Source organism: Legionella sp. (assembly GCF_047605385.1).
Classification (GTDB): domain Bacteria; phylum Pseudomonadota; class Gammaproteobacteria; order Legionellales; family Legionellaceae; genus Legionella.
Genome location: NZ_JASGFU010000002.1, coordinates 1 through 99,596, shown reverse-complemented (window position 1 = coordinate 99,596; position 99,596 = coordinate 1). Strand labels below are relative to the sequence as shown.

Below are 99,596 nucleotides of genomic sequence, written 5' to 3'. Positions count from 1 at the left end.
CGCGGTGGAGAGGGGAAGCCCGGTGAGCTCAATTAAATACCTGGGGAGTTACAAAAAATATCATTAATCTTTATATGTGTTAAACATGCTCAAAATAATTTTACCCGGATAAACTAATTCACTGCCTAATTAATCGCTTATTTAACCTTTTAGGCTTCACTTTTTCAGTTGAGCGATAAGGATTAATATCTAAGCCGCCCCGTCTGGTATAACGGCCATAAACCGTCAGTTTTTCTGGTTTACAATGCTGTAGAATATCTACAAAAATACGTTCAATACATTGCTCGTGGAATTCATTATGGTTACGAAACGATATCAGATACTTCAATAACCCTTCTCGATTAATTTGTTTTCCCGTATAGGCAATTTGTACGCTACCCCAATCTGGCTGATTTGTAACTAAGCAGTTCGACTTTAATAAATCTGAATACAGGATTTCTTCTACTTGCTTATCTTCTATAAAGAGATATTCAGGTTCAACAAGATAAACAGAGCAAGTCACATCGAGGTCATCAAGGCATTCACCTTGAGGCACTGCTTCAATTATAGAGGGTTCTTTTTCTTTCAAAGATAGAATTTTCACCTTAACCTCTCCATCTAAGCGCTTCTCTAAATCACGCTCGATAGCCAATTTAACTTCTTCATTATTTTTAAATCTGGTGTTATTGAATGAATTAAAATAGAGTTTCAATGATTTGGATTCGATTAAATATGGCGTCGAACAATCATAAATAATCTCAGCCAGTGCCACAATTGGTTTCCCTTTTTCATTGAGCCATGACACTTCATAATGGTTCCAGCAATCAAAGCCATAGAAGGGAAGCATGGCAGAGTCAATACCAATTTCTTTACGCTTCGCATCACGGGGAATGGCAAATAGTCGGTCTGGATTATAATGGGCATCGTACTCAGATGAACGACCTAATTCAGATTGCTCAGGTTTTGTGTAATATTTTTTTTCTAACGCTTCAGTCATGCGAGGAGTCTCCAAAATATTGATCTGATGTCTCTAATTTTATGATATTTCATTTAGTCTCCAGAGTAGAGTTTATTCTATCACGTAACGTAATGGTCAAGAGAAAATATTTATTTTTACAGACAATCAAATAGAAATGCGGCAAGAAGACCTGCATTAATTGCAGAAGATTGTTCAGGATTGTTATTTAAATGGACAACGGGCCAATAATCCTATCGATATCAGGTTTCCCATCTCAACTAAAAATAAAATTTCAAAAAGTAATCTCTTTGTTTTTTTATGATAATATGCATTCATTGAAAATCAATCAGAGTTTAAAATAGGCATAAAAGAAATTACATCGACACAAAATGAACTGGAACAAGTAAACCAGCAAATTCAGCAACAACATACCTACTTGCAAACACTTAGTGGCACTGCAGAATCAAAGCAATGAAGATGCAATACATCAACTCAGAGACTACGCTAAAAAAATAGAAAACGCGACTTATAGACTCTCACTTCTATCGTCTCAATTAGATGCTTATGACTATAAAACGAAACGAAGAATTGGATTGCTTTTTGATCAATCTAATGAAAAATTACGCGATAAATTAGTGAATTCAGTAAATATTCTAAATCCAGAGATCCCATCGCCTTGATATGGCAACGGCTTGGATTTAATTTTCTAATCAACTTATTGAGTCAAAATAAAACACCCAACCCGAGGGTCACCGTCTTTTGATACGTGACCTCTCCAATATTTTTCTGTATATTTTTGAATGCTCCATAATCTTGTTCATTCTCGTATTCAATAAATACATTCAAACCTGGTTTGAGGCGATAATAAGGTCGTACCGTATAACGCATTTGATTTAAACCACGACCAAGCTCAGCCTTAACAACAGTTTTTGAGGCCAAAATGGAACGAATACCGGTCTTGATAAAAAAATTGTTCGTTATTTGTGTAGCGCGTGGGAGCTCCAGATCTAGCCAGAATATATTATCTGATTTTCACAATTTATACGTTAACCTTGCATGAATTAAGTTTTATTAATTAATATGGACTTAAAAAATAATTAGAGAACACAGGATGCTATGTCATACCAAGTCAATCGTCTAAGCTCATTGCAAGAGCTGCTATTTTTATTATTCATGACCTGGATGAATATAACAATGGCTACTGAGCCACCATCCATAGGAAATTTTTCTCTCCCTTCCTCACAACAACCCGGCCCATTTTTTTCTTTTGGTCAAAATATTATTGATAAAAACCAATTGGTCGTTTCTTATAATCCTAGTTACTTATACAGTCAAACACAGCGCATTACCGAAGGAGTTCCCTCCTTTCTTTATGGAATAACAGACTCCGCCTCTCTATTGCTAACAGTCCCTATTGCATTAAGTTATAAAAATGGCACAGAAACTATGTCTGGGATGGGCGATTTGGTTATCGATTTAGAATATGCTTTTTATAGTCACGAAAATGCCAAATCGTCAGATCAAGCCACTATTATTTTCTCTCCTACCTTTCCTACTAGTAATTTAAATGGAATTTCCAAGAAACTTAACCCAAGCAATCGTATATCAGGATTTTCAAGAAAAAACTCTTCTTCTAGTTTTAATGCGATGACTTACTTCATTGGTTCAACTTACTCACGCACCTTAGTTAACTGGTACGGTTTTATTGCTCCAGGGCTCTTATTCATAGACAAATATGATTCCATTCAACAAGGAACACAATATTATTACAATTTAGGAGTAGGCCATAATATCAAAACAGTGAAAAACAAATATATATTTTTAGGGCTAGTGGAATTAAATGGTCAATATAGTGATAAAACCAAATTAGCCTCACATATTGTTCCTAACACAGGGGGAAATATTGTTTATGTAACCCCCTCGCTTTGGCTTTCTATACCTAAAATGATTTTCCAGGTTGGGATCTCCCTACCGGTTACTCAATTTTGGTATGGCAATCAAAGTAACATTTCTTACTATGTGGGTAGTATTGTTACTTGGACTATTCATTAGTCTGATGAATCTCGGTAGAGAGTCTACCACTCTCTTTTCCACCACTTTATCGATGAACATTGGGAAAATTTTATTGCGCAGCATCATCAAAAAAGGATTTTTGCTTGCAGTGCTCACGCAAAGACCTGTTACACTCAGGAACACTATACTACAGAAGATATGTTTTTATTTGGGCCAGAGTCAAATGGATTGCCTAAAGAAATAGTACAGACTTATAACTCAATCTACATTCCCATGCGCGAGAATAATCGCAGCTTAAATCTTGCAAATGCAGTAGTTGTTATTTTATATGAAGCATGGCGGCAATTAGATTTTAGCTGATTATGTAAAGGTAGCCTTGATCTTCAAAGCTACCTTTCAACTTTAAGCTCGCTTAATCTTAATGTCTCTAGAACCACTGGAAGAGCCTGTTTTTTTAGGCAGCACTACCCAAAGCATTCCCTTTTTAAAAGAGGCTTTTACATGCTCTGTGTCAATTGTTAAAGGTTTAGTTGAAATTGATTTTTCACCAGTAAATGTAAGTGTATTCTCTGCAAAAGATACTTTAAAAAATAATTTTACCGCCAATTTTTTCTCCTTATACTTCTCAAATAACTTGCTTTTGAATAAAACTGCTCTATTTATCATTAGCGAATAAAAATATGCGATAATTTACACATAGAATAATTAAATTTTACCATTTATGAATAACGCAAAAGAAATCTGTTGCCCCATTTGCAACAAACAAAATACCTGGAATCCAGAAAACTCATTCAGACCGTTTTGCTCTCGCCGTTGCAAACTCATTGATTTAGGTGAATGGGCTAATGAAAGTCGAAAAATTCATGGGAACCCTGTTTCTACAGAAATTATAAATTTATTGCATGATAATACCGAGAATTGAGATTAAGATCTGTATATTTTGCTAACCCAAACTAATAGGTATATTTTCAAGTACCCAAGTACAGTATTGCCGTTTTAATTAAAATCGGTACAATAGCGTCTAAGCTACCTTGATGGTACTTTAGTCCCATTAGTATAAGGAATAGTACTTATGATACCTCCTGAAGAATCGTTTACTGCTTCAGAATCATCTGAAAAAATTTGGGCTGAAATCAGTGAGAAACACTCTGAAATTGCCAAAGTAAAACAAGAATTGAATGACGCGGTGGAAGCTTATGCCACATGCAAAAGTTATCTTTCTCAATTATCTGCTAAATGGGTCAAATATCCTTTATGGCACCGTATAGTAATTGGCACAGTGAGTACCATTACTCTAATTATGTTTAGCTTAACTCTACATCTCTATCTATTGCTAACAGCCTCTCTGGTTACATTGGCTCTGATGTCTGTATTTTGCTATTTACTCTCCGACCATGCGGGCCAAACACAGCTGAGTACAGCCCCATTTAAAGAAATTATTAGTAAACTCACCAATCTTCTTGCATCACTTATTAAACTTTTCGATACGCTACACCTACAATTCGAAGAAGAAATAAAGGTTATTACTCAAGAAAATAAAAAATTTGGGCTGGAGATCAAACAGTTAAAAGGAGAAGTTATTGATCTAAATAAAACTATTGATGCTTTAAAAAAAATACCATTAGAATTAGAAAAAACTATTGAGCAAACACAACAAAGTACACAGAAAATTGAGCACGTTGCAAACGAGTATAAATTTCAGCTTGATGAATTGCAAAAAACTCATCAGCAAACTAAATCGAAATTGGATGAAACCCAAAATAGTTTGCTCTTAAGTGAGCAACGATTAAAAGAAATTACAGAACAATTTAAGCTAACCTCTCAACAATATGAACGAAATCTTAACTTTCTGAAAAATAGTTTGGCAACATTTCAAAATATGATTTTCATGGGAAAAACTCAACAAGAACAATTTAAAAATAAATTGCAAAGCATGCTCAATAAAGATGACTTAACCATGCAGCAAATTAATGAGGAATTAAGTTCAACTGCATCAAAATTAACCAATACTGCATATAAGTTTGATCAAACTATAGATGGCATCAAAGATCTCACTCGCCAACAGGAAGAAATGATGGCACAGATTGATCAATTGGTAGAAACCGCTTCCTATACTCGAGAAAGCGACTCATCTCGTTTTGCAGTATCGGCACAAGCACTGAAACAAACCAGTATCTTTACGAAAATACAGATGGGCTCTTCTACTACAGAAGAAACACCACCATTGAGTTTAGAACCTGCATTTCACTAGAAAGATAGGGAAATACGCCATAAGCAGTTAAGCTATCTTAAATTGCTACTTCATGGATTTAAAAATACTGCAGAATCAATAATCTTGTGCTAGAGTAATTACTGATGCTGCTTGGAAGAAGGGAGTAAGCTCTTTACGTTTTATATTTCAGCGTTAAATCATGTTTAACAATTAGTTTAAGGAAAAATGTTATTTAATATGAGAACTATAAAAAACACATTTTTCAAATTGAATATTGCTGCGATCTTATTAGCCTCAGGAACAACTATTTTTGCTACTTCTCCAAGCCAAGGACAATTAGTACTCATTAATGGCCTGGATAACCTCTCATCAACAAATAGTGATACCGCTTCACGCTCCAACATCATGGTCAAGGTATTTGATACTCATACTCCTACTTCACCATGCTACACGGTTGCAATACTAGGTTACAATAACGTGGCTATCATAAAATGGCAGGCCAATGGAATACACAACGCGGCATCTTGTGCAGGTACTGGTATTGGCACTGCTGCCCTATCTAAAATAGAAATTACTCCACTTAGCAAACTTGTTGGTAATAAAGTTACTGTGGTCTATGACGCCACTGTTGATACAAATGTCCCCAAGGCAAAAGCCAGCCCCATTACCTTCATGCCTCCAACAACTATTTATAGAAATATGACATTGATTATCAATGGCAGCGGGATTCCCAATACTGCTGGCCAAACAGCAGATTCAACACATTGGGGGTTTACTGTATCACCAACATCCCCTATTTTTGCTACGAGTAATGGGGCTTTAATAACAACCGGCATTCCGGGAGCTGTTGGAGCCTCTGGTTTAAAAGCTGAAAACCTAATGCGGCGTTATGGCATTATTCCTTATTATGCAGCTGTTCATAAAAAACTATAATGAAGATGATAAAAAACATATTATTAAAATCAATAGCTTTTATAACTTTGCTAGCTTCAGGAACAATTTTTGCTATCTCCCCAAACACTGGACAGTTAATCATAGTTAACAACCTTGCCAATGTAACATCTACCACGGGATTAACAGAATCTAACATTAGGGTAGAAGTGTATGATACCGCAGACAATACTCACCCCTGTACCACCGTTGCAAATCTTCCTTATAATGGAGTCACCATCGTTAAATGGTCTGCCGTTGGGGTGCACAGGCCAACTTTTTGTACTGGTACAGGTTTAGGCACTGCAGCAATTTATCAAGTAAAAATTACCCCTCTTCCCAAAATTATTGGTCATTCGTCTCAAGTAGTGTATGACGCAACCACCAATACACCACAAGCCATGGCAAGCCCGATTATTTTCACGCCACCAACCACTGTTTATGAAAATATAGCATTGGTCATTAACGGAAATGGTACGCCAAATACAACCACTGGCCAAATTGCTGACCAAACACATTGGGGGTTTACAGTAAATCCAACAATCCCTATTTTTGATACAGGTAATGGTGCTGTATTAATCACAGGAATTCCAGGTGCTGTTGGAGCTTATGGTTTAAATGCAGAAAAACTCTTACAAAATTATGGCATTATTTTCTAGCTGATTTATTTTATAATTCATCTAATCGTAATGATTGTTTGATGCTCCAAAAATCATGCCATGGATCTTCTTTTAATTGGTGTAAACGGTTAGGAAGCGTTTTAATCGTATACGTATTGTCTTCATGATGTTTGCTTAATTCTTCCCAAGCCAGTGGTGTAGACACCGGTGCATGAATTCTTGCTCGCGTAGAATAAACTCCAATGGCTGTCGCCGTGCGTTGGTTTCTTAAATAATCCACAAATATTTTTCCCGTGCGTTTCGATTTTGTCATGGTACTAAGGTATTTATCAGGCTTTAGCTTTTCTAAAAACTGAACAAAGACATGAGTAAATTTTTTAATATCTTCCCAATCGTATTCGGGTTTGATGGGAACCACAATATGCAATCCTTTACCACCAGTGCTTTTTATAAACGATTTTAAATGATATTGAGCTAAATAATCGCGTACTTCAAGCGCGCTCGCAACTACTTTACTCCAGGACACATTAGGCGCAGGATCTAAATCAAAGATAAGAATATCTGGCTGTTCCAGATGCTCAATAGTACTACCCCATGGATGAATTTCTAAAACCCCCATTTGCACAAGACTTAATAGTCCTTCTTTATTACTCAAATAAATATATTGTTCTACTTCCTTCTCGCCTTTCACCTCAATAGAATGGAGTGCTTTTGGAGTGGCTTTGTTATAATGTCTTTGATAGAAACATTCGCCGTAATGAGAAGGGCAACGCACTAAAGTTAAGGGTCTTAAGGAAATGAAAGGAAGCATATAATCGCTGACGGCATCATAATAAATAAGTAAATCTTCTTTGGTAATATTATCCTCAGGATATAACACTTTATCAGGATGACTAAGTATAAATGGTACCTTTGGTTTTTTAAACATTCGCTTTTTCAGTTTATTTCCTCCAAAGAAACACCCTCTTCTCGTATCACCTCAGAAGCTTTTCTTTTATTTTTAATTGAATTTTGTAATAACTGAAAATCAGATATTCCTTGCTTATCTAACATCACCACTTCACCATCTACTACTATATTTTCTATGGGTAACTCCTGTACGGCTGCTGCAATAGAAGGTAAATCATTCGTCCAATCTTTATTATTGCGCGATTTTAAAGTCACTTTATTGCCTTTTTTAAATGCTAAAATTCGATAGCCGTCAAATTTAATTTCATGAAGCCAGAGATTACTCTCTGGAGGCTTATCTACTAAAATCGCTAATTGGATAGGAATAAAATCAGGGTAAGGACTTTTGTTTAATCCTTTAGAAAGTAATAGAATAGGTTTTTTAAAAGCGTTTTTTTTTATGCGTTTTTTTGACTTTACTTTTTTTGCACCACTGCTACTCCAAATCTGCTCATAGTTTTTGGCAAGTTCATCCATAGTTTGGTGAGAGAGTACACTTTGATCTAAATCTTCAATAACATCATAATCGTCTTGATCTCTTGCATACTCATCTTGATATTTGATTAAAAACCAATGCTTCTCATCTTTAAAACGAATAAGATCCCAGCGTCCTTTTAATTTTTCAGCATGCAATTTAAAGCGTAAATGACCTTTTTCATAAGCTTGATAGGGATTTTTATCCAAAGGCTCCCAAGTTCCTTTATCCCAAAGCATCACCGTACCACCACCGTATTGACCTTTTGGAATAACACCTTCAAAACTCCCATATTCAATAGGATGATCTTCTACATGCATAGCTAGCCGTTTCACATGCGGGTCAAGACTTGGTCCTTTAGGAACAGCCCAGCTTTTTAATACACCATAGAGTTCCATGCGAAAATCATAATGAAGGTGACTTGCGGCATGTTTTTGGATGATAAATAAACAAGGAGTATCTTGGGTTACTTTACCTTTGGGCTCAGGCTTTTTGGAAAAATCTCTTTTTTTATGATATTTATTTAAACTCATCATGCACTCCTTTGCCGTCTTTATTTCAAAGTCCCATTTCATTTAAGCCTACTGTGAGTTTGATAAACGTGATAATCATCCATTGATTGCTCTATAAATGACGAAAGCCACCTAGGTGGCTTTCCAGTAAACCGAAATTAACCAGTCTACATTTTAATTATAGTTCATGTTAATAGATTGTCAAAAAATGCACACTCTATCTTCCAATTAGCCTTAACCATCTAAGTTATAAACAACCCATTAGGAACGTTTATTTTTGGAAGGTTCTTTAGAGGTGACGGAAAGTTTTGTCTCCTTTTTTTTCATACTCTGTTTGAGCAATGAGACAAAATCAACCACCGATTCATTGCTTTTAATTGTGGTATGCCCGATTTTTTTCCTTGATTTTTTAAGTTTAGCGATTTGTCGGTCAAGCCATTTAAATCCACGAACTCCTCAATATCTATTGTTTTGAACACGTCTGGGCTGGCTTTTTCAAACGCTTTTTCATCTACAATAATAGAACAACCTTTCTCATATTCCCAACCTTTTACAACCTCATTCCAAGTCACTTCTTTGCCAGTATCTTCACTGACTCGTTGATAACGTACTCGTGATTTATGCCATTTAATTGTTCAACTGTAATTCACTAAAAAATTTGAAGTTATCTTAGCATAGAAGCAACTTTTTCTGGTTCCGGTAATTAAACTTTCAGATGATGAGTTACAACAAATCAAAAAACTTGCAGCAAAAATTAGTGCAAGGTAATCGTTACACAGATTCATTGAAAAATAACCGATTTATAACAGTTTTTCACTTATCTGATAAAAAAATATCTCTTATAAAAACCCGTGCCTGCAAGGTTTTTGCCACTTAATGCAATAATTTGACTATTTTTTTCTGCAAATGACTAAATTATATACTATAAATATACAGTGTAATCATTTGGTTCTATTCACGGAGGAAAATAATGAAAAAACTAATAATTACATCTTCAGCTTTAGCCATATCTTTAAGTTTAGTTGGTTGCAATACCATGAGTAATACTGCCAACTACACCACTTCAACCGTAGGTCACGGCGTAAAATATGGCGCTAGAACCGTGGGTACTGGTGTCGGTGTTGTCGGTAACACCGGAACTGCTGTAGGAAGAGGGGTTGGTTCTGTATTCGGTAGTACTGTAGGTTGGATAGGTGGAAAACCTGCAAATTACCGATATACAAATACTTATCGCAAAAACGACATCATTTATCATAATGGCCATCAATATGTGGTAAAAAATGGTAGATATGTGCGTATTCACTAATAATCTGCAATCGCCCTCCTTAAGCTCGTTTAAGAAGGGCTTTTTTCTATTAGCTAATCAAAAAAAACACTGTAAAAATCAAACTCAAAAGAATAACCCAAGGATTAATTTTTTGCCGCGTTAACAACTTCAACACACTATAAAGAATAATCCCCCCACCAATCCCATTAGCAATTGAACACGTGTAAGGAATCATCATAATAATGACCATACAAGGTGCTGTCTCACTAATGTCTGCTAATTTCATATCCGTCAAATGCTTCATCATACAGCAAGCTACATAAAGCAAAGCTGGCCCCACAGCAAATGCAGGAATCATCTTCGCTAAGGGGAAAAAAAACAGCATTAACACAAAACCCACAGCAATCACCAAAGAAGTTAATCCCGTGCGCCCACCAGCCTCTATGCCTGTAGCCGATTCAATATATGGCGAAGTACTGGCCGAGCCTAAAATCCCAGCCAAAGTAGAGGCTGCTGCATCTGCAGTTAAACTGTAGCTTAATCGTTGCGAATAATTTTCTTTATGTTTAAAAACCGTAGGATTAAGCAAACCAATTAAAGTTCCTGTAGCATCAAAAATAGCAATTAAGAAAAAAGTAAATGTTGCTTTTAATGCGGTAGCGCTGGTTAACCCTGAAAAATCAAGCTTTAAAAAAGTAGGCTCCATTGATGGTGGCACTCCCATCACGCCTTGCCACTGGGTCATACCTAAAATAAGGCTCATTATACTAATGCTTAAAATCCCAAGAATAATTGCCCCGGGAATGCTGTAATAATCCAGCAATAAAATCAGCAAAAAGCCTAAGAAAAATAACGCAACCTCCGGTCTTTTAATATCACCGAGTTTCATTAAATTATGTGCATCATCAATTACGACCTGATTAGTTTGTAAAGCAATCAACGCGATTAATAAGCTAATACCAATGAGAATTGCAATTTGCAAATTATAAGGAATAGCCTCAATTAATAAACGTCGTAATTGGGTAAGGCTCACCAAAAAAAACAGCAGTCCTGAAACAAAAACCATTGCTAAAGCATGCTGCCAATCAATCCCCATGCCTTGAACCACACTGTATGAAAAATAAATATTCAAGGCCATTCCTGGGGCCACTCCAATGGGTGTATTGGCCATAATTCCCGTTAATGCACAAGCAAAAGCGGTAACTAAGCAAGTGGCTGTAAATACCGAGCCTTGATCCATCCCCGCATCATGCAAAATAGTGGGATTAACAAAGGCAATGTACACCATGGTTAAGAAGGTCGTCACCCCCGCTAAAATCTCTGTTCTTAGCGTAGTTCCTTTAAGAAAATATGACTTTAAATAATTCATGGGATAATTACTTGGGCAGAAAAATTTATCCTACACAAAGAGTTAGAATGTTGCAACAGATATACGGTACTCAGGATTATGAGACTTCAATGTCATTGATGTGCTCCATAGCAATAACAATCCACTAAATGATCATTAACCAAACCCACACTTTGCATGAACGCATAGCAAATCGTACTACCAACAAATTTAAACCCACGCTTTTTTAAATCTTTAGACATAACATCTGAAATTGGTGTTCTCGCCGGCACTTGTCTCATTTCGGTCCAATGATTTTTTATTGGTTTACCATCCACAAACTGCCAAATATAATCAGAAAAATCTTCACCTGCAGCGTTCATCTTTAAAAGCGCTTGTGCATTAGTAATCGCCGATTGAATTTTTAAGCGATTGCGAATAATGCCCGTGTCCGTCATTAAGGAAGCACTCTTTTTTTGATCATATAATGCCATTTTTTGGGCATCAAATTGGTCAAAAGCACGGCGAAAATTTTCCCGTTTTTTTAAAATGGTAAACCAGCTCAACCCCGCTTGCATACCCTCTAAAATTAACAATTCAAATAATGAGTGCTCATCATAAAGGGGCACCCCCCATTCATGATCATGATAATCCATATACAAAGGATCACTGCCAACCCAAGGACAACGTGTTTTCATTTTTACCTTATGGAGTTATTATCGTTTACAAAAAGTTGCAAAACTGAGCCATTATGGCCCAGTTTTTAATTTATCAACTCCAGGATTTAATGCGTTGCTCAACTTCTAAAGACAATGCATGATGTGCCATATCAGTAGGATGTACTGAGTCAGCAAATATATAACCATCTGAAGTATTAGGGCAAAGTATTGCTTCAACCGTACCGCAAACAGGTGTGGTATAGTTAACAAAGTAAAACGCTTGGCCATCAATTACAGTAGGCACGCCCCTTTTGGCATTAGTAATCAAATTATCCAAAGCAGCATAAGTATCAAAATAAAGCACTTTCATGCGATGCTTAGCAATCACTACACCTAATTTTTGATTTAACATCGAACTAAAAATAAAACTCAAATTCTTCACTTGCGCAGGGATAGTTGCATCACCCAACTCCACAGACAATCTATTAACTAAAGGTGTGGAACCAATATTGGGTAAAGACATAACCACAATACGCTTCGCCCCGCGTGCCCCTAAAATATCAACCAAATTCACAATATTACTGGTTGTTGCATCAGCCACTCGCAATAATTGCACTTGATTGGGTAATGGTACTTGCGATAAGGCAGCAAGAATATCATTCGCACCAGACCAAATGAAATAAACGGCTTTAGGATCTAAACGTGCAGGAGCAGTAGCTAAATAATTAGCAATTTGCTGCTGTATTGATGGCGCCCATGTTAGATCCATTCCAGGATTAGAGGTAGTCTTTGCTCCACCACAAGCATAATCAATACCTGTTAAATCAGGAGTAACAAAAGGCACAGGGTCTGGAAATGTAAATGTAGTATTGTTGGTAATCTTATCACTGGTTGTAGGAAATGGGCCCGTAGGAAGCGAAAAGCCCTTAATATCATGAGCAATATATTGCGCCCAAGTATACCCACCAAAAGTAGTGAACGTGGGAGCCTTAGCCGGAAATCCAGCAAGCGCAGTAAAATTATTATTAAAACCACTGTCCGTTAAACTATCACCAAAAAAATACACTTGGCTGATATCACTAAAAGGAATTGCCTGTGCAACATTGGGAACAACAACACCTATAGAACACACGCATGTTAAAACGCTCAAATGCATTTTAACATGTGCCACTATTTTCTCTATTTTTTTTAACATGAACTTATCTCCTTACAAGATCTTAACATCTATAACGTAATGCTAGAGATACAACATCATTGGAACCCTTATACTTCGCATCAACCACATTGACCTCTGTTGAATTACTAAATAGTCCCCTATTCAATTGAATAACGGAAACTCGTTTATCATTCATGAACACATGTGAGTAAGCACCATCAATAGATAAATTATTTTTCATGGCATAACTCAGACCAAAGTTTAACCAGAAACGATCTTGGTCAGGAATACGTGGATCGCGCCGCGTATCACGAGTAGGTGTTTGGTCAAAAGCAAAACCAGTACGCGCTGTCCATGAAGAGTTGTAACGATAATCAGCACCAATTGCAGCAAACCAAGTATTACGCCACCGCATTGGGATCTTGTTTTCCATTTCAAATGCATTAGGTGTTTCAATCGTTAATACATTTAAACGGTTCCAGAAATTTACTTGGAATCCTCCTTTAAGAGTCCACCACTCATTCACATCACGAGCCACTCCCAAACTGAAAACACCCGGTGTCTTAATGTGAGTAAGAACTTCAGTTTCTATATTTGCCATCATGGTGTTAATCGGTGCAGGAACCGCTGGACCAGGCATTGTATATTGGGTTCCTTCACCTTGAAGACGTGTAGCAATTTGCGAACGATAACTTATTCCTAAGCGCGTCAGTTGATCAGGTTGGTAAAGACCACCCAGGGTATAACCATAACCCCAACCATCACTTTCCAAATAACTGGGTTTGGTAGCAGCAACAAATGAATCCAGAGCGGAAATACCTGTGTAGATTCCATTGTAATTAGAAAATATTGTCTTTAAATATTGTGCTTGAAAACCAACTCCTATAGACCATTGCTCATTAAATTCATAAGCCAGCGATGGGTTTACGTTCACTGAATTTACTTCACTTTTTACAGAAACAAAACGTAATACCGAATCACGTGAATAATCATTGGATAAATAATAAGGCTCAACAATAGCAACACCCGCTGAAAACTTATCACCAAAGTGCCACCCCACATAACCATAAGGAATAAAAGCTGACTTACTTATGTTATTTTTATAAGTGCGACCATTTACTGGAGCAATAATACTGCTTAGAGGATCACCAGGAGCATTAAATATGTGAATTGCAGCCCCATCTCTCATATCAACACTGGGCAGAAATTCATTCGCACCAAGATAAAATTGAGTATTTTTTAATGTGGACATTGTTGCAGGGTTATTGAATAACGCAGAAACATCATTATTAGCTGCTGCGGCACCAGCCATTGCCGAACCCTGTAAACTCGTACTGGTCTCATTGACTTGAAAACCAGCAGCAAAAATAGGCATCCCCACTAAGGATTGAGAAGCAATCGCAATCGCTACTATTTCCTTATTAAAAAAACGCGTACTGATCACCTTAAACATCCTCCTTATTTATTTTCAACCATTCCGATGGCTTCGGACGTTGAATAGGGTTTCATTTTTCCTGACTTAGGTCAATGGTCGATAAAAAATAAATAACCAATCGTTTATAAAACATTAAAAAATCCGACTAAAATAAATAATATCTCACGCCATAAGGACTAAATTTCCATGAGTGATTTCTTTCAAACTCCGCCCAGCATAGGAAATCAATACGAAGAAGATCAAGTACTAAAAAATTACCTGAAATGGAAGCTTCCATTAAGCATGTATCAAGAAATTCAACCGGAATTGCTTCGTTTAGGAGCACGTGTAGTTACCGACATATTCCGTTTAAGCCAGGAAGCAGAGGCCTATCCTCCAAAGCATATTCCCTATGATCCTTGGGGAAAGCGTATTGATCATATAGAAGTTTCTTCTGCCTGGAAGGAGTTAGATAAAATTTCTGCACAGGAACAATTAATCACCATTGGTTACGAACGGCGCCACGGCGCCTTATCTCGTATTCATCAATTTACCAAATTGTACTTATTCCATCCTTCATCTGCTCTCTACAGTTGCCCCCTGGCAATGACCGATGGTGCAGCTCGTGCCCTGGAACTTTATGCAGATAACTCATTGAAAGATCATGCTTTTCCTCATTTAATCTCTGCCGATCCAGCACAATTCTGGACTTCAGGACAATGGATGACTGAACGCACTGGTGGTTCCGATGTGAGTGGCACCACCACCATTGCCAGACCTGATGGTAAATATTATCGCTTAAGTGGAGTAAAATGGTTTACCTCTGCCACTACTTCACAAATGGCCATGACTCTGGCACGAATTGAAGGCGCATCTACAAGCAGCAAAGGTTTAAGTTTATTTTATTTAGAGCTTCGCAATGATCAAGGTCAACTCAATGGTATTCGTATTAATCGTCTCAAAGACAAACTGGGAACTCGCGCCCTACCCACAGCTGAATTAACTTTAGAAAATACCTTGGCAATTCTTGTAGGTGACCCTGGAGATGGAATTAGAAAAATCTCTTCCTTATTTAATATAACTCGTATCCATAACGCTTGTTGCGCCGTAGGATACATGCGCCGTGCCTTGGCTCTTGCTCGTGACTATGCCAATAAACGTAGTGCCTTTGGTCACCTCTTATCACAACATGGCTTACATCTGGAAACTCTTGCCAATATGCAGATGGAATTTACTGGCTGCTTCCATTTAGTCTTTCATGCCATCGAATTACTTGGCAAAGATGAAGTAGGTGAAGCAAGCACTGCCGAACGTGCTGTATTAAGGCTATTAACGCCATTAGCAAAACTATACACCGCCAAAAAAGCCATTGCCCTGGTCAGTGAAGCCCTGGAAGCTTTTGGTGGTGCGGGATATGTAGAAGATACAGGACTCCCACAATTATTACGGAATGCACAAGTTTTATCTATTTGGGAAGGCACAACGAATATTTTAAGTCTTGATGTGTTACGTGCCATTCATCGCGAAAATGCTGCCGAAGCATTTTTACAAGACATGCAACAACGTCTTGATATCATCAAACAAGAACAATTAACAAAATTAAAAGTGAAAAGCCAAGAGGCTTTAAAAGCACTGCAAAACTATATGCAATCCATGATACAAATGAGTGACGAAGAACAGCAAATTGGAGCGCGTAAATTTGCCTTTTCGCTGGCTGAAACTTATATTGCAATATTATTATTAGAATACGCGCAATGGGCATTAACCAGCAATAACGATCCACGAGCAATAATCATTGCACGCCGTTGGGGTGAACACAATTTAACTTCTTTGCTTTATCCATCTGAGAGTTATAAGCAAGAATCAAGAATGCTAGCAATGGAGCTAGACTCTTAATGATTTCTATCTATGCTATGCTTTCGTATTTCTTGCATATAAGGGCATTTTTTAGATATCTTTTCTACTAAATGACCAATTATAACTCATAATGAGTCATAAATTACACATATTGATAATATTGTGTTAATATCAGTCAGTTAGAATAAGCTTCTTTTAAACATAAACACTCATGTGTAGAGATATATTATGCCAAGCAAAACAGAAAAAATTGAAAACCCGGTGACTACAGCTAATTCACCAACAAGTCAAAATGACCTTACTACCTTAGAATATCTTAATACTACATGGAAAATTGCTAACTTTGCGTTAATTTCCGCCGTTACTAGTAGTTTAGTACTGAGCATACAAACGCCAGTTAAAACGGCGCTAATCAACCTCATGAAATACAATACAGTATTTCCACCAATCTCCCCATACAACAGTGGTCTTTTAGGTATCATCACAGCTTATTATGCAGGTACTAAAGCCTCTATTTCTACGGCAGCGATACGTAGTGCCTATGTGACCAATACTCGTGGCAATAAACAGAATGAAAACATGGCTTATGAAGGCATGCCTAAAGAGAAATCCGTTATTGAAGAAGGAAGTCCCTCCAGACAAAAAGTAAAAACAACCTATGTTGCCGCTTCCGCGCTAGGTGAGGTATTACTTACCCAAGTTCCAGAATCATTATCGCAATTAAAGAAAATTCCTGAACTTCTTCCTGATAAATTTAAATGGTATAAACCTGCTAACTTTGGCGTGCTTTTCAGTAATGGTATTGGTACACGTTACTGTACAGGGCTGATTAATTTTGCGGCTATGTTGCAACTGGAAGATAAAATTGCCGATTCGTTGCCTATTAAAGAAAAAACGACAAAACATGCAGTAGCAGGAATGCTCAGTGGGGTAAGTGCTGCCGTTTTATCCTATCCTTTTACAGCATTTAAAGACTATGCATCAGTACAAATGACAATAAATAAGGAAGGAAATTTAGTAAATAAAGGTTCTTTTAATATTTTAAAAGAGCTATTTAATGAGCTAAAAATCAATCCCAGACAGGCAAGCAAACAATTTATAAATATGGCAAAAACACAAATTGTTATAAAATCTGGGTTTTCTGGAGTTATTTTTACTATCGTTGCGACAACAGAACAAGTCTTAAGCCATGAGCCCTTGGCAAAAATTGTTTCCAAACCAACTGCGCTGCGCTTTTTCTCTGCCTCAGTGAATGCATCACCTGCAGAAAAACCTTTATTTTCTGAGCAGATTCATTCACCTTTTTAAGCGTTATGCACATAAAAAAGTTTAATTAGTCATCAATTAAGATACAATATAGATTATTTTGAACAATATAAGGTTAATATCATAGTGCGTTTCTTTCTTAGACTAGCGACCGGAACGGCCATCAACACAACCTTAACGCTTGCTGTTGCTGGATTTGCCCACACAGTAACCTCATTTTCTGAAAACCGCTACAATTCATGGAAAACTTCGGTTCGCAACAAAACCAATGAGCCAATAAACCACGTCCCACACAATAATGAGGGCATAAAAATATAATTAACTATTAACTTCCTCTAAGAAATTTTTCACTGACAGTAGATCAAGATATGTCTTTTTCTTATCACGTGGATTACGTAGAAGATAAGCAGGGTGATAACTGACGATAATGGGGATGTTTTTGTAATAATGAATTGTATTGCGTAATTGTCGCAATGCTAGAGGCTTATTTAATAAAAACTGACCCGCAAAACGTCCTAAAGCAAGAATCAGACAAGGATTAATGAGGGCAATTTGTTGTTCTAAATAGCCGCTGCATTGAACAATTTCTTCTGCTTGTGGATCACGATTATTAGGCGGTCGACATTTTAAAACATTGGCAATATAAAAATCCTCTTCATGCATGTCCACACTATGCATCATTTGATTTAACAAACCACCGGCTTTACCCACAAAGGGTTTCCCTTGCTGATCCTCATAAAATCCCGGGGCTTCACCAATGATCATTAGTCTGGCTTTAGTACTACCACGAGCAAAAACCGTTTGCTTGCGCGTTTTATGCAATGAGCAGCGAGTACAGGCAGCAACTTCATTGGCTAAGGAAGATAATGGCATCTGTTCTAAATTGCAGGTATCACTCATAAAAAATTCATTTTGTGAAAAAAAGATATACACTATAAGAAAACACATATTAGAGCAAGACCCAGCTGGACGTCTTGCTACAAAAGTGCCGTAATAAAAGTCGGCTATCCGTTTTCTATCTAATCTATTAGCTGTTATCCAAAACCCCGACTCATCGTGACGGACAAACTAAGAAGTTATAAACTCATTCAACTCATGAGTAAGGGCACAGAACATCGTCAGCATATGAGATGAGTGGAGAATACATATCAGCCCACTCCGCGAAAATAAAAATGCCTCGTTACCGGGTATTATTCTTCCCCCAATTATAAACTAGAGATTTCTATTTTAGACAGAATCTATAATACCTCTTGTTTATTTCCAAAAAGGCTGTAATCGTTTTGCGGCAGCACGTTGTTCTAATTGTTCAGAAGTCAGGTGATCAAACTGTTTGATGGGATAATTTAAATGAGGGTTATAGATACTTGGCATTAAATGAAGTACTTGTTCCGTATCCTTGAGCAAAGTATTTAATTGATAGTCAATCAAAGGCGTTTTATTTACTTGGAGGTACAACTGCTTTCCCTGCTCAAGGCCATTGATGATGATTTGATGAAAATGCGAAATTGCTCCTCTTAATGCAGCAATGTAATCGAAAATAGGCTCACCAGCTTGTAGCTTTATGAGCTGTTCAATTTCCGAATCAAGCTGGTGTAGTACTTCTAAAAACTGATTTTGTTTGACAAGTAGGCTGGATAATTTTTTTGTTATGTGATGTTCGTGAGAACTTCTGTCCTTTAATGCAAAAGAAGTATGAGTATTTTTATAATGAGCAACAATTTTAGAAAGAGAGCCAGTTAATATGGCTAAAACGTTTAAGATTTGTTTTAAATCTTCATTTCCTATAGCATAAGCTAATCGATCAATATTTATTTTGGCAGACTGTGAAGGTTGAATTCCAAGAAAATATAACAAATTATGATCCAGTTTTAATAAAAAGCTCAAAGCATCTTCACAGCTTAAACGATATTGCAACGTTAATTGAATTTTGAAAATTTTATCTTCATCAGAAGAGCATTCATTGTTAGTGTGAGTTGTTACTTGAAGAAGTTCACATAGAAGAGATTGGGTCTCATTAAGAGATAACTTTGCCTCATTAATTAAAAGATCAATATTGTTAGATATGCTATTCATAAAATTCTAAATTTTATAGTGTTGTTGTGATCCAAATAGATTGGCTTGCTTTTGCTTATTAATTATATTTTCCAATGTTATTAACGCAACATTCTGTATGCCATCTTGGCTTTTTTTTACTCTTTGTACCCTTATTAATCATAACAATTAAGTTGTCATTTCCTACGTGATATTTTTCCAAAATATGGCGCAGTTTATAGATTTAGTCCACTGAAATTTTATTCTTATTAAGTTCAGATAATAATTCGATTTGAATTTTTTGTATTTTAACCATTTTGTCCCATTGCTGTGATAGTAAATGATCCATTTTCTCATGTAAATGACGTATCTCAAGTTCTGCTTTTAAGTTAATTTGATAATCGTGTTGCGTACGAATTCGATCTTTGGCTTCTTTGCGATTTTGACTCATCATAATAACAGGTGCTTGAATTGCAGTAAGACACGATAATAATAAATTAAGAAAAATATAAGGATATGGGTCAATGGGTTTTAACCAAAATAAAAAAGTATTGACTCCAATCCAAATAAAAAGAAACAGTGTAAATACACTTAAAAACCACCAGCTTCCTCCAAATAAAGCTATTTGATCTGTACAGCGATCTAGAAAAGAAGCATTATTTTCAATATTGTCATCGACATAGCTAGACAAAAGCTCTTGCTTATACAATTTGTCTATAACGGTCCGATCTAATGTGGTTAATTCACTTTTCTCAGCAAGAAGCATTGACTCAATATAACGAGAACGGATCAATGCTAAATCATTTTGACAAATGAAATGATCTACATCCCAATCAGGACAAAGATCTTTAATTTCTTTCGTTATTTGTGAACTAATCATCTCACTTGGAATAATGTGACATTTTTTATAGTTTTTATTACAAATACTACAATGATATGTTGCATAATTTTCTTCCATAATAATATTTCTGCTCCAATTCTTCTTTTTTAATCAAAGATATTTTTTAATTAGATGTAATTATTATATCCAATTTATGATTTAAAAGAAATCTTTATGTATAAATATACATCATTTATTTCAAAAAAATCAATTTACAAGATCTCAATGCACTTCGCTCAGTGCCAACTTCGTTGAGTGTGAAGGTACTCTCAGCATTTTAAGAGAAACCAACCCACTATGTGATATGTACGCTGAAAAAGATGTAAGTATCTAATAGATAAGAGGTTGTCTTAATAGGATTTATTCGGAAACATTTAAGAGCGCTGACTTTTAAAAATCTCTTAAAACAGCGCAATTGAATAGTTAGGTCAGGCAAATATTTTTTCAATGCCGAAGAGTACTGATTGATTCGTTGAACTCGCATTATTAACTATATCAAGATACTCAAATCGTAGTAACCAGCCTTTTAATGTTTCTAATTTAAGCCCCGGACCAAACAAAATATAATTTCTAGATAAACCAGGCAAAGAAACAAAATAATCAGGACTTCCTAATATGTTAGGATAAAACATCGCTGCCATGCCATCACGTTGAAATTCATGCCCATACTCCAAACGAAACGTCGGAAGCCAAATACCGTACTCTTTTTTTACAGGCAACTCTCCTCGCAATCCTAAATTTCCTCGGGTTGTTTGTACTGATTGATGGTGATAATTTAACACACTATATACTGCTCCCTTTTCAGAATATGCGTACAGTTTTGCATTTGCCAAATCCAAACGGACATAAGGAGAAAGTAATAATTTATTAATTGATTGCTCAAAAGCTAACGATAAAAATCCGAATTGTTGATTGCCATTACGATTTCCTTTTATGATATTTCCATTATTACTAACATAACGATGAGATTCAAATGATAGCCATTGATTGCTTAAAAGTACATCAATAAACATCTTATCGGAAGGGCGATAACTCGCATATAAGGCAATATTGTAACTGTTTAGAAGACTACGGCTCCCTTGTTGACCAATATCGGACAAATCATGGCCATAACCTAAACCAACTCCCATAAAAAAAGACTTGTTGAGTTGTATGTCGCTACCCATAACTAATACCCGCGGTGGTGAAGCTGATTTGATTATCATTTTTATCTAATTTGGTTTTACCAAAATTAACCACCCCATCTGTCCATATCTTACTGTTCCCAGGAAGAGCGATACCATTTCCTAAATTAGAGGAAGGCCCGGAAAAAAATAGATCATTCGTGGGTATGGAGTAGTTATAAGGTTGATTATTAATAGAAGCAGATGGACGATTATCATTTGAGCTTATTGGATTAAATGATATGTTATTTTTGATACTGCTTTTAAATTTTTTGTCGTGTAAAGTTTCTAATCGACGTTGAAAATTGGTTATCTGTCCTAACATAACGCTTCGTGAAGCTTTAGTCTGAGCATTTAATATACCTGATACCTCAGAATTCGTGGATGGATTCAAAAGAGGAATTACCGTTAAAGTTATAACACTCTCTACTGAAGTAGAATATTGATTACTTAAAGTGTATTTAATTATTACTGTTCCTGCAGCAGTAGCTGAAGATGTAAAACTTAATATATAAGTAGAACCTACATTGCTAATAATGGCTATGCCTGCATTTGATGGAGAAATTGATACTATATTTGCTCCAGTAAAAGGCCCTCCAGTGGCAGTAGCAGTTAAATTGATTTCAATTTTTTCACCCGCAGAAGCTGTTGCATTTAAGGTAGGAGCAACAGGAGCTGGTGAGGCGATTACATTAAATGATTGTACTACATCTGGCGCAGCTGAATAGTCTGTATCGCCTGCTTGAGACGCGGTAATGGTACAGTTTCCCGATGAGATAAAGGTTAATGTTCCGCCTGGAGTAATAGTACATACTGAGATTGTGGATGAGGTGAACGTTACAGGTAGCCCTGAGCTAGCCGTAGCAGTTAAAGTCGGAGAGGTACCATAAGTTTGAGGCCCTGGATTAGTAAAAGTAATCACTTGTGAGGCTTTAATAACAGAGAAGCTTTGTATCACCTGTGGTGCCGCGGTATAAGCGGCGTTACCCGCCTGGTTCGCATTGATAGTACAAGTTCCCGATGAGATAAAGGTTAATGTTCCGCTTGTAGTAATAGTACATACTGAGGTTGTGGATGAGGTGAACGTTACAGGTAGCCCTGAGCTAGCCGTAGCAGTTAAAGTCGGAGAGGTACCATAAGTTTGGGACCCTGGATTAGTAAAAGTAATCACTTGTGAGGCCTGAGGTATCACACTGTTTGATGCGGCAGAGGCTGGACCGGTGCCAGAGCTATTGGTCGCAGTAACGGTGAATGTATAGGATGTACCATTAGTAAGTCCAGTTACTGTGACTGGACTAGAGGCAGCAGTACCAGTTAACCCTCCCGGAGAGGAGGTTACCGTATACTGAGTAATTGGAAAACCACCATCGCTAGACGGTGCAGTAAAAGTAACTGTAGCTTGCGCATTACCTGCCGTGGCTATACCTATAGTTGGTGCACCAGGCACTGCTGCCAATACCGTTTGGCTAGAAAGCATAAATAGGGCACTAATAAAAAAACAAACAAGCAAATTAACCTTTATAAAAGTTGTCTTCTGACTATTTTTTTCCATAAAAAAATTACATCCATTTTAATTATCATCAAGGCGACCTCGGCGCTAAGTCCAACGAAGTTGCAGACTTGTGGTGTGTTATGTGATATTAAGATCTTATATTTTAATGTATTCTCCGAATAAATTTTACCTTAAAGAAGCTCTTTTTAAAAGATGAAAACTGGCCGCTGCCGGCAAGTTTCTTCAAGAGCACGGTGAAATCAGAGAAAAGCGTAGACGCATCCATAAAATTTTAAGCTATTGTCATTACATGCGAGCCTGTTGCAACTTCGCTTGACGATTATTGGCATATTTTGTTAGCATCACAAATTGTCGATTTAATAAAGATCGATCTATGGAATTAAAAACAACAATGCCCCCCTACTCTGCAGATACTGCTCTTACAGATGGCCGGTTAAGACAAGCACAATTAAAAATGCTTAACATGCTCAAAGCAGTTGATGCCCTTTGTCAAAAGCATGGTTTAGATTATTGGCTGGATGCAGGGACTCTTTTAGGCGCAATTCGTCATCAAGGATTCATTCCCTGGGATGATGACATGGATATTGGCATGCCTAGAGCCAGTTATGAAGAGTTTTTGCGTATTGCTCCTCAAGAATTACCAGAGCACATTTGGCTGCAAACAATTCATAGTGACCCAGGTTATTTTAATATGGCCACACCATTAAAAATCCGTGATCGCCACAGTTATTATGTTGAAAAACACGAACAAGGCAATGAGCCCTACGTGCAAGGGATATTCATTGATGTTTTTGTTTATGACAGCATGCCAGAAGATGCTAAATTGCGTAAGCGCTATAAATTTATGGCAAAAAAAATTTCTCGCTTATTGAGTACTAAATATGGTGTAGTGAATATTGGTCATCATGCATCCGTATATAAAGTTCTAGGAAAATTTTTACCTACTGCAATACTGGAATCTTCATTACAAAATATTATCCATAAAGCCAACACCAGCAATAGCCCTTATCTTGGCCGCGGCTACAACTGTGTGGGAGAAAATTTTATTCACAAAAAGGATATTTATCCTCTAAAAAAGGTTCTCTTCGAAACTTCTTTGTTTAATGTTCCCTGCAATGCAAAAGAAATTTTGACGCAGCAATTTGGTGATTATTTAACTTTACCTCCAGAAAATCAGCGAGTTATGCGGCACTGTAAAGAATTAATTCCGTATTTAGATCCTTGTTCCGGACAAAAATCCTGTCATTCCCGCGTAGAAGGTAAACCATCTCATAAACAAAGTGAGAACGCAATTTGATGAATAGATTCTCACAAGAAATTATTACAAAAAGCAAGCTATTACAGCCGCATGTGACCATGCAGGCTGAGGGATTTTTACCAGAGCAATTGTAACATCTTTGCCTATAAAGCTAATTTTATGGTCTGAATTTTACCCGTAATTCGCATTTAAATTTTCTATAACCTCAAGAGATTTCTCACAGAATATTTCTTTTTCGAACTTACAATCACTATGTTCAATTTAAACACACTAATCTATACTCAAAATGTAAGCCCTACATGCTCAGATCCATGAAGAGTAATGGAGGATTGTATAAAAGGAGTTTGTCATGAAATTTAATTATTTAGTTACTTCCCTGATTTTATTACCGCTTTACGCCTTTAGCTCCTCTTCAGAAAAAGTAAAAACCATGTCCTTGGTCCCCAATAGCCAGCTAGAAAATACGCAAACCTTCATCTATACAAATGAACCCCGAAATTTAAAGCAACTTAAATCATTTAACCGCAGTATTGATTACCCAACCCAGATCATTCGCATGGAAGCCAACATTGAAGCGCTTCAAATAAATTGTGCGGTAGTGAATGAACAAATCAATAAAGTTCTGGTAGCCAATATTGCTACCAATCAATTTGCTCATGCTATTTACATCAGCTGCCATTATAACCCAGAAACCTTTCTTGCCACTCAATTTGTTATCAACAGCTATTTTGATCCACTAAACGATAATGCTGTAGCCTTTCTCAATTCATTTTTACAAGAATATAATGGTACAAATTTCCTCGGAACCCAATTCAACATAGAATCCGCTAAAGGTTTAGTTATTTCCTTAAGTACTGCAGCAGGAATGAAAAATAAACCAGGAAAACCTCCTTTTATAGAATATCGACGCGACCGTAGCAATTTCTACTTCAAAAATAATTATGAGATGGAAAATACTTTATTTACTGATATCTATAAAAATTTCTATTCTAACGATCCTGAGCTAGTCTTACCTTTCTTGAATAAGTGGGTATTTGCTTATGCAGGTGCGTTGTATAAAGGAATACTCAGAGATTCTAATTACACCGAATTACAGCCTGAACGCATTTTCTTAATGAGCAGTGGTGAGGAAGTGTTTGTATCTGGTTTAAAGCAATACTTCATGCATCATTGTAATAAATACGAAAATCATCGCTGCTTGAAACCTGCCTAGTAGCTCCGTAGAAAAGTAAAAGTGGAGCTTTTTAGCTCCACCATTAAAGAAGACTATCCTAATTCAGGCATCATCACCAATCGACGTTTAGGCTTAGTTTCCCCGGTTTCTTCCGCAATAGCCTTATCATTAACAATCTTGGTCACACACGCATCAGACCAAACATTCAAAGCCGTTTCTAACATATCGATTAAACCATAGAAAGGTAAAATAACTCCCATCAATACAATAGGAACATTCATACTGGATAAGAGACTAATACTAAGAAAAAAACAGCCCATGGGAACACCCGCATTACCAATTGCAGCTACAGTTGCCACCATAACCCATAATCCCATTGTGGCATAAGAAATCGGCATCCCATGGTTTTGCATAAGGTAAATCACAGTAGCAAAAATAAATGCAGCACAACCATTCATATTAATACTGGTGCATAAAGGCAATACAAAACGGCTAACCTCAGGCTTTACCTGTAGATTATTCTCAATCGTGTTCATGGTCACAGGCAAAGTTCCCACTGAAGACTTGGAAAAAAATGCTACGGATAATGCAGGTAACATAAAACGCATGGCAGCAAAAGGCTTTATACCATTTTTCTTAAGCCATAAAGGTAAAACAATAAACCCTTGCAATAAATTTGCCAATACAATAATTAGCAAATATTGTCCTATACCTTTGATGTCCATTCCTGAACGCAATTGCACTACTGTTGAGGTAATAAAGCCAAACAACCCTAAAGGAATAATAGTAATAATCCAGCGCGTCATGATCAAAAACATGCCGTGAATCCCGCGGAAAAAACGAGTAACCGTGTCACGAGAGTCCACATCAGGAATTTGTCGCATTGCAATCCCAACAATAATACTTAAAAATAAAACACCCATAACTTGTTGCTCAAGGAAAGGTGATAATAAATTAGTAGGAATAATATTAGTCAAATAGCCAAAATAACCCAAGTTATTAGTCGATTGCTGAAGAGGAACATCGCTTATCTGTACCGAACTAGGCTGAATAAGAATATAAAGTATGCAACTGATCATCGCAGCAATAATAGTCGTAGAAAAAGTGTATTTGATTGTACGCTGCCAAATCTTTTTCATTAACCCATCAGAACTGTAGTTTGCTAAAGTCACAATAATGGATAAAGAAATAATGGGCAAACTAATACACTTAAAGATTTTAATAAATAAATCAGAAAGTAATAAACCAAGATCCTTTAAAAACATCAGATTAGACATACCACTGACTATACCTAAAAGAATCATCACGGCATAAATTATTGGGGTACTGAATATAAAATTCTTCTTTTGATTAAGCGCTGCACACATAGTTAAATCCTTAAAATAAATAGGTAAAAATCAATAAAAACAAGGACTAACAACAGCAACAAGAATATGGACGTGCATAGGGGATAATAGAGGGAAAAATGATTTGGACTAAAGAAACGAACATATAAACCCCATAAATGATCAAAATATGAGCAATGAGAATACATTTTAACATATTCAAACCATCCGTCAATAGCTTATTTCATTAAAAATTGCCCGACCAAAGTAAAAATAAAAATCTCTACCGACAGATGAGTATTTAATCACGAATAACTCCAACTAATTTCACTCACAAACAGTTAAGTTGTTGTTTTAATCGGACTATTCTGTGATATGCTTCTTCAATGCGCTGTAAATCAATTTTATGAGTCAAAACCAAACTTTCAATATGCTCAATAACTTCCGTAGCGCTAATTTTTCCTAATTGATTAGCAAAAATAATCATATCTGCACCTGCGTTAATTGTCAGGCATAAAGCATCGTCTAAAGAATAATGATCAGTAATTGCCTGCATTTGCAAATCATCACTCACGATCACACCCTCATAACCTATTTTTTCACGAAGCAAACCGGTTAACATTCGATGCGATAAGGTAGCTGGCAATCCATCTGGATCTAAATGTTTATTGATGACATGAGCGGTCATAATCATCACGGGGTTGTGAGTATCTTTAACTAATTGATAATAGGGAATTAATTCTTCTTCTTTAAAGGTTTGAGTTACATCAACAAAACCCTTATGAGTATCACCCAAAGCACTACCATGCCCAGGAAAATGTTTATAACAACTGGCAATGCCATAGTGACTAAATACATTAACAAAAGTACGTGCTAGACAAGTCACAGTTTCAGGTTTATCGGAAAAACTACGGTGCAACGCACCAATAATGCCATGTTGATCATGCAAATGTAAATCAACTACTGGAGCAAAATTAAGATTAAACCCAAATTCTTTTAACGTCTTAGCCATATCACTTAACTCTGCATCTAAAGCCTCGGGCGATAAATTCACCATCTCATGAGCACGCATGGTTGCCATGCACCCTTCAATCATCGAGAGTCGATCAATGGCGCCTCCTTCATAATCAATAGCTACAAATAAAGGTAATTGATTATTATCTTCATCGGCTTGCTGTGCAGAATAGTAATTTAGCTGATGTATTAATTGCTTTATTTGTTGCGGAGTTTTCAGGTTTTTTCCATGAGCGCCGGTTAAAACATCTTGATCAAATAATAAAACCCCGCCCACTCCATCCTGAGACAACCATTCAGCGACCAGACTTTTATCATTAACTTCACTGCCTGCAAAACCCATAATAAGCATTTGACCGATTTTAGCTCTTAAAGTTATCACTTTTTTATCCTTTTGCAGAGAGATTCAGGCCATACTCTTGCATCACATAGCCTCACCCCTAGAGTTGCTTTGGTGGAATTTCAGGAATACTCGAGAAATCACACTTACAAGTATTTGTCGCCTCAGGAGGCAGTGGTACTTCAGAAAAATCAGAGGGGTAACACACAGAAACATTCCATGCAGAATCACCGGGTTTCACACCATTTGGTAAAGACCAATAATTCTTAGAGACATAAATTTTACCCTTTTCACTTTCCCAGATTAAAGGCGAAAATTGCGCGTGATACAACAATTTTTGCCCGTTCGTTTCACAGGGAAAAGTAACACGTGACCACGCTTGCCCGGCAGGAATAGTCACAGTAGTCAAAACTTTTGCGCTAACCGCATCCATCACATCAACAGAAACATTATATTTAAGCCAACAATTATCTTTAGCCAACGTATAATAACATGTAATTGCCCAAATTGGACTGCTAACAATACCACTGAGAGATAAAAGCACCACTTTTAACCACATAATTAATCCCTTTCATGTACACTTCCTATAAGTATACACAATACAAAACTGATTATCTCCAATTGAAATCGATACCTTCACGCAATGCTCGACTTTTCTAGGAGCAAATTCATGAACGTAAACGTATTTTTCATGCGTAGACCCTGTAAGGGTTGATTTTATGCCGCGACATGTATAAGCTTGCCCGAATGATGGAGAGATGGCCGAGCGGTCGAAGGCGCACGCCTGGAAAGTGTGTATACGGAAACGTATCGAGGGTTCGAATCCCTCTCTCTCCGCCAAGATTAATATTCCCAATATATATGAACAGTTCATTAGGGATAAAGCGATGAAGAGATACTTAGCGTTACTACACATTGCCATAGGAATTATATTGTCATCAATTCCCTATGCTGGACGCTATTCTCCGCAGCTCACATCTCAAGATCAACCCTGGTCTATTACTGCAAGCACAGGTACCGGTGATTATCAAGTTAAATCCGATAACAAACATTTAGCCTTAGGCCGTTTAGCACTGGGTAACGAAATGCTTCTTGCAGGCAATGTTGCCCTTGGTTTAGAGTTAGGCTTACAAACTGGCACAAAAATTTGCCTTAATATCCTTAAAGAAAAGCAAAGTTTGATTCGTTGGACACCTATAGAAACGACGCTTTCACCGACACTTGATTTCTTAGTGACCACTAAATCCGATCCTTTGGGCAATAGTGATTTTTTTGCTCAAATCAAAGGTGGAGTTGCCTACAGACATTGGAAAATTGATCGCATTCCAGTTAATGAAATTTCACAAATTGCTGGAGAAGTGCAAGCAGGTTTTGGCTATCCTATTACTGCTTTAGCCAGTTTAAACTTATTGTACCAAGGAATTTATGGCAATACGCCCACAATACAAATTAATTCATACTCGAAAAAAGAAACCCTAACCAACATTCCTACCCTACATGCTATTTTGGTAGGATTATCCATTAATCTTTGAGAACGCATCTCGCTTTTTCATCTCTATTTTTTGTAAGGAAGCTATAATTTAAATAATAGAGGGCTAGTTTTATTCAAGTGGAGCATGTCATGAAAGAAAATCATTTTGCCTACAAAATAACTCGTGGCTCGTGTGGCTTTCTTTATCCTCATTTCGAATTACAAAAAGAAAAAATGGTGGATTTGCTTAAAGAAATAGAACATCAACATTACGATGGTTTATTCTGGATTTTTAAACAGTTTGACAATAATCCTCAAGAACAACTGTGCATTGTTGATTGTCCTAAAGACCGAATCTATTATCATTATTCGGGTAATGTAGAAGGTCTTAAAGAAACAATTCATCGTTTGGATCATTAAATATCCAACGTATCTTTCCAGCATATGGCAATCGCACTCAATTTTGAAGGGTATTAAAAAATTAATACAAAAAAGAAAATATTTGAATATAATTGAACTAAATTAATACTTACATCTGGACAAGTGATTCATTTTTAGTCACCATGCAGCTCAAATTATTTTACCTGGTAACTACTGATGAGTTTAAAAAAGAAAATAATAATCCTCGGTGCGCTTTTTCTGAGCCTCTGGCAAACAAGCTATGCACAGCCACCACTTAGTGAGACCGCCATCCAAAATGCTGTTTTAGTCCACATCAACGAATACAGACACAAACATGGGCTTTCTACATTACATATGAATAATGACATGGTCAGAGAAGCAAAACAGCATTCACTCGATATGGCTCACCATAGAATGCCTTTCGGCCATCAGGGTTTTCTCAAACGAGTTGAGCGTTTACATCGCCGCATTAAAAATTCTGGCGCTGGCGCTGAAAACATTGCCTATAACTATAAAGATGCGCATACCGTTGTGCAACAATGGTTACTCAGCCCTGGACATAAAAGAAATATTGATGGAAATTATAATTTAACAGGTATTGGTGTTGCTCGAGATAACCAAGGTCATCTTTATTATACACAAATTTTTTTACGCGCAGATGACAAGCAACATCAGGTGAGTGTAAGAAGACCATTTTTCGGTGTCTCCTTTAGAAGAGCCTCTTAAGCAATGATTCTATCCTTACACAATTTTTGCAATAAATAGCAAAAAGGCGGTGGAATTAGACAAAAGAGTAGCCTATTATAGAATCATAGACGGTATACATTGTTCAGCCAACATCATGATTTTGGGAGCCAGATTGAGAGTATGGTGTGCATGCTTAGTTTGAACTAAGAAGCCTGAAATGCTCCGGAGGAGTCCACTTTAATGAATAATAAGGACTGTACTCAATCTTACTGTCTATTCCAATTTCAAAATAAGGGCGTAATTTATACGCCCTTTCTATTTTAGAAACTCGCGATTCTGGAAAAATGGTATAAACTACAATAAGATGAAATACTTCTTTAGGTAAAAAGGATTTACCATGATGCTCAGCACCTTACTAGAAAGCGACCACGAAACCCGAGTGGCCATCACCCCTATGTCAGCCAAAAGTTATATTAAATCTGGATTTGAAGTAGGCATTGAAAAAAACGCCGGGCTTACAGCAGGATTTATTGACGAAGATTATAAAAAAGTTGGCGCGCAAATTTTCAATGACAAAAAAAAGCTTTTAGAAAACACCAAAGTTTTGCTCTGCATCAATGAGCCAGATCCGAAACAATTAGGAGGCTTGGCTGAAGACGCATTGATCATTGGTCATATTGACAATAACCCCGAGAGTAAACTGATTAGCTGGTGTCAAAAAAATAAAATTAGCTTATTCTCAATGAATCTTATTCCCCGCATTAGCCGTGCTCAAAGCATGGATAGTTTATCTTCACAAGCAAATTTAGCGGGTTATCGAGCCGTTTTAGAAGCCGTTAATCAATTCCATCGTGCAATTCCAATGATGATGACTGCTGCAGGAATGATTCAACCAGCAAAAATACTGATTCTTGGTGCAGGAGTTGCAGGATTACAAGCTATTGCTACCGCAAAACGTTTGGGAGCTGTAGTTTATGCTTTTGACGTGCGCCGTGCTGCGAAAGAACAAGTAGAAAGTTTAGGTGCTGAATTTGTAGAAGTCAGTCAAGGGCAAAACAATGAAACTAAAGGTGGATACGCTTCTGAAACCAGTGAAGAGTATCAACAACTACAGGGAAAATTAATTGATGCATACGCTAAATTAGCTGACATCGTGATTTCAACCGCACTTATCCCTGGACGAAAAGCACCAATATTATTGTATAAAAAAACTGTCGAAGCGATGAAGCCAGGTTCAGTAATAGTTGACCTGGCAACATCTCGTGGCGGCAACTGTGAACTAAGCACTGCAAATAAAACAATCAAACATGGGAACGTTACCATTATTGGTTTAAGCAATATGGCAGGATTGATTCCTACAACGGCAAGCGAACTCTATGCCAATAATTTAGTACATCTGATTAATTTATTGGCCAGCCCTGCTTCAGAAATACACTTAAATCCTGAAGATGAAATCATTCAACAGGCAGTTCTTTGTCATCATGACAAATACTTACCGTTCCAGGCAACCAAGGAGAATCAACATGCATGAAAATTATGTCACTATACTCACCATTTTCGTCCTGGCATGTTTTGTAGGATATTACGTAGTATGGAAAGTAACCCCGGCGCTGCATACTCCTTTGATGTCAGTAACGAATGCGATTTCCAGTATTATTATTTTGGGTGCCTTAATTGCCGCGGCAAATGAAATGATTGGCCAAATTACCTGGCTTGGCGGGATAGCAATCTTTATTACCTCAATTAATATATTCGGTGGCTTTGTGGTCACTCAACGCATGCTAAGAATGTATAAAAAATAATAACAAAGACCCTCTTTCTCGAATTTTTGTGTTTATTCGTGAAGGAAGTAAAAGAATAAAAATAAAGGATAGATTCTTATGACAAACTTGGTGCCCTTGTTTTATTTATTGTCCGCTGTATGTTTTATATTGGCATTAAAAGGTTTAGCTAGCCCTGCCAGTTCTCGAAGAGGAAATATGCTGGGCATCCTCGGTATGATTTTAGCCATAGGCTCGACTTTAATAATGCCTACTACTCATCATCAACCCTTACTGATTGCCTTAATTATTGGTGGAGGTATTATTGGAATCTTCATTGCGTTAAAGATTAATATGACTGCCATACCGCAATTAGTAGCTGCATTCCACTCCTTGGTTGGTATGGCCGCAGTTTTAGTTGCATTTTGCGCTTTTTTATCACCTGAATCATTCCATATTGGCAGCGCCGGAGCTATTGCCAAGGCCAGTTTAGTTGAAATGAGTTTGGGATTAATTATTGGTGCCATTACCTTTTCTGGCTCGGTCATCGCCTTTTTGAAGCTGCAAGGAATTATGTCTGGCATACCTGTTAAATTTTCGGGGCAAAACATAGCAAATCTATTGATTGCTCTAGCCCTATTAGTAGTACTGATTGTGTTTTTCACACAACAAACACTTAATCTATTCATTACCATGGCGGCCTTGTCCTTTTTAATCGGTGTATTGCTTATTATCCCTATTGGTGGTGCCGACATGCCTGTGGTGATTTCAATGCTAAACTCTTATTCAGGCTGGGCAGCGGCAGGCATTGGTTTTACCTTAAATAATGATTTATTGGTAATTACCGGAGCTTTAGTCGGGGCGAGCGGGGCAATCCTTAGCTACATTATGTGTGTTGGGATGAATCGCTCCATTTTTAACGTTATTTTTGGTGGGCTCCAGATTTCGGAGAGTTCATCACATGTTACTGGCAGTGAATCACGCACCGTACGTCAAGGTAATGGCGAAGATGCAGCATTTTTGTTAAGTAACGCCAAAGATGTCATTATTATTCCTGGTTATGGTATGGCGGTAGCACGTGCACAACATGCGGTGAAAGAGCTGGTTGATGCATTGGAAAAACGTGGTGTTAAGGTGCGTTTTGCAATTCATCCAGTAGCAGGTCGTATGCCTGGTCATATGAACGTATTACTTGCTGAAGCAAATATTCCTTATGACCATGTGTTTGAACAAAGTGAGATAAACCGAGACTTTGCAACCTGTGACGTGGCCTTTGTTATTGGGGCAAATGATATTACTAACCCCGCTGCGAAAACAGATACTAGCTCACCAATTTATGGTATGCCGGTATTAGAAGTTGAAAAAGCAAATACTGTATTGTTTGTTAAACGCAGTATGTCCCCTGGTTATGCAGGAGTGGAAAATGAATTGTTCTATCATGATAATACTTACATGTTATTTGGTGATGCTAAAGTCATGACGGAATCTATTGTAAAAGCGCTTGAAGAATTATAAATCGCATATTTTATGCGGGTAAACACTCAAAGCATTACTGTTCAAATTTAAAACACAAGTTTGCCAAGACTAAAAAAAGAAGGTATCTTAGCTGGCAACTTTACTTTGGAGTTATCTATGCTAAAAAAAACAAGCCTTGGTTTACTGTGCATGATTGCCTCAGTAAGCTCTAGTTTATACGCGATAGAGCCTAATAGTCTGCGGCAGAAAGGCCTCACCATGGAATATCCATTACCACCAAATCAGCCACAAGAGTTTATTAATCGTATGTTTTGGACTGTAGAAGCTCATTGTACGATGAGTACTGAAGATTTAAGTAATACTCTTCATATTAGAGCCTTAGCTAAAAAAGGAAAGATTAATGATATTCCTTTAATGGCTGGTGAATCTCTAGAAGTTACCATTTATCCTGAAGAAAATTTAAAAATTTCTGCTGAGTCTGGTGCAAAAGTTGAAATTACCAACCATGGCGAACATACGGTTAGAGCAATTTGCACTACCTAAAGAAAAAGTTCACAAAATGCCCCATTTCCCCTCATCTTTGAGGATAGGAGAAATGGAACATCTGCTGCAATTAATGTTCGCGAGTCGCATGAAATTTAATTTTCGGATAACGTTCTTCAGCCATGGTTAAATTAACTCGTGTAGGCGCTAAATACATCAAAGCATCACTTCCATCTAAAGCAAGATAATCATAAGCCTTAGTGCGAAACTCTGACATGGCTTTATCATCACCAGAATAAACCCAACGCGCGCAAGCAACACTGACTGTTTCGTAAATGCAATCTACTTTATATTCATGTTTCAATCGATGGGCAACCACGTCAAACTGCAACACTCCAACTGCTCCTAAAATCAGCTGGTTGCTGTTTAAAGGTCTAAAGACCTGCGTAGCACCTTCTTCTGATAATTCAATTAATCCTTTTAATAAAGCTTTGCTTTTTAAAGGATCTTTGAGACGTACCAAACGAAACAATTCGGGAGCAAAATTAGGAATTCCGGTAAATTTCAATTGTTCACCTTGCGTAAACGTATCACCAATGCGAATAGTACCATGGTTATGCAAGCCGATAATGTCACCTGATAAAGCAATTTCAGTATGAGAGCGATCACCCGCCATAAAGGTTAAGGCATTTGCTATTTGTACTTCTTTGCTCATACGCAAATGTGATAATTTCATCCCTTTTTTATAAGTCCCGGAACAGATACGTAAAAAAGCAATACGATCACGATGCTTGGGATCCATATTCGCTTGAATTTTAAATACAAAACCGCTAAAAGATTCTTCGTCCGGTGAGACTAAACGCTCCTGTGCAACCCGTGGTTGTGGACCTGGAGCATAATTCACGTAGTCGTCCAACAATTCTTTAATACCAAAATTATTGATCGCTGAACCAAAATAAACTGGTGTCATTTTACCCGTCAAATACTGCGCTAAATTAAATTCGTGCGAAGCACCTCTCACCAATTCAATTTCATCACGCAACTCCTGAGCACTGTCACCAAGTAATTCATCCAATTGTGGATTATCCAAACCTTTAATTTGCAAAGCATCCTGCTTTTGCGCATTCTTCCCAGGTTCGTAAAGATACACAATATCCTGGTAGCGATGATAAATTCCCTTAAAACGCTTGCCCATACCCACAGGCCAAGTTACCGGTGCACATTTAATACCTAACACGGATTCAACTTCATCAAGCAAATCAATTGGTTCTCGCCCTTCGCGGTCTAATTTGTTAATGAAGGTCATGATTGGCGTATCACGCAAACGACAGACTTCCATCAATTTAACCGTGCGATCCTCTACTCCTTTAGCCACATCAATAACCATTAACGCTGAATCCACCGCAGTCAAGGTACGATAAGTATCTTCTGAGAAATCTTCATGGCCAGGTGTATCTAATAGGTTCATCACATGCTCGTTATGAACAAATTGCATCACCGACGTAGTAATGGAAATTCCTCGCTCCTTTTCCATTTCCATCCAATCTGAAGTTGCATGACGGTCTGCCTTGCGCCCTTTTACTGTTCCAGCTAATTGAATTGCTCCCCCGAATAAAAGCAATTTTTCAGTAACTGTGGTTTTACCCGCATCAGGGTGGGAAATGATCGCAAAGGTGCGTCGTTTATTGAAATCCTGATAAAAATCAGACATAGCGCTCTCTAAATAAATATTCTGTTTAACCTGGAGTGAATTTTAAGACATTCGCTAATAAATAGGAAGAAAACCCCTTCTCTTAATGAATTAAGAGAAGGGATAAAGACTAAAAATAGCAACCAACACCATCATAACCAATAACGTGACATGACTTATAGGCACTTTGATCTAATCTGTAGTTTACCACACCATAAGATACCAAAATAGCACCATCTTTAGTTTGCAATGTATGTGGAGCTTGATATTTCAGCTTCGCTTGACAATCGGCATGCTCAAGCATCCACACCACGCCATGTATATCAACACGTTTTTTACCTGGCCTTAAACCTTGTATACCACAAATTTTGGTCCCCAAATATTCCACTTTAGGTGCTGAAAATAAAACATCATAATAAGCCAGTGCCGCTTTAACCGCATTTTCAGCGTCCAGAATCCCATGCCCACAAGGTTTCTTACCAACACAAGACTTATTAGGATCATTGCTCTCCCCAAACTCATGAGTGGTTGTATAAAGTATCTGTTCTATCTGTTCTGGAGTTAAATTTTTATCGCTTGCAGAAAAAATTAATCCGGCAACACCAGCAACATGAGGGGTCGCCATACTAGTGCCTTGATAATAATCAAAACCAGACCCATTATAACCACCACCAGGATTTACGGTTGATAAAATTCCGCCCCACAAACCATAACGTTTATCACCACCTGGAGCAGCCAAAGTAATGCTTGGACCATAGTTCGAAAAATAAGAACGTAAACCTTCAGGGCCAGTTGCCCCTACTTTAATGGTGCCATTACATACTGCTGGAGCATTATAATGCTCCCAAAGATTATCATTTCCAGCGGCAACTGCCAGTACAGCTCCTTTTTTACGTGCAAAAAAAATAGCCTCTTGCAGCGCTTGATCGCAATAATCAATTTCGTCTTTAGGACCTCTATCAACGCCAAAACTCATGTTTAATACTTTAGCAGGATAAATATTATTAGGTATTCCAGAAACATCACCACCAACAGCCCAATAAATTGCATTGATCACTGAGCTTTCATAAAACATGCCTGATGAATTAGTAATTTTTATGGGTAAAATTTTTAAATCCTCTCCTACTCCCTTCATTACATTGCCATAGCCAGCAATAATTCCAGCCACATGAGTGCCATGAAATGACCTGGTTTCATCAGCCAAGTTATTGTTATTTGCAGAAAAATTCCATCCCCAAATAGCTCCCTCACTCCCTTTTACCAAATTGTTCACAATGCTATCATTTAAGGAAATACCAGTATCTAAAACAGCAACAACTACTGGTTTTTTGGCCCAACCTGTGGTGTATGCCCAAGCACCATCTCGTGAACCCGCCTTGGATTCAAGCATAATCCCTGAAGGACGAGTAAATTCATCCCACTGACTTTCATGAGTCAATAAATCCACCACCACATAAGACAACACAGGATCAGAAACCGGAGTAAAATGGCCCACACGATCCCTCACTGCATAAAGTACTTCGGGGTTTTGCCGTAGATGCTCTAAAACAAGTGTTGTAGGATCTTCTGTTTGTTTTTGTGCTAAAGAAGTTTGGGGAGCAATTAAAATTAATGAATAAGCGCCATTGGCCATGGGATTTAGCTCTTTAACAGGTAATTGTGCTAATTGAGCAATCTGTAGCTTTAATGCCACTGTATTTTTTACTTGATGCTTGTATTTAATAATGACTCGTACCGTATTTTGATTAGGTAAAGCTAAAGCGTTATGAGCTAGAGATAAAAGCCCTAAGCCAAAAACCACTGATTTAAAATGCATGCCCTACCTCCTATAAAATCCCTAAAAACCTAAACAGACAAAATTCAGTATGCAATAGGACAAATCGTAAAACAAGAATAGCAAATATATTTCAATATGTAATATTAATGTACTTTATGGGTTTAATTTATTAAAATATTATCTACTTAACCATCTTTCACAATAAAATACAATCAAATCCAGGTACCTACTTTTGAATTTCTTAAGCGAAAACCCCTACATAACAATAAATTTTGACTTTTTAGTTAAAAATTGTTAGTTTAGGGCAATTACTCATCATTTCCTGAAGAATTTTATGACCAAAGTACAAATTCCTGAGCCTGCTCCCATCGTATCAAATGATCTTATTATCCAAAAAATAAATAGTTACTTAAAAGGAGATAAAGACAAAAATTCTTTTCCCGAAACAAGCAAACATATAGCTGATGTTTTAAAAGTGAAACCTAATTATTTGGCTTCTTTAGAATCTCGATTAAAAAAACTTGTTGACTGTGGTGAAGATTTTCAGAAATTTAAGGAACTTTTATTGCATTCCCTAAAATTAGAAGAAGTAGATTTTTTATATGAAAATGAAACGTATCTGAAATTATTAAAAGCAAAAGGACTAGATATCAAATTAGCACTATTCTACCCGTCTATTTTGAATAAAATACTGGATAATCCTCATAATATTGATTTTTGGGATTATGCCAAAAAAAATAAAAATTTATCTATTACGAATGTTATGAATTCAAATACTCCTTGTCTCCTGGAAATACATTTTGATAAGGATATTCAAATTTCGAAGATACCAAATAACACACTGAATGATGAGCTAAATGCGTTAATAGAAAAATTACTGCTTACTCCTACGCCTGCCATTAAAAAGAAGTTTACGTCCTCAACTTTAACTCTCCTCGGTAAGAAAAGTCCTAAACTAGCTTATACCATATGGAATGATGAAACCCTTAAAGCCAATCTTCCTTTCTCGCAAAAATTTTCCAATAATACTCTGGGATCTATAATGGCAGGAGTTATCGTTGGCTATATAGGGGGATTATTATATTTGTATTGCTCAATGGGCTCAATTATTAAAAATGATATCATTAAAGAAATGAATGAACGCGACAGCATGCTGCAGAAAATTGGTTTCTTTTTGTTCGCCGTACTGCTTGTAGTAAACGTAACATTATTAGGCTTTCTTTGTGCCCTAGGTGCTACCGTTATAGGAATACTAATTGGCATACAAGCCGGAAATTTAGCAGGTATATCAGCAGGTATCCTATCCGCCTTACTGCTTCATCCTATTGTTATACCTCCCTTAAGAGAGAGAGTAATAGACGGAGTAACCTTAGGCATGAAAGGATTAGGGTTTCTGATGGAGCATTGGAATGAGCTTCTTTTTAGCCCTAAAGACATTCATCCTGCTCCAAACTTTGGAACGATCAAAGAAATAGCAACTGATTATAGTAAGAAAAATCATCTTGACGACAGGCAAGAACCTAACAACAACGGAATAAGGAAAATAATAGGATTTTTTAAATCCAAACCTGAACCTTTATTATTGCCTACATCCGAGCCTTATACTCCTGCTCCTGTTTAAAAAAGCTCATATATGCGCGGTCAATAAAGATTTATAGCGATCGAAGAAATGAAAAGTTAAATGATTTTTTCATTGAATGATCCTATGTGGCAAAGGGGTAGCACACCTATAAATAGGCAAAATGATATTTTAATAACGATAATGGTCGGCTTTATAAGGCCCATCGGCAGCAACGCCTAAATAGCTGGCTTGTTCCGGAGTGAGTTGAGTTAATTTGGCGCCAATTCTGCCTAAATGCAAGCGAGCTACTTTTTCGTCCAAAAACTTAGGTAATACATAAACCTGTTTGTGATACTGCCCCTCTTTTTGAAACAATTCAATTTGTGCCAGTACCTGATTGCTAAAAGAGTTAGACATAACAAAACTAGAATGCCCGGTAGCACAACCTAAATTGACTAAACGGCCTTCAGCTAAAAGAATAATTCGTTTACCATCAGGAAAAATAACATGGTCAACTTGCGGTTTAATATTTTCCCAAGGATATTGCCTTAAACTCTGCACATCAATTTCTGAATCAAAATGACCAATATTGCATAAAATAGCTTGATGACGCATGCGCTTCATGTGCTCTAACCCAACTACATGATAATTTCCGGTGGCGGTCACCACAATATCAACTTGTTCGGCCACATCATCGAGCCTTACCACACGATACCCTTCCATTGCTGCCTGAAGAGCACAAATAGGATCGATTTCAGCAATCAATACTGTGGCACCTTGACCACGTAAAGCCTGGGCACAGCCTTTGCCCACATCACCATAGCCTAAAACCAGAGCCACTTTTCCAGCAATCATCACATCAGTTGCGCGTTTTAAACCATCCAGCAGGGATTCACGACAACCATAAAGATTATCAAATTTAGATTTAGTCACCGAGTCATTCACATTGATCGCCGGAATCTTTAACTCACCATTTTTTGCCATTTCATATAAACGAGCAACCCCAGTTGTTGTCTCTTCAGAAACGCCTTTGATCCCAGCAAGCAATTGCGGATATTTTTTATGGACAACCAAGGTTAAATCACCCCCATCATCCAACAATAAATTAGGAGTCCAACCATTAGAACCAGACAAAGTTTGTTCCACACACCACCAATATTCCTCTTCTGATTCTCCTTTCCAGGCAAAAACAGGAATACCTGCTGCTGCAATAGCAGCGGCAGCATGATCTTGAGTGGAAAATATATTACAAGAAGACCAACGAATTTCCGCGCCTAAAGCCATCAAAGTTTCAATTAACACAGCGGTTTGAATAGTCATATGCAGGCAACCTGCAATGCGTGCACCTTTTAAAGGTTGGGTTGCCGCATATTCTTCACGTAAAGCCATTAAACCGGGCATTTCCGTTTCAGCAATAGCAATTTCTTTACGCCCCCAGGATGCTAAAGACTTATCTGCGATTTTATAATCAGCCTGTTGCTTGGCTTTATTCACTAAGTCCATCATCACATCCTTATGTCAATTTAATCAATATCCTTAAGTATATCTTTTTATAAAGCTTTCTGTAGTTCTGCTGCTTTATTTAAACGCTCCCAAGGGAACTGCTCACGACCATAATGACCATAAGTTGCTGTTTCCCGATAAATTGGGCGTAATAAATTATGATATTCAATAACACCTTGTGGTGTTAAATCAAAATGAGTATGAATCAATTCGATAATTTCTTTACTGCTTAAACGACCCGTGCCAAACGTTTCAACAAAAATTGATGTAGGCTCTGCCACGCCAATAGCATAAGAAACCTGGATCTCGCATTTATCCGCAATCCCTGCTGCCACAATGTTTTTCGCTACATGGCGTGCCGCATAGGCCGCTGATCGATCAACTTTTGATGGATCTTTTCCTGAGAAACAGCCACCACCGTGTCTTGCCATACCACCATAAGTATCAACAATGATTTTACGGCCAGTTAAACCACAATCCCCTAATGGTCCGCCAATTACAAAACGACCTGTAGGATTAATAAAATAACGGGTTTTATCAGTCAACCACTCTGCGGGCAAAGTCGTCTTAATAATTTCCTCGCGAACAGCTTCAGTTAATTCTTTGTGGCTAATCGAATCTGCATGCTGAGTAGAAATGACTACGGTATCCACCTCAACTGGAATGCCATTCTCATATCTTAAAGTTACCTGACTCTTTGCATCAGGACGCAGCCAAGGTAAAGCTCCTGATTTTCGAAGGCTTGCCTGCTTTTCCATCAAACGATGCGCATACGCAATTGGAGCGGGCATGTAAACATCCGTTTCACGGCTAGCGTAACCAAACATAATTCCTTGGTCTCCAGCACCTAAAGTTTTCGTTAATTCATTATCTACGCCCTGAGCAATATCCGGAGATTGTTTACCAATAGCAGAAAGAACGGCACAAGACTCCCAATCAAATCCCATTTGTGAACTGTTATAGCCAATGTCTTTTACCACTTGTCGTGTTACCGCTTCAACATCAACCCAAGCTGTAGTCGTAATTTCTCCGCCTACCAAAACCATCCCCGTCTTAACCAAAACTTCGCAAGCAACTCGTGCTCTTGGGTCTTGCCGTAAAACTTCATCTAAAATTGCATCTGAAATCTGATCAGCAATTTTATCTGGATGTCCTTCTGAAACTGACTCGGAAGTAAAGACATAACTCTCGTTCATTGTTAATCCTCTTTGTTTTTGACGATACTCATCAATTCGATAAACTCATTAAAAATTATTTCTATATCATGAGGGCCAGGACTCGCTTCTGGATGTCCTTGAAAACCTAAAGCAGGCTTTTCTTTATGACGTACTCCCTGTAAAGAATCATCAAACAACGAACGATGCGTTACAGTCAAACAATCCGGTAAGCTGTCTTCATCTACAGTAAAGCCATGATTCTGGCTGGTTATAAAAACGCGTTTGCTCCCTTGAGTTTCTATAACCGGATGATTGGCACCATGATGGCCAAACTTCATTTTTTTAGTAACACCACCACAGGCCAAAGCAAGAATTTGAAATCCTAAACAAATACCAAACACAGGAATGTTTTGTTCTAAAAAAACTTGTGTTGCACGAATCGCATAATCGCAGGCTTTTGGATCTCCTGGACCATTCGATAAAAAAATACCATCAGGATTCATTGCTAAAACTTCAGCAGCTGAGGTCTGTGCAGGTACCAACGTTAAATGGAAACCTTTATCATTTAAAATCCGCAAAATATTGTGCTTTACCCCAAAATCGTAGGCAACAACATGATATTGCTGTGGTTGTGAGCCTTCTCCCCATTCACCTCGCCCCACATCCCAACGTTCACTTGTTTTGCGTGAAACCTCTAAAGCCAAATCAACACCTTGCAAACCAGCAAAGCCTTTGGCTTTTGCTAAAGCCCGCTCGGAATTTGCAACATCAGTACTAATACAAGCGCCTATGGCTCCATGCTCACGTAATCTCAAAGTCAAATCACGGGTATCAATGCCCGCAATAGCCACAACCTTATTTTTTTTAAGCCAAACAGGGAGTGATTGCTGTGTACGATAATTGCTAGCAATGAGTGAACAGTTTCTAATTACTAACCCCGCCGCCCAGACCTTATTTGATTCCATATCTTCAAAAGTACAGCCGGTGTTACCGACATGTGCTGTGGTTAGAGTAATAATCTGGCGCGCATACGATGGGTCAGTAAGCATTTCTTGATAACCAGTTAGGGAAGTATTAAAAACCAACTCGCCAACACAATCGCCTTGTGTTCCAACTGAGATACCCTCAAAAACAGTACCGTCGGCTAATACTAAAATTGCTGGTTGATTCATCATACATACTCTAAGTTCATGCTTCTTTGACGTGGTGTTTGGTGAATAAAAAGCATTGTTTTCGATTCGTTCACCCAAAGGCTATTTCCTCTTTCTCTCTGTCATTAAGTTAAGGAAAATCGTAGGTTGGGCCTTGGCCCAACCTACAACTCTATTTAAAAATCCTTAAGTTGACGCCATTGTTCGTTCACCTAGCCCTCATGACCCTTTTCTATGCAATTAAGAAAGGGGGTTAATAAGAGCTCAAGAAATGCACATAAAAATAAAATGAGTAATTGTAACGTACTTATCTTAAAATTTCATGTCTTCAAAGAATTTTTTCACGCCAGCAAACCAAGAACTGCTTCGTGGAGAATGATTGGCTTTGGCATTTTCTAATGATTCTTGCAATTTCTCAAGTAACTCTTTTTGTTCACGCGATAAATTTACTGGTGTTTCGACCACAACCTTACACAATAAATCACCTTGTCCGTGTCCACGTACGGATTTCATTCCTTTAGCTCTTAAACGAAATACGTTGCTTGTTTGAGTTTCGGCTGGAATTTTTAAAGTTACTCGCCCTTCAAGTGTGGGTACTTCAATAGAACCACCTAGAGCCGCTGTAATAAAGCTGATGGGAACCTCACAATGTAAATCATTATCTTGACGTTCAAATATGGCATGCTTTTTCACATTGATCTGTACATACAGATCTCCAGAACTCCCACCATTTATTCCTGCCTCACCTTCACCGCTAAGTCGGACTCTATCGCCATTATCTACACCAGCTGGAATTTTAACGGTTAATTTTTTGCTTTCACGAATACGGCCTTGACCATGACAACTGGTACAAGGATCAGTAATAACTTTTCCTTCTCCATGACAGGTTGGGCAGGTTTGTTGGATAGAGAAGAAACCTTGTTGAATTCGGACTTGCCCCATCCCACTACAAGTTTCACAATTTTTAGGATGTGTTCCAGGTTTTGCTCCAGTACCACTACAAATTGTACACGCACCTAATCGTGGCACAGTAATTTCTACTTCTTTTCCTAAAGCGGCCTCTTCTAAGGTAAGTGTTACATTAAATTGTAAATCAGCACCACGTTGCCCTCGCGATTGTCGGCCTGCGCCACGACCGCCTGAGAAGATATTTTCGAAAATATCTTCAAACACATCACCAAAACCACCAAAACCACCTGGACCACCGCGCATGGAAGGATCAACACCTGCATGCCCAAATTGATCATAAGCAGCGCGTTTTTTCTGATCTGAAAGAATGCTGTATGCATTTTGAATTTCTTTAAATTTTTCTTCTGTGGAGGAATCACCGGGATTACGATCTGGATGATACTTCATTGCTAACTTTCTATAGGCTTTTTTAATTTCCGCATCACTTGCCGTTCGGCTCACTTCTAAAAGTTCATAATAATCCCGCTGTTCCATAACCACTCACAATAATTTAAAGATTAATGTTTAATACCAAACTAAGCCGCAAAACCCAACAACAGTACCATTACTTGCAGCATAGCGAGTTTAAGCACACATTGTTGAGCTTTACGGCTCAATATATAATTTTATGCAAATTCAAAGACAATCTACTTCTTATCTTCATCTTTGACTTCTTCGAACTCAGCATCAACAACACCGTCATCTGCCTTTGCGGATTCTTGTGCTTGCTCTTGATGAGCACCTGCTTGTTGCTGTCCCTCAGCTGAGTTTTTCGCATAAACACGCTCAGCCATTTTAGAAGAAGCTTCAGTTAAGACTTTTAGCTTGTCTTCAATTTTTGCCTTATCCGTACCTTGAATTGCTTCTTTTAATTCAGCAATTGCCGTTTCAATACCTTTTTTCTCATCATCAGAAAGTTCGCCAGCCAAATCCTTCATTGATTTTTCACAACTATGAATCATGTTGTCCGCTTGGTTACGCAGATCAGCCATTTCTTTAAACTTCTTATCTTCTTCAGCATGAGATTTTGCATCTTGTACCATTGCTTCTACTTCTTCATCACTTAAACCACTGGAAGCTTTAATCACAATTGATTGTGCCTTACCAGTAGCCTTGTCTTTAGCAGAAACATTTAAGATACCGTTTGCGTCAATATCAAAAGTAACTTCAATTTGTGGCACACCACGTGGTGCAGGAGGAATATCTCCCAAATCAAAGCGCCCTAAGGATTTGTTTGCGGAAGCTTGCTCACGCTCGCCTTGTAATACATGGACAGTTACTGCAGTTTGGTTATCATCAGCAGTTGAGAATACTTGGTTTGCCTTAGTAGGAATAGTTGTATTCTTTTCAATAAGTTTAGTCATGATACCACCCATTGTTTCAATACCTAAAGACAACGGAGTAACATCAAGCAATAAAATATCTTTCACTTCACCAGACAATACCGCTGCTTGAATTGCAGCACCAACAGCAACTGCTTCATCAGGGTTCACGTCTTTACGCGGTTCTTTACCGAAAAACTCTTCTACAGTTTTTTGTACTAATGGCATACGAGTTTGACCACCAACCAAAATTACTTCACTGATTTGCGATACAGTTAATCCAGCATCTTTCAGTGCTATTTTGCAAGGCTCAATAGTACGTTCAACTAATTTCTCCACCAACGACTCTAATTTAGCGCGAGTCAGTTTAATGTTTAAGTGTTTGGGTCCAGAAGCATCCGCAGTAATGTAAGGCAGATTTACATCTGTTTGTTGCGAAGAAGACAATTCAATTTTTGCTTTTTCTGCAGCTTCTTTTAAACGTTGTAACGCTAATGGATCATTGTGCAAGTCAATTCCTGAATCTTTCTTGAATTCAGCAGCCAGATAGTCGATTAAGGCTAGATCAAAGTCTTCACCTCCTAGGAATGTATCTCCATTAGTTGCTAATACTTCGAATTGGTGTTCACCGTCCACTTCCGCAATTTCAATAATAGAAATATCGAAAGTACCACCACCAAGGTCGTATACTGCAATGATGGAATCACCGCGTTTTTTGTCCATTCCATAAGCAAGAGCTGCAGCTGTTGGCTCATTAATAATACGCTTCACTTCAAGACCCGCGATACGACCCGCATCTTTAGTTGCTTGACGTTGAGAGTCATTGAAGTATGCAGGAACAGTAATTACTGCTTCTTTAACTTCTTCACCCAAATAGTCTTCTGCCGTTTTTTTCATTTTGCGTAATACTTCAGCAGAAATTTGTGGTGGTGCTTTATCCTGATTTTGCACACGGACCCAAGCATCGCCATTGTCTGCTTTGATGATTTTGTAGGGAACCATTTTAATGTCTTTTTGCACTACAGCATCATCATAACGACGACCAATCAAGCGCTTGATTGCGAATAAAGTTTTTTCAGGGTTGGTTACAGATTGACGTTTTGCAGGCAGACCAACCAGAGTTTCTCCATCATCCGTGTAAGCAACGATAGAGGGTGTAGTACGTTGACCTTCATTGTTTTCAATGACTTTAGGCTGGTTGCTTTCCATTATGGCAACACATGAGTTGGTTGTACCTAAGTCGATTCCTATAATTTTTGCCATTCTATTTCGTGCTCCAAATTAGTGAGTATTCTAATGTGATGAATTTTATATGGGGAGTATTGCTTTTATTTCAACCCATTAATTTATTATTTTTTTGAGACAATGACTCGCGCAGGCCTAATTACACGGTCATTTAATTTATACCCTTTCTGGAATACTGCTAATACAGTGTTTGGGGCAGCATCTGGAGCATCCTGCATTGACATGGCTTCATGTTCTTGCGGATCAAAAGAAGCGCCCATAGGATCGATTTGATGTACATCAAATTTTTGTAATACATCAAGAAAGAGTTTCATAGTTAATTCCAAGCCTTCACTCATCGCAGCATCTTCACCTTTACCTGTCATTTGTAACGCTTGCTCCAAGCTGTCAACCACAGGTAGTAACGCACTGATTAATTTTTCAGCACCATAACGATGTGCATTGGCAATTTCGCGCTCAGCGCGACGACGAACATTATCTAACTCAGCCATTGCACGTACAGACTTTTCCCAGTTTTCATGAGCTTTTTGTTCTACTAAGGTCAATTGTTCGCTAAGTTCTTTGTAACTGGAGTGTTCTAAAGACTCTTCATGATGGGATTCTTCATGATGATTAGACTTGCTATTCATATGCTTCTCATCATGTTCTTCATATTGCTCATGTTCTTCTTTAATTTTCTGCCAATTTTTTTTGTTCTCTGTGCTCATCCAAATTACTCCTGACTAACGTGAATTTAACAAATGGGGACAAAGAATAAAATTTCAAGCAAAACAATAAACAAAAAATGAATTAGGTAGTTAAATGAATATTCTCAAACAGGGCGAGGTTTGGGTTCTGGTTTTGAAGCATCACTATCAGAAGCGTGAGTTTTTAGTTCTGATTTTGTATTTCGTTCATTTTGGAGCGCTTTTCTCATTTCTTTTTGAGCAGCAGTATTCTTTGATATAAACTCTTCTTCTGATAATCCATTTGAAGGAAGAGGGGTATTTTCGTTAGCTTCTTTAAATAATCTTTCTTTACCCTCATAGACACTTAGTTTTCCTCCTTCTATTTTTGCTATTATTTCACCCTTTTCATTACGAACGACACTGTTCATTTATTTTTCTGAGCAAATCCAATTAGAAAAATTGTTGTTGTCTTTTTATTAGGAAAAACCAGATAAAGTTTATCTTCATGAACTTGAGGTTCTTTAAAGCCAGATTTAAATTTTTTTGTTCATTTTGTTTATAATTCTTATATTCCTCAATCATACGATTATATCTGTTATTAACCGATGGACTAATTTCATTTTGTCTAAGAGTAGACTCTGCTGTACCAGATTGTGGCCTGGCATGAGATGGCTTTATGGTACTAGTAGTAGCTTCATACTCATTCTTTTTTTGTTCTTCAGCTTTCTTCTTTTCTGCAGGTTTCAGCTGTTGTGCAGGTTTCAATTGTTCTTCGGGTTTCTTCTGTTCTTCCAAATATTCTAAATATTCTACATCCCAGGGCTTATCCCCACTAAGCATTCTCGCAAAATTGGTAGTCCGCCCTCTTTGAGGAGCCATTATCTGGATAACTGTATCCAAAGCATAACCTATTGCACCAAGTCTCCATCCCATTTCTACACCCTCTAAACACATAATTACCTTAGTGTAATTTTAGACTACAGCTTGAAGTTTTGTAAAAAATTAGTTCAATAGATTAAAGCGACTTATCTAGAGTGTCCATGCCCTTTTAGATAGCGAAGATATTTTTTGATCTCTGGATTAATAGCTATAGGACATATAATAATCTCGTATCTTGCAGTATCTGTTCATTTATTCCATACTTAGGCACCAAAAAAGTCATCTGAGTTTATTATGCAAGAATGGTCGCCGAATTCCTGGCTCCAACGCACTTATTTGCAAGCTGCGGCTTATGCTGATGAAGCACAATTAAAAGACGTTGTCGCTCAATTAAGTCTCTTACCCCCATTAGTCACAAGTAGTGAAATTAAACACTTAAGATATGAAATTGCTCGTGCAGGTCGTGGGGAAACATTTATTCTCCAAGGTGGTGACTGTGCAGAATCGTTTAATGATTGTCGGCCCGATATCATCAGTAATAAATTGAAAATCATACTCCAGATGAGTTTGATTTTATTACATGGCATGCGTAAACCGATTATTCGTGTAGGACGTATTGCGGGGCAATACGCCAAACCTCGTTCTTCAGATTTTGAGACAATTAATGGGGTTATTTTACCTAGCTATCGCGGTGATTTAGTCAATTCTCCAGAATTTACCCCTCAAGCACGTGAACCCAATCCTAACTTATTATTGCAAGCCTATAACTGCTCTGCAATTACCTTAAACTTCATTCGTGCATTACTCGACAGTGGTTTTGCTGATTTAAATCATCCACAGCAATGGGACTTAAGCTTTGTAGAACATTCCAAACAAAAAGAAGAATATCAATTATTGGTTAAATCCATAGGTGATGCACTGGACTTTTTGGAGACCATTGATGGAATTCAATCCAGTAATTTGTCAAAAGTTAATTTTTATACTTCGCATGAAGCCTTACATCTGCATTATGAGCAAGCTTTAACTCGTCAATTAGATGATGGCAAATGGTATAATCTCTCAACTCATCTACCGTGGATTGGCATGAGAACAGCACAACTTGAAAGTGCGCATTTAGAGTTTTTACGAGGAGTGGAAAATCCAATAGGTATTAAAATTGGCCCAAGCGCAACTCCTCAATGGTTGGAAGAGGTCTTAAATATTGTCAACCCTAATCATGAAGAAGGTCGAGTGTTACTTTTTACACGCTTAGGTGCAAAACAGATTGAGCACCTATTGCCACCTCTTATTGAAGCAGTAAAGAAAATTCAGATCCCAGTCACTTGGTCTTGCGATCCCATGCATGGGAATACTGAAACCACCGCAGATGGAATTAAAACCAGACATTTCGATAATATCCTCCTGGAGCTGAAACATGCTCTGGAAATCCATCGTGGTATGGGCAGTTATCTTGGCGGTGTACATTTTGAGCTTACTGGAGACAATGTCACTGAATGCATCGGTGGTGCACGTGGATTAGCAGTGGATGATTTGAAAATTGCCTACCATAGCTTGGTTGATCCAAGGCTTAATTATGAACAATCAATTGAAATGGCCTTACAATTAAGTCGTCAGTTTAGAATCTGAGGTTGGGCACTGTAATGGGGGCAACCCCCAGCCATAGCACCCGGAATCTCCTGAATGTTGCAGGAGGTCCCGTATCAGCCTTGGTAACCCCACGCGGCTTCTCTATAATACCCTAGGACTAAATTCATGAACTGCTTCCACCATTACCGCAACATGCTCCGGAGGTACATCTGGTGTAATTCCGTGCCCTAAATTAAATATATGGCCAGTACCTTGCCCAAATGAGACCAGTACTTTTTTTACCTGTTCACGAATGCATGAAGGAGAACTTAATAATACCGCAGGATCTAAATTACCCTGTAAAGCAACTTGATGGCCTACACGCTGACGCGCCTGCCTCAAATCACAGGTCCAATCTAAACCTAAAGCATCACAGCCAGTCTCAGCCATTAGTTCTAACCATTGCCCTCCATTTTTGGTAAATAAAATCACAGGTATCTCAGGATAATTTGCCTTGAGCTGTTGCACAATCTGTTGCATGTAGCGTAATGAGTAATTTTGATAATTTTCAGGAGTTAAAATTCCACCCCAAGTATCAAAAATCATCACTGCATTCACACCAGCTTTGATTTGTTCACTGAGATAATCACTCACAAGAACAGCTAATTGCTGCAATAACAAATCTGCGGCTTCTTTTTCAGTATAAATTAATTTTAAAATCTGCTTAAAATCACGACTACTTCTACCTTCTACCATATAACAGGCTAAAGTCCAAGGACTGCCAGCAAAACCAATTAAGGGCAATTGTTCTGGCATTTCATGACGAATTAAACTAACGGCATCCATCACATAGCCTAAAGACTCTCGCATATCAGGACGAGGAAGACGTTTAATTGCTTCCAAATCCCGCACTGGATATTTAAAACAAGGCCCTTCACCTTCAGAAAAATATAAGCCCAACCCCATAGCATCAGGAATAGTTAAAATATCAGAAAACAAGATCGCAGCATCCATCGCATAACGGCGTAAAGGCTGCAAAGTAACTTCACAAGCCAATTCAGGATTTTTACATAAACTTAAAAAATCCCCAGCTTGTGCTCGCACCTGGCGATACTCTGGCAAATAACGTCCCGCCTGACGCATCATCCATACAGGAGTACGCTCTACAGGCTGGCGTCTTAATGCGCGTAAAAATAAAGATTGATTTAAATCATACATAACTGGACGCTTAGCTCATTTTATTGTTTATAGAAGACCAAGACTTTATCAATTTTACACACTCTAGAATAGTGCTCTGGGAAAAAATAAAATTTTAGGTACAATAAGCAGCATGAGTTAGAAATAGGTAGAATGCGATTGGATACTTTAAGTATTAAAGCGTTAAGTGTGAGTACTCGGATTGGGGTTTATGCTTGGGAGCAAAGTATTAATCAACAATTGCTGTTAGATATCAGCATTGAAACTGATTTTAGTGGATGTGAGGACGATTTAAGTAAGACCATTGATTATGCAGCACTTTGCGAGATGGTGACGCAATTTATTGAATCCAGATCATTTCAATTAATTGAAACTGTGGCAAACCAAGTAGCTGAGTTAATCCACCAGCAGTTTCATGTAGTTAAGGTTATTGTTGGAGTGAGTAAGCCACATGCGGTAAACAATGCGGGAAATATACAAGTGGTCATAGTACGGTAAGCTAACGATACTCATCCTCTTCTAAATTAGAATTCGCTTGTAGAATTATAATATAAAAACAATTACTTATGAGCTTCTATATAGCTAAGTGCCGCATCAGCCAAAAAAGAAGATTTTCCCGCATATCCAGCTCAAACTAATGACCCCTAAAAAGCGTTTTTTAGCCACCAGAATGCTCTTACCCAGCGGTCAACATCCCACGTAAACGTTCATTACGGGCAAGATCTATCTGCGCTTTCTGTGCCAAAGTACGATTTGCATAAGGTCCAACAACTACCCGGAACCACACACCACGAGTCGCATGATTAATCGGTACCACATTCACATTAAATCCCTTAAGTGTTAACAATCCTTTCATATGCTCTGCATCATGCCGTGCTTTAAATGATGCAACTTGAACAGAATAGGTACCTCGTCCTGCTAAAGCCGAAGTTGGTATTTGTGATGTCACTGTCACTGGTTTTGCTTCAGCTACTTTAATTGCAACAGCTAATTGCGCCTTAGTTACCCCAGATTTATTAACTGTTGTAGTTGCGGTATTTACCGCAGCAGTCTGCACTGCCGTCGAATGAGTAGCTGCCGCTGGCTTTTCTGAATTTGGCACCTTTTCATTGGCCAATAAAGTATAAAACTCAAACTTAGGTTTAGGAGGAATAGCTGCCTGGCGTTGTGCTTCTTGCGGTTGTGCTGGTGCTTTTTCCCCTTCATGATGAGCCAAAATCTGTGTATTAATCCAATTTGTTATCGTTTCAAGATCACAAACTGTCGCAACAAAATAACCCAGTAAAAAAGTTATGGTCATCACTAAAAACTGATTCGGCGCGCTAGCGTGCGTGCGTGTAGACTGCCTGTTGTTGTATTGTCTTCCCATTACATACTCTCAGGAGCGGTTACGCCCAATAAATCCAAACCATTTTTAATCACATAGCGAACTGCTTCTAGCAAACATAAGCGCGCGCAACGTAATTGCTCATTTTCACATAAGAGCTGGACGGCATTATAATAACTATGCAATCCATTAGCCAAATCACGTAAATAGTAGGCTATTTGATGTGGCTCACAACCAGAAGCTGCTAATTCAACAACTTCAGGATAACGAGCCAGTAACGCAATTAACGCTGCTTCATGCGTCTGCTCTAATAAATGAATATTCGCTAGGCCAATCTCTTGCTCCCAAGACAAACCACGCTCTTTTAATTGTCTTAATACCGAACAAATTCGCGCATGTGCATATTGAACATAATAAACCGGATTATCACTAGACTCTGATTTTGCTAAATCCAAATCAAAATCCATATGCTGCTCTGATTTACGTGCGACATAAAAGAACCGTGCAGCATCGTTACCTACTTCCTCACGCAATTCCCGCAAAGTCACAAAAGAACCGCTACGTGTTGACATTTGCACACGCTCACCACCACGATAAAGAATGGCGAATTGTACCAACAGCACCGTTAAGGCATTATCATCATGTCCTAACGCTTTTACTGCAGAACGTAAACGGGTAATGTAGCCGTGATGATCGGCACCAAAGATATTAATGACTCGATCAAAACCACGATCATACTTGTTCCAATGATAAGCCACATCCGAAGCAAAATAGGTTTTTTGGCCATTAGCACGCACTAAAACACGATCTTTTTCATCACCAAAATCGGTCGCCTTAAACCATAAAGCGCCTTCTTTTTCAAATGTGTGACCACTGTCTTTAAGTGCTTGAATCCCTTTTTCAATGGCCCCACTTTCAAATAAAGATTGTTCAGAAAACCAGTTATTATAAATTACCCCAAATTCAGATAAATCTTCTTTAATATCATCTAAAACAGTATTCAATGCATGTTGATGGAATATCACAAAAGTTTTCTGCCCCAAAAGTTCATGGGCGCGGTCAATCATCGCATCAATATAAATCTCTTTATCTCCGCCTTCAGGCTCATCTGCCGGCATCCCTTGAAGAACAACAGACCAAGGATGAACAAATTCAGTGCCATGCATATCCCAGAGTATTTGCGCAATATCGGTAACGTATTCACCTTTATAAGCATTCGCTGGAAATACCACTGGCTCAGCTGCTAATTCTAAATAGCGTAACCATACGCTCACTGCTAGAATATTCATTTGACGCCCAGCATCATTGACATAATATTCCGCAGTCACATCATAACCTGAAGCTTTTAAAACATTAACCAAAGTGGCACCAAAAGCAGCACTCCGACCATGACCTACGTGCAAAGGCCCTGTGGGGTTAGCAGAAACATATTCCACCAATACTTTTTGATTTTGCCCAATAGTACTGCGGCCAAAATCTTTACCTTTACGGACTATATCCGCAATAATTTGTGAGCGAGCATCACTGCGAATAAAAAAATTAATAAACCCTGCACCGGCAATTTCCACTTTATCAATAGCTGCGTCCTCGGGCAGTGCCTGCACTAAAAGCTCAGCAATTTGGCGTGGTTCCTGACGACATGGCTTAGCTAAAATCAATGCCAAATTACTGGCATAGTCACCGTGAGCAGAATCTTTTGAGTGATCTACTTTAATCTCAACATCCACATCGGTAGAAACAGTGCCAGAATTTTTTAGAGAAGCTAAAGCCTGTTTTAAAAGTTGTTCTACAGTATGTTTCATGCTACTTATTTTCCGTCAAAAAAATGAGATTATTATGCTTTTTCATGCCAATTGCAAAGATTTTACTTAGTAGTGTCCTAAACCTTAAATTCAGGTTACACTGCAGCATCAATTTTTTCACGATAAATAATATTGTGCTCTCCAACGCTTGTGACACTTTGACTGGTGTAGGACCAACACTGGCAGCAAAATTAGCCAAATGCGGTATTCATACCGTACAGGATTTGCTCTTTCATTTACCCTATCGTTATCAAGATCGTACACGAATTACCCCTATTCAAGATTTACACCCTAATGAGTGGGCGGTTGTTGCTGGACGTGTTTGTAAAACGGAAGTTAAACCGGGAAAACGCGCACGTTTAATCTGTTATGTTGAAGACAAAACAGGTTTATTAAGACTGCAGTTTTTTCACTTTAACAAACAACAGATAAATGGGCTCAATCAATGTGCACTGATTCATCTTTTTGGTGAGGTGCGTGAATTCAATGGGCAGTTGATGATTACTCATCCTGAATACCAATTGCTGAAAGAAGGAGAACAGTGCACTGTAAACGAAACACTAACCCCTATTTATCCCGCAACTCAAGGACTTACCCAAACGCGAATCAGACAAATTGTTGCTGCTGCTTTAAAAAAATATGAAGCACAATTGTGGCAACTCGAATGGATGAGTGATGAAGAATTGGCTCATGGACACTTTTATCACGCAGCAGATGCGATTAAGTTATTGCATAATCCACCTCCGGATAGTTCCCTAAAAGCGTTGGAACAAGGTGAGCATCCGGCATTAAAACGTTTAGTTTTTGATGAATTATTAGCACAACACTTAAGTATGCAATTTGCAAGAAAGTCACGCAGCACCTTCCATGCCCCCATTTTGACTGTTGATGCTGATTTACAACAATGTTTTCTTGATTCCCTTCCCTTTGCCTTAACTAAAGCACAACAAAGAGTTGCCCAGGAAATTGCTGATGATTTAAAACAAAGTAAGCCCATGTTGCGCTTGGTGCAAGGAGATGTTGGTGCAGGAAAAACGATTATTGCCGTTTTAGCTGCGCTACAAGCTATAGCTAATGGCCAACAAGTTGCTTTTATGGCACCTACCGATTTACTCAGCGAACAACATACCGATAATGTGATTCGTTGGTTGGAACCTTTAGGAATTAAAATCTTAAGGCTTAGCGGCAAAATGAAAGCCAACGAACGTCGTACAGCTTTTGCAGCATTAATAGATGGTAGTTGCCAATTGATCATTGGCACCCATGCTTTATTTCAAGAAGAAGTTGTGTTTGCGCATTTGGGTTTAGTGATTATTGATGAGCAACATCGGTTTGGTGTTGAACAACGTTTACTATTGCAGCAAAAAGGGCAGCAAGCGCAACTGATTCCACATCAACTATTGATGACCGCAACACCTATTCCCAGAACTTTGTCCATGACTCATTTGGCACATTTAGATATTTCGATTATTGATGAATTACCTCCTGGGCGTATGCCTGTAACAACTGCTGTTTTAAGTCAGAGTAAGCGTGAAGCAGTCATTGAGCGACTACAAGTGGCTATTGCTGATGGCCGGCAAATTTATTGGGTGTGTACTCTGATTGAAGAATCAGAAAAATTGCAATGCATGGCAGCAACTGAAACTGCAGCAGTACTTCAAACTCAGCTTCCTCAAGCGACCATTGGTTTGGTACATGGGCGGATGAAATCTGTAGAAAAAGAAGCAACTATGGCGGCATTTAAATCAGGTGAGCTTAACTTATTAGTCGCAACTACGGTAATTGAGGTGGGTGTAGATGTGCCCAATGCCAGTTTAATGATTATTGAAAATGCGGAGCGTCTTGGGTTATCGCAACTACACCAATTACGTGGTCGGGTGGGGCGTGGCGGTGCGCAATCACACTGTATTTTACTCTATCAAGCACCGCTTTCACAGCAAGGGGCAGAGCGATTGAAAATCATGCGTGCTACAAATGATGGTTTCATTATTGCTGAAAAAGATATGGAGTTACGCGGTGCTGGTGAAATATTAGGTACAAAGCAAACCGGTTATCGCCAATTTAAAATTGCAAATCTTACTCGCGACCGGGATTTATTAGAGTTTCTCCCCTCTGTTGCAAAAAAATTAATCACTGAATCGCCAGATACTGCGCGCCTCATTACGCAACGTTGGCTAGGTGATTTTGAACAGTTTTTGCAAGGGTAGTATTGCAGGCCAACAACAAACTAAAATTTTTTGAAAAAATATCACGTCAAGACTGTTTTTTACTTTTTTCTTTAGTTAATATACATAGGTTTTCTTTCTTTATGCCTTAAGTTTGTCTGTGAATATCTTCTCTAAGCACTTCGCTTAACTTAAATACAAATCACATCGATAAATATGAAAAGTCCTTATTTTACAAGGATGTTAGCTCTATAGAATACAAATTTTCGCTCATAAAGTTATCCACAAAATCTGTGGATAACTCTGTGTATAGCATGTAAAACATTGTGAAACTTCATTTAATGCCTCAAGCATGTTTAAATAGACTAAACTTTAAAATCCAAATAAATCATGACTCAAAAAGACAGATATTGGCATGCTAAAAAGGTAACCCTTCTCGGCGCCTTTTCTAACGCGTTTTTAGGAGTAATTAAATTAATTGGTGGTTTTTTATTCCATTCGCATGCACTTGTTGCTGATGGCTTGCATTCTTTTTCTGATTTAGTAGCTGACAGCATGGTTTTATTGGCTTCTAAATACGGAAGCATTGATGCAGACCATACTCATCCTTATGGGCATCAACGTATTGAAACAGCAGCGACCTTCCTACTCTCGTTATTACTTATTCTTGCAGGTTTTGGCATTGCCTGGGATTCAATCAATGAACTCATCCATAAAACATTTACTATGCCTAATTGGAAATCATTACCTGTCATTTGCATCTCTATTCTTGCCAATGAACTGCTCTTTCGTTATACCTTACATGTAGGCAAGCACATCAATTCAAAACTCATTATTGCCAATGCCTGGCATCACCGTTCCGATGCAGCCTCTTCTTTAGTCGTTTTCATAGGCTTGATTGGCAGTTTGGCTGGTTTTACTTATCTTGATACGGTAGCAGCAATCATCGTGGCTTTATTGATTGTAAAAATGGGCTGGGATTATGGTTGGAACAGCATTAAAGAATTAGTAGATACCGCCGTAGAGCCCAGGCTATTAAATCAAATTGAACAGGTTATACAAAAAGTACCAGGTGTAAAGAAAATACACCAATTACGCAGTCGCTTTATGGGAGAGGACGTCTTAATTGATGTACATATCTTAGTATCTCCAAAAATTTCCGTTTCCGAAGGGCACTACATTGCTCAACATGTGCATCAAGCGCTTGTTGAGCAAATTGACAGCATTAAAGACGTTATTGTTCACGTGGACCCAGAAGATGATGAAACATGCAGCCCTTCATTGAATTTACCAAGCAGAAAAACTATTTATGAAGAAATACTACGTGATGTTCACAAAAATTTTCCACAAATTCTTTTTTGGAATTTACATTACCTCGATGGCAAAATAGGTATAGACATCACTTGTACTGAGCAATTTACTCAATGGCAAGAATTATATAATCAGGTTGCTATGGCTTTAAAACAAAGTAACGGTATCGAAGAAATCCGCTTGTTTAGTCTACATCAAACGGTACATAGTAGTTAAAAATTCGTAACTCCCCAGGTATTTAATTGAGCTCATCGGGCTTCCCCTCTCTCCACCGCGCGCAGCGTGGGAGAGAGGGGAAGCCCGATGAGCTCAATTAAATACCTGGGGAGTTACAAAAATTCTTTTTTTAGGTAAACTACGTGGCCAAAGATTTTGATTTAAAGATAGGCATCATTCATGGTCTGTGCTACCAGTTTAAAAATATTTTTTGCATTTTCTATTTTTATTGTGATCTTGCTTGCAGGCTGGTACCCATTTAAAAAGCGCATCAAAGAGGAGCAACATATTGATTTTCCTGTTGGTGAAACACTCGCTACAGGTGTGTTCTTAGGTGCCGCCTTGCTGCATATGTTGCCTGAGGCTAACGCTTTATTTAAAACCATGGGTTATAACTATCCTTTTGCATTTATTATCACAGGCGCTGTTTTTTTAATTTTCCTATGGTTTGAACATTTAGGCAAAGAACTGTATCACCACAAAAATGCAGAACATCCAGCGTTTGCGCTGCTGGCTTGGGGAATGCTTTCAATACATTCAGTAATGTTGGGGGCGGCATTGGGTCTAGCACATTATAATTCCATTATTATCATGCTATTTTTGGCAATTATCACTCATAAATGGGCTGAAAGTTTTGCCATTGCCGTACAACTAAACAAAAGCTCAATGACAACCAATCAAAGTTTGGTCTTTTTTCTTTTATTTAGTATGATGACTCCTCTGGGTATTTATTTTGGTTGGTATTTTGGCCATGAAGTTGAAACCAATTCCGTTTTTGATCCAGTTCTTATGGCTGCCTCTGCCGGAACTTTTCTCTATTTAGGAACCTTACATGGCTTAGAGCGCTGTGTGATGGTGGAGCGCTGTTGTAATCTTCGTGACTTCAGTTTTGTTATTATTGGTTTTTTACTCATGGCCGCAGTAGCAATTTATGTCTAAATTCCTTCACCAACAACCGATCATCCTTGCTTCAGGCTCTGCCATACGCTTTAAATTATTACAGTCCTTGGGCATAGAATTTTCAGTCATTCCTTCGCAATGCGATGAAGATGCCATTAAAGCCTCTTTTCATTCTGCAAATAAAATTGATTTAGGTTATGCTCTGGCCGCATGTAAAGCCCTGGATGTGAGTCAGCAGCATCCAGAACATTTTGTTATTGCTGCCGATCAACTCTGTCTTCTTGGCGATCTCTGCCTTAATAAACCACTAAATCATGTGACAGCAGTAGAACAGCTCTGTTTACTTAGCGGAAAAAAGCATCAACAAATTGCCTGTCTATGCATTGCAAAGAATGGCAATTTGTTGTGGCAACATCATGAAATAGCACAAGTAACCTTGCATCATTTAAACAAATCAACCATTGAAGCTTATTTATTAACTGAAAAGCCCTATCAAAGTTGTGGAGCTTATCAATTTGAAACGCAAGGAAAATGGTTATTTAAAGAAGTAGAAGGAAATGAAGATACGATTTTAGGCTTACCATTGCTGCCTCTAACCACGGCATTAATGAAACTAGGGGCGGTACGTTTTTAAATAAAAATCATCATAATCAGGAATCAACATGCAAATAACCAAAATTCAAGCCCGTGAAATTATCGACTCTCGCGGTAACCCAACAGTTGAAGCAGACGTTATTTTAAATAATGGAGCAATGGGGAGGGCCAGTGTTCCTTCTGGTGCTTCAACAGGAAGTCGTGAGGCCTGTGAACTCCGTGATAATGATCCCAAACGTTATCTTGGCAAAGGAGTGCAAAAAGCAGTCTCCCATGTTAATAATGAGATTAATAAAGCTTTATCTGGCCACTCTATTGATGCTCAAGAAGCATTAGATGATACATTATGTACTTTAGATGGCACCGAAAATAAATCAAAACTGGGCGCTAATACTCTTCTAGCGGTTTCTCTTGCCGCGGCAAGAGCTCGCGCAGCTGCCCATGGCCAACCACTATACGCCATCTTAAATCAAGGTGAAATCATGAATATGCCTGTACCGATGATGAATATTTTAAATGGAGGTGCTCATGCAGATAATAACGTCGATATTCAGGAATTCATGATTATGCCTGTGGGCGCCGCGGATTTCCCTACCGCTTTGCGTATGGGTGCTGAAATATTTCACACATTAAAATCAGTATTAAAAAAACAAGGATTAAATACCGCTGTCGGTGATGAAGGTGGTTTTGCACCAAATATTAAATCCAATCGCCAAGCCTTGGACCTATTGTGTGAATCAATTACTACTGCAGGTTTTAAATTAGGTGATGAAATAGTACTTGCACTCGATGTGGCTGCATCAGAATTATATAAACAAAATACCTATCATATGACCTCTGAAGAGAAACAATTTTCCTCATCCCAACTTATTGATTATTACATTGACCTTGTTTCGAGTTACCCTATTTTTAGTATTGAAGATGGTCTTGATGAAAAAGATTGGCACGGTTGGCAAGAATTAACCAAGCAACTTGGTGCTAAAATCCAATTAGTTGGTGATGATGTATTTGTTACCAATCCCAAGATTTTACGTGAAGGTATTGATCAAGGTATTGCCAATGCCATTCTCATTAAGGTAAATCAGATTGGTACCTTAAGTGAAACTCGCCAAACCATGAGATTAGCTTACCAAAACGGCTATCATTGTGTGATGTCGCATCGCTCAGGTGAGACTGAGGATACCTTCATTGCTGATCTTGCTGTCGCAACGGGTTGTGGACAAATTAAGACTGGCTCTTTATGCCGTACAGATAGAGTTGCAAAATACAATCAACTACTTCGCATTAATGAACTCGCTTCTTTACCCTATGCAGGAAAAAGTATTTTAAAAGCCTAAGTTTTATCATTTGGGTTAATTTAACGGGAGTTATAGATATATCATAAATTAACCCAATGCCCAGAAAATTGACGTTTATTATGCTAATTATTCGCATATTCCATGCCTTTATTTTCGGCAAAATTAGAATTTAATTCAAGGAATCTTAATGAATAGCCTTAATCATCATTTAAAAACACCAGTTTTAAGAATGGATTTTTATTTATCCTTTCTTTGCATGATGTTCTTTTTTATTTTAATGCAGCTTCAGCTGCTTATTACGCCTGATCTGGTTCCAATTAATGATTTTGCTGCCAATGATTTGCTTATTTTGGATGCAAAATCATTTTCTTTACTTCATGGAAATTACAGTCGTGTTGGTTTTTTTCACCCAGGTCCCTTTTTTTTACAACTGATGGCAATTTGCGAATGGTTTTTTTATGACTGGATAAGAATCATTCAGTCACCTATTGCCGCTCAAATGCTCGCCACTATATTACTCAATAGTTTTGCTATTGCACTGCTTTTTAATAATTTTATCGATCTTTTTCAATCTCGCATGCAAGCTATGGTATCTGTTTTACTTACCATAGCCATTACGTGTTTAATGATGGATACTTATCAATATTACATTGGCATCTTATTCTTTATAAATCCCTGGATGCCTTTTATATATGTCACAGCAACTATTTTAGCTATCGCAGGTTTAATTGGTTTGTATCAGCATAAGTAAGAATGGCTTACCTATCTTAACCCTGGGTTTTTTAATGCTCATTCATGGGCATGCTTCGTTTATTTTTTTAGTTCCTCTAATGTGTCTTTCTATCCTCATTTTCTTTATAAGCCCCATTCTTTTTTAAAAATCAAAGAAGCCATTCTTATTTTTTGGAAAAAGAAAAAATATCAAGTACTCATTTCACTAGGACTCATCGTTTTATTTATGTTCCCGATTGCAATGAACACATGGATAAATTGGCCTGGTGAGATACCTCACTACTTTGATTTTACAAAAAACAAAGTACATGTGCATACTGCAGATGTTTGGACGTTTCTTGCTTCCTTTTGGCACTGGTCACTATTGACTATTCCGTCCTGTTTTTTAATGGCTTTTAAAACAAAAAACAAAACCCTTATTAAGTTACCGTTATTAATTCTAGCAGTCATATTACCTGCAACCTTGATTTATGCTTTTAGAGGATTAGATATTTTAGTGTATAAATATCCTCTCTTTTGGGCAACAGCATTTTATGCTGCCGCTGCCGCAATTTCCACTGTTATCTTAATCAGTAAAATCAATCATAAAACAATACAAGTGATTTTATTCAGTACAGCGTCATTGTGGGCTATCTACTCTATCCAGCACTTTTCTTTTCGCTCATTAGAAATAGGAATCAATGGAAAGGAATTGAAACAAGCCGTGAATAGTATTAAAAAACTAACTCAACCAAGTCAATATGTCTGGATAAATTTAGAAAAAAATAATGTCTTGCCTGTTGTTTTAACCACAACATTAATCTCTATTGATAGACGCTCAGGGCAACAAAGCTTTTGTATTATGCCCAAGAGTTGGGATATAGCTTATTCTTTTTTATACAAATGTGGACCTAAAAAGAAACCGATCGCTTCGCGTATTAAAATTCAAGCACAACAATCCGATAAAAATGACGCTTTATTTTCAGCCAACGGCATAGATGGGAAAATTCAATTGCCAATTAACTCTCCTATGAAATCATAATAGAGTTCAATCTTTCTTATGAGGCAAGTAATAAGGAATTTTTTTTGGATAACAGCCAACGATTTTTCGATAGTAATCAAGAATTTGTGGGAAATCCTTATTAATATCGCCAGTAGGCCAAAATACTTCACGAATACGTATTTCTTTTGAACCATAATCCAGTGCCACCATCGCTAAAGGTAACTTTGCTTTACACGCAATATGATAAAAACCTTCTTTCCAACGCATTACCGGACCGCGAGTACCTTCAGGAGTAATAGCCAATTTAAAAGTATTGCGTTGTTTGAATAATTCAACCACCTTATCTACTTTATTATTTTTTTTAGAGCGATCTACAGGCGCGCCTCCTAACACACGTAGCAAAATTCCTAAAGGAAAAAAGAATAACTGACGTTTAGCTAGGAAATTAATCTTAACACCTATTGAAAAACGAGCAAATAACCCCACCCAAAAGTCCCAATTACTTGTATGAGGAGCTACTACGACAACATATTTTTGCTCTTTGGGAAGCTCACCAACGACTTTCCACCCAAATAATTTTAAAAAAAAGCGCCCAAATGCTTGTATCATAGAACCATAGATTCCTATAGTAATTTTTCAGTTAGTATATACGGGTTAAATAATTAGTTATAGCTTTATTTATTCCCTGCATTTACCCCCATGCCTTAAAATTAAAAATTTTAAACAGACAAAATTGTACTAATATTGTACATATAAGTATACAATTAATTTTGGAGTTCATCATGAAAAAACATGATCCTGCGCTCTATTTTTCTAACCCTCGGCTATTGGGTGCTATTTATTTTGGCCTACTTTCTGTCGTTGGCACAATCCTTATTGATGCGCTGCTGACATTTCTTGGTATTAAAGAGATTATTCCCTTATATCAAGCAATTCTTATCGGAATGATTGTAGCCTCTGCAACAGGAGCCTTATGTAGTAAACAAATCATCTATTGTCCAAAACCATTTAAGTTCAAAACATTTTGGATAGGTTTTACGATGGTGCTTGCCTCCTTACCATTTTTTGCCTTAGGTTTAGTGCTTGGCATGAGTGAAGAAGGCTCACTCTTATTTTCGATTACTAACTTTAAGGAGTTAGCTTATACTTATGTCGTAATTTTAGCATACAGCTATGTACTCTTTGGCTTTTTGCTTGCTATTGCTGCAGGAATTGCTGCTGTCTATTTACGAGGTTGGCTGGTATACGATATCTTACACACAGATAAACGACGAAGCATGCGTCTTCCCCGTTTTGTTACCGCACACAATAAAGCGAAGGCCCATGCAATGCATCGAAAATAAAAATGAAGGCGTCCCATATTCATGCGAACTCTTGATGATAAAGCTCATCTTTTTGCCTTATTGGCTGAAGGAATAACTGTTATTACCCCCAATAATCGGCTGAGTGAATCCATAATACAGCAATATTTTAACTATTGCGGTGATAAAACCATAAATAAACCAAGATGCTTACCTTATAGCGTGATGCTTGTTAAAGCTTATGAAGAACTTTCTTTACAAAACCCCAAAATAAATTTACCCATTTTATTAAATGCCTCCCAAAGCCAATATTTATGGCGTAATACAATAAAAAAACACCCACAACTAACCTACAGTGAAGGTTTACTTGACTCCATTATCAGCGCTTGGGAATGGTGTGAACAATGGCAAGTAGACTCTGAGGATGCATCCTTTTTCTACACCCCTCAAACAAGACAGTTTCAACAATGGTGGCAATCTATCAATCAACAATTAAAACAAGGACATTTAATCACGGAAAACCAACTTGTTCCTTATCTCATTCAAGCAAAGAGCCAATTATTTGCTCACCCAATAGTCTGGGTATGCTTTGATGATTTTAGCCCGCAGCAAAAAAGTTTACAGCAATATTTACACACATTAGGATTAGAGCAGTACCGTTATGAATTATCAGAGCGTTCAACCAAACCACAATTATTGGCTGCAAAAGACGACCAACAAGAATACCAACAATTAATTGCCTGGATTCGGGTACAGCTTAATGCTGGAGCACACCAAATTGGGGTTGTAGTCCCAGATTTACAACAAAAATCACATTTGCTACAAAGAATACTGGCACAACATTTTGATACTGCGTTATTTAACATCTCTTTAGGTCAAGCTCTTAGTGAATTTCCTCTAGTAGCCCATGCCCTATGTTGGCTCAATTTAGAGGATACGCAACTGACTCATCATCAGGCAGCCTTATTGTTACAATCCCCCTATCTTAGCGGTTCGCAAAAGGAATTTATCAAACGTTCGGAATATCTCCAAGACAGTACTTTATTAGAAGAGCAAATGTTTTCTCTAAAGGCTTTTATTCATGACCTAGAACCTGCCGCCGAGCGGCTTGCATCCTCATTAAAAAAAATTAAGGCCTATCCCAAAGAAGCCAGTGTGCATGAATGGATAGACTTATTTCAAGAACGCTTAAATGATTTAGGCTTTCCAGGTGATTATGGATTAAACTCTGAAAATTATCAGTGTTTTAATCGTTTTGCACTGCTGTTTGACGAATTGCGACTATTCTATATTTTAAATCCTTGCCTCAAAAAAACTGAAGCACTTACTGCTATTAAAGTCCTTGCAGACCAGACCATATTCCAGGCCCAAAAAACTGGAGCGTTCATTCACGTTTCCGGTTTATTAGAAGCTTCAGGATGCGAGTTCGATCGTTTATGGGTTATGGGCCTAACTGATCAATGCTTACCACAAAAAGTACATTTGTCTGCCTTTATCCCGCCGCAACTACAACGCGAGTTAAGCATGCCCCACAGCCTGCCTGCGCGTGAGCTACACTATGCTCAGCAAATCTTACAACGCTTTCAGTATAGTTCAGATGAGATAGTATTCAGTTTTGCCGAATTACAAGGCGATAATCCTAATTTACCCTGTTCATTAATTGCAAATTATCCTCCATTTAAATTACTGCCTATCGCAGTAGAATCAAGCAACCAGGAACTCTGTTGTGAGGAAGAAAATTACTCCATTGCACTTAAGATTGATGAAACCATTTCAGGTGGTACGACTTTATTGGCCAATCAAGCCAAATGTCCCTTTAAAGCTTTTGCTGAGCATCGCTTACGCGCTAAAGCGTCTGCTTATACTAACGATGGGTTCAATGCCAAAGAGCGAGGGCAAATTATTCATAAAATCATGGAGCTTTTATGGCAAAAAATAAAAAACCATCAGACTTTATCCACTTTGGATAGACTAGAACTAGATGGTTTAATTGCAAAAACCATTCATACGGTTTTATCCACATTACAACAGAAACATCCAGAGTCTTTTTCAACGGTGCTACAAGAAATAGAACATACCCGCCTAAAACATCTGGCACAAAATTGTTTGGAATGGGAAAAACAACGAATACCATTTCAAATTGGTGCTATTGAGCAATCGTACACTATAAATTTCGCAGGACTTGATTTTCAAGTGCGTGTCGACCGTTTGGATCAAGTTGCTGGTAAGAAATGGGTTATTGATTATAAAAGCAGCCTACCAGGAAGCAAGCCTTGGAATGAAGAGCGACCAAAAGAACCACAATTATTACTTTATGCTTTATTAGATGAGCAAATTAATGCTTTACTATTAATGCAACTAAAAACAGGGAAAATTAAGTGTAGTGGTTTTAGTGAAGAAAAACAAGACATTGCCGGGATTGCTTTCTTAAAAAAAGGAGAAGCATGGGAGGAATACAGAACTGTCTGGCATCAGCAATTAACCCTATTAGCAGAAGAGTTTCAACAAGGTCATTGCCCTCCTCAACCAGATCAACCGGCCATCTGTCAATATTGTGACTACCGTAATTTATGCCGCTATCAAACTAATGAATGAACACCTAAAATCCAGCCATAAAAATGTACAAATAAAAAACAATCCACTTGGTATCTTTGCAAATTTATGTTATAAAGCCATCTTGCCACCCTCATTGCAAGTTGAATTGCTCAGATTAAATACCCCATTGATTTTATAAAGAGAATCACCATGCCTGAAAATACACATGCACTGTTTGATAAATTAAATAATTATCATACTCAATTAAGCGACTTATTTGCGGCAACAAACTACCCAAACGCACAAGAGTGTATAAAAAAAATACAAGATTATTATGATTTATCTTTGCGAAAATCAAAACACTATGAGACATCAGAAAAAATACTTAAGACTTATAAGAATTATATTGAGCTACTTGCTAAATTAAAAAGTATCTGGAGTAATTATAACGCTGCAGATGTAAGTAAGGTATTTGCAGAACAACAGAGTTTTTTTTATAACGTCGATAAAATATATAAAAATGCCAAAACTGAGATCCTAAACACAATTCAGTCAAGATATTTTGATGTTCTTCTTTATGATTTGTATAAAATTGCAGAATTAATTTTCTCAGCTGCTGCTGCCTTATCAATGTATGCCTCCATATTTCTTATTGCATTACCAATGATGCTAGTACAACCCCCTTTAGGCATTACAGTCATGATAACCTGTGGTGGTTTATTATTAGCAGCGGCCACTAAATGTTTTCAATCAATAAAGGAGTTTAGGACTTCAAGCCGTCATGATGACGAATATAACAATGAAAAATACTTACTTGATTTTTTTAAACCGCCTCCACTACAAAAGCAGATTGACACTCCTAACTCTTATGAACAAGATGAGTCATCAAGTGACCTAATTTTTTACTGACTTAATAATTATATTCCAACTCAAATTAAACCTCTCAAAAAAACTTATGGACAGGTTTAATTTCTTTAATATGCCTAAGTCCTTAGCTGCTGCATTGCGAAAATTAACCAGATGTTTAATAATGGTAAAATCGCTAAACTATGGAGTGAATATGCCACTCAATTTATTAAAAACGCAAATCATTTATTGTGGCCTAATCGCTTGCTTACTGAGTAGTTGTGCATACCCACCCTACAACAATTTCAGGCCAAGAAATTACGTCTTACGCGGGGCAACCATTGGTGCTACCATGGGAACAGCTGTTGGTGCAGCAACCACTGGAACAGTACCTGGTGCATTAGCGGGTACCGCTATTGGAGGAGTAACTGGAGCCATATTAGGTACAGGAACTAACCCCAAACGTGGACTTATTAGGGCATTACAAAAATGCGATATTCAATTCGTGCAGTACGGCGATACAATGACGCTTATTATCCCAACAGATAAGTACTTTATGTTTAACAGTCCTAGGCTTAATGAATTACGTTATAAAAGTTTACAAAATATTGCCGCGCTCTTACGACTCTACCCAGATAAACCAGTGTATGTTGCTGGGTTTACTGATAATGTTGGCACCGAGCATCATAAAGATCTATTATCGCAAGCTCAAGCAGAAAGCATGATGACTTATTTGTGGGCGAATGGCATTCATGCCCTAAGGCTCAAAACTGAGGGCTATGGAGAAAAAAATACCGTTGCGGATAATGCATGGATTCATGCCAGTGCAATGAATCGACGAGTAGAAATCCAATGGTTTATTGGGAGAACACCTAAGCTATGTTGTGTCGCTCCGCTAACAAAACCAATTAACTATGCAATGAAATAATAATGGTGTAAAAGGTGTATTAATGCATTCAAGGTTTTTAGGTGGAATTCTTTTAATTGTAGGAACATCGATAGGTGGCGGAATGCTTGCCCTGCCAGTTGCCAATGCAGCAACAGGTTTTTGGCAATCCTCCTTGTTTCTATTTATTTGTTGGATTTTCATGACTTTGGGCGCTTTTTTTATTCTTGAGGCCAACCTTTATCTTCCCCGCGGCACACATATGATATCCATGGCAGCTGCAACCTTAGGGAATACCGGCATTCTTGTGGCCTGGGTTAGTTATTTATTTCTACTGTATACTTTGCTATCTGCTTATATTTCTGGTGGTGCGGACGTTTTAAACAGCCTACTCTTAAAAATGGGAGTAACACTTGCCAATTGGCAAGTGAGTTTATTATTTACCTTTCTTTTCGGCCTCATTGTGTATGGCGGTATTCGTTATGTTGACTATGTAAACCGTGCCTTAATGTTTGGTAAATTAGCCATCTATGTGCTTTTGGTTATTCTGATTACTCCCCATATTGATGTTCGCCATTTTCAGCATGGTCATTGGCGTTATATTGGTGCCTCCATCATGATTTTAATCACTTCCTTTGGATTTGCCATTATTGTGCCTAATCTTCGTGACTATTTTGATGATGACATTAAGCTCCTGAAAAAAGTGATTTTTATAGGTTCATTGATTCCTTTATTTTGTTATTTAGCTTGGGATGCCATTATTATGGGTGCCATTCCTGCTGAAGGTAATCAAAACCTGGAAAGCTTGATGCAAAACCCACATACTACGAGTGCTCTTGCTGATTTATTAGCACAGCAGGTACAAAGTATTACCATTAATGCTTTTTTTAATTTTTTCACATCCATATGCATGCTTACTGCCTTTTTGGGTGTTTCTTTATGCTTGTATAGCTTTTTAGCAGATGGTTTAAAATTACGTGATGAAGGAGGTTACAGTATTGGTTTATTTCTATTAACTTTTGCTCCCCCTCTCTTGATTGTTATTTATTACCCTGGCGCCTATATTCATGCTTTAGGTTATGCAGGGATTTTTTGTATTATTTTGCTACTATTACTTCCTGCACTTATGTGTTATTTTGGCAGAAAAAATCACCAGGCAGTCTTTACTGTTCCAGGTGGCAAAATAACTCAATACATGGTGATGCTGGTTTCGTTTGCTCTTTTAGCGCATGAAGTTTATATGTTATGGCCTTAGACAGAGTCTCATGTCATCATTGACTTCGTGTGAAAAACAATATACCATTGTGTTCAATAATTAAACAATTTGGGTTACATCATAATGATCAATTCAAAACTGCTTGGTGGTATTCTGCTGATTGTCGGAACCTCCATAGGTGGTGGAATGCTTGCTTTACCTGTATCCACAGCAGAAGTAGGATTTACTAATTCAATTTTTTTCCTTTTTTTCTGCTGGTTGGTGATGACCGCAGGCGCTTTGCTCATCCTGGAAGTTAATTTACGCCTCCCAACAGGCAGTAATATGATTTCCATGGCCAAAAGCACCTTAGGCTTACCTGGACAAATCATCGCATGGATCACTTATTTATTTTTATTATATACTTTACTTTCAGCTTATATTTCTGGCGGTACTGATGTATTCAGCAGTTTATTGCATAAAGCCAATATCAATCTTCCTAACAGTCTTACCGCGATTATCTTTACTCTTTTATTTGGCTTTATCGTTTATAAAGGCATACGTTCTGTAGACTATGTCAATCGTGGCTTAATGTTTGGCAAATTAGGCATCTATTTACTATTGGTAGTCATTATTAGCCCTCACACTTCCCCTACAGAATTAGCCGGTGGTTCTGCACGTGCGTTTACTGGCACTTTGATGATACTAATCACCTCTTTTGGCTATGCAACCATCATCCCAAGCCTAAGAGACTACTTTGTTGATGATACACATGCTTTAAGACGTGTTATTCTGCTAGGCTCCTTAATCCCCCTAGCATGTTACATTGTTTGGGATGGAGTGATTATGAGCGTTATATCGCGAGAAGGCGAGCATGGTTTAATAGCTTTAATGAATTCAGAGCATGCCACCAGTGGCTTAACTGAAGCTTTAAGCCGATCCATACAAAATCAATGGATCAGCGGCTTTTTTGGCTTTTTTACTTCCATTTGTATGCTCACGGCCTTTCTTGGAGTATCGCTAGGCTTATTTGACTTTTTAGCCGATGGTTTAAAATTACAAAAATCTGGCATTCAAAGAAAATACACCTTAATCTTAACCTTTCTCCCACCCTTAGCAGTAGTCCTTTTTTACCCTGGTATTTATTTAAATGCTTTAAGCTATGCAGGTATTTGCTGTGTGATTTTATTATTATTACTTCCTGCCTTTATGGCTTGGAGAGGTAGAAAAGTAAGTGTGGCTCCTGACAGTCATTTAGTGCCTGGAGGAAATCTTAGCTTGGCATTAATCGCTTTGATTGCCAGTGGATTGCTTATTATAGCGGTTAATGGTTAGCCTTCTGCTCAGATTGAACCCCAACTCAATTTCGAAACCATCTCATGATTTCAAATAGAACCGCCAAGTTAATAGCGGTTCTAAATAGTAGTCTAATCATATTTAGCTTCCTGCACCAACAAATAATTTACATTAGCAAGCACGTGGTTATGGTACTTAATTGCTCTTGCTTAATAGGCTCATGGTATGAAGTTTTCAAAGAACTTGGCGTAAAAGTAACTTGCTTCTTCTTATATCCCAAACCAAGTTGGCCAAATTCGTTACGTCCACACATTAAAACTCTTTTTTTAGTAAGTAATATGATGTAATCCTCTCCTGTGGCAATTTGCTCAACCTTTTCTCCTACAGATAAAATATCTGATAATAAAACCTCGCTAAACTTGGTTTGATCATTAGTATTTCCAAGCCCCAGTCGTCCATCATTATTATATCCACTTACTAAAACTCTATTTTTGGAGGTAAGTAACACAGTTTGGTCTCTTGCCGCAGCAATTTGTTGAATTTTTTCTTTTTCGAATAAAACCGATAATGAGGATTCGGTGAATTCTAATTGAAAGTTGGTGTGCCCTAGCCCAAGCTGGCCATGATTATTCATTCCATTAACCAAAAGTCTATTATTAGAGGTGACTAACATCGTGCTACACTTGCCAACAAAAAGTTGTAAAATCTTCTCTTCTTCATATAAAATCGGTAATGGGGACTCAATGAATTTATTTTGGGAGGCCTTTAGGTCAAACCCAAATCGGTTATAGTTGTTGACTCCACTCATTAGAACTCTATTTTTAGAAGTAAGGAGTACAGTATGAGAATCACCCGCACCAATTTGCTCAATTTCTTCCCTTTCGTGTAAAGGTAAAAAAACATCGGTAAATTTAAAGAAACAATCTTTTCTAAATTTTGATTTAGATTGAGTAGCAATTCCCAGTTGACCCATTTCATTTTCGCCACAAGTGAGAATTCTGTTCTTAGAAGTCAGCACTATTGTATGCTTGTTACCTGCAGCAATTCTTTTAATATATTCGCTTTTATGCAAAATATGTGATATCGAGACGTTGATGCATTTTAATTGAGGCTTGATAGAAGAATGATCTTTTTCTTCTCTAATTCCAAGCGCACCGGTCCAATTAATGCCACATACTAGAAGCTCATTTTTATCAGTGAGGATTACAGTATGGAATGTTCCTGAGTCTATTTTATATTTGGGGATTTCACCTCTGTGTTTTTGAATATTTTCATTATGATAAAAAAAATTGCAAGTCGCCATTAAAGAAGAAATCTCCCTCTTATTTAAGCGATTAGCAATTTGCTGTTCCCAAATATAAGGAACAATTAGAATATCTTATGGGCAAAATATAAGTACCCTATGCACGCGAGCAACAAAAGACTAACCATTTTAAAGAGGGATCACACTAAAAAGCGTTTACACTCTTCTAATAATTTCAGAAGAATTCAGAACTATATACCAAAATCGCTTACTCATTTTTATATGTTACTACGAGGTTTTCATACCTCACTCCTCATAGATTTTTACCTGCATCTCCTGAGTTGAGCTTTTCCATGCTCTTTTCATAAGTTCTGTATTAAATGAAATCCCAAAATCACCGTGTTTATTCAGAGAAACCACCCCCATTTCCCCTTGTAAAAGATTACGTTTATGAATCACATAATCACAGGCATCTTGCACATTCATTTTTGCTTCAACCATCATCGCAATTGTATGCCCAACAACCTCTCGAATAAGAAACTCCCCTTCGCCTGTTCCTGAGACAGCACAGCTATTATTGTTTGCATAACACCCTGCACCAATCACACAGCTATCACCAATACGCCCAGGCAGACAATTACTAAGCCCTCCAGTTGAAGTAGCTGCGGCCAAATTTCCCGCATAATCCAAAGCAACTGCTCCTACCGTACCTTTCATACGTTTATGTTGAATATCTTCCAAAGTCTCAATTTGATTCAAGCGCTTATACTCTTCCAATTGATTAGGCATGATAAAATAAGATTCGGGCTCCAATGCCAAACCATACTTTTTTGCTAATTCTAAAGCCCCATAACCAGAAAGAAAAACATGTTTGGTTTTTTCCATAATCACACGTGCTAACAAAATAGGATTTTTAACCGAGCGTATCATAGACACAGCACCAGCCTGTAAGGTTTCCCCATCCATAATGGATGCATCCATTTCAACCTCACCACGATTATTCAATGCCGAGCCTTTTCCAGCATTAAATAGAGGATTATCCTCAAGGCTTAACACCGCTTCTTGCACTGCCTCTAAAGCGCTGCCTTTTTTTTCTAAAACGGTGTATCCTTTCGCAACTGCTGCCGCTAAGCCGTGTTTGCATTCTTCTTGATGCGCTTGTAAAAAAGGACTGTTATCACTTGCACCACCATGTACTGCAATTGCTATTTTATTCATGCTCATTATCCATTAAAAATGATCTTTTGCTTTTGGAGGAATAGCGGGATTAGCTAAAACACGTTTTGAAATTGAAAATTGGCAACCCTTAACCAAAAGGTGAACACGTAAATTTTCCACAAAAACCGCTTCCTCCTCTTCAACCTCAGTAATATTTGTTTGATCGATATAGCGTCCATCAATAATAACTACCATCCCTGAACCATGACATTCTGCGTCTGTCCCATTACGAATAACTAGTGCAGTATCTTCCCCTAGACCAATACCTAATTGTTCGGGGTTCATAATGATCGCATGCGCCAGACGGCTAAAACGTCCGCGTTTAATAAAATGAGTATCGATAATGCACGATTGTAAAATACCTAAACCAGAACAAGTTAACAAATTACGGTACCTTAATGCCTCTGAAAGGCCTCCTCCCATGATCATAACCGAAGACATCACCATAGCCCCAGCACTGGTCCCAGCAACAATAAACTCACTGTCTTTCATGTAACGTTCTTTGATAATCTCAACAATGGGTGTCCCACCAAGAATAGTGGATAAACGAAATTGATCGCCGCCAGTGAAAAAAATGGCTCCCGCATTTTCTGCCCGACTTATATACTCAGGAAGTCTCGCTTCCGTTCTTTTTTTAATAGGTAAAAACCCAATATTATTGTACCCCATATTATTAAATACTTTTTGATATTCTTTTTTGATTTCGCTTTGAATTTCTGAGCCTGTAGTAATAATTTCTATTTTTTTATTCGAGGGTGGCAATAACTCCCGTAAAATCTCATAGCGTGTAAACTCTTCATCTTGCTCCACACATTCAGGTAAATCGCCTCCTTTATCTTCAGCACCACCAATAATGAGTAATTTAGCCTTGGGCGTCATTGTAAACCTCGTTTATTTTGTTGTATTGTTTTTCTTTCTTTTTAAGTAAGCTTGTTACTCCAAACACATCTTCAACAGCACAAAATACAAAAGTATCTGAATGAGAACGCTCCAATACACACTCAATTGCATTGATTTCATCTGAGATGATTTTTACTGCCGGTTTAAATCCAGAGCGTGCAATTCCAGCACATAAATGCTGAGTGATATTAGTATTGTTACGCCCTCTGCCATCTTTATCATGACGAATAATAATTTCATCAAACATTGATGCTGAATGGTATCCTAATTTTTCAATATCTTCATCGCGTCTATCTCCTGGAACCCCAATAATGCCAATTTTGGTCTCGCATTCAATGGTTTCCAGATAATTTTTTATCTCACAAAGAGCCCCTTCATTATGAGCATAATCAATCATTACATCACATTGCGGAAAACGAAAAAGGTTCATCCGTCCTGGAAGATTTTCAGGAGTAGGCTGAAATTGGTGCAAGGCTTCTTTAATCTTGTCATAGGAAAAATTGCTGATCACTGCCGCCAATACCGCTGACAACATATTGAGGATCATACACGTTGCTGCTCCTTGAAAACTAATGGGTACATCGTTCACACGGCACAGACAATAACGCTCATCACCACGACGAATCATCACTTGTCCATCAGCAATATAAGCAGCTAACCCACCACCATCACAGTGTTTTCTAATCCGTGGGCTTTCAAACATACTAAATAATGCAATATTACACTCCAAATCTTTTTTAATACTGTAGGTTAAATTGTCATCAGCATTTAAAATACTATAACCTGATTTGTTCGTGCTCCTCGCTACTACTGATTTTACATCCGCTAAATCTTCAATAGTATGAATGTCTTCAAGGCCTAAATGATCTTCAGAAATGTTGGTAATCACACTTATATTACATTCATCAAAGCCTAATCCTGAACGTAAAATACCGCCACGTGCGCATTCTAATACAGCAAAATCAACTTCTGGTGATTGCAAAACCATCTCTGCACTTGCAGGACCACTACAGTCCCCTTCAATAATCATTTTATTATTGATATATATCCCTTCCGTAGTAGTTGCTCCCGTAGTATAACCGACATGTCGCGCTATATAGGAAATTAACCGGACAACGGTTGTTTTACCGTTGGTACCAGTCACTGCAATAAGAGGTATTCTTGCTGCAGCAGCGCTAGGATAAAGCATATTCATCAACGGTTCTGCAACATTTCTTGGTTGGCCTTCATTAGGAGCTAAATGCATTCTTAAACCAGGCCCCGCATTGACTTCGATAATTGCTCCGTGATGCTCTCCTAAAGGCTGACGAATATCTTTAGCAACTACATCAATACCACAAATATCTAATCCAATTAAACGTGCAGCACGTTCTGCTAAGAATAAGTTCAATGGATGCACTTCATCAGTAACATCAGTAGCCGTGCCGCCTGAGCTTAAATTAGCTGCTTCTTTTAAATACAAAACCTGACCTAAAGAAAGCACGCTCGCTAAATTCAAATTATTTTGACGTAAAATTGAAAAGGTTGAATCATCAATTTTGATTGTTGTTAATATCTTTTCATGTGCTTCACCACGATTTGGATCTTGGTTGGCTTGTTGAATTAATTCTTCAATTGAAGAAATACCGTCACCAACAATCATTGCTGGTGTACGTTTTGCTACGGCAACTACTTTATAATTAATCACTAAAAATCGATAATCATTGCCAGTGATATAGCGTTCAATAATCATGTTAGCGGAGATTTTTTGTGCTTGCTCAAATCCAAAAAGTGCTTTTTGGCTAGTGGTAATGTTGGTGGTCACACCTTTACCATGGTTACCATTTAAGGGCTTAATAACTAAAGGAAAGCCCAACTCTTCAATGGCTTTGGTTAATTCTTCTTTAGTTTTCACTGTAAGCCCTTTAGGAGTAGGGAGGCAATGTGTACTTAAAATTTGTTTTGTTAATTCCTTATCCGAAGCAATATCCACAGCAATAGAGCTGGTCTTAGAAGTAACAGCAGCCCAAATTTTCTTTTGGTTACAACCATGCCCTAAAGTGATTAAGGAACTGTCATGTAAGCAGGTATACGGTATTTTACGGCGAATCGCCTCATCAACAATTGCTTGAGTGCTTGGTCCTAGACTTTCTTTTTTATAAATTTCTTTTAAGTGTGCAATCTTCTCTTGAATAGGATAATCGTTACCCTCTGCCAAGGCAGTAATAAATTTTACTGCAGCTTCTCCAGCATATAGTCCAGCATTTGCAGTTTTGTAAGCAAATATGACATAATAAATTCCATATTCTTTTGTGCCATAAGTCCTACCAAAACCACAATCTATTCCTGCTAAACATTGTAATTCCAAGGCAACATGTTCGATTACATGCCCTAACCACGTGCCTTCCTCAAGTCTGATTTTAAGTCCACCTTCAACACCCTCAGAACAACGATGACTGTATAAGCTAGGAAGATATCCCAAGAGGCGTTGATTGAAATTACCGAGTAAATTAGTTGGCAATTCTTCATAAATTCCAAGGTCAAGTTTCATCACAATCAAATGTTTTCTATAGTTTGACCAATAATTTGGACCTCGTAAAACTTGAGTTTTTAAAATTTTCATTCTCATTCCTTTGATTATCATGATGAAATTAATAAAAAAGTCATTTTAGCTTAGGTAAAAAAGTTCAATTCTTCAAATATGCTCTAAAATATTCTGATTTAATTTAATAAACCAAATAAATGCGTTAGATGGAGCAAACAAATTATTTCCTATAATTTTTTGTCATCTAAATATAAAGTTTAGACCTTAAATTAGGTTTAATGTAAGTAAAATATGATCTCTTAGTAATAACATAGTTAAGATTTTTGTTGTGTTGCTATTTTTAAACATATAAAAGACCTATCTTCCCTGGGAAAATAGGCCGTCTCACTATTAGTGATGCATTTTATTCTGAAAATCTTTAATTGCTTTTTTTATTTGTTCTTCAGTGTAACCATAATGTTTTTGCAATACTCCATATAACTCTTGTTGGTTACCTTTAATTTTTTTGAGGTCATCATCAGTTAATTTACCCCAAAATTGTTTTATCTTCCCTTTCATTTCTTCCCATTTTCCTTCAAAAATATTCTCATTCATTTGAACTCTCCTTAGTCAAATATTAGGGCACACCCTAAACTAATAAAAAAATTTTATTAGTGAAACTAACTCTAGTACATATTCACTTAATGTTCAAAATAAGAACTCATGTGTTTTAAAAGATCTTCATTTCATGCCATTATTTATTGAAGGATCCACAAAAAAATACGAAGGTAAAAAACCTAATTTTTTTAGCTTCCAATATCACTACACCGCACAAAAATTAACTGACTTTAGCAGCTTCAGAGAAATGAAACTAAACTTCTATTTTAACTAGGAAAATTTTATGAAATTTTCAAATTTATTAAAATTAATGCGAATTTGGCCTCCATTTTTAGGTGCCGGCATTAGCGTAAAGAGTTTTAGCCCTGATTATACTCATCTTGTAGTGCAAATGAAGTTGCATTTTTGGAATCAAAACTACGTGGGAACTCAATATGGGGGCTCGATTTATTCAATGACCGACCCCTTTTATATGCTCATGCTTATGAATCTCTTAGGTAAAGAGTATATTATTTGGGATAAATCTGCTTCCATCCACTACAAAAAACCAGCTAAAGGTACTATTTATGCCACATTTACTTTATCAGCAGAACAAATTACTCGAATTCGCCAACAAATAGAACAAGAAGATAAAGTTGAACCCGAATTTATAGTACCGATTACCGATGATCAAGGAAAACTCATAGCAGAGGTTAAAAAAATACTTTATGTTGCTAAAAAAACAAGCAGTTAATTCTTTTGCTATACTGTTTACAGCATGACAATAATAAGGGGGCCCAATGGAACAAAAATCAGATTCAAAAGCAAAAAAAATGATTCTTTGCGCATTATTAGGTTTACTTCCCTTATCTCTATCTCATGCAGACTCTGCCTGTACATTATTACCAGTAGCCAATTACCAAACACCTTTTTGCCAAAACCAATACCAAAAAATAATACACTTTACCCCTCATGTGTTTAATACTCAAAATCAAAACGTTATCCCAGGGCAAACTTTAGGAGGTATCATAGGTATTTATAGGCATATTAACAATGGTGAGCAAACCTGTTACATCAGTTGCGGGCTACAAAGATTAAATGGCGAGGCACCTAATGAAAATACGATGTTTGAATTAGCCTCAGTCACGAAAACCTTTACCGGCGCAGTGTTAGGCACTCTAGTACATAAACGATTATTAAAACCATCCAATTTAGCAAGTACATTACTGCCTTCCAATTTTTCGTTAACCGCTAATGAGGCTCCGGTAACCTTAGAACAATTGGTAACCTTTTCTGGTGGGGTATGTTTTTCTAATCCACCTGATGTCAACATACACAGCGGCAATCCGATTTTAAATCAAAAAAATTATGTACGCGCAATAAATCGCTTGGATCCGTCATTTCCATATTGTCTTGGTGAACAACGACTTGGCGCTAACCCAAGATCAATCTATCAAACCACACTTTTACCAACGCAAAATCATTATTCAAACAGTAGCCTCGGCTTATTAGCACAAGCACTCATGAATTATGAAGGCTTCCCAGATGCTTTAGAAGGGAGTTTTAATGGGTGGATTTGCTCAAATATCACTAATCCTTTAGAGATGAACAGCACTAATGCCTGTTTACCTAAGCAAGCTAAAAATGGGACTTGCCCTACTAAAACAACAGTCAATGGTACGCCTTGTAATACCCATAATTGGAAAAATGCTCAATATGCCATGGGCTACCACCTTAATAACCAACACTATCAGCAAGGCGCTCCCTTCCCATTTATTCCTTGGGCGGGTGCCGGTGCCCTACGCAGTAATGCAAGTGACATGATTAAATACATTCGTGCTAATTTAGGCATTCGCACCAACAATAACCCCAAACAAATAGATCTAATTCAGGGGATGCAAATAGCTCATGCAGCCAATAAATATCTTCCTTCGCCCATCAATCAACCAGCAAAATGGAATATTGGGAATCAATTTCCTATCAAAGGTGGGCAAGGCTATGCCTGGGTCTGCGAAATAATTAACAATGACCGCATTTGCGGAAAAATTGGTGGACACATCAACTTTCGTAGCTTTATTGGCATTAGCACGAAAAAACAATATGGAGTAATAGTGTTATTTAACACCGGCGCAAATGGCCGCAGCAAAGTACCCACTGTGAGTGAAATTGGAGTTAATTTAATTAAAAATTACTGAGCTATTACAAAACCATCGCCGGTGTTTCATCAGCATCCATCGTCTTATCAGCGTATTCCTGCAAATTACTTGCCGTTGAGGTTTTTGATTTAATACGAAAGAAGGAATGACGTGTTTGAGTCGTATTGAGGTTAAATCTTTCTTTATCCGATCGGTGCATTTGTGCAACCTCCATAAAACTCTTTTCACAGGTCTTGCCATCAGTAGACAACGTGTATTTGCGATTGAGTGCTTTTTCGAAAGTTAGCGTTGCTTTCGACTGTTCAACATCCAATTGAATTTTTTGCCATAAGGACTCTAGCACCATACCTTTTAGATTAGCACTCATCGAATCACTTTCTAACAAACGTGAAATACTATTTTCCACTTTGATTTTTAATAAGTCCTCGCCAATAGCCGGGCTATCCGTATTAGAACAGCTAGCTATGCTGCGAGTAATCCAAGGTACAATCAGTGCAAAAAAATGTTTTGGCCATTCCACAATTAATTGCAAACCAAAATGAATCACTGCGCTTACAGAAGATAGAAAGAAAAAGGTACTCGGGAACAACCAATGACATAATGCAGTCGAAGCCAATGTATTAATTTCAGCAAGTGACCAGGATGTACCGAAGACAGCGCTCGAAGCTGCGATCAAAGCAGCAAATAAATAACAACCCAGATACACCAATTCAAGTATAAACATCTCCGTCACGAAAGCAGTCGGTGCGGTAAGTGCTGTAATAAGTAACACAAGATTGAAAAGCCAGTTGTACTTATTATCTACCGAATTATTAATAATCACGGATCCTGCGTAGAGCTGGAGCATACAAAGCAAGGGCAGCCCTGCTGTATATGTAGCAATACCGTTGATTATAAATGCTATATAAGGAACCAAATAGAAATTAATCAAAGGAGGTAACAAAGTAACAGCATAGTTTAGGCCCAGCCTTCCCAGGACAAGTAGCGATTCACCAATAGATTTTAAAAATGAAAAAGCAATACGTCCAGTTAATTTTAATTGATTCAACACATCTTCTGATCCTGAAAATGGCTTATAATACACAGGGATTTGTTTTTGAAATGCAAAAAATGCAGTCAGCCATTGATTGGAGCAAGCAACACATCGCTTTGCTAGCTCTTTATTGTATGTTTTATTGAAGGAAAAGTTGTGGTCTAAATGCTGATTGTTTTTTGGTGTTCTACGTTTAAAATCCAGGTAATTAGGCTCCCATCCTTTTTCTGTTAGTTCGAGAGCTTCAATAAATTGATTTAATCCCTCTTCAGTCAATTCAGGTAGATTTTGTAACCCTCTTTGTTGACGTGCTTTGATTATCCATAACAGTTCACTAGGAGAGAGAGATTGGGCAAGCTGAGTCAGTGTTGATAAGGACATAACTTCTGTTTCAAGCAAGCTTAAAACACTTTCGGATTTATCTATTTTCTCAAGCAGGCTACTATTCTCCCAATTTTTGTTAAATTCTACCCTCAAATTGATTAATTTAGCTGTATCACTATCTAACTGTAATTGTCTATTTTCTGGGAAATACTTAGCTACTCCTGGATTTTGTTTTAATGCATAATCCATTACCTGTTTATTATCTTGAAGTTCTGGGCTTAAATATTTATAAAAAAAACCATTTTTAGCTACTAATTTTAACGCTATTTCCATGTTATTTAAAAAGAAAGAGGAAGGATATCCCCTTAATAAATCACAGTTCGGTTTAATCACCATCAGCAACAATTCAATCTGAGAATCACTTTCATCAGTCCTGCCACTTTGAATCATTTCTTTAGTAACAAAGTCTATTTTGCCTATGAGAGCATCAAAAAAAACACTATTATTCCTTAATGCTCCGGGTAAATAACGCCATAATTCAGAGTTAGCTAATACGGAGTTAGCAATCAAAGACGGATATTTATCAACTAACTTCCTGTTATCCGTTAAAATCTGTCGTATCTGTTGGGGATTATCTTGGGCGTTTTGCAGTGTTTCGTTTAAAGTGCAAAGCATTTCCACACTAATGCCTGTAGGCAAACGTAAATTATAGTGTTGGGCATTTTCTTCATTTAGCGTGTTAAAATTAACAAGGAAGTTTTCCTTCTCTAATTTTTTTTCAACAAGTTTTTTTAACTCAGCTAAAACATCACTCTTCTTAAATATGGAAAGTGCTTCTTCATATTTTACAATAGATTGCCGATCATTTTCAGTAAAATAAAGACCAAAAAATTCGCCAAGTTTTGGGTAAATACTATTCGTCTCTGCTTCCGTTAGTACCTGCACTTCGTTGTCCCAGTCAGAAAGATCGAGTTCAGCCAAAGGGCCCGTTCGCAGGCTTAATAAGGCATGTTCAGCCAGATTGTTTATAAGATTAGCCTCATACTGCGTAAAATATTCTTCGTATACCGATTCAAAGTATGCCGTCATCGATGGAGTTTGAATAAGATAGGCATATGCATCTTCGATCTCCTTTTCATTATCCACGCCAAGTGACTTCTTTTTGGCCAGTGAAATTATATGCATGACCGTATGTATGGACAGAGCCTCACCCACATGGTGTATGGCATTGTATTCATCTGCGATGCGCTGAATAATGTTACTGCGTTGCTCATGAAGCTCAACTAAAATCCAATTAGTGTCTGACCGGTATTTTCTCAAGTGTGTATTAAATTCTGTGGCAATACCCGGTTCGCATACATTTGGGCCCATTGCTCTTTTTAATTCCTCAAGAAATTTAGCCTGGGTTGATTTGGAAATACAAAACTGTGCATTGTCTCCAGTGTATAAAAAATAAAAATTTTCAAAAAGCACTAAGGCATCTTCAAGCGATAAATTAAATCGGTTTCCATTTACAACCTGCTTGCGTCTTTCTTGAAAAGATTCAAACAATTCTTTGTATTCTGCTGGAATCTGTCTTTTAAACGATCCCATTAATAGATCCCATTTTGCCTCAACTGACATCTTTTTATCAAAATATCCTTCGCCGAATTGTGAGTGAAGATAAATCTTCATGGCCTCATTATGTTTCGTAAAATCAGGCTTTTGGTAGAGCATTTTCGTAGGTAAATATAAAATCGGGTTAATCATAATAAGAACTTAAAGGAATATTTATGGGCAGATTATACTGAAAATACGCATAAATGAGTAGACTAAAATTGTCCAGCACAAAGATATTACAATAAGAATAAATGATTATTAATATTCTGTTAATAAATTTCGGTTAATATTTTTTATTAAGTTTCATCATTAATGAGAAAATACTATGAAGTTTAAAGGTTCACAATTTGAAGAAAGGTATAATGATTTTTGGAACAATGAAATTGTTAAGGCTTATAATTTATTAAAAAAACACGGTAATTTTGGGCATACAAACTTTTTTTCCACCAATGATTTAGGTACAAGCCGTTTAATAGGAAAATACGTCAATGGGGTTAATACGTTAATTAATAACCTTTATCGTCAAATAAATTTATTTGACGATAAAGAATATATAAAGAAATATATAGCTAAAACAAAAAATATAGTCACTAAAGATCTGAATAAATTTAAAGCGAAAATCCCTCAAATATTATCTTTTATTAGTATCTTAGAGAATAATAATTCTGATATTGATTTAAATGATAATATGGTTGATGTAGATAATCAATTTATACCGCTTGCAGATGAATTTATCGTTTGTAATCAACCACTGATTCCAGAATTAAATCTAAATGATCCAGACTGGAACTTTAATTAGGCTTTACTTGTAAACGATATTAACGCCTTATCTTACTAAGTGAGCACAGGGACTGTGCCCCTCTCTTGTGTATAATAAAGACTAATTCACAATAAATTCATGCACTAAACGTTTAAATTCTTCTGGATATTCAATCATTGGTAAATGCCCACAATCATTAAAGCAATAATACTTTGCGTGAGCAATTTGCTGTGCAAATTGCTTGACTAAAGGCTCTCGAAAAACCAAATCCTGCTCTGCAGCCAAAACTAAAGTCGGTACATCTATTTTCTGCAACCAAGCACTAGAATCAAATTTTTTTAGTGCCTCATACTGCCCATCATACCCCTTATCAGAAAAAGGATATGGATTATTTAGGCTCATTTGAATTAACAATTCAAGCATCCCAGGTTGAGCTATAAATTGATAAGAAAAAAACCAGCTGCATGCAGCTTTAATAATTATTTCAGCAGGCAATTTAGCTCTACGCATTTCTCGTTGTGCTTCAACATAAACCCGAAACGGAGTACCAAGTACTGCGGCTGAATTACTAATGACTACAGAGTGCACCAACTCTTTATGTTTTACAGCCAAAGTTTGAACAATATACCCACCCATAGAACTGCCCACAAAATGAGCTTTTTGAATTCCCAACTTCGTACAAAGCCCAGCCACATCATCTGCCATTTGTTCAATGCTGTAGGGACCATCAGGAACGTCGGTCTGTCCGGCACCGCGATTATCCAATAAAATCACCTGATAATTTTCTTTAAAATAATCAACTACTGCTCCCCAGACCAAATGATCCGCAGTAAAACCACCAATCAGCACAAGAGGCTCTCCTTCTCCATGTATTTCATAGTACATATTAATATCCTTTACTTTCATATGAGCCATAACTTTTTCCTGGCCTTTGAGGGTATTATTTTAATAGTATAATCAAATTTTTTGAAAATATTAGAAAGATATGATCATAAACAGTTGCAGATCTCATATAATTCGTTTATAAATTTTTACAAAGCCATGAACAAGGAAATAATGGAGTACAATGTGGTTCACATCAAGCGTCTTTTTTCTTTAATATTTCTTTTTTCATTTTTTTCTTATGCTTATACAGCGCCCCCGTCGATCGCGCGCTATACAGTTATTGGAGCAAATCCAGAGGGTAATGTTGCGGCATTCATGATTACTCATTTTGGTTCTTCATCACATTCCCCTTTTGCTACCTTTATGATTAAACGAGCAGGAAAGCCAGATCCTCTCTATCAAGATGGTGCTTACAAAATGGATGGGGGTGAAAAAGAACTTGCGGAACTAGCAGATTATTTATTAGAGAAAAATATTGAAGTATTAAAAAACTACAAAATTAATCCCAATAGTGACTCCATTTCTGAAGCCAACATGGTGATTTCAGATACTAATCAACCTGAAATCACCTCTGGATGGGTGGATGTTGGTAAGCGTGGTACTAAAGAATTCACTGTTAAAAGTATTCCCTCCGAAAATTGTGCCGATAATCCTAAAGCAATCGATTTGGAGTTTTGGTTTAATGGCAATAATCAGCTTACAGCAAAACAAAAACCAGACTCTTGTTGGGATAATGATTTTTCAGTAAGAAATATTTACCAAACACAAAAAGCTCTTTGGTTTATAGTGAATAAACATTCCTATGGTCTTTCAGACCAAGATGTCTATTTAGTAGATATTCAAGGAGTGATGCTCCACTAGTGGATCAATGAGCTCTGTCAGCTGACCGATGTGACCTCCTTTACGATACCAAAAAGATGTTATTTTCTCTTTTAAAGCTCGATTTTTATCATCAGATGGTTTTCCTGGTTTCAATCCAAGCCCTATACTGAGTGAAGCAGCAACATCTATCACCCCATCATCGATTACATTAGTCACACTTATATTAGGTTGTTCTTTTGTTCTATTTGCGGGTTTATTGTCTGCGTTTAACAAACGAGACATTTCAGCTACAGAATCCATTTCACAACATAACGAGTAAAGGACTGCGCTAAAAGCGGGTGTTATCGGCATCGTGAGTGGGTTTTCAGTCCATAATAGTTGAATTGAAAAAAGCGCGCCTAAAATCAACCCGGCTAAACTACCAGCCACTAAACCACCGATAGCAATTGCGCTACCTGCAATGCTACTGATCAAGTTAACAGCATTATCAATAAATGACGCCATGGCTGAAAATATTTCATTTATTGCAAAAGCGGCCAAATTAAATGGATAGGCCAAACAATAACCAATATTATTGAATAAGGATTTAATATCATCGCTTATTGATTTTGAAAAGAAACTAAATGGAAAGGCTATCATTTCGCCAATAACAGTCATTGTTTCTTGTAGCAAGGATCCAATTGATTGAATACAAAACGCACCAATATAGCCAATGGCTGCTGTTGCACTAGCTGTTACCAAGCCTACCGAAGCTACAAATCCCGCAAATGTCGTACCCAAAGCGATACCTGAAAGAGCTAGCGCAATCGTCGAAGTAATTAATGGAGCATAACTTGACTGTTTGGAAGTTTCTTTATTAATCATATTTCGCTTAATACTTGCCGGAATAACCGATGCAATACATGCAAACGATCGATCTACTTCAAGATTTACCAAATGACCTTCTTCATGCAGTTGCCGTGCCACATGCGTTGCAACGCCTCCACCTAATGAATAGCCATGAAGAGTGATATTTTGTGCGGGAATGCCTTGATCAATGAGACGTTTGGCTTGTTGATAGCCCGCTGTAAATAAATTATGTGTAGAATGCGTTTCACCCATACTGGAACCTACTCCAGGGTAATTCCAGAATATATAATTTTTATTCGATTCGGTCGTAATACGATCGTAGGCTGTATAAAAATTCATAGCATCTTGTAAATTACCACAACAAAAAATCTCATATTGCTGATTTGGATTTGGTTGCTTTTGCCTTGCTTCAAGCATTTCTAACCCGTCTACTGATAGTGAAGCCAATGTATGTGTTTTAGTTATTTCATCATACTTAGCTTTAAACATATTAAATGGATGGTCTGCCTTGGCTCGCTCAAACAAGGATTCTTCTGTGCACAATCCTTGCTCATCATTTATTAATGGCTTCTTTTTTTCTACATGGTATTTAGCTTGCAATACAGCGAACATGACTAATGTGGAAAGATACGTGGGCGTCATCAATCCCCGCTCACCTAAACCAGAAAAGGCATGATACATATCCATTGGGAATTGAATCGGAAATTCTTGATTGATTTGTTTTGGCATTTTTTCTCACTACACAGTTAAATCAAAAGAGACATTATAACACGAATTGATCTAATAGTAATCATGATTTATTGTTATTGAAACAAAAATACAACTTAATCTTTTGGACTCGATTTTGATTTCGCATTAATAACCTACGAACCAGGCGTTGAACCTTAACTTATTGAAAATTAGCATAATTTTTGTAGCCATAATTAAAGGAAGATCTCTGAAATTAAAAGATAGCAAATCTTTCATATTCTTCCCAAGGGAAATCTTCACGCGTGCAATCCTCGACATTCGCTAATTCTGGGCCTTCCTGTAACCATTGAAATAAAATCTCTAATTGCTCCAGATCACCACAAGCAAATACTTCAACCCGCCCATCTGCTAAATTGCGTGCCCAGCCCTTTAATCCTAATTGTTCTGCCTGCTTCTTCGTATTTGCACGATACCAAACACCTTGTACTTTGCCAGAAATAAAGCAGCGCATGCATAATTGATTAGCCATAAAAATTTCTTGTTGGTTTTCCTTATAATTAAGTTTATCTTATTTCTAAGAGAAAGGAGATAAAAAATGGCAATATGGTTTAAGGAACTCACACTAGAATTACTGAATCAACGTGGAAAAAATACTATGGTTGAATTTCTTAGCATTGAATTTACTGAAATTGGCGACGATTTTTTAAAAGCGACGATGCCAGTTACTGAGCGCACGAAACAACCCATAGGAATTCTTCATGGTGGCGCAAATGTTGCTCTTGCAGAAACGGTTGCCAGCATGGCAGCAAATACGGTAGTGGATTTAAGTCAATTTTATTGTGTAGGCTTAGAAATTAATGCAAATCACCTACGTTCGGTTAGTGAAGGGGTAGTTACGGCAATAACTTCTCCAATACACTTAGGAAGAACTACCCAAGTTTGGCAAATTACTATTTTTAATGACCTGGGAAAACAGACATGTGTTTCAAGGATGACCGCGGCAGTCATTAATCGTTAAATTAATTTACACAAATATTATTCAAACAATGCAAGAAAATACGAATCACTAATAAAAAAGGAGCTTATTATGAATCTGCCTAGTAAAGGTCAGTTTTGTTGGAATGAATTAGCAACTAATGACGTACAACGAGCTAAAGAATTCTACAGTAAATTATTAGATTGGGAATTTAAAGAAATCAAATCAGACGATATGACTTATACCCTCATTCGCTCAGGCAATAAAGAATGTGGCGGTATCTGGCAAATTCCTAACGATCAAAAGGCCAATATCCCACCACATTGGATGGCTTATATTTTAGTCGATAACGTGCAAAAAACACTCGAGCAAGCTAAAAAACATGGTGCAACTGAAGTTAAAGGAGTAACTCAAGCTGGTGATATGGGACATCTAGCAATCATTATGGATCCCACTGGAGCGCATATTGCCTTTTGGGAGCCGAATAGATAGAAAATCAATTGGACTCAATAAATATCAATAAGAATTAGATTGAGTCCATGAACTAAAAAAAATCTGTTTTTTTGCTACAAAATAAGTAATACTTCATCCTAGATTCATCGCGGCGAAATCTATGACCAAAATAAGATCATTTCTTAAATGGGCTGGTAGTAAATACAATTGTTTAGATAAAATTATCCCCTTTTTACCCTCTGGAAAACGCCTAATCGAGCCTTTTGCAGGTTCGGGGGCTGTTTTTATGAATACTCATTATTCCATCCATCTTCTGGCTGAAAGCAATTTGGATTTAGTCAATTTATTTACCTGTTTACAAAAAGAAGGGGAGCAATTTATTAAATTCTGCCAAAAATACTTTAAGCCGGAAACCAATAATAAAGAACTGTACTACCAAATACGTGCCGATTTTAACCAATCTGCTTATAACCGCCAAAGAGCAGCATTTTTCCTTTATTTAAATCGCCATGGTTATAACGGTTTATGTCGATACAACTCTAAAGGAGGTTATAACGTACCTTTTGGGCAATACATCAAACCTTATTTCCCAGTTAATGAAATGAAACTGTTTCATGCAAAAAGCCAAACTGCGGAATTCTTACATCAAGATTTTCGCAAAACCTTTGAATACGCAGAACGAGGGGATGTAATCTACTGTGATCCTCCCTATGTTCCCTTGCGAGAAACAACTAATTTATTACCTTATACCAATAAATTATTTACTACAGAGGATCAAATTGAACTAACTGAATTGGCCAAAGAAACGGCCGCGAAAGGCATCCCAGTCATCTTATCTAATCATGATACCGCATTTACTCGCCACTACTACCGTAAAGCGAAAATCAAAAGTTTCCCTGTAGCACGTTTCATCAATTGCCAGGGTAATTTACGAAAACCCGCCAAGGAACTTATTGCAATTTTTAATCGATAGTGAGTTGTTGAGCCAAATATGGCTCAACAGAAAGAATTAATGTGTGGGATGATCTTTCATAAAGAAGGCTAGAATAGTAACCAATAGCAAAGAAATAGGGAGAACAGACAAAGCAACCTGATAGTCTACTACGGTGTAAATATGCTCTCCTCCAATCACCCCGCTATCCCCAAAGGTATCTAGTAATTTACCAACTAATGGTTGGTAAATTACTCCTCCCAGAGTCACAATCATATTGGTTGCTGCAAATACGGTACCGGATAATTCCGCGCCACTGCATTCTTTAGCCATAATGAATACAATAATCTCGGTGGCACTAAATACACCATACAAGAACAGTAAAACATTCAAGGTTGTATACGATAAGCCAGGACAATACAAAACCAAGCTAATACAAATCAGTGAAAAGATTGCCCCAATCACTAAAGGTAATACTCTTCTGCCAAAATGATCGGATAAATAACCAGCAATTGGAGCACCAACAGCCCACCCAATAAATACCGCAGAGACAGTTTTTGCTGCTTCCACCTTAGTAAGATGATGGGCTTGTTCTAGATAAGTCTTCCCCCATAATTCACCAAATACCGATAAGGAAGTATATAAGCAGGCTCCGACAAAACCGATAAGCCAAACCTCCGGAGCCATCAATACCTTCAGCACATTGCGAAAAAACTCTGGTAATGGATGCTTATTTGATTGATGTCCAGTAGGGCCATCACGTACTACTAAAAACATTAATAAACTTAAACCACAACCAATCCAAGCGATGAGGATTAATACTTGCTCCCAACCTACACTTTCAGACCATTCGGTAATCTTAACTTCCCCATAGACTAAACCGAGCATTCCTAACGTCGTCATTAACCCGGCAACTAAAGAGAAATACCGTCTTGACAGCCAATGTAGAGCCAAAGACAATACACCTACGAACGCAAAGGAAGAACCAAATCCAACCAGAAAACGGCCAGCGCCAACTAGAAACATGGATGAAGTCAGCGTAAACATCCATGAACCTACAGTACAACAAACGCAAGCAAAAGTCAGAAGCCTTCTAGGACCAAAACGATCCATCAGCATTCCGACCGGCATTTGCATTGGTGAGTATGCGAAATAATAAAGTGCCGATATTTGACCAAAGGTCGTTGCAGAAATATGGCCCAAAGCAGTACTCAATTCCGTTTGCAACACCCCCGGGATGATGCGCAATATAAACTCATAACAGTAGAATACTGCCCCTATGAAGCAGATAAATCCTCCTATTATTAATTGTTTTTTAGGTACAGTTGTCATCATTTTATTTATCTACTAATGCGTATGTTTCTCTTAAGAAGAACGTCAATATTGCAGCTATAAAGATACCAATTGGTATAAAAGCTAAAGCAAACTGATAGTCTCCCACCGTATATAACTTATGAACATTATCCACAATTGTTTCTGTCACTGCAGAGCCAGCTACACGAGCGGCCAAACTAAAGTCTAATAAGTTGCCAACCAATGGCTGTAATACCATTGCACCAAGCATCACAATCATATTAGTAATTGCCATTGCAGTGCCTGCTGCTTCACCTGGACTTAATTCACGACCCACAGCAAAAACAATCGCTTGAGCACTATAAAGCAGGCCTAAAACAAACATCAAAGCCTGAATATTGGTTTCGCTTAAGCCAGGAACATATAAAATAATCAGCATCACGATTCCAGCGCCAGTCGCTCCCATAAGCATAGGAAACTTTCTGCGCTCTAAACGATCTGAAATATAACCCATCAATGGGGCACCTAAAGTAAATCCTAAAAAGAGCAATGAATTGGCTAAACCGGCTGCATGTGTTGAAAGACCATGGGCATGTCTTAAATAAGGAATTCCCCACAATTCAGCAAATACAGTCGTTGGTAAGTACACCAAGCAGCCGTACAGTCCATTAATCCAAATTTGTTTGTTACGAGCAATAATGCCTAGATCAGCAAAGCTTTCCTTAAAATTAGACACAGTACCGCTTTGACGATGACGACCTTTCTTGTCTTGTACACCCGCCCAAAGAATAAACATTAAAATGATACCGAAAGCCGCCGTAACATTTAGCGTTTTTACCCAACCTAATTTTTCAACGAAAATTTCCAGGAAGTTATCACCTAACATCGCACCAATAGTACCTAAAGCAGCGGTCATTCCAGAAACCATCGCCAATCTATTTTCAGGCAACCAGATTGTTGCTAGCTTTAATACACCAACGAATGCAAAAGCAGACCCTAAACCAACTAAGAAGCGACCTGAAGCAGCAATCCAGAAACTGGTTGTACCGGTAAATAGAAAGGTACCACCAACACAAATAAGACAAGCTAAAGTAAGTAAACGTCGTGGACCATAGCGATCTAACAATAGACCTACCGGCAACTGCATTGGCACATAAGCATAATAATAAATAGATGAAATATGGCCAAAACCTGTAGCAGACAAGTTAAAATGCTCTCGCAAAGAGGATTCCATTGCACTTGGCGCAATTCGCAGTAAGTATTCATAACTATAAAAAATGGCTCCTAATGCGCAAATAAGCCATCCAACTATTGCGTAATTTTTACGATTTTCAGAAAGCAAAGTCATCTCCTTAACTATTGGGTTAAGCAAAGCACGCACATTTCCTTCATAAAGGCAATCCGCGACTTTTCTTTATTACAACTCCCTCGTTATCATTCTGATACATCTTCAAAAAGATGCGTACAGGATAACAACTTAAGAAGTTACCTTTATCTTAAAAATGATTAATCTGACTCCACACCACTTACTATTGCAGCTTTCGCTACAGCAGCAGGAACCCTCTCTTTTAAGCGAGGATCAATGGGTTTTGGAATAATATAATTAGGACCAAACTCCCAATCTGTAACACCTGGGTAATTATCCTTTACTACCTGAGGAACTGGCTCGTGCACCAATTGACGAATTGCTTCAACTGCTGCAATTTGCATGGATTGATTAATACATGATGCGCGAACATCTAAGGCACCACGAAAAATGTATGGAAAACATAATACATTATTCACCTGATTTGGATAATCGCTGCGTCCGGTAGCAATTATAATGTCATCACGTACTTGATGAGCCATCTCAGGTCTGATTTCAGGATCAGGATTTGATAATGCAAAAATAACTGGATTAGGTGCCATAAGATTTAACAAATCAGCATCTAATAAATCAGGTTTTGCAACACCAATGAATACATCAGCGTCAACTAAAGCATCAGCCAAAGTACGACATTCTGTTGTACGAGCAAATGCAAATTTAAACGCATTTAGATCCGTACGACCAGAATGGATTACACCATTCGAATCCAACAATAGCATGTTTTCTTTATTAGCACCTAATGCAACCAATAATCGCATTGAAGCAATTCCTGCAGCACCAGCACCAATGCAAACGATTTTTGCATCAGACAATGTTTTTTTCTGTAAATCTAGTGCATTTAATAAACCAGCAGCAACAACAATAGCAGTACCATGCTGATCATCATGAAATACAGGGATGTTTAATTGTTCAATTAAGGCTTGTTCAATTTCAAAGCATTCAGGTGCTTTAATATCTTCCAAGTTAATACCCCCAAACGTAGGGGCTATATTTTTTGCAGTGCTAATAAATGCTTGAGGATCAGTAGCATCAATTTCAATATCAAAAACATCAATGTCGGCAAAACGTTTAAACAAAACCGCTTTACCTTCCATTACCGGTTTACTGGCTAAAGCGCCCTTATCACCTAAGCCAAGAACTGCTGTTCCATTAGTCATTACTGCAACCAAATTACCTTTATTAGTATAACGATAAGCATCTTGGGGGTTATTAGCAATAGCCTCAACTGGTGCAGCAACACCTGGTGTATAGGCCATGGATAAGTCTTTCTGAGAGTCTGTAGGTTTTGTAAGTTGCACACTAAGCTTTCCTGGAACAGGATATTCATGGTAATCCAATGCTGATTGTTTTAAAACTTCATTATCCAAAGTGCTTACTCTCTATAAAAAACTAAAACAAATAGGGCCTATTCAAATTTTCATCAATTATCGATCATCCACAACTCATCTGAAGCTTCCATTAGAACAGCATCTAAGGATTAACTTCTAATTTCCGGAGAGGAAGTTGAGGAAAATTTCTAATTGAGGGGAAAATTGACTTATCAACGGCCCTGACAACTTAGTAAAAAAGTATCATGTTGATAATAATTTTTCAATATGTCAATAAAAGCGCGCTCTAATGCGCGCCTTTTGCCATCATTCTTTTGATGTGTCTTTAGCCGTACGTTGACTGTAGCGATCACGGAATTTCTGTACACGACCACCTGTATCAACCAATTTTTGCTTTCCAGTGTAGAAAGGATGGCATTGTGAACATACTTCAATATTCAAGGCTTTGCATAATGTTGAGCGAGTTTCAAACGTTTCGCCACAGCTGCAAGTAACTTTTACTACTTCATAATTTGGATGTATTGCTGCCTTCATAATACGACTCTCTTATAGTTCAAGTGAATATCGCCACCTGGACCTTATTGCCAAGCACCATATTCTATACAAATCACACGAAACAATAGCAGAAAAATTTCTGTAAAGCAATTTTTTCTCGGTTGATGAGCAGGGCCTACGCATGAAAAATTTTCTTGACACACTCCAAAAGATGCTGAAAGGACATGGCGTTTTTCCTCATCAAACTTTTAAATGATCTCTATCGCGAGCTATTTAATTTTTAAAACCCCAGAGTTAGGAATGGTGTTATCTTATAACTCTAGCTCTACCCAAACAGGCGCATGATCTGAGGGTCGTTCTACTTTGCGGGGCTCAATATCGATGCTTGATTTGGTACATAAATCCTGCAATTGTTGGCTTAATAAGACATGATCAATACGCAAGCCTCTATTGCGACGGAAAGCGGCAACCCGATAATCCCACCAACTATAGATAGTCTCTTCTTGTATAAAGTTTCTAAAACTATCGTGCAATCCAAGTTGAAGTATCTTTGCAAAGGCTTCTCTTTCTGCTGGGCTTACTAAAACATGCCCTACCCACTCTTTAGGAGAGTGGACATCGCGATCGTCAGGAGCAATATTAAAATCACCAACAACAGCAAGTTTTGAATGAGTTTCCAATTGCTGTTGAATAAATACAGTAATTTTTTGTAACCAATCTAATTTATACTGATATTTATCTGAAATAAGTTCTGAACCGTTAGGAACATACAAATTAATCAATCGAATTCCAGCAGTGGTCACAGCCAAAATACGTCGCTGCGGATCATCTAAATTAGGAGCAGTCACACTCACATCAGTTATTGGATAACGGCTAATTACAGCCACACCATTGTATGTTTTTTGACCAGAAAAAGCAATGTGCAACCCTTTATCTATAAACGCTTTTTCGGGAAAATTCTCATTTGATAATTTAGTTTCTTGCAACGCTAAAATATCTGTTTTTGAGGTATCAAACCATTGCAACACCTGTTCTAAACGTATCTTTAATGAATTTACATTCCAGCTGGCTAGTTTAATCACACCATTGTCCTTTGTAATCAATAGAGAATGCCGCATGATCAGAAAAACGCAATTCGCGAAAAATTTGACTGTCTATTACATATGCACTCAAACCAGGAGTAATCACTTGATAATCGATCCTCCACCCTACATTTTTTTCCCAAGCACGACTACGGTAAGACCACCAAGTGTATTGTTCTTCTTGCTGATTATGCACTCTAAATGCATCAATAAAACCCATGGGGCCGAATAATTGATCCATCCACGCTCGCTCTTCAGGCAAAAATCCAGAGTTTCTCTGATTACCACGCCAATTTTTTAAATCAATTTTTTTATGAGCAATATTGTAATCCCCACAAAGAATTAATTCGCGTCCCTCATTTTTTAATTGCAATAAATGGTTAGCAAATCGCTCAAGAAAAGCATACTTCACCTCCTGCCGCACATCACCACTAGTACCTGAAGGTAAATAAAGCGATATGATACTGAATTTAGGGTAATCAAATTGAATATAACGGCCTTCATTATCGCAATAATCATAACCAATCCCTTTTATAACTCGTAAGGGCTTATGACGTGCATAAATGGCCACACCACTATAGCCTTTCTTTTGCGCAGAATAATACTCACAAAAATAATCACGAGGATAATATAACTCTTCCGGGAACAGTTGCTCTGCTTGAGCTTTAGTTTCTTGAATGCAAACAAAATCAGCATTCTGTTTAGCTAGCCATTCATAAAATCCATTACGTGCTGCGGCACGAATCCCATTTGCATTAAAACTAATTACTTTCATCTTACTTGCTCAGTTTAAGAGCGGCTTGCGCCAAACGTTCACCCAAATTTTTCGCCAAAGTAATTTCATCTTCACTTAAGGCATGCTCATTCTTTACTCCAGAAACATGAGTCACTCCATAAGGAGTACCACCAGTAACGGTATTATTTAATGAGGGCTCTGAATAAGGTATACCTAATAAAATCATTCCATGATGTAATAAAGGAAGCATCATGCTAAGTAAAGTACTTTCTTGACCACCATGCATGCTGACTGATGAAGAAAAGACACAAGCAGGCTTATTAATCAGATCTCCAGCCAACCATAAAGAGGAAGTGCCATCAAGAAAGTACTTCAAAGAAGCTGCCATATTACCAAAACGCGTTGGGCTTCCTAAGGCTAAACCATTACAGAAACGCAAATCATCTAAAGTAACATAGGGCGCGCCACTATCAGGAACTGCTTTATCTACAGCCTCGCAAGTTGCGGACACTGGAGGAACTGTGCGTAAACGCGACTCAATTCCTGTGACTCGCTCTACTCCTCGAGCAATATACTGTGCTAACTGGGCTACAGAGCCCGTTCTTGAGTAATATAATACTAAAACATAAGGATTAGACATCAATGAACTCCCAAAATATTGATGCGCGTAGTATAAATGAAAATTTGCCTAAATATAAATTACAGAATATAACGTGCCAAATCTTCGTCAGCAATTAATTGACCCAAGTTTTTCTCAACATAAGCCTTGTCAATAACAACTGCTTCCCCTGATTTATCAGTCGCCTCAAAAGAAACTACTTCAAGCAAACGCTCCATTACCGTATACAAACGACGAGCACCAATATTTTCCATGCGCTCATTTACCTGCCAAGCCACTTCAGCAATGCGTTTAATACCGCTTTCTTCAAATTGTAAACTGAGTCCTTCAGTAGCCATTAAGGCCGTGTATTGTAAGGTTAATGACGCCGTAGGCTCAGTTAAAATACGTACGAAATCATCTACAGACAAAGCAGATAATTCAACACGAATTGGCAAACGGCCCTGTAATTCAGCAATCAAGTCCGAAGGTTTTGCCACATGGAAAGCACCTGATGCAATAAACAAAACATGATCTGATTTAATCATGCCATATTTAGTAGATACTGTCGTTCCTTCGACTAAAGGCAACAGATCACGTTGCACACCTTCACGCGAAACATCACCACCACTTTCAGAGCGTTTTGCCACTTTATCCAATTCATCAATGAAGACTATTCCATTTTGCTCGACGCTTTCAATGGCACGAACTTTAATATCATCTTCATTAATTAATTTACCTGCTTCTTCTTCACGTAAAATTTTTATTGCTTTAGCAATAATCATTTTACGTGTTTTTGTCTTATGCGTTCCCACTTGTTGAAACATAGACTGTAATTGATTGGTCATTTCTTCCATTCCAGGAGGTGCCATAATTTCAATACCAACAGGTGTTGCTGCAATTTCAATTTCAATTTCATTCTCATCAAGCAAGCCTTCACGTAATTGCTTACGAAATACTTGTCTGGCAGTACTGTCTTTTTCACTGGTAGTTAAACTGCCTCGTACTGGAGGAAGTAATACATCTAAAATGCGCTCTTCAGCAGCCTCTTCGGCCAAATGCTCTACTTTTTTCATTGCAAATTCACGTTCTTGCTTAATCGCAATGTCTGCAAGATCACGTAAAATGGAATCCACATCGCGACCAACATAACCCACTTCAGTGAATTTAGTAGCTTCTACCTTAATGAAAGGAGCATGCGCTAATTTAGCCAAACGACGGGCAATTTCCGTTTTCCCTACTCCAGTTGGGCCAATCATTAAAATGTTTTTAGGCATAATTTCATTACGCAATACGGGATCTTGAATTTTCATACGACGCCAACGGTTACGTAATGCAATCGCTACGGCTCTTTTCGCATCATCTTGACCAATAATATGTTTATCTAACTCTTGAACAATCTCACGAGGAGTCATTACCATACTGTTATTTGCTGTCATTATTTAATTCTTCTACAGTTAAATTGTTGTTAGTGTAAATACAAATCTCACCTGCAATAGTCAGTGCCTTACGAACTATTTCAATAGCGGACAAATCGGTGTTTTGTAGTAATGCACGCGCAGCCGCCTGCGCAAATGGCCCACCAGAACCAATAGCAATTAAGCTTTCTTCGGGTTCAATAACATCCCCATTACCGGTAATAATGAGTGATGATTTACTATCAGCAACAGCTAACACTGCTTCTAAGCGACGCAACATGCGATCAGTACGCCAATCCTTAGCCAATTCTACGGCAGCACGTACCAAATGGCCTTGATGCATTTCAAGTTTACTCTCAAAACGCTCAAAAAGAGTGAATGCATCGGCAGTTCCTCCCGCAAAACCAGCAATTACTTGATCTTTATAGAGTCGTCGTACCTTACGAGCATTTCCCTTCATTACAGTGTTGCCTAAAGTAACCTGGCCATCACCGCCGATAACGACCTGATTCCCACGTCTTACAGAAAGAATGGTTGTCCCACGAAATTGTTCCAAAATGAAGTCCTCTACTTAGGCTAAAAATTAATTACACGCATCAGAAAACCCTTCCAATTACTGCCATATTCCTTAACTTAATGGCAGTTGGTGCTCAAATGAGACCCTGCTTTCAAGGAAAAGAACGTATTTCTCATACGCAAAAATACTTGAAACCTACATGGGGATGAAAAATAAAAAAACAATGGGTTTAAATTAAAAAAGACAAACCATAGGATAAATTAGCCAACTCTAAATGCTTGGCAATACTTTGACCAACGTCAGCAAAGGTATCACGACGTCCAATAAATTGCCCTTGTACACTTGGACCATACACTAAAACAGGGATATGCTCGCGAGTATGATCAGAACCGGGAAACGTTGGGTCACAACCATGATCAGCAACAATCACAACCAGATCATTAGGCTGCAACAAGGCATCTAATTCAGGAAGACGGGCATCAAACTGTTCAAGTGCATGCGCATAACCAATCACATCACGACGATGACCATAAGAAGAATCAAAATCGACAAAATTAGTAAACACTAAACTGCCTTCGGGAGCAGTTTTCATTGCCTTAAGCGTTGCATCAAATAAAGCCATATTACCATCAGCTTTGATTGTTTGAGTAATGCCTTGATGCGCATAAATATCAGCAATTTTGCCTATAGCGATTACTTCGCGTCCTCTTTCTTTTAAATAATCGAGCAAAGTTTTTTCTGGCGGTAAAGTGGCATAATCTTTACGATTACCAGTACGCTTAAACGAACCAGGCTTACCTAGAAATGGACGAGCAATAACACGGCCAATTTGATATTCATCAACAAGCTCCCGTGCTATCTCACAAATTTCATACAAGCGCTCTAAACCAAAAGTTTCCTCGTGAGCAGCAATTTGAAAAACACTGTCTGCCGAAGTATAAATTATAGGTTTACCACTACGCATATGCTCTTCACCCAATTCGTCAAGAATCACCGTTCCTGAAGCATGCTTCTCTCCTAAAACGCCTGGGACCCCAGTGCGCTTAATAAAGACATCTATTAGTTTTTTCGGAAAACATAATTGCTGCTCGGGAAAATAGCCCCACTCAAACGTTACAGGGACACCAGCAATTTCCCAGTGCCCACTTGGTGTATCTTTCCCTAAACTTTGTTCTACTGCATAACCATAATAACCTACAGGATCAGCAAACGTAGATAATTCAACAAAACGTAATCCAGAACTGGCGAGTGCAGCATGATAAAGACCTGCTTTGGCAAGATTAGGTAAAGTAAGAGGGCCTTGTCGAACGCCTTCTTTATCACCTTCCCCGCGAACGCAAGCCTCATGAATATGCACAAAAGTATTGGCACCAGCATCGCCATAATGTGACGCATCAAGACTGGCTCCAATGCCAAAAGAATCCATGAGTAAAATACAAACTCGCCCGCCCATGATGCTTATTCCTCAACTTGTTGGCAATGTGTTTCTTTTAAACCTAATAGCATAAGCAATGCAATTAATAAACCCAAAGGTAAAATAATTGCAGCATGTTGGTATGCATCTAAGAGATAAATCGGTGTTCCGTTTATTAGCTGCTCACCACCATGCCTAGTCAGTAAATAGCTGAATAAATTTTGATACACAATGTATCCACCCTGGATCAAAATTGAAATCACACTTACTGCAGTTGCCGTCATCATCGGTGAACTGCTTTCAGCTACTAAGGCATAGCTAATCACTTGTGTCGAAGTAAATAAGCCCAATAAAAAAAACAATACCGCCATCCAACTTAAAGAAACGGGCACATAAAGAATAGCTAATAAAGTGAATAATGATGCTAAAACTCCTATTTTCATAGGAAGAATGCGAACCCCCATTTTATCAGAAATCCAGCCAACGAAAGGAGAACCAATAATTGCCCCTAAAAACAACATGCTATTGACCATAGCACCTTGTGCTGAGGTAATCTCCAGGCGTTGCTCCAAATACAAGGTCCCCATCATTGCACCAAAAATAGCAATCGCCATATTCATTAAACTGGCATAAACAGCGGCTCGAAGGTATTGCTTATTTAAATAAGCCTTTTTTGCAGCAGAAAGCACACCTATTGCTTTACCAGTTTTTCTCACTGATTTTTGTGGGCGTTCTTTAATCCCCAAAACCATCACCATCAGCATCAAAAAACCAAGAATACCCACATCCT

93 protein-coding genes, 1 tRNA gene and 1 pseudogene are annotated in these 99,596 nt (G+C 37.7%); 43 read left to right on the top strand and 52 right to left on the bottom strand.

Annotated elements, in window-relative coordinates:
• Positions 1-118 precede the first annotated feature (118 nt).
• Positions 119-976, bottom strand: coding sequence for an NADPH-dependent 7-cyano-7-deazaguanine reductase QueF (gene queF, locus QM652_RS01250; RefSeq protein WP_415072328.1), 858 nt, complete (start codon positions 974-976; stop codon positions 119-121).
• Between the two features lie 410 nt (positions 977-1,386).
• Between queF and QM652_RS01245 the strand changes: the two genes are divergently transcribed.
• On the top strand, positions 1,387-1,617 hold the full coding sequence (locus QM652_RS01245) for a hypothetical protein (RefSeq protein WP_415072327.1): 231 nt from the start codon (positions 1,387-1,389) through the stop codon (positions 1,615-1,617).
• A 43-nt stretch (positions 1,618-1,660) separates the two neighbouring features.
• Here the strand turns inward: QM652_RS01245 and QM652_RS01240 are convergent.
• A pseudogene (locus tag QM652_RS01240) lies at positions 1,661-1,945 on the bottom strand (copper resistance protein B); the annotation flags it as partial.
• A 108-nt stretch (positions 1,946-2,053) separates the two neighbouring features.
• Between QM652_RS01240 and QM652_RS01235 the strand changes: the two are divergent.
• Positions 2,054-2,989, top strand: coding sequence for a hypothetical protein (locus QM652_RS01235; RefSeq protein ID WP_415072326.1), 936 nt, complete (start codon positions 2,054-2,056; stop codon positions 2,987-2,989).
• A 48-nt stretch (positions 2,990-3,037) separates the two neighbouring features.
• Positions 3,038-3,310 (top strand): tRNA (cytidine(34)-2'-O)-methyltransferase, encoded by a 273-nt coding sequence (locus QM652_RS01230; RefSeq protein WP_415072335.1) that lies wholly within the window; start codon positions 3,038-3,040, stop codon positions 3,308-3,310.
• A gap of 42 nt (positions 3,311-3,352) precedes the next feature.
• Here the strand turns inward: QM652_RS01230 and QM652_RS01225 are convergent, their stop codons facing one another.
• On the bottom strand, positions 3,353-3,556 hold the full coding sequence (locus QM652_RS01225; protein WP_415072325.1) for a hypothetical protein: 204 nt from the start codon (positions 3,554-3,556) through the stop codon (positions 3,353-3,355).
• 115 nt (positions 3,557-3,671) lie between these two features.
• On the opposite strand from QM652_RS01225, the gene QM652_RS01220 reads away from it, so the two are divergent.
• The 4 genes from QM652_RS01220 to QM652_RS01205 all read left to right on the top strand — a co-directional run bounded on the left by QM652_RS01220 (position 3,672) and on the right by QM652_RS01205 (position 6,751).
• Positions 3,672-3,872, top strand: coding sequence for a DNA gyrase inhibitor YacG (locus QM652_RS01220; RefSeq protein ID WP_415072324.1), 201 nt, complete (start codon positions 3,672-3,674; stop codon positions 3,870-3,872).
• Between the two features lie 150 nt (positions 3,873-4,022).
• Positions 4,023-5,201, top strand: coding sequence for a hypothetical protein (locus QM652_RS01215; protein WP_415072323.1), 1,179 nt, complete (start codon positions 4,023-4,025; stop codon positions 5,199-5,201).
• A 198-nt stretch (positions 5,202-5,399) separates the two neighbouring features.
• Entirely contained in the window at positions 5,400-6,095 is a 696-nt protein-coding gene (locus tag QM652_RS01210) for a hypothetical protein (RefSeq protein WP_415072322.1), read from the top strand.
• Positions 6,096-6,262: 167 nt separating this feature from the next.
• The gene (locus tag QM652_RS01205) at positions 6,263-6,751 is read left to right on the top strand and encodes a hypothetical protein (RefSeq protein ID WP_415072321.1); all 489 of its coding nucleotides are present in this window, start codon (positions 6,263-6,265) and stop codon (positions 6,749-6,751) included.
• 10 nt (positions 6,752-6,761) lie between these two features.
• On the opposite strand, the gene ligD is transcribed toward QM652_RS01205, so the two are convergent.
• From ligD to QM652_RS01190, 3 genes are all read right to left on the bottom strand, one after another.
• Positions 6,762-7,640 (bottom strand): non-homologous end-joining DNA ligase, encoded by an 879-nt coding sequence (ligD, locus tag QM652_RS01200; RefSeq protein ID WP_415072320.1) that lies wholly within the window; start codon positions 7,638-7,640, stop codon positions 6,762-6,764.
• A gap of 8 nt (positions 7,641-7,648) precedes the next feature.
• Positions 7,649-8,671 carry a DNA polymerase ligase N-terminal domain-containing protein gene (locus tag QM652_RS01195; RefSeq protein WP_415072319.1) on the bottom strand — a complete coding sequence of 341 codons (1,023 nt, stop codon included), beginning with the start codon at positions 8,669-8,671 and terminating at the stop codon, positions 7,649-7,651.
• Positions 8,672-8,970: 299 nt separating this feature from the next.
• A complete protein-coding gene (locus QM652_RS01190; protein WP_415072334.1) occupies positions 8,971-9,279 on the bottom strand; it encodes a Ku protein in 309 nt (102 codons plus the stop codon).
• A gap of 338 nt (positions 9,280-9,617) precedes the next feature.
• On the opposite strand from QM652_RS01190, the gene QM652_RS01185 reads away from it, so the two are divergent.
• Positions 9,618-9,953, top strand: a complete 336-nt coding sequence (locus QM652_RS01185) for a hypothetical protein (protein ID WP_415072318.1) — start codon at positions 9,618-9,620, stop codon at positions 9,951-9,953.
• Positions 9,954-10,002: 49 nt separating this feature from the next.
• On the opposite strand, the gene QM652_RS01180 is transcribed toward QM652_RS01185, so the two are convergent.
• The 4 genes from QM652_RS01180 to QM652_RS01165 form a co-directional block, all read right to left on the bottom strand.
• Positions 10,003-11,283, bottom strand: a complete 1,281-nt coding sequence (locus QM652_RS01180; RefSeq protein WP_415072317.1) for an NCS2 family permease — start codon at positions 11,281-11,283, stop codon at positions 10,003-10,005.
• A 92-nt stretch (positions 11,284-11,375) separates the two neighbouring features.
• Positions 11,376-11,939 carry a DNA-3-methyladenine glycosylase I gene (locus tag QM652_RS01175; RefSeq protein WP_415072316.1) on the bottom strand — a complete coding sequence of 188 codons (564 nt, stop codon included), beginning with the start codon at positions 11,937-11,939 and terminating at the stop codon, positions 11,376-11,378.
• A 73-nt stretch (positions 11,940-12,012) separates the two neighbouring features.
• Positions 12,013-13,095 carry an SGNH/GDSL hydrolase family protein gene (locus tag QM652_RS01170; protein ID WP_415072315.1) on the bottom strand — a complete coding sequence of 361 codons (1,083 nt, stop codon included), beginning with the start codon at positions 13,093-13,095 and terminating at the stop codon, positions 12,013-12,015.
• Positions 13,096-13,117: 22 nt separating this feature from the next.
• Positions 13,118-14,509 carry an OmpP1/FadL family transporter gene (locus QM652_RS01165; protein ID WP_415072314.1) on the bottom strand — a complete coding sequence of 464 codons (1,392 nt, stop codon included), beginning with the start codon at positions 14,507-14,509 and terminating at the stop codon, positions 13,118-13,120.
• A 168-nt stretch (positions 14,510-14,677) separates the two neighbouring features.
• Here QM652_RS01165 and QM652_RS01160 point away from each other — a divergent pair, with 168 nt between their 5' ends.
• The gene (locus QM652_RS01160) at positions 14,678-16,366 is read left to right on the top strand and encodes an acyl-CoA dehydrogenase family protein (RefSeq protein WP_415072313.1); all 1,689 of its coding nucleotides are present in this window, start codon (positions 14,678-14,680) and stop codon (positions 16,364-16,366) included.
• Positions 16,367-16,555: 189 nt separating this feature from the next.
• Positions 16,556-17,635, top strand: coding sequence for a hypothetical protein (locus QM652_RS01155; protein WP_415072312.1), 1,080 nt, complete (start codon positions 16,556-16,558; stop codon positions 17,633-17,635).
• Positions 17,636-17,911: 276 nt separating this feature from the next.
• Here QM652_RS01155 and QM652_RS01150 read toward each other — a convergent pair whose 3' ends face one another.
• The 5 genes from QM652_RS01150 to QM652_RS01130 all read right to left on the bottom strand — a co-directional run bounded on the left by QM652_RS01150 (position 17,912) and on the right by QM652_RS01130 (position 23,219).
• Positions 17,912-18,493, bottom strand: coding sequence for a uracil-DNA glycosylase (locus QM652_RS01150; protein ID WP_415072311.1), 582 nt, complete (start codon positions 18,491-18,493; stop codon positions 17,912-17,914).
• 354 nt (positions 18,494-18,847) lie between these two features.
• Positions 18,848-19,666 (bottom strand): hypothetical protein, encoded by an 819-nt coding sequence (locus tag QM652_RS01145; RefSeq protein ID WP_415072310.1) that lies wholly within the window; start codon positions 19,664-19,666, stop codon positions 18,848-18,850.
• Positions 19,667-19,868: 202 nt separating this feature from the next.
• Positions 19,869-20,582 (bottom strand): DUF1003 domain-containing protein, encoded by a 714-nt coding sequence (locus QM652_RS01140; protein ID WP_415072309.1) that lies wholly within the window; start codon positions 20,580-20,582, stop codon positions 19,869-19,871.
• Positions 20,583-20,932: 350 nt separating this feature from the next.
• A complete protein-coding gene (locus QM652_RS01135; protein ID WP_415072308.1) occupies positions 20,933-21,670 on the bottom strand; it encodes an autotransporter outer membrane beta-barrel domain-containing protein in 738 nt (245 codons plus the stop codon).
• On the bottom strand, positions 21,663-23,219 hold the full coding sequence (locus QM652_RS01130) for a fibronectin type III domain-containing protein (RefSeq protein WP_415072307.1): 1,557 nt from the start codon (positions 23,217-23,219) through the stop codon (positions 21,663-21,665). Before QM652_RS01130 ends, QM652_RS01135 begins: the two co-directional genes overlap by 8 nt.
• A 334-nt stretch (positions 23,220-23,553) precedes the next feature.
• Here QM652_RS01130 and QM652_RS01125 point away from each other — a divergent pair, with 334 nt between their 5' ends.
• Complete coding sequence (locus QM652_RS01125) at positions 23,554-24,477, top strand: LicD family protein (RefSeq protein ID WP_415072306.1); 924 nt, start codon at positions 23,554-23,556, stop codon at positions 24,475-24,477.
• A 310-nt stretch (positions 24,478-24,787) separates the two neighbouring features.
• Positions 24,788-25,651, top strand: coding sequence for an Lpg0189 family type II secretion system effector (locus QM652_RS01120; protein WP_415072305.1), 864 nt, complete (start codon positions 24,788-24,790; stop codon positions 25,649-25,651).
• 53 nt (positions 25,652-25,704) lie between these two features.
• Here the strand turns inward: QM652_RS01120 and QM652_RS01115 are convergent, their stop codons facing one another.
• The 3 genes from QM652_RS01115 to QM652_RS01105 all read right to left on the bottom strand — a co-directional run bounded on the left by QM652_RS01115 (position 25,705) and on the right by QM652_RS01105 (position 28,850).
• Complete coding sequence (locus QM652_RS01115; RefSeq protein ID WP_415072304.1) at positions 25,705-26,979, bottom strand: dicarboxylate/amino acid:cation symporter; 1,275 nt, start codon at positions 26,977-26,979, stop codon at positions 25,705-25,707.
• Between the two features lie 289 nt (positions 26,980-27,268).
• Positions 27,269-28,333 carry a glycoside hydrolase family 3 protein gene (locus QM652_RS01110; RefSeq protein ID WP_415072303.1) on the bottom strand — a complete coding sequence of 355 codons (1,065 nt, stop codon included), beginning with the start codon at positions 28,331-28,333 and terminating at the stop codon, positions 27,269-27,271.
• Between the two features lie 58 nt (positions 28,334-28,391).
• Positions 28,392-28,850, bottom strand: a complete 459-nt coding sequence (locus tag QM652_RS01105; RefSeq protein ID WP_415072302.1) for a hypothetical protein — start codon at positions 28,848-28,850, stop codon at positions 28,392-28,394.
• A 193-nt stretch (positions 28,851-29,043) separates the two neighbouring features.
• Between QM652_RS01105 and QM652_RS01100 the strand changes: the two genes are divergently transcribed.
• The 8 genes from QM652_RS01100 (at position 29,044) to QM652_RS01065 (ending at position 34,630) form a co-directional block, all read left to right on the top strand.
• Positions 29,044-29,131, top strand: a tRNA-Ser gene (locus QM652_RS01100).
• Positions 29,132-29,178: 47 nt separating this feature from the next.
• Positions 29,179-29,823 (top strand): hypothetical protein, encoded by a 645-nt coding sequence (locus QM652_RS01095; RefSeq protein ID WP_415072301.1) that lies wholly within the window; start codon positions 29,179-29,181, stop codon positions 29,821-29,823.
• Between the two features lie 89 nt (positions 29,824-29,912).
• Positions 29,913-30,182 carry a hypothetical protein gene (locus QM652_RS01090; RefSeq protein ID WP_415072300.1) on the top strand — a complete coding sequence of 90 codons (270 nt, stop codon included), beginning with the start codon at positions 29,913-29,915 and terminating at the stop codon, positions 30,180-30,182.
• A gap of 177 nt (positions 30,183-30,359) precedes the next feature.
• Positions 30,360-30,890 carry a CAP domain-containing protein gene (locus QM652_RS01085; RefSeq protein WP_415072299.1) on the top strand — a complete coding sequence of 177 codons (531 nt, stop codon included), beginning with the start codon at positions 30,360-30,362 and terminating at the stop codon, positions 30,888-30,890.
• 358 nt (positions 30,891-31,248) lie between these two features.
• Positions 31,249-32,382, top strand: coding sequence for a Re/Si-specific NAD(P)(+) transhydrogenase subunit alpha (locus QM652_RS01080; RefSeq protein WP_415072298.1), 1,134 nt, complete (start codon positions 31,249-31,251; stop codon positions 32,380-32,382).
• On the top strand, positions 32,375-32,653 hold the full coding sequence (locus tag QM652_RS01075) for a proton-translocating transhydrogenase family protein (RefSeq protein ID WP_415072297.1): 279 nt from the start codon (positions 32,375-32,377) through the stop codon (positions 32,651-32,653). Before QM652_RS01080 ends, QM652_RS01075 begins: the two co-directional genes overlap by 8 nt.
• A gap of 78 nt (positions 32,654-32,731) precedes the next feature.
• Positions 32,732-34,126, top strand: a complete 1,395-nt coding sequence (locus QM652_RS01070) for an NAD(P)(+) transhydrogenase (Re/Si-specific) subunit beta (protein WP_415072296.1) — start codon at positions 32,732-32,734, stop codon at positions 34,124-34,126.
• A gap of 117 nt (positions 34,127-34,243) precedes the next feature.
• Positions 34,244-34,630 carry a hypothetical protein gene (locus QM652_RS01065; protein ID WP_415072295.1) on the top strand — a complete coding sequence of 129 codons (387 nt, stop codon included), beginning with the start codon at positions 34,244-34,246 and terminating at the stop codon, positions 34,628-34,630.
• Positions 34,631-34,700: 70 nt separating this feature from the next.
• Here QM652_RS01065 and QM652_RS01060 read toward each other — a convergent pair whose 3' ends face one another.
• Both QM652_RS01060 and QM652_RS01055 read right to left on the bottom strand, forming a co-directional pair.
• The gene (locus QM652_RS01060) at positions 34,701-36,281 is read right to left on the bottom strand and encodes a peptide chain release factor 3 (protein WP_415072294.1); all 1,581 of its coding nucleotides are present in this window, start codon (positions 36,279-36,281) and stop codon (positions 34,701-34,703) included.
• A gap of 109 nt (positions 36,282-36,390) precedes the next feature.
• On the bottom strand, positions 36,391-38,076 hold the full coding sequence (locus tag QM652_RS01055) for a S8 family serine peptidase (protein ID WP_415072293.1): 1,686 nt from the start codon (positions 38,074-38,076) through the stop codon (positions 36,391-36,393).
• A gap of 295 nt (positions 38,077-38,371) precedes the next feature.
• On the opposite strand from QM652_RS01055, the gene QM652_RS01050 reads away from it, so the two are divergent.
• Positions 38,372-39,658, top strand: coding sequence for a hypothetical protein (locus tag QM652_RS01050; protein ID WP_415072292.1), 1,287 nt, complete (start codon positions 38,372-38,374; stop codon positions 39,656-39,658).
• A 129-nt stretch (positions 39,659-39,787) separates the two neighbouring features.
• On the opposite strand, the gene ahcY is transcribed toward QM652_RS01050, so the two are convergent.
• From ahcY to QM652_RS01010, 8 genes are all read right to left on the bottom strand, one after another.
• Positions 39,788-41,101: an adenosylhomocysteinase gene (gene ahcY / locus QM652_RS01045; RefSeq protein WP_415072333.1), complete on the bottom strand. Its 1,314-nt coding sequence runs from the start codon at positions 41,099-41,101 to the stop codon at positions 39,788-39,790.
• A 47-nt stretch (positions 41,102-41,148) separates the two neighbouring features.
• Positions 41,149-42,297, bottom strand: a complete 1,149-nt coding sequence (gene metK / locus QM652_RS01040) for a methionine adenosyltransferase (protein ID WP_415072291.1) — start codon at positions 42,295-42,297, stop codon at positions 41,149-41,151.
• 2 nt (positions 42,298-42,299) lie between these two features.
• Positions 42,300-43,433 (bottom strand): glutamine-hydrolyzing carbamoyl-phosphate synthase small subunit, encoded by a 1,134-nt coding sequence (gene carA / locus QM652_RS01035; RefSeq protein WP_415072332.1) that lies wholly within the window; start codon positions 43,431-43,433, stop codon positions 42,300-42,302.
• A gap of 288 nt (positions 43,434-43,721) precedes the next feature.
• Positions 43,722-44,852, bottom strand: a complete 1,131-nt coding sequence (gene dnaJ, locus QM652_RS01030) for a molecular chaperone DnaJ (protein ID WP_415072290.1) — start codon at positions 44,850-44,852, stop codon at positions 43,722-43,724.
• A 152-nt stretch (positions 44,853-45,004) separates the two neighbouring features.
• A complete protein-coding gene (gene dnaK, locus QM652_RS01025) occupies positions 45,005-46,942 on the bottom strand; it encodes a molecular chaperone DnaK (RefSeq protein WP_415072289.1) in 1,938 nt (645 codons plus the stop codon).
• 86 nt (positions 46,943-47,028) lie between these two features.
• The gene (gene grpE, locus QM652_RS01020) at positions 47,029-47,631 is read right to left on the bottom strand and encodes a nucleotide exchange factor GrpE (protein ID WP_415072288.1); all 603 of its coding nucleotides are present in this window, start codon (positions 47,629-47,631) and stop codon (positions 47,029-47,031) included.
• Between the two features lie 104 nt (positions 47,632-47,735).
• Positions 47,736-48,020, bottom strand: a complete 285-nt coding sequence (locus tag QM652_RS01015) for a hypothetical protein (protein ID WP_415072287.1) — start codon at positions 48,018-48,020, stop codon at positions 47,736-47,738.
• A 22-nt stretch (positions 48,021-48,042) separates the two neighbouring features.
• Positions 48,043-48,525, bottom strand: coding sequence for a hypothetical protein (locus tag QM652_RS01010; RefSeq protein WP_415072286.1), 483 nt, complete (start codon positions 48,523-48,525; stop codon positions 48,043-48,045).
• 240 nt (positions 48,526-48,765) lie between these two features.
• Between QM652_RS01010 and QM652_RS01005 the strand changes: the two genes are divergently transcribed.
• Positions 48,766-50,097: a 3-deoxy-7-phosphoheptulonate synthase class II gene (locus QM652_RS01005; RefSeq protein WP_415072285.1), complete on the top strand. Its 1,332-nt coding sequence runs from the start codon at positions 48,766-48,768 to the stop codon at positions 50,095-50,097.
• A gap of 102 nt (positions 50,098-50,199) precedes the next feature.
• Here QM652_RS01005 and hemE read toward each other — a convergent pair whose 3' ends face one another.
• Positions 50,200-51,255 carry a uroporphyrinogen decarboxylase gene (gene hemE / locus QM652_RS01000; protein WP_415072284.1) on the bottom strand — a complete coding sequence of 352 codons (1,056 nt, stop codon included), beginning with the start codon at positions 51,253-51,255 and terminating at the stop codon, positions 50,200-50,202.
• A gap of 138 nt (positions 51,256-51,393) precedes the next feature.
• On the opposite strand from hemE, the gene folB reads away from it, so the two are divergent.
• Positions 51,394-51,732, top strand: a complete 339-nt coding sequence (gene folB / locus QM652_RS00995) for a dihydroneopterin aldolase (RefSeq protein ID WP_415072283.1) — start codon at positions 51,394-51,396, stop codon at positions 51,730-51,732.
• 178 nt (positions 51,733-51,910) lie between these two features.
• On the opposite strand, the gene QM652_RS00990 is transcribed toward folB, so the two are convergent.
• Positions 51,911-52,603: an SPOR domain-containing protein gene (locus QM652_RS00990; protein ID WP_415072282.1), complete on the bottom strand. Its 693-nt coding sequence runs from the start codon at positions 52,601-52,603 to the stop codon at positions 51,911-51,913.
• Positions 52,603-54,363 (bottom strand): arginine--tRNA ligase, encoded by a 1,761-nt coding sequence (argS, locus tag QM652_RS00985; RefSeq protein ID WP_415072281.1) that lies wholly within the window; start codon positions 54,361-54,363, stop codon positions 52,603-52,605. Before argS ends, QM652_RS00990 begins: the two co-directional genes overlap by 1 nt.
• 134 nt (positions 54,364-54,497) lie before the next feature.
• On the opposite strand from argS, the gene recG reads away from it, so the two are divergent.
• From recG to QM652_RS00950, 7 genes are all read left to right on the top strand, one after another.
• Positions 54,498-56,570, top strand: coding sequence for an ATP-dependent DNA helicase RecG (gene recG, locus QM652_RS00980; RefSeq protein WP_415072280.1), 2,073 nt, complete (start codon positions 54,498-54,500; stop codon positions 56,568-56,570).
• A 348-nt stretch (positions 56,571-56,918) separates the two neighbouring features.
• Positions 56,919-58,055 carry a cation diffusion facilitator family transporter gene (locus tag QM652_RS00975; protein WP_415072279.1) on the top strand — a complete coding sequence of 379 codons (1,137 nt, stop codon included), beginning with the start codon at positions 56,919-56,921 and terminating at the stop codon, positions 58,053-58,055.
• Positions 58,056-58,235: 180 nt separating this feature from the next.
• Positions 58,236-58,994 carry a ZIP family metal transporter gene (locus QM652_RS00970; RefSeq protein ID WP_415072278.1) on the top strand — a complete coding sequence of 253 codons (759 nt, stop codon included), beginning with the start codon at positions 58,236-58,238 and terminating at the stop codon, positions 58,992-58,994.
• Positions 58,987-59,589 carry a Maf family protein gene (locus QM652_RS00965; RefSeq protein WP_415072277.1) on the top strand — a complete coding sequence of 201 codons (603 nt, stop codon included), beginning with the start codon at positions 58,987-58,989 and terminating at the stop codon, positions 59,587-59,589. Before QM652_RS00970 ends, QM652_RS00965 begins: the two co-directional genes overlap by 8 nt.
• A 28-nt stretch (positions 59,590-59,617) precedes the next feature.
• On the top strand, positions 59,618-60,886 hold the full coding sequence (gene eno, locus QM652_RS00960) for a phosphopyruvate hydratase (RefSeq protein ID WP_415072276.1): 1,269 nt from the start codon (positions 59,618-59,620) through the stop codon (positions 60,884-60,886).
• Positions 60,887-61,034: 148 nt separating this feature from the next.
• Positions 61,035-61,598 (top strand): hypothetical protein, encoded by a 564-nt coding sequence (locus QM652_RS00955; protein ID WP_415072275.1) that lies wholly within the window; start codon positions 61,035-61,037, stop codon positions 61,596-61,598.
• A 222-nt stretch (positions 61,599-61,820) separates the two neighbouring features.
• Positions 61,821-62,600 (top strand): hypothetical protein, encoded by a 780-nt coding sequence (locus QM652_RS00950; protein ID WP_415072274.1) that lies wholly within the window; start codon positions 61,821-61,823, stop codon positions 62,598-62,600.
• 6 nt (positions 62,601-62,606) lie between these two features.
• Here the strand turns inward: QM652_RS00950 and QM652_RS00945 are convergent, their stop codons facing one another.
• Positions 62,607-63,167: a lysophospholipid acyltransferase family protein gene (locus QM652_RS00945; RefSeq protein WP_415072331.1), complete on the bottom strand. Its 561-nt coding sequence runs from the start codon at positions 63,165-63,167 to the stop codon at positions 62,607-62,609.
• Between the two features lie 176 nt (positions 63,168-63,343).
• On the opposite strand from QM652_RS00945, the gene QM652_RS00940 reads away from it, so the two are divergent.
• The 6 genes from QM652_RS00940 (at position 63,344) to QM652_RS00915 (ending at position 70,659) form a co-directional block, all read left to right on the top strand.
• On the top strand, positions 63,344-63,904 hold the full coding sequence (locus QM652_RS00940; protein ID WP_415072273.1) for a hypothetical protein: 561 nt from the start codon (positions 63,344-63,346) through the stop codon (positions 63,902-63,904).
• 21 nt (positions 63,905-63,925) lie between these two features.
• Entirely contained in the window at positions 63,926-66,457 is a 2,532-nt protein-coding gene (locus QM652_RS00935) for a PD-(D/E)XK nuclease family protein (RefSeq protein ID WP_415072272.1), read from the top strand.
• A 150-nt stretch (positions 66,458-66,607) separates the two neighbouring features.
• A complete protein-coding gene (locus tag QM652_RS00930) occupies positions 66,608-67,306 on the top strand; it encodes a hypothetical protein (RefSeq protein ID WP_415072271.1) in 699 nt (232 codons plus the stop codon).
• Between the two features lie 151 nt (positions 67,307-67,457).
• The gene (gene cmpA / locus QM652_RS00925; protein WP_415072270.1) at positions 67,458-68,171 is read left to right on the top strand and encodes a C-OmpA-like family protein CmpA; all 714 of its coding nucleotides are present in this window, start codon (positions 67,458-67,460) and stop codon (positions 68,169-68,171) included.
• Positions 68,172-68,193: 22 nt separating this feature from the next.
• Positions 68,194-69,384: an amino acid permease gene (locus QM652_RS00920; RefSeq protein WP_415072269.1), complete on the top strand. Its 1,191-nt coding sequence runs from the start codon at positions 68,194-68,196 to the stop codon at positions 69,382-69,384.
• An 84-nt stretch (positions 69,385-69,468) separates the two neighbouring features.
• Positions 69,469-70,659: an amino acid permease gene (locus QM652_RS00915; RefSeq protein WP_415072268.1), complete on the top strand. Its 1,191-nt coding sequence runs from the start codon at positions 69,469-69,471 to the stop codon at positions 70,657-70,659.
• A gap of 127 nt (positions 70,660-70,786) precedes the next feature.
• Here QM652_RS00915 and QM652_RS00910 read toward each other — a convergent pair whose 3' ends face one another.
• The 5 genes from QM652_RS00910 to QM652_RS00890 all read right to left on the bottom strand — a co-directional run bounded on the left by QM652_RS00910 (position 70,787) and on the right by QM652_RS00890 (position 77,099).
• Positions 70,787-71,923, bottom strand: a complete 1,137-nt coding sequence (locus QM652_RS00910; protein WP_415072267.1) for an RCC1 domain-containing protein — start codon at positions 71,921-71,923, stop codon at positions 70,787-70,789.
• Positions 71,924-72,169: 246 nt separating this feature from the next.
• The gene (locus tag QM652_RS00905; protein WP_415072266.1) at positions 72,170-73,081 is read right to left on the bottom strand and encodes an isoaspartyl peptidase/L-asparaginase family protein; all 912 of its coding nucleotides are present in this window, start codon (positions 73,079-73,081) and stop codon (positions 72,170-72,172) included.
• A 12-nt stretch (positions 73,082-73,093) separates the two neighbouring features.
• Positions 73,094-73,960, bottom strand: a complete 867-nt coding sequence (locus tag QM652_RS00900) for a cyanophycinase (RefSeq protein WP_415072265.1) — start codon at positions 73,958-73,960, stop codon at positions 73,094-73,096.
• Complete coding sequence (gene cphA / locus QM652_RS00895) at positions 73,944-76,583, bottom strand: cyanophycin synthetase (protein ID WP_415072264.1); 2,640 nt, start codon at positions 76,581-76,583, stop codon at positions 73,944-73,946. The genes QM652_RS00900 and cphA overlap by 17 nt, the downstream gene beginning before the upstream one ends.
• 312 nt (positions 76,584-76,895) lie before the next feature.
• Positions 76,896-77,099 carry a CsbD family protein gene (locus tag QM652_RS00890; protein WP_415072263.1) on the bottom strand — a complete coding sequence of 68 codons (204 nt, stop codon included), beginning with the start codon at positions 77,097-77,099 and terminating at the stop codon, positions 76,896-76,898.
• Between the two features lie 286 nt (positions 77,100-77,385).
• On the opposite strand from QM652_RS00890, the gene QM652_RS00885 reads away from it, so the two are divergent.
• Both QM652_RS00885 and QM652_RS00880 read left to right on the top strand, forming a co-directional pair.
• The gene (locus QM652_RS00885) at positions 77,386-77,835 is read left to right on the top strand and encodes a YiiD C-terminal domain-containing protein (protein ID WP_415072262.1); all 450 of its coding nucleotides are present in this window, start codon (positions 77,386-77,388) and stop codon (positions 77,833-77,835) included.
• A gap of 46 nt (positions 77,836-77,881) precedes the next feature.
• Entirely contained in the window at positions 77,882-79,276 is a 1,395-nt protein-coding gene (locus QM652_RS00880; protein WP_415072261.1) for a serine hydrolase domain-containing protein, read from the top strand.
• 4 nt (positions 79,277-79,280) lie between these two features.
• Here QM652_RS00880 and QM652_RS00875 read toward each other — a convergent pair whose 3' ends face one another.
• Positions 79,281-82,268, bottom strand: coding sequence for a DUF4116 domain-containing protein (locus QM652_RS00875; protein WP_415072260.1), 2,988 nt, complete (start codon positions 82,266-82,268; stop codon positions 79,281-79,283).
• 250 nt (positions 82,269-82,518) lie between these two features.
• Here QM652_RS00875 and QM652_RS00870 point away from each other — a divergent pair, with 250 nt between their 5' ends.
• Positions 82,519-82,992: a hypothetical protein gene (locus tag QM652_RS00870; RefSeq protein ID WP_415072259.1), complete on the top strand. Its 474-nt coding sequence runs from the start codon at positions 82,519-82,521 to the stop codon at positions 82,990-82,992.
• An 81-nt stretch (positions 82,993-83,073) separates the two neighbouring features.
• Here QM652_RS00870 and QM652_RS00865 read toward each other — a convergent pair whose 3' ends face one another.
• Positions 83,074-83,838, bottom strand: a complete 765-nt coding sequence (locus QM652_RS00865) for an alpha/beta fold hydrolase (RefSeq protein ID WP_415072258.1) — start codon at positions 83,836-83,838, stop codon at positions 83,074-83,076.
• A 171-nt stretch (positions 83,839-84,009) separates the two neighbouring features.
• Here QM652_RS00865 and QM652_RS00860 point away from each other — a divergent pair, with 171 nt between their 5' ends.
• A complete protein-coding gene (locus QM652_RS00860; RefSeq protein WP_415072257.1) occupies positions 84,010-84,699 on the top strand; it encodes a hypothetical protein in 690 nt (229 codons plus the stop codon).
• Here QM652_RS00860 and QM652_RS00855 read toward each other — a convergent pair.
• Positions 84,667-86,238: a hypothetical protein gene (locus QM652_RS00855; protein WP_415072256.1), complete on the bottom strand. Its 1,572-nt coding sequence runs from the start codon at positions 86,236-86,238 to the stop codon at positions 84,667-84,669. The genes QM652_RS00860 and QM652_RS00855 overlap by 33 nt on opposite strands.
• A gap of 214 nt (positions 86,239-86,452) precedes the next feature.
• A complete protein-coding gene (locus QM652_RS00850) occupies positions 86,453-86,728 on the bottom strand; it encodes an acylphosphatase (protein WP_415072255.1) in 276 nt (91 codons plus the stop codon).
• A gap of 66 nt (positions 86,729-86,794) precedes the next feature.
• Here QM652_RS00850 and QM652_RS00845 point away from each other — a divergent pair, with 66 nt between their 5' ends.
• From QM652_RS00845 to QM652_RS00835, 3 genes are all read left to right on the top strand, one after another.
• Positions 86,795-87,217, top strand: a complete 423-nt coding sequence (locus tag QM652_RS00845) for a hotdog fold thioesterase (RefSeq protein WP_415072254.1) — start codon at positions 86,795-86,797, stop codon at positions 87,215-87,217.
• Between the two features lie 69 nt (positions 87,218-87,286).
• Complete coding sequence (locus QM652_RS00840) at positions 87,287-87,667, top strand: VOC family protein (protein ID WP_415072253.1); 381 nt, start codon at positions 87,287-87,289, stop codon at positions 87,665-87,667.
• A gap of 121 nt (positions 87,668-87,788) precedes the next feature.
• The gene (locus QM652_RS00835; protein ID WP_415072252.1) at positions 87,789-88,601 is read left to right on the top strand and encodes a Dam family site-specific DNA-(adenine-N6)-methyltransferase; all 813 of its coding nucleotides are present in this window, start codon (positions 87,789-87,791) and stop codon (positions 88,599-88,601) included.
• A 36-nt stretch (positions 88,602-88,637) separates the two neighbouring features.
• Here the strand turns inward: QM652_RS00835 and QM652_RS00830 are convergent, their stop codons facing one another.
• The 11 genes from QM652_RS00830 to QM652_RS00780 form a co-directional block, all read right to left on the bottom strand.
• Positions 88,638-89,891 (bottom strand): MFS transporter, encoded by a 1,254-nt coding sequence (locus QM652_RS00830; RefSeq protein ID WP_415072330.1) that lies wholly within the window; start codon positions 89,889-89,891, stop codon positions 88,638-88,640.
• A 4-nt stretch (positions 89,892-89,895) separates the two neighbouring features.
• Positions 89,896-91,194, bottom strand: a complete 1,299-nt coding sequence (locus QM652_RS00825) for an MFS transporter (protein WP_415072251.1) — start codon at positions 91,192-91,194, stop codon at positions 89,896-89,898.
• 164 nt (positions 91,195-91,358) lie between these two features.
• Positions 91,359-92,585, bottom strand: a complete 1,227-nt coding sequence (locus QM652_RS00820) for a malic enzyme-like NAD(P)-binding protein (protein WP_415072250.1) — start codon at positions 92,583-92,585, stop codon at positions 91,359-91,361.
• Between the two features lie 267 nt (positions 92,586-92,852).
• Entirely contained in the window at positions 92,853-93,080 is a 228-nt protein-coding gene (gene rpmE, locus QM652_RS00815; RefSeq protein WP_415072249.1) for a 50S ribosomal protein L31, read from the bottom strand.
• 272 nt (positions 93,081-93,352) lie between these two features.
• Positions 93,353-94,123: an exodeoxyribonuclease III gene (gene xth, locus QM652_RS00810; RefSeq protein ID WP_415072248.1), complete on the bottom strand. Its 771-nt coding sequence runs from the start codon at positions 94,121-94,123 to the stop codon at positions 93,353-93,355.
• A complete protein-coding gene (locus QM652_RS00805) occupies positions 94,116-94,898 on the bottom strand; it encodes an exodeoxyribonuclease III (RefSeq protein ID WP_415072247.1) in 783 nt (260 codons plus the stop codon). The genes xth and QM652_RS00805 overlap by 8 nt, the downstream gene beginning before the upstream one ends.
• A 1-nt stretch (position 94,899) precedes the next feature.
• Positions 94,900-95,499, bottom strand: a complete 600-nt coding sequence (gene wrbA / locus QM652_RS00800; protein WP_415072246.1) for an NAD(P)H:quinone oxidoreductase — start codon at positions 95,497-95,499, stop codon at positions 94,900-94,902.
• Positions 95,500-95,558: 59 nt separating this feature from the next.
• On the bottom strand, positions 95,559-96,878 hold the full coding sequence (gene hslU / locus QM652_RS00795; RefSeq protein ID WP_415072329.1) for an ATP-dependent protease ATPase subunit HslU: 1,320 nt from the start codon (positions 96,876-96,878) through the stop codon (positions 95,559-95,561).
• 4 nt (positions 96,879-96,882) lie between these two features.
• On the bottom strand, positions 96,883-97,431 hold the full coding sequence (gene hslV / locus QM652_RS00790; RefSeq protein ID WP_415072245.1) for an ATP-dependent protease subunit HslV: 549 nt from the start codon (positions 97,429-97,431) through the stop codon (positions 96,883-96,885).
• 190 nt (positions 97,432-97,621) lie between these two features.
• The gene (locus QM652_RS00785) at positions 97,622-98,845 is read right to left on the bottom strand and encodes a phosphopentomutase (RefSeq protein WP_415072244.1); all 1,224 of its coding nucleotides are present in this window, start codon (positions 98,843-98,845) and stop codon (positions 97,622-97,624) included.
• Positions 98,846-98,850: 5 nt separating this feature from the next.
• Positions 98,851-99,596, bottom strand: a 746-nt coding sequence (locus QM652_RS00780) for an MFS transporter (RefSeq protein ID WP_415072243.1), incomplete at its 5' end; no start/stop codon positions are given.

Excerpts from the sequence above, each read along its gene's own strand:
- QM652_RS01130 (WP_415072307.1), bottom strand. The coding sequence starts at position 23,219 with ATGGAAAAAAATAGTCAGAAGACAACTTTTATAAAGGTTAATTTGCTT.
- QM652_RS00870 (WP_415072259.1), top strand. The coding sequence starts at position 82,519 with ATGAAGTTTAAAGGTTCACAATTTGAAGAAAGGTATAATGATTTTTGG.
- QM652_RS01195 (WP_415072319.1), bottom strand. The coding sequence starts at position 8,671 with ATGATGAGTTTAAATAAATATCATAAAAAAAGAGATTTTTCCAAAAAG.
- QM652_RS01220 (WP_415072324.1), top strand. The coding sequence starts at position 3,672 with ATGAATAACGCAAAAGAAATCTGTTGCCCCATTTGCAACAAACAAAAT.
- QM652_RS00935 (WP_415072272.1), top strand. The coding sequence starts at position 63,926 with ATGCGAACTCTTGATGATAAAGCTCATCTTTTTGCCTTATTGGCTGAA.
- QM652_RS01115 (WP_415072304.1), bottom strand. The coding sequence starts at position 26,979 with ATGTGTGCAGCGCTTAATCAAAAGAAGAATTTTATATTCAGTACCCCA.
- QM652_RS00885 (WP_415072262.1), top strand. The coding sequence starts at position 77,386 with ATGAAATTTTCAAATTTATTAAAATTAATGCGAATTTGGCCTCCATTT.
- QM652_RS01065 (WP_415072295.1), top strand. The coding sequence starts at position 34,244 with ATGCTAAAAAAAACAAGCCTTGGTTTACTGTGCATGATTGCCTCAGTA.
- metK (WP_415072291.1), bottom strand. The coding sequence starts at position 42,297 with ATGAACGAGAGTTATGTCTTTACTTCCGAGTCAGTTTCAGAAGGACAT.
- QM652_RS01070 (WP_415072296.1), top strand. The coding sequence starts at position 32,732 with ATGACAAACTTGGTGCCCTTGTTTTATTTATTGTCCGCTGTATGTTTT.
- QM652_RS01180 (WP_415072317.1), bottom strand. The coding sequence starts at position 11,283 with ATGAATTATTTAAAGTCATATTTTCTTAAAGGAACTACGCTAAGAACA.
- hslU (WP_415072329.1), bottom strand. The coding sequence starts at position 96,878 with ATGGTAATGACTCCTCGTGAGATTGTTCAAGAGTTAGATAAACATATT.
- QM652_RS01165 (WP_415072314.1), bottom strand. The coding sequence starts at position 14,509 with ATGTTTAAGGTGATCAGTACGCGTTTTTTTAATAAGGAAATAGTAGCG.
- QM652_RS00875 (WP_415072260.1), bottom strand. The coding sequence starts at position 82,268 with ATGAAGATTTATCTTCACTCACAATTCGGCGAAGGATATTTTGATAAA.
- QM652_RS01085 (WP_415072299.1), top strand. The coding sequence starts at position 30,360 with ATGAGTTTAAAAAAGAAAATAATAATCCTCGGTGCGCTTTTTCTGAGC.
- argS (WP_415072281.1), bottom strand. The coding sequence starts at position 54,363 with ATGAAACATACTGTAGAACAACTTTTAAAACAGGCTTTAGCTTCTCTA.
- QM652_RS00805 (WP_415072247.1), bottom strand. The coding sequence starts at position 94,898 with ATGAAAGTAATTAGTTTTAATGCAAATGGGATTCGTGCCGCAGCACGT.
- QM652_RS01120 (WP_415072305.1), top strand. The coding sequence starts at position 24,788 with ATGAAATTTAATTATTTAGTTACTTCCCTGATTTTATTACCGCTTTAC.
- QM652_RS00910 (WP_415072267.1), bottom strand. The coding sequence starts at position 71,923 with ATGGCGACTTGCAATTTTTTTTATCATAATGAAAATATTCAAAAACAC.
- QM652_RS01015 (WP_415072287.1), bottom strand. The coding sequence starts at position 48,020 with ATGAACAGTGTCGTTCGTAATGAAAAGGGTGAAATAATAGCAAAAATA.
- QM652_RS01060 (WP_415072294.1), bottom strand. The coding sequence starts at position 36,281 with ATGTCTGATTTTTATCAGGATTTCAATAAACGACGCACCTTTGCGATC.
- QM652_RS01215 (WP_415072323.1), top strand. The coding sequence starts at position 4,023 with ATGATACCTCCTGAAGAATCGTTTACTGCTTCAGAATCATCTGAAAAA.
- QM652_RS01185 (WP_415072318.1), top strand. The coding sequence starts at position 9,618 with ATGAAAAAACTAATAATTACATCTTCAGCTTTAGCCATATCTTTAAGT.
- QM652_RS00920 (WP_415072269.1), top strand. The coding sequence starts at position 68,194 with ATGCATTCAAGGTTTTTAGGTGGAATTCTTTTAATTGTAGGAACATCG.
- QM652_RS00930 (WP_415072271.1), top strand. The coding sequence starts at position 66,608 with ATGCCTGAAAATACACATGCACTGTTTGATAAATTAAATAATTATCAT.
- QM652_RS00975 (WP_415072279.1), top strand. The coding sequence starts at position 56,919 with ATGACTCAAAAAGACAGATATTGGCATGCTAAAAAGGTAACCCTTCTC.
- dnaJ (WP_415072290.1), bottom strand. The coding sequence starts at position 44,852 with ATGGAACAGCGGGATTATTATGAACTTTTAGAAGTGAGCCGAACGGCA.
- QM652_RS01095 (WP_415072301.1), top strand. The coding sequence starts at position 29,179 with ATGAAGAGATACTTAGCGTTACTACACATTGCCATAGGAATTATATTG.
- QM652_RS00955 (WP_415072275.1), top strand. The coding sequence starts at position 61,035 with ATGAATAGCCTTAATCATCATTTAAAAACACCAGTTTTAAGAATGGAT.
- QM652_RS01105 (WP_415072302.1), bottom strand. The coding sequence starts at position 28,850 with ATGTGGTTAAAAGTGGTGCTTTTATCTCTCAGTGGTATTGTTAGCAGT.
- QM652_RS01235 (WP_415072326.1), top strand. The coding sequence starts at position 2,054 with ATGTCATACCAAGTCAATCGTCTAAGCTCATTGCAAGAGCTGCTATTT.
- QM652_RS01080 (WP_415072298.1), top strand. The coding sequence starts at position 31,249 with ATGATGCTCAGCACCTTACTAGAAAGCGACCACGAAACCCGAGTGGCC.
- QM652_RS00940 (WP_415072273.1), top strand. The coding sequence starts at position 63,344 with ATGAAAAAACATGATCCTGCGCTCTATTTTTCTAACCCTCGGCTATTG.
- QM652_RS00965 (WP_415072277.1), top strand. The coding sequence starts at position 58,987 with ATGTCTAAATTCCTTCACCAACAACCGATCATCCTTGCTTCAGGCTCT.
- QM652_RS01160 (WP_415072313.1), top strand. The coding sequence starts at position 14,678 with ATGAGTGATTTCTTTCAAACTCCGCCCAGCATAGGAAATCAATACGAA.
- eno (WP_415072276.1), top strand. The coding sequence starts at position 59,618 with ATGCAAATAACCAAAATTCAAGCCCGTGAAATTATCGACTCTCGCGGT.
- QM652_RS00830 (WP_415072330.1), bottom strand. The coding sequence starts at position 89,891 with ATGACAACTGTACCTAAAAAACAATTAATAATAGGAGGATTTATCTGC.
- QM652_RS00860 (WP_415072257.1), top strand. The coding sequence starts at position 84,010 with ATGGAGTACAATGTGGTTCACATCAAGCGTCTTTTTTCTTTAATATTT.
- rpmE (WP_415072249.1), bottom strand. The coding sequence starts at position 93,080 with ATGAAGGCAGCAATACATCCAAATTATGAAGTAGTAAAAGTTACTTGC.
- cmpA (WP_415072270.1), top strand. The coding sequence starts at position 67,458 with ATGCCACTCAATTTATTAAAAACGCAAATCATTTATTGTGGCCTAATC.
- QM652_RS00990 (WP_415072282.1), bottom strand. The coding sequence starts at position 52,603 with ATGGGAAGACAATACAACAACAGGCAGTCTACACGCACGCACGCTAGC.
- QM652_RS00865 (WP_415072258.1), bottom strand. The coding sequence starts at position 83,838 with ATGTACTATGAAATACATGGAGAAGGAGAGCCTCTTGTGCTGATTGGT.
- QM652_RS00850 (WP_415072255.1), bottom strand. The coding sequence starts at position 86,728 with ATGGCTAATCAATTATGCATGCGCTGCTTTATTTCTGGCAAAGTACAA.
- QM652_RS00835 (WP_415072252.1), top strand. The coding sequence starts at position 87,789 with ATGACCAAAATAAGATCATTTCTTAAATGGGCTGGTAGTAAATACAAT.
- QM652_RS00840 (WP_415072253.1), top strand. The coding sequence starts at position 87,287 with ATGAATCTGCCTAGTAAAGGTCAGTTTTGTTGGAATGAATTAGCAACT.
- hemE (WP_415072284.1), bottom strand. The coding sequence starts at position 51,255 with ATGTATGATTTAAATCAATCTTTATTTTTACGCGCATTAAGACGCCAG.
- QM652_RS01005 (WP_415072285.1), top strand. The coding sequence starts at position 48,766 with ATGCAAGAATGGTCGCCGAATTCCTGGCTCCAACGCACTTATTTGCAA.
- QM652_RS00950 (WP_415072274.1), top strand. The coding sequence starts at position 61,821 with ATGAACACATGGATAAATTGGCCTGGTGAGATACCTCACTACTTTGAT.
- QM652_RS00890 (WP_415072263.1), bottom strand. The coding sequence starts at position 77,099 with ATGAATGAGAATATTTTTGAAGGAAAATGGGAAGAAATGAAAGGGAAG.
- QM652_RS01135 (WP_415072308.1), bottom strand. The coding sequence starts at position 21,670 with ATGGGTAGCGACATACAACTCAACAAGTCTTTTTTTATGGGAGTTGGT.
- QM652_RS01175 (WP_415072316.1), bottom strand. The coding sequence starts at position 11,939 with ATGAAAACACGTTGTCCTTGGGTTGGCAGTGATCCTTTGTATATGGAT.
- QM652_RS00880 (WP_415072261.1), top strand. The coding sequence starts at position 77,882 with ATGGAACAAAAATCAGATTCAAAAGCAAAAAAAATGATTCTTTGCGCA.
- QM652_RS01010 (WP_415072286.1), bottom strand. The coding sequence starts at position 48,525 with ATGGGATGGAGACTTGGTGCAATAGGTTATGCTTTGGATACAGTTATC.
- QM652_RS01050 (WP_415072292.1), top strand. The coding sequence starts at position 38,372 with ATGACCAAAGTACAAATTCCTGAGCCTGCTCCCATCGTATCAAATGAT.
- QM652_RS01140 (WP_415072309.1), bottom strand. The coding sequence starts at position 20,582 with ATGGAAGAAAATTATGCAACATATCATTGTAGTATTTGTAATAAAAAC.
- wrbA (WP_415072246.1), bottom strand. The coding sequence starts at position 95,499 with ATGTCTAATCCTTATGTTTTAGTATTATATTACTCAAGAACGGGCTCT.
- dnaK (WP_415072289.1), bottom strand. The coding sequence starts at position 46,942 with ATGGCAAAAATTATAGGAATCGACTTAGGTACAACCAACTCATGTGTT.
- QM652_RS01155 (WP_415072312.1), top strand. The coding sequence starts at position 16,556 with ATGCCAAGCAAAACAGAAAAAATTGAAAACCCGGTGACTACAGCTAAT.
- queF (WP_415072328.1), bottom strand. The coding sequence starts at position 976 with ATGACTGAAGCGTTAGAAAAAAAATATTACACAAAACCTGAGCAATCT.
- QM652_RS01090 (WP_415072300.1), top strand. The coding sequence starts at position 29,913 with ATGAAAGAAAATCATTTTGCCTACAAAATAACTCGTGGCTCGTGTGGC.
- ligD (WP_415072320.1), bottom strand. The coding sequence starts at position 7,640 with ATGTTTAAAAAACCAAAGGTACCATTTATACTTAGTCATCCTGATAAA.
- QM652_RS01125 (WP_415072306.1), top strand. The coding sequence starts at position 23,554 with ATGGAATTAAAAACAACAATGCCCCCCTACTCTGCAGATACTGCTCTT.
- QM652_RS00970 (WP_415072278.1), top strand. The coding sequence starts at position 58,236 with ATGGTCTGTGCTACCAGTTTAAAAATATTTTTTGCATTTTCTATTTTT.
- QM652_RS01210 (WP_415072322.1), top strand. The coding sequence starts at position 5,400 with ATGAGAACTATAAAAAACACATTTTTCAAATTGAATATTGCTGCGATC.
- QM652_RS00900 (WP_415072265.1), bottom strand. The coding sequence starts at position 73,960 with ATGACGCCCAAGGCTAAATTACTCATTATTGGTGGTGCTGAAGATAAA.
- QM652_RS00785 (WP_415072244.1), bottom strand. The coding sequence starts at position 98,845 with ATGGGCGGGCGAGTTTGTATTTTACTCATGGATTCTTTTGGCATTGGA.
- carA (WP_415072332.1), bottom strand. The coding sequence starts at position 43,433 with ATGATGAATCAACCAGCAATTTTAGTATTAGCCGACGGTACTGTTTTT.
- QM652_RS00905 (WP_415072266.1), bottom strand. The coding sequence starts at position 73,081 with ATGAATAAAATAGCAATTGCAGTACATGGTGGTGCAAGTGATAACAGT.
- QM652_RS00845 (WP_415072254.1), top strand. The coding sequence starts at position 86,795 with ATGGCAATATGGTTTAAGGAACTCACACTAGAATTACTGAATCAACGT.
- cphA (WP_415072264.1), bottom strand. The coding sequence starts at position 76,583 with ATGAAAATTTTAAAAACTCAAGTTTTACGAGGTCCAAATTATTGGTCA.
- QM652_RS01055 (WP_415072293.1), bottom strand. The coding sequence starts at position 38,076 with ATGCATTTTAAATCAGTGGTTTTTGGCTTAGGGCTTTTATCTCTAGCT.
- QM652_RS00855 (WP_415072256.1), bottom strand. The coding sequence starts at position 86,238 with ATGCCAAAACAAATCAATCAAGAATTTCCGATTCAATTCCCAATGGAT.
- QM652_RS01145 (WP_415072310.1), bottom strand. The coding sequence starts at position 19,666 with ATGAATAGCATATCTAACAATATTGATCTTTTAATTAATGAGGCAAAG.
- grpE (WP_415072288.1), bottom strand. The coding sequence starts at position 47,631 with ATGAGCACAGAGAACAAAAAAAATTGGCAGAAAATTAAAGAAGAACAT.
- ahcY (WP_415072333.1), bottom strand. The coding sequence starts at position 41,101 with ATGGACTTAGTGAATAAAGCCAAGCAACAGGCTGATTATAAAATCGCA.
- QM652_RS01075 (WP_415072297.1), top strand. The coding sequence starts at position 32,375 with ATGCATGAAAATTATGTCACTATACTCACCATTTTCGTCCTGGCATGT.
- QM652_RS00915 (WP_415072268.1), top strand. The coding sequence starts at position 69,469 with ATGATCAATTCAAAACTGCTTGGTGGTATTCTGCTGATTGTCGGAACC.
- QM652_RS01170 (WP_415072315.1), bottom strand. The coding sequence starts at position 13,095 with ATGTTAAAAAAAATAGAGAAAATAGTGGCACATGTTAAAATGCATTTG.
- QM652_RS01150 (WP_415072311.1), bottom strand. The coding sequence starts at position 18,493 with ATGAGTGATACCTGCAATTTAGAACAGATGCCATTATCTTCCTTAGCC.